This window comes from Streptomyces sp. NPDC005496, from assembly GCF_042872045.1.
GTDB lineage: Bacteria > Actinomycetota > Actinomycetes > Streptomycetales > Streptomycetaceae > Streptomyces.
Genome location: NZ_JBIAJQ010000009.1, coordinates 240,067 through 354,115, shown reverse-complemented (window position 1 = coordinate 354,115; position 114,049 = coordinate 240,067). Strand labels below are relative to the sequence as shown.

Annotated in this window: 101 protein-coding genes, 1 tRNA gene and 1 pseudogene (2 of these 103 running past the window's edge); 60 read left to right on the top strand and 43 right to left on the bottom strand. The window is 73.0% G+C overall.

The features are described 5' to 3' along the window. The 4 genes from ACFYQQ_RS27945 to ACFYQQ_RS27930 all read left to right on the top strand — a co-directional run. Positions 1-482, top strand: partial view of a LuxR C-terminal-related transcriptional regulator gene (locus ACFYQQ_RS27945; RefSeq protein ID WP_356238899.1) — the 3' end only. It extends 1,777 nt beyond the left edge of the window; only the last 482 of its 2,259 coding nucleotides appear in the window; its start codon lies beyond the left edge, outside the window; it ends in the stop codon at positions 480-482. Positions 483-598: 116 nt separating this feature from the next. Further along, complete coding sequence (locus tag ACFYQQ_RS27940) at positions 599-2,137, top strand: helix-turn-helix domain-containing protein (RefSeq protein WP_356238902.1); 1,539 nt, start codon at positions 599-601, stop codon at positions 2,135-2,137. Between the two features lie 36 nt (positions 2,138-2,173). Next, positions 2,174-2,761, top strand: coding sequence for a winged helix-turn-helix domain-containing protein (locus tag ACFYQQ_RS27935; protein ID WP_355788290.1), 588 nt, complete (start codon positions 2,174-2,176; stop codon positions 2,759-2,761). 1 nt (position 2,762) lies between these two features. Then, positions 2,763-4,109 (top strand): MFS transporter, encoded by a 1,347-nt coding sequence (locus tag ACFYQQ_RS27930; RefSeq protein WP_356170287.1) that lies wholly within the window; start codon positions 2,763-2,765, stop codon positions 4,107-4,109. A gap of 97 nt (positions 4,110-4,206) precedes the next feature. On the opposite strand, the gene ACFYQQ_RS27925 is transcribed toward ACFYQQ_RS27930, so the two are convergent. Further along, entirely contained in the window at positions 4,207-4,842 is a 636-nt protein-coding gene (locus ACFYQQ_RS27925) for a TIGR03085 family metal-binding protein (RefSeq protein ID WP_355788295.1), read from the bottom strand. A 111-nt stretch (positions 4,843-4,953) separates the two neighbouring features. On the opposite strand from ACFYQQ_RS27925, the gene hisI reads away from it, so the two are divergent. From hisI to lgt, 11 genes are all read left to right on the top strand, one after another. Next, positions 4,954-5,355, top strand: coding sequence for a phosphoribosyl-AMP cyclohydrolase (gene hisI / locus ACFYQQ_RS27920; protein WP_356170290.1), 402 nt, complete (start codon positions 4,954-4,956; stop codon positions 5,353-5,355). Positions 5,356-5,366: 11 nt separating this feature from the next. Continuing rightward, on the top strand, positions 5,367-6,845 hold the full coding sequence (locus ACFYQQ_RS27915) for an anthranilate synthase component I (RefSeq protein ID WP_355794153.1): 1,479 nt from the start codon (positions 5,367-5,369) through the stop codon (positions 6,843-6,845). Between the two features lie 52 nt (positions 6,846-6,897). Continuing rightward, positions 6,898-7,539 (top strand): TIGR02234 family membrane protein, encoded by a 642-nt coding sequence (locus tag ACFYQQ_RS27910; protein ID WP_355794152.1) that lies wholly within the window; start codon positions 6,898-6,900, stop codon positions 7,537-7,539. Between the two features lie 169 nt (positions 7,540-7,708). Continuing rightward, complete coding sequence (locus ACFYQQ_RS27905) at positions 7,709-7,957, top strand: HGxxPAAW family protein (protein ID WP_356170294.1); 249 nt, start codon at positions 7,709-7,711, stop codon at positions 7,955-7,957. 115 nt (positions 7,958-8,072) lie between these two features. Next, positions 8,073-8,534: a DUF2752 domain-containing protein gene (locus tag ACFYQQ_RS27900; RefSeq protein ID WP_356170297.1), complete on the top strand. Its 462-nt coding sequence runs from the start codon at positions 8,073-8,075 to the stop codon at positions 8,532-8,534. Between the two features lie 166 nt (positions 8,535-8,700). After that, positions 8,701-9,510 carry an indole-3-glycerol phosphate synthase TrpC gene (trpC, locus tag ACFYQQ_RS27895; protein WP_355795697.1) on the top strand — a complete coding sequence of 270 codons (810 nt, stop codon included), beginning with the start codon at positions 8,701-8,703 and terminating at the stop codon, positions 9,508-9,510. Between the two features lie 70 nt (positions 9,511-9,580). Beyond that, complete coding sequence (gene trpM, locus ACFYQQ_RS27890) at positions 9,581-9,805, top strand: tryptophan biosynthesis modulator TrpM (RefSeq protein ID WP_356170344.1); 225 nt, start codon at positions 9,581-9,583, stop codon at positions 9,803-9,805. A 149-nt stretch (positions 9,806-9,954) separates the two neighbouring features. Further along, complete coding sequence (gene trpB / locus ACFYQQ_RS27885; RefSeq protein ID WP_355790934.1) at positions 9,955-11,241, top strand: tryptophan synthase subunit beta; 1,287 nt, start codon at positions 9,955-9,957, stop codon at positions 11,239-11,241. Next, positions 11,238-12,053: a tryptophan synthase subunit alpha gene (trpA, locus tag ACFYQQ_RS27880; protein WP_355790931.1), complete on the top strand. Its 816-nt coding sequence runs from the start codon at positions 11,238-11,240 to the stop codon at positions 12,051-12,053. The genes trpB and trpA overlap by 4 nt, the downstream gene beginning before the upstream one ends. Before the next feature lie 152 nt (positions 12,054-12,205). Continuing rightward, entirely contained in the window at positions 12,206-12,982 is a 777-nt protein-coding gene (locus ACFYQQ_RS27875; RefSeq protein ID WP_355790929.1) for a thioredoxin domain-containing protein, read from the top strand. Between the two features lie 130 nt (positions 12,983-13,112). Further along, positions 13,113-14,192 (top strand): prolipoprotein diacylglyceryl transferase, encoded by a 1,080-nt coding sequence (gene lgt / locus ACFYQQ_RS27870; protein WP_355790926.1) that lies wholly within the window; start codon positions 13,113-13,115, stop codon positions 14,190-14,192. A 91-nt stretch (positions 14,193-14,283) separates the two neighbouring features. Here the strand turns inward: lgt and ACFYQQ_RS27865 are convergent, their stop codons facing one another. The 7 genes from ACFYQQ_RS27865 to ACFYQQ_RS27835 form a co-directional block, all read right to left on the bottom strand. After that, positions 14,284-15,120, bottom strand: a complete 837-nt coding sequence (locus tag ACFYQQ_RS27865) for a CoA ester lyase (RefSeq protein ID WP_356238916.1) — start codon at positions 15,118-15,120, stop codon at positions 14,284-14,286. Further along, on the bottom strand, positions 15,117-16,418 hold the full coding sequence (locus tag ACFYQQ_RS27860; protein ID WP_388905444.1) for a CaiB/BaiF CoA transferase family protein: 1,302 nt from the start codon (positions 16,416-16,418) through the stop codon (positions 15,117-15,119). The genes ACFYQQ_RS27865 and ACFYQQ_RS27860 overlap by 4 nt, the downstream gene beginning before the upstream one ends. Then, the gene (rbsK, locus tag ACFYQQ_RS27855; RefSeq protein WP_356170309.1) at positions 16,415-17,317 is read right to left on the bottom strand and encodes a ribokinase; all 903 of its coding nucleotides are present in this window, start codon (positions 17,315-17,317) and stop codon (positions 16,415-16,417) included. The genes ACFYQQ_RS27860 and rbsK overlap by 4 nt, the downstream gene beginning before the upstream one ends. After that, on the bottom strand, positions 17,314-18,696 hold the full coding sequence (locus tag ACFYQQ_RS27850) for an ADP-ribosylglycohydrolase family protein (protein ID WP_355793575.1): 1,383 nt from the start codon (positions 18,694-18,696) through the stop codon (positions 17,314-17,316). The genes rbsK and ACFYQQ_RS27850 overlap by 4 nt, the downstream gene beginning before the upstream one ends. Further along, positions 18,684-19,847: an ADP-ribosylglycohydrolase family protein gene (locus tag ACFYQQ_RS27845; protein WP_355793573.1), complete on the bottom strand. Its 1,164-nt coding sequence runs from the start codon at positions 19,845-19,847 to the stop codon at positions 18,684-18,686. The genes ACFYQQ_RS27850 and ACFYQQ_RS27845 overlap by 13 nt, the downstream gene beginning before the upstream one ends. 7 nt (positions 19,848-19,854) lie before the next feature. Beyond that, positions 19,855-21,363, bottom strand: coding sequence for an ADP-ribosylglycohydrolase family protein (locus tag ACFYQQ_RS27840; RefSeq protein ID WP_388905472.1), 1,509 nt, complete (start codon positions 21,361-21,363; stop codon positions 19,855-19,857). A 572-nt stretch (positions 21,364-21,935) separates the two neighbouring features. After that, positions 21,936-23,027 (bottom strand): ADP-ribosylglycohydrolase family protein, encoded by a 1,092-nt coding sequence (locus ACFYQQ_RS27835; protein ID WP_356238921.1) that lies wholly within the window; start codon positions 23,025-23,027, stop codon positions 21,936-21,938. A gap of 311 nt (positions 23,028-23,338) precedes the next feature. On the opposite strand from ACFYQQ_RS27835, the gene ACFYQQ_RS27830 reads away from it, so the two are divergent. From ACFYQQ_RS27830 to ACFYQQ_RS27820, 3 genes are all read left to right on the top strand, one after another. Continuing rightward, on the top strand, positions 23,339-24,070 hold the full coding sequence (locus ACFYQQ_RS27830) for a VIT1/CCC1 transporter family protein (protein ID WP_355780975.1): 732 nt from the start codon (positions 23,339-23,341) through the stop codon (positions 24,068-24,070). Between the two features lie 362 nt (positions 24,071-24,432). Beyond that, positions 24,433-29,025 carry a glutamate synthase large subunit gene (gltB, locus tag ACFYQQ_RS27825; RefSeq protein ID WP_355780977.1) on the top strand — a complete coding sequence of 1,531 codons (4,593 nt, stop codon included), beginning with the start codon at positions 24,433-24,435 and terminating at the stop codon, positions 29,023-29,025. After that, positions 29,018-30,478, top strand: coding sequence for a glutamate synthase subunit beta (locus ACFYQQ_RS27820; protein ID WP_355780980.1), 1,461 nt, complete (start codon positions 29,018-29,020; stop codon positions 30,476-30,478). The genes gltB and ACFYQQ_RS27820 overlap by 8 nt, the downstream gene beginning before the upstream one ends. A gap of 110 nt (positions 30,479-30,588) precedes the next feature. Here the strand turns inward: ACFYQQ_RS27820 and ACFYQQ_RS27815 are convergent, their stop codons facing one another. Both ACFYQQ_RS27815 and ACFYQQ_RS27810 read right to left on the bottom strand, forming a co-directional pair. Next, positions 30,589-31,476 (bottom strand): chitosanase, encoded by an 888-nt coding sequence (locus ACFYQQ_RS27815; RefSeq protein ID WP_356170324.1) that lies wholly within the window; start codon positions 31,474-31,476, stop codon positions 30,589-30,591. 37 nt (positions 31,477-31,513) lie between these two features. Beyond that, a complete protein-coding gene (locus ACFYQQ_RS27810) occupies positions 31,514-32,431 on the bottom strand; it encodes a rhomboid family intramembrane serine protease (protein WP_356170327.1) in 918 nt (305 codons plus the stop codon). A 170-nt stretch (positions 32,432-32,601) separates the two neighbouring features. Between ACFYQQ_RS27810 and ACFYQQ_RS27805 the strand changes: the two genes are divergently transcribed. The 3 genes and pseudogenes from ACFYQQ_RS27805 to ACFYQQ_RS27795 form a co-directional block, all read left to right on the top strand. Continuing rightward, the gene (locus ACFYQQ_RS27805; RefSeq protein ID WP_355793564.1) at positions 32,602-33,321 is read left to right on the top strand and encodes a VWA domain-containing protein; all 720 of its coding nucleotides are present in this window, start codon (positions 32,602-32,604) and stop codon (positions 33,319-33,321) included. Further along, positions 33,318-33,869: a HutD family protein gene (locus tag ACFYQQ_RS27800; protein WP_355793562.1), complete on the top strand. Its 552-nt coding sequence runs from the start codon at positions 33,318-33,320 to the stop codon at positions 33,867-33,869. Before ACFYQQ_RS27805 ends, ACFYQQ_RS27800 begins: the two co-directional genes overlap by 4 nt. A 205-nt stretch (positions 33,870-34,074) precedes the next feature. Then, positions 34,075-34,572 (top strand): annotated as a pseudogene (locus ACFYQQ_RS27795) (cytochrome b N-terminal domain-containing protein); the annotation flags it as partial. Here the strand turns inward: ACFYQQ_RS27795 and ACFYQQ_RS27790 are convergent. Further along, on the bottom strand, positions 34,547-35,524 hold the full coding sequence (locus ACFYQQ_RS27790; RefSeq protein WP_388905439.1) for an acyl-CoA dehydrogenase family protein: 978 nt from the start codon (positions 35,522-35,524) through the stop codon (positions 34,547-34,549). The pseudogene ACFYQQ_RS27795 and the gene ACFYQQ_RS27790 overlap by 26 nt on opposite strands. Further along, a complete protein-coding gene (locus ACFYQQ_RS27785; protein WP_388905437.1) occupies positions 35,524-36,669 on the bottom strand; it encodes an acyl-CoA dehydrogenase family protein in 1,146 nt (381 codons plus the stop codon). The genes ACFYQQ_RS27790 and ACFYQQ_RS27785 overlap by 1 nt, the downstream gene beginning before the upstream one ends. 83 nt (positions 36,670-36,752) lie before the next feature. Between ACFYQQ_RS27785 and ACFYQQ_RS27780 the strand changes: the two genes are divergently transcribed. The 3 genes from ACFYQQ_RS27780 (at position 36,753) to ACFYQQ_RS27770 (ending at position 39,410) form a co-directional block, all read left to right on the top strand. Then, the gene (locus ACFYQQ_RS27780) at positions 36,753-37,544 is read left to right on the top strand and encodes an SDR family oxidoreductase (RefSeq protein WP_356170340.1); all 792 of its coding nucleotides are present in this window, start codon (positions 36,753-36,755) and stop codon (positions 37,542-37,544) included. A gap of 75 nt (positions 37,545-37,619) precedes the next feature. Then, positions 37,620-38,234 (top strand): TetR/AcrR family transcriptional regulator, encoded by a 615-nt coding sequence (locus tag ACFYQQ_RS27775; protein ID WP_355793789.1) that lies wholly within the window; start codon positions 37,620-37,622, stop codon positions 38,232-38,234. Between the two features lie 18 nt (positions 38,235-38,252). Continuing rightward, the gene (locus ACFYQQ_RS27770) at positions 38,253-39,410 is read left to right on the top strand and encodes an acetyl-CoA C-acetyltransferase (protein WP_355793791.1); all 1,158 of its coding nucleotides are present in this window, start codon (positions 38,253-38,255) and stop codon (positions 39,408-39,410) included. Between the two features lie 324 nt (positions 39,411-39,734). Here ACFYQQ_RS27770 and ACFYQQ_RS27765 read toward each other — a convergent pair whose 3' ends face one another. From ACFYQQ_RS27765 to ACFYQQ_RS27750, 4 genes are read right to left on the bottom strand one after another with little or no spacing between them, the layout of a single operon-like run. Next, positions 39,735-40,796: a nitronate monooxygenase gene (locus tag ACFYQQ_RS27765; RefSeq protein WP_356169126.1), complete on the bottom strand. Its 1,062-nt coding sequence runs from the start codon at positions 40,794-40,796 to the stop codon at positions 39,735-39,737. After that, a complete protein-coding gene (locus ACFYQQ_RS27760; RefSeq protein WP_355788450.1) occupies positions 40,796-41,584 on the bottom strand; it encodes a CoA-transferase in 789 nt (262 codons plus the stop codon). Before ACFYQQ_RS27760 ends, ACFYQQ_RS27765 begins: the two co-directional genes overlap by 1 nt. Next, positions 41,581-42,447 (bottom strand): CoA-transferase, encoded by an 867-nt coding sequence (locus ACFYQQ_RS27755; protein WP_355788452.1) that lies wholly within the window; start codon positions 42,445-42,447, stop codon positions 41,581-41,583. The genes ACFYQQ_RS27760 and ACFYQQ_RS27755 overlap by 4 nt, the downstream gene beginning before the upstream one ends. After that, positions 42,444-43,262 carry an enoyl-CoA hydratase family protein gene (locus tag ACFYQQ_RS27750; RefSeq protein ID WP_355788454.1) on the bottom strand — a complete coding sequence of 273 codons (819 nt, stop codon included), beginning with the start codon at positions 43,260-43,262 and terminating at the stop codon, positions 42,444-42,446. The genes ACFYQQ_RS27755 and ACFYQQ_RS27750 overlap by 4 nt, the downstream gene beginning before the upstream one ends. Before the next feature lie 83 nt (positions 43,263-43,345). Here ACFYQQ_RS27750 and ACFYQQ_RS27745 point away from each other — a divergent pair, with 83 nt between their 5' ends. Next, on the top strand, positions 43,346-44,095 hold the full coding sequence (locus ACFYQQ_RS27745; RefSeq protein WP_355788455.1) for an SDR family oxidoreductase: 750 nt from the start codon (positions 43,346-43,348) through the stop codon (positions 44,093-44,095). 1 nt (position 44,096) lies between these two features. Next, a complete protein-coding gene (locus tag ACFYQQ_RS27740) occupies positions 44,097-45,029 on the top strand; it encodes an SDR family oxidoreductase (protein WP_356238953.1) in 933 nt (310 codons plus the stop codon). Positions 45,030-45,074: 45 nt separating this feature from the next. Here the strand turns inward: ACFYQQ_RS27740 and ACFYQQ_RS27735 are convergent, their stop codons facing one another. Further along, positions 45,075-45,974, bottom strand: coding sequence for a hypothetical protein (locus tag ACFYQQ_RS27735; protein ID WP_356169140.1), 900 nt, complete (start codon positions 45,972-45,974; stop codon positions 45,075-45,077). A 362-nt stretch (positions 45,975-46,336) separates the two neighbouring features. Between ACFYQQ_RS27735 and ACFYQQ_RS27730 the strand changes: the two genes are divergently transcribed. Continuing rightward, the gene (locus tag ACFYQQ_RS27730; RefSeq protein WP_356169143.1) at positions 46,337-47,116 is read left to right on the top strand and encodes a serine protease; all 780 of its coding nucleotides are present in this window, start codon (positions 46,337-46,339) and stop codon (positions 47,114-47,116) included. Positions 47,117-47,261: 145 nt separating this feature from the next. Here the strand turns inward: ACFYQQ_RS27730 and ACFYQQ_RS27725 are convergent, their stop codons facing one another. Next, complete coding sequence (locus ACFYQQ_RS27725) at positions 47,262-49,109, bottom strand: beta-galactosidase family protein (RefSeq protein ID WP_356238958.1); 1,848 nt, start codon at positions 49,107-49,109, stop codon at positions 47,262-47,264. A gap of 142 nt (positions 49,110-49,251) precedes the next feature. Between ACFYQQ_RS27725 and ACFYQQ_RS27720 the strand changes: the two genes are divergently transcribed. The 6 genes from ACFYQQ_RS27720 (at position 49,252) to ACFYQQ_RS27695 (ending at position 57,117) form a co-directional block, all read left to right on the top strand. Next, positions 49,252-50,136 carry an AraC family transcriptional regulator gene (locus ACFYQQ_RS27720; RefSeq protein WP_355780661.1) on the top strand — a complete coding sequence of 295 codons (885 nt, stop codon included), beginning with the start codon at positions 49,252-49,254 and terminating at the stop codon, positions 50,134-50,136. A gap of 11 nt (positions 50,137-50,147) precedes the next feature. Next, on the top strand, positions 50,148-50,528 hold the full coding sequence (locus ACFYQQ_RS27715) for a chorismate mutase (protein WP_355780684.1): 381 nt from the start codon (positions 50,148-50,150) through the stop codon (positions 50,526-50,528). Positions 50,529-50,693: 165 nt separating this feature from the next. After that, the gene (locus tag ACFYQQ_RS27710) at positions 50,694-51,227 is read left to right on the top strand and encodes a response regulator (RefSeq protein WP_355780664.1); all 534 of its coding nucleotides are present in this window, start codon (positions 50,694-50,696) and stop codon (positions 51,225-51,227) included. Positions 51,228-51,312: 85 nt separating this feature from the next. After that, positions 51,313-53,811 carry an aminopeptidase N gene (gene pepN / locus ACFYQQ_RS27705; protein WP_355780667.1) on the top strand — a complete coding sequence of 833 codons (2,499 nt, stop codon included), beginning with the start codon at positions 51,313-51,315 and terminating at the stop codon, positions 53,809-53,811. A 487-nt stretch (positions 53,812-54,298) separates the two neighbouring features. Further along, entirely contained in the window at positions 54,299-55,699 is a 1,401-nt protein-coding gene (locus ACFYQQ_RS27700) for an aminotransferase class V-fold PLP-dependent enzyme (RefSeq protein WP_355780670.1), read from the top strand. Then, complete coding sequence (locus ACFYQQ_RS27695; protein ID WP_355780673.1) at positions 55,696-57,117, top strand: SidA/IucD/PvdA family monooxygenase; 1,422 nt, start codon at positions 55,696-55,698, stop codon at positions 57,115-57,117. Before ACFYQQ_RS27700 ends, ACFYQQ_RS27695 begins: the two co-directional genes overlap by 4 nt. A gap of 85 nt (positions 57,118-57,202) precedes the next feature. Here the strand turns inward: ACFYQQ_RS27695 and ACFYQQ_RS27690 are convergent, their stop codons facing one another. Further along, positions 57,203-59,008 carry a 5'-nucleotidase C-terminal domain-containing protein gene (locus tag ACFYQQ_RS27690; RefSeq protein ID WP_355780676.1) on the bottom strand — a complete coding sequence of 602 codons (1,806 nt, stop codon included), beginning with the start codon at positions 59,006-59,008 and terminating at the stop codon, positions 57,203-57,205. A gap of 140 nt (positions 59,009-59,148) precedes the next feature. Here ACFYQQ_RS27690 and ACFYQQ_RS27685 point away from each other — a divergent pair, with 140 nt between their 5' ends. Together ACFYQQ_RS27685 and pyk are read left to right on the top strand one after the other, a co-directional pair. Beyond that, the gene (locus ACFYQQ_RS27685; protein WP_355780679.1) at positions 59,149-59,814 is read left to right on the top strand and encodes an SIMPL domain-containing protein; all 666 of its coding nucleotides are present in this window, start codon (positions 59,149-59,151) and stop codon (positions 59,812-59,814) included. A 127-nt stretch (positions 59,815-59,941) separates the two neighbouring features. Next, a complete protein-coding gene (gene pyk / locus ACFYQQ_RS27680; protein ID WP_388905429.1) occupies positions 59,942-61,378 on the top strand; it encodes a pyruvate kinase in 1,437 nt (478 codons plus the stop codon). 43 nt (positions 61,379-61,421) lie between these two features. Here pyk and ACFYQQ_RS27675 read toward each other — a convergent pair whose 3' ends face one another. Both ACFYQQ_RS27675 and ACFYQQ_RS27670 read right to left on the bottom strand, forming a co-directional pair. Beyond that, positions 61,422-62,210 (bottom strand): helix-turn-helix domain-containing protein, encoded by a 789-nt coding sequence (locus tag ACFYQQ_RS27675; protein ID WP_355790613.1) that lies wholly within the window; start codon positions 62,208-62,210, stop codon positions 61,422-61,424. An 87-nt stretch (positions 62,211-62,297) separates the two neighbouring features. Further along, positions 62,298-62,380: transfer RNA gene (locus tag ACFYQQ_RS27670), tRNA-Leu, on the bottom strand. 99 nt (positions 62,381-62,479) lie between these two features. On the opposite strand from ACFYQQ_RS27670, the gene ACFYQQ_RS27665 reads away from it, so the two are divergent. Next, entirely contained in the window at positions 62,480-63,136 is a 657-nt protein-coding gene (locus ACFYQQ_RS27665; RefSeq protein ID WP_355790610.1) for a response regulator, read from the top strand. A gap of 79 nt (positions 63,137-63,215) precedes the next feature. Here the strand turns inward: ACFYQQ_RS27665 and ACFYQQ_RS27660 are convergent, their stop codons facing one another. From ACFYQQ_RS27660 to ACFYQQ_RS27625, 8 genes are all read right to left on the bottom strand, one after another. Beyond that, positions 63,216-63,932 (bottom strand): ABC transporter ATP-binding protein, encoded by a 717-nt coding sequence (locus tag ACFYQQ_RS27660; protein WP_355790608.1) that lies wholly within the window; start codon positions 63,930-63,932, stop codon positions 63,216-63,218. Then, a complete protein-coding gene (locus ACFYQQ_RS27655) occupies positions 63,929-64,810 on the bottom strand; it encodes an ABC transporter ATP-binding protein (RefSeq protein ID WP_356169166.1) in 882 nt (293 codons plus the stop codon). Before ACFYQQ_RS27655 ends, ACFYQQ_RS27660 begins: the two co-directional genes overlap by 4 nt. Next, positions 64,807-66,597: a branched-chain amino acid ABC transporter permease gene (locus tag ACFYQQ_RS27650; RefSeq protein WP_355779238.1), complete on the bottom strand. Its 1,791-nt coding sequence runs from the start codon at positions 66,595-66,597 to the stop codon at positions 64,807-64,809. The genes ACFYQQ_RS27655 and ACFYQQ_RS27650 overlap by 4 nt, the downstream gene beginning before the upstream one ends. A 5-nt stretch (positions 66,598-66,602) precedes the next feature. Beyond that, positions 66,603-67,535 carry a branched-chain amino acid ABC transporter permease gene (locus ACFYQQ_RS27645; protein ID WP_355779188.1) on the bottom strand — a complete coding sequence of 311 codons (933 nt, stop codon included), beginning with the start codon at positions 67,533-67,535 and terminating at the stop codon, positions 66,603-66,605. A gap of 200 nt (positions 67,536-67,735) precedes the next feature. After that, positions 67,736-68,959, bottom strand: coding sequence for a branched-chain amino acid ABC transporter substrate-binding protein (locus ACFYQQ_RS27640; protein WP_355779191.1), 1,224 nt, complete (start codon positions 68,957-68,959; stop codon positions 67,736-67,738). Positions 68,960-69,700: 741 nt separating this feature from the next. After that, on the bottom strand, positions 69,701-70,591 hold the full coding sequence (locus ACFYQQ_RS27635) for a trypsin-like serine protease (RefSeq protein ID WP_356169171.1): 891 nt from the start codon (positions 70,589-70,591) through the stop codon (positions 69,701-69,703). Between the two features lie 132 nt (positions 70,592-70,723). Next, complete coding sequence (locus tag ACFYQQ_RS27630) at positions 70,724-71,212, bottom strand: hotdog fold thioesterase (protein WP_355795019.1); 489 nt, start codon at positions 71,210-71,212, stop codon at positions 70,724-70,726. A gap of 61 nt (positions 71,213-71,273) precedes the next feature. Continuing rightward, positions 71,274-73,553 carry an FdhF/YdeP family oxidoreductase gene (locus ACFYQQ_RS27625; protein WP_388905425.1) on the bottom strand — a complete coding sequence of 760 codons (2,280 nt, stop codon included), beginning with the start codon at positions 73,551-73,553 and terminating at the stop codon, positions 71,274-71,276. Positions 73,554-73,721: 168 nt separating this feature from the next. Here ACFYQQ_RS27625 and polA point away from each other — a divergent pair, with 168 nt between their 5' ends. Further along, complete coding sequence (gene polA / locus ACFYQQ_RS27620) at positions 73,722-76,448, top strand: DNA polymerase I (protein ID WP_388905423.1); 2,727 nt, start codon at positions 73,722-73,724, stop codon at positions 76,446-76,448. A 769-nt stretch (positions 76,449-77,217) separates the two neighbouring features. Next, positions 77,218-77,469 carry a hypothetical protein gene (locus tag ACFYQQ_RS27615; protein WP_356169180.1) on the top strand — a complete coding sequence of 84 codons (252 nt, stop codon included), beginning with the start codon at positions 77,218-77,220 and terminating at the stop codon, positions 77,467-77,469. 189 nt (positions 77,470-77,658) lie between these two features. Here ACFYQQ_RS27615 and ACFYQQ_RS27610 read toward each other — a convergent pair whose 3' ends face one another. Then, a complete protein-coding gene (locus ACFYQQ_RS27610) occupies positions 77,659-78,504 on the bottom strand; it encodes a DUF4184 family protein (RefSeq protein ID WP_355787846.1) in 846 nt (281 codons plus the stop codon). Between the two features lie 272 nt (positions 78,505-78,776). On the opposite strand from ACFYQQ_RS27610, the gene ACFYQQ_RS27605 reads away from it, so the two are divergent. From ACFYQQ_RS27605 to ACFYQQ_RS27595, 3 genes are all read left to right on the top strand, one after another. Next, the gene (locus tag ACFYQQ_RS27605) at positions 78,777-80,465 is read left to right on the top strand and encodes a lytic transglycosylase domain-containing protein (RefSeq protein ID WP_355787849.1); all 1,689 of its coding nucleotides are present in this window, start codon (positions 78,777-78,779) and stop codon (positions 80,463-80,465) included. 191 nt (positions 80,466-80,656) lie between these two features. Continuing rightward, positions 80,657-80,791, top strand: a complete 135-nt coding sequence (locus ACFYQQ_RS27600) for an SPW_0924 family protein (protein ID WP_355787852.1) — start codon at positions 80,657-80,659, stop codon at positions 80,789-80,791. Between the two features lie 31 nt (positions 80,792-80,822). Beyond that, positions 80,823-81,818 (top strand): DUF3068 domain-containing protein, encoded by a 996-nt coding sequence (locus tag ACFYQQ_RS27595; protein WP_355787855.1) that lies wholly within the window; start codon positions 80,823-80,825, stop codon positions 81,816-81,818. On the opposite strand, the gene ACFYQQ_RS27590 is transcribed toward ACFYQQ_RS27595, so the two are convergent. Together ACFYQQ_RS27590 and ACFYQQ_RS27585 are read right to left on the bottom strand one after the other, a co-directional pair. Further along, positions 81,808-84,453: an ATP-dependent RNA helicase gene (locus ACFYQQ_RS27590; protein ID WP_388905420.1), complete on the bottom strand. Its 2,646-nt coding sequence runs from the start codon at positions 84,451-84,453 to the stop codon at positions 81,808-81,810. The two genes, ACFYQQ_RS27595 and ACFYQQ_RS27590, sit on opposite strands and share 11 nt — an antisense overlap. Positions 84,454-84,526: 73 nt before the next feature. Further along, a complete protein-coding gene (locus tag ACFYQQ_RS27585) occupies positions 84,527-85,510 on the bottom strand; it encodes a class I SAM-dependent methyltransferase (RefSeq protein ID WP_355786348.1) in 984 nt (327 codons plus the stop codon). A 244-nt stretch (positions 85,511-85,754) separates the two neighbouring features. Between ACFYQQ_RS27585 and rpsA the strand changes: the two genes are divergently transcribed. From rpsA to ACFYQQ_RS27565, 4 genes are all read left to right on the top strand, one after another. Continuing rightward, positions 85,755-87,257 (top strand): 30S ribosomal protein S1, encoded by a 1,503-nt coding sequence (gene rpsA, locus ACFYQQ_RS27580; RefSeq protein ID WP_355786350.1) that lies wholly within the window; start codon positions 85,755-85,757, stop codon positions 87,255-87,257. A gap of 180 nt (positions 87,258-87,437) precedes the next feature. Beyond that, positions 87,438-88,376, top strand: coding sequence for a PAC2 family protein (locus tag ACFYQQ_RS27575; protein ID WP_355786353.1), 939 nt, complete (start codon positions 87,438-87,440; stop codon positions 88,374-88,376). A gap of 48 nt (positions 88,377-88,424) precedes the next feature. Further along, positions 88,425-89,033, top strand: a complete 609-nt coding sequence (gene coaE / locus ACFYQQ_RS27570; protein WP_355786356.1) for a dephospho-CoA kinase — start codon at positions 88,425-88,427, stop codon at positions 89,031-89,033. Positions 89,034-89,083: 50 nt separating this feature from the next. Beyond that, a complete protein-coding gene (locus ACFYQQ_RS27565; protein WP_355786359.1) occupies positions 89,084-89,464 on the top strand; it encodes a tetratricopeptide repeat protein in 381 nt (126 codons plus the stop codon). A 63-nt stretch (positions 89,465-89,527) separates the two neighbouring features. On the opposite strand, the gene ACFYQQ_RS27560 is transcribed toward ACFYQQ_RS27565, so the two are convergent. After that, a complete protein-coding gene (locus ACFYQQ_RS27560; protein ID WP_355786362.1) occupies positions 89,528-89,800 on the bottom strand; it encodes a DUF6343 family protein in 273 nt (90 codons plus the stop codon). Positions 89,801-90,107: 307 nt separating this feature from the next. On the opposite strand from ACFYQQ_RS27560, the gene ACFYQQ_RS27555 reads away from it, so the two are divergent. Further along, positions 90,108-90,560 carry a DoxX family protein gene (locus ACFYQQ_RS27555; protein ID WP_355786364.1) on the top strand — a complete coding sequence of 151 codons (453 nt, stop codon included), beginning with the start codon at positions 90,108-90,110 and terminating at the stop codon, positions 90,558-90,560. Positions 90,561-90,833: 273 nt separating this feature from the next. Here ACFYQQ_RS27555 and ACFYQQ_RS27550 read toward each other — a convergent pair whose 3' ends face one another. Continuing rightward, entirely contained in the window at positions 90,834-91,325 is a 492-nt protein-coding gene (locus ACFYQQ_RS27550) for an RNA-binding S4 domain-containing protein (RefSeq protein ID WP_356169203.1), read from the bottom strand. Positions 91,326-91,428: 103 nt separating this feature from the next. Between ACFYQQ_RS27550 and ACFYQQ_RS27545 the strand changes: the two genes are divergently transcribed. The 3 genes from ACFYQQ_RS27545 to ACFYQQ_RS27535 all read left to right on the top strand — a co-directional run bounded on the left by ACFYQQ_RS27545 (position 91,429) and on the right by ACFYQQ_RS27535 (position 94,435). Then, positions 91,429-92,178 (top strand): uracil-DNA glycosylase, encoded by a 750-nt coding sequence (locus ACFYQQ_RS27545; protein WP_355788088.1) that lies wholly within the window; start codon positions 91,429-91,431, stop codon positions 92,176-92,178. Between the two features lie 62 nt (positions 92,179-92,240). After that, positions 92,241-93,203: a prolyl aminopeptidase gene (gene pip / locus ACFYQQ_RS27540; RefSeq protein WP_355788090.1), complete on the top strand. Its 963-nt coding sequence runs from the start codon at positions 92,241-92,243 to the stop codon at positions 93,201-93,203. Positions 93,204-93,445: 242 nt separating this feature from the next. After that, entirely contained in the window at positions 93,446-94,435 is a 990-nt protein-coding gene (locus ACFYQQ_RS27535) for a glycoside hydrolase family 6 protein (protein ID WP_355788093.1), read from the top strand. Here the strand turns inward: ACFYQQ_RS27535 and ACFYQQ_RS27530 are convergent. Continuing rightward, positions 94,407-94,808 (bottom strand): RidA family protein, encoded by a 402-nt coding sequence (locus ACFYQQ_RS27530; protein WP_355788095.1) that lies wholly within the window; start codon positions 94,806-94,808, stop codon positions 94,407-94,409. The genes ACFYQQ_RS27535 and ACFYQQ_RS27530 overlap by 29 nt on opposite strands. 338 nt (positions 94,809-95,146) lie before the next feature. Here ACFYQQ_RS27530 and ACFYQQ_RS27525 point away from each other — a divergent pair, with 338 nt between their 5' ends. Together ACFYQQ_RS27525 and ACFYQQ_RS27520 are read left to right on the top strand one after the other, a co-directional pair. Next, positions 95,147-95,926: a nucleotidyltransferase domain-containing protein gene (locus ACFYQQ_RS27525; protein WP_355788098.1), complete on the top strand. Its 780-nt coding sequence runs from the start codon at positions 95,147-95,149 to the stop codon at positions 95,924-95,926. 440 nt (positions 95,927-96,366) lie between these two features. Then, a complete protein-coding gene (locus tag ACFYQQ_RS27520) occupies positions 96,367-98,262 on the top strand; it encodes an FUSC family protein (protein ID WP_356169220.1) in 1,896 nt (631 codons plus the stop codon). A 305-nt stretch (positions 98,263-98,567) separates the two neighbouring features. Here ACFYQQ_RS27520 and ACFYQQ_RS27515 read toward each other — a convergent pair whose 3' ends face one another. Next, complete coding sequence (locus tag ACFYQQ_RS27515) at positions 98,568-99,524, bottom strand: endonuclease/exonuclease/phosphatase family protein (RefSeq protein WP_388905413.1); 957 nt, start codon at positions 99,522-99,524, stop codon at positions 98,568-98,570. A 316-nt stretch (positions 99,525-99,840) separates the two neighbouring features. Here ACFYQQ_RS27515 and ACFYQQ_RS27510 point away from each other — a divergent pair, with 316 nt between their 5' ends. From ACFYQQ_RS27510 to ACFYQQ_RS27500, 3 genes are all read left to right on the top strand, one after another. Further along, positions 99,841-99,966, top strand: coding sequence for a hypothetical protein (locus ACFYQQ_RS27510; RefSeq protein ID WP_388905411.1), 126 nt, complete (start codon positions 99,841-99,843; stop codon positions 99,964-99,966). Between the two features lie 150 nt (positions 99,967-100,116). Next, complete coding sequence (locus ACFYQQ_RS27505) at positions 100,117-100,806, top strand: DUF899 domain-containing protein (protein WP_355785617.1); 690 nt, start codon at positions 100,117-100,119, stop codon at positions 100,804-100,806. A 212-nt stretch (positions 100,807-101,018) separates the two neighbouring features. Continuing rightward, a complete protein-coding gene (locus ACFYQQ_RS27500; protein WP_355785619.1) occupies positions 101,019-101,192 on the top strand; it encodes a hypothetical protein in 174 nt (57 codons plus the stop codon). Positions 101,193-101,211: 19 nt separating this feature from the next. Here the strand turns inward: ACFYQQ_RS27500 and ACFYQQ_RS27495 are convergent, their stop codons facing one another. From ACFYQQ_RS27495 to ACFYQQ_RS27485, 3 genes are all read right to left on the bottom strand, one after another. Beyond that, the gene (locus tag ACFYQQ_RS27495; protein ID WP_355785631.1) at positions 101,212-103,362 is read right to left on the bottom strand and encodes an ABC transporter ATP-binding protein; all 2,151 of its coding nucleotides are present in this window, start codon (positions 103,360-103,362) and stop codon (positions 101,212-101,214) included. A gap of 247 nt (positions 103,363-103,609) precedes the next feature. Next, positions 103,610-104,056, bottom strand: coding sequence for a hypothetical protein (locus ACFYQQ_RS27490; RefSeq protein WP_355785621.1), 447 nt, complete (start codon positions 104,054-104,056; stop codon positions 103,610-103,612). After that, positions 104,047-104,718, bottom strand: coding sequence for an ATP-binding protein (locus ACFYQQ_RS27485; protein ID WP_355785623.1), 672 nt, complete (start codon positions 104,716-104,718; stop codon positions 104,047-104,049). The genes ACFYQQ_RS27490 and ACFYQQ_RS27485 overlap by 10 nt, the downstream gene beginning before the upstream one ends. A 320-nt stretch (positions 104,719-105,038) precedes the next feature. On the opposite strand from ACFYQQ_RS27485, the gene ACFYQQ_RS27480 reads away from it, so the two are divergent. Together ACFYQQ_RS27480 and ACFYQQ_RS27475 are read left to right on the top strand one after the other, a co-directional pair. Then, positions 105,039-105,899 (top strand): helix-turn-helix transcriptional regulator, encoded by an 861-nt coding sequence (locus ACFYQQ_RS27480; protein ID WP_355785626.1) that lies wholly within the window; start codon positions 105,039-105,041, stop codon positions 105,897-105,899. Then, a complete protein-coding gene (locus ACFYQQ_RS27475) occupies positions 105,900-106,163 on the top strand; it encodes a DUF397 domain-containing protein (RefSeq protein WP_355785629.1) in 264 nt (87 codons plus the stop codon). A 181-nt stretch (positions 106,164-106,344) separates the two neighbouring features. On the opposite strand, the gene ACFYQQ_RS27470 is transcribed toward ACFYQQ_RS27475, so the two are convergent. Continuing rightward, a complete protein-coding gene (locus ACFYQQ_RS27470) occupies positions 106,345-107,769 on the bottom strand; it encodes a PLP-dependent aminotransferase family protein (RefSeq protein ID WP_388905409.1) in 1,425 nt (474 codons plus the stop codon). Positions 107,770-107,984: 215 nt separating this feature from the next. Between ACFYQQ_RS27470 and ACFYQQ_RS27465 the strand changes: the two genes are divergently transcribed. Continuing rightward, positions 107,985-108,479, top strand: a complete 495-nt coding sequence (locus tag ACFYQQ_RS27465; RefSeq protein WP_355779715.1) for a carboxymuconolactone decarboxylase family protein — start codon at positions 107,985-107,987, stop codon at positions 108,477-108,479. A 73-nt stretch (positions 108,480-108,552) separates the two neighbouring features. Here ACFYQQ_RS27465 and ACFYQQ_RS27460 read toward each other — a convergent pair whose 3' ends face one another. Next, positions 108,553-110,040: a glutamate synthase subunit beta gene (locus tag ACFYQQ_RS27460; protein ID WP_355779708.1), complete on the bottom strand. Its 1,488-nt coding sequence runs from the start codon at positions 110,038-110,040 to the stop codon at positions 108,553-108,555. Between the two features lie 395 nt (positions 110,041-110,435). Then, positions 110,436-110,915 (bottom strand): anthrone oxygenase family protein, encoded by a 480-nt coding sequence (locus ACFYQQ_RS27455; RefSeq protein ID WP_355779705.1) that lies wholly within the window; start codon positions 110,913-110,915, stop codon positions 110,436-110,438. Between the two features lie 209 nt (positions 110,916-111,124). Between ACFYQQ_RS27455 and ACFYQQ_RS27450 the strand changes: the two genes are divergently transcribed. The 3 genes from ACFYQQ_RS27450 to ACFYQQ_RS27440 all read left to right on the top strand — a co-directional run bounded on the left by ACFYQQ_RS27450 (position 111,125) and on the right by ACFYQQ_RS27440 (position 112,948). Then, positions 111,125-111,766, top strand: coding sequence for a uridine kinase (locus ACFYQQ_RS27450; protein ID WP_355779702.1), 642 nt, complete (start codon positions 111,125-111,127; stop codon positions 111,764-111,766). Positions 111,767-111,828: 62 nt separating this feature from the next. Continuing rightward, complete coding sequence (locus ACFYQQ_RS27445; RefSeq protein WP_355779699.1) at positions 111,829-112,242, top strand: PPOX class F420-dependent oxidoreductase; 414 nt, start codon at positions 111,829-111,831, stop codon at positions 112,240-112,242. 277 nt (positions 112,243-112,519) lie between these two features. Then, positions 112,520-112,948 carry a CBS domain-containing protein gene (locus ACFYQQ_RS27440; protein ID WP_355779696.1) on the top strand — a complete coding sequence of 143 codons (429 nt, stop codon included), beginning with the start codon at positions 112,520-112,522 and terminating at the stop codon, positions 112,946-112,948. 93 nt (positions 112,949-113,041) lie between these two features. Here the strand turns inward: ACFYQQ_RS27440 and ACFYQQ_RS27435 are convergent, their stop codons facing one another. Further along, a protein-coding gene (locus ACFYQQ_RS27435; RefSeq protein WP_355779693.1) for a magnesium and cobalt transport protein CorA crosses the window boundary here: on the bottom strand, positions 113,042-114,049 show its 3' portion. Its footprint extends 120 nt past the window's final position; the window shows 1,008 of its 1,128 coding nt (coding positions 121-1,128); its start codon lies beyond the right edge, outside the window; it ends in the stop codon at positions 113,042-113,044.

Below are 114,049 nucleotides of genomic sequence, written 5' to 3'. Positions count from 1 at the left end.
GCCACGCGCTGCTGGCCGGCCCGGAGGAGTGCGAACCGTTCTTCGCCACGGCCCTCGCCCACCACGACCGCGCGGGCGGCGACTTCGAGCGCGGTCGCACCCTGCTGCTGTACGGGGCCTGGCTGCGGCGCCGCCGCAGACCGGGGGAGGCCCGCGGCCGGCTCCGCGACGCCCTCGTCTCCTTCGAGCGCGGCGGAGCCCTCGGCTGGGCGACCCAGGCGCGGGCGGAGCTGCGGGCCACCGGGGAGGCGGGGGCGCAGGAGCCGCCCGGGCCGCTGGCGCTCCTGACCCCGCAGCAGCTGCGCATCGCCCGCTGCGTGGCGGAGGGCGCCACCAACCGGGAAGTGGCGCTGAGGCTGTCCGTGAGTCCGCGCACAGTCGACCACCACCTGCGGAACGTCTTCGCAGCTCTGGGGGTCCGCTCGCGTGTCGAGCTGTCCCGATTGGTGGACCGGGCGGAGAAGACCGTCGCACACCCCTAGGTACCGACCGGGCGGTATGTCATCCTGCGGACTCAGGAAGGTCCGGTGGGACCGGCGTGCCGTGCGGTGGCGCGCCGTGCCGAACCGGGCCGAGCCGACTCCGGTGGAGGACAGCGATGCAGCACCTCGTACAGGACCACGCCCGGACCGTGTCCGGTCCGCGGCCACTCGTACCCGCCGCCCGCTCGGCCGTCGACGGGGAGGCGCTCTCCGTGCTGCACAGGGCGGCCCGGGTCCTGCTGGCGGGACTGCCCGAGCTCACCGAGCGCCTGATGGTCGTCCTGCGGGAGCGCGAGCCGGCGTACCGGGCCGCCATCCAGAGCGACGTCGACGGCGTACGCGAGGAGGTGCAGCGCTCCCTGCGGCTCAACGTGGGCTCCCTGCTGCGCCCCGGCGAACTGCGCGAGGCGGCGCGCCGCTGCTCCTGGGGGATCGGCAGGGCGCGGGCCGAACGCGGCCTGCCGTTGGACGCCCTGCTGCGCGCCTTCCGGCTGGGCGGCGGGATGGTCTGGCAGGGGCTGGTGGACGAGACGACCCGCCGCCACCCCTCGGACGTACGCCTCCTCGTCCACGTGGCCGCCGACGTGTGGAACTTCGTCGACGAGCACTGCGCGATCGTCGCCGACGCCTACCGCCAGACGGAACGCGAGCTGACCTGGCGTCGAGAGAACCGGCTGCGCCTGATGACCGCCGCGCTGCTGGACGGCACCGCGCGCATCTCCGACCTGCCGGCCACGGCCTCCGCGCTCGGCCTCCCCGAGCAGGGGCGGTACGCGGTCGTGCTGGCCCAGCTGCCCGCGGGCCCGGCGCTGGTGAACGGCCGGACCCCGGTGGACCTCCCGGGCCTGCGCGTGCAGTGGTACCGCGAGGGGGGCGGCGACTACGGCATCGTCCTGCTGGGCGGCCACGCCCGCGGCGAGGGCGGCCGGGCACCCGGTGACGACCCGTGGTTCCACGGCACGCACGCGCACGGCGATCCGTCCCCCGGCCACGGGGAGCTCCCGGCGGGCGACGGCGTCCGTCCCCGCGGAGACGGCGAGCACGACCGGGCCGACGGCGACGGCGAAGGGGGCGCCGGTGAAGGGGGCGGGGCGCAGGAGCGGCCGCGTGCCCACGGGCTCGTCGAGGACGCCGGCGACATCGCGCGCGTGCTGTCCGCCCCGCCCGGCACCCGGATCGGCGTGAGCCCGGTGGTCGACGGCCTCGCCTCCGTCGGGGACGCCCGCCGGCTCGCGGACACCGCTCTGCGTGCCTGTCCGCGCGCCGGGGGCACGGTCGTCCTGGAGGAGAACCTGCCGGCCGCCCTGGTCGTCTCCGCCCCGGCGCTCGGCGCGGCGCTCGCCGAGCGGGTCCTCGGCCCCCTGCTGCGGCTGGACCCCTCCGACCGCGACATCCTGCTGGACACCCTCACGGCCTGGTTGGCCTGCGACGGTTCCGCCCAGCGGTCGGCCGCCCGCCTCTACTGCCACCGCAACACGGTCCTGAACCGGCTGCGCCGCTGCGAGCAGCTGACCGGCCGCTCCCTGACCCGCCCGACGGACGTGGTGGAGCTCTCGCTGGCGCTGGCCGCCCGGACACTCCTCGACCCATTCCGCACCGGCCGGGCGGACGGCGCGGAAGGGGGAGGGAGCGAAAGAAAAACTGCGCAATACTAATTGCGCAGTTTTCGCTTCGTACTTTACGCTGCCGGGATGGCAGACCGTCAGCAGCGCCGCATCACGGATCTGGGCACGCTCAAGGCACTCGCCCATCCGCTCCGCTCGCAGTTGTACCGGGCCCTGATCATGGCCCGGACGGCCACGGCCTCGCAGCTCGCCGAGCAGGCGGGGGAGGCCGTGTCGCTGGTCAGCTACCACCTGCGCAAGCTCGCCGACCACGGCCTGATCGAGGAGGCCGAGGCGCCCCGAAAGGACGGGCGCGAGCGCTGGTGGCGGCCCGCGTCGGACGGGATCGACATCCGCGAGGCGGACTTCCGGGACGCCCCGGAGAAGGCCGCCGCGCACCAGGCGGCCACCCGCCTCTTCCACGAGCAGCGCACGGAGGCCCACCGGCGCTACCTCGACGAGCGCGCCACCTGGGACGCGGAGTGGCGCGGCGCGTCCACCGACTCCGAGTCCCTCATGCGGCTCACGGCCGGCGAGCTGTCCGCGCTGACCGGCGAGTTGCTCGCCGTGCTCCGGACGTACGAGGAGCGGGGCCGGGCCGCGGAGGCGGCCGGCGACACCGAGGGGCGCGAGAACGTGGCGCTGTACGTGTTCGGATTCCCGTTCCGTGCCTGAGATGACGCCGCCCGTGACCCTCGGGACCGCACCCGCCGCCGAGACGGCCCCCGCGGCCGTACGGCCCGCCCACCGCGACGGCAACGTCCTGCGCTGGCTGTGCGCCTACACGGCCTCCATGGTGGGCGACAACGTCTACTACATAGCCCTGTCCTGGGCTGCCGTCCAGGCCGGGACGCCCTCGCAGGCCGGACTGGTGATGGCCGTGAGCGCCGTGCCCAGGGCCCTGCTGATGCTCGGCGGGGGAGTGGTCGCGGACCGGTTCGGGCCCCGGAAGGTCGTCATCGGCAGTGACGCCGTGCGCTGCGCGGCCGTCCTCGCGGTGGCCGCCCTGCTGTTCGCGTCCTCGCCGGGGCTGTGGCCCCTGGCGGTGCTCGCCCTCGTCTTCGGCACCGTGGACGCCGTCTTCATGCCGGCCGTCGGCGCCCTGCCGGCCCGCATCACGTCCCGCGCCCAGCTCGCCCGCGTCCAGGGCATGCGCGGCCTCGCGATCCGCTTCGCCAACGTGGTGGGCGCCCCGCTCGGCGGCCTCGGCGTGGCGGTGGGCGGCGCGGCGGCCGCGTTCGGGCTCGCGGGCCTGCTGATCGCGGTCTCCGTGCCGCTGCTGGTCTCCGTACGCATGAGGGGCCTGCCCTCGGACGAGGCGCCCGGCCCCCCGGCCGTTCCGGAACCGTCCGCCCCGGCCGACGACGCCCCGGGACACGGCGCCCCCGACAGCGGCGCCCGGAAGGCCGCGCCGACCGCCTGGCGCGATCTCCACGACGGCCTGCGCTACATCCGCCGCCACCGGGTGCTGGCCCCGCTGATGGTCGCCATCGCCCTGGGCGACCTGGGCTTCGTCGGCCCGCTGAACGTCGGCCTTGCCCTGCTCGCGGACCAGCGCGGCTGGGGCGCCTCCGGCATGGGCTGGGTGCTCGCCGGCTTCGGGACCGGCGCGGGGCTGGTCTCCCTGCTGCTCACGGCACGCGGCCGGCTCCCGTACGCCGGACGGGTCATGGCGATCGCCCTCCTGCTGGGCTGCGTCGCCATCGGGTCCCTCGCGTACGTCCCCGCGGTGGCCGCCGCCGTGGGCGTGGCGCTGCTCGTCGGACTCCTCGCCGGGCTCAGCGGCGTCCTGTGCGGCGCGCTGCTCCAGACGGAGACCGACCCGGCCTACCTCGGCCGGGTCAGCGCCGTGGCGGGCCTCGTCAGCCTCGGCCTCGCCCCGCTCAGCATGCCGGCGTCCGCCGCGGCCGTCGGCCTGTGGGGCACCGGCCCCGTCTTCGTCGTCAGCGCCGTCGTCTGCGGCCTCGGCGGAGTGGTCGCGCTGTGCTCGCCCCCGCTGCGGCGCGCGGAACTGCCCACGTGACCACGGGGGCGCTCCCGGGTCCGCGGGCATGGCCCCGACACCGGGGCACGGGTGACCCCGCGCCCCGGTCCGGACGCCGAGCGGGACGACTCCCCGGTCAGATGCCGAGCTGCTTCGCCTGCTGAAGCCTGGCGATCGCTTCCTTGTCCCCGTCCAGCTCCACGTCGGCCACGTTCTGGCGGCCGTAGGCGAAGAGCAGCACCTCCGAGGGCTCGCCGGTCACCGTGACCACCGGCGTGCCCTTGCGGGCGACCGCCGTCTGGCCGTTCGGGCGCCGCAGCACCAGGCCGGTCGGCGCGCCGCGGCCCACCAGCCGGGCCGTGCGGTCCAGACGCGACCACAGCGCGTCCTGGAAGACGGTGTCCAGGGGCCGGGGCGTCCAGCCGGGCCGGGCCCGCCGCACGTCCTCGGTGTGCACGTAGAACTCGATCGTGTTCGACGCCTCGTCGATCTGCTTCAGCGAGAAGGGCGAGAACCGCGGAGGCCCCGAACGGATGAGCTGGATCAGCTCCTCGTACGGCTTCTCGGCGAACTCCGCCTGCACCCGCTCCAGCCGGGGTGTCAGCTGCTTGATCAGGATCCCGCCCGCGGCGTCCGCGCGCCGCTCGCGCACCACGACGTGCGCGGCGAGATCACGGGTCGTCCAGTCCCCGCACAACGTGGGGGCGTCAGGTCCCTCGGCCTCCAACAGGTCGGCGAGGAGAAGTCGTTCACGCTTCGCATGGGTCGACATGCCAGCCAGCCTACGACCGCCGCACCCGTCCGCCCAGTGGAGACGCGGCACGCGGCGGTACGCGGTCCGCCCTGTGGACGTCCGTCGGCCCGGTCCGTCCGGGGCGGCACAATGGTCGGCATGACCAGCACGCCCCCTCCCAGCAGCCTCGACCCCGCGATCGCCGCCCGCCTCCGGCGCAGCGCCGACGGGCTCGTCCCCGCCATCGCCCAGCAGTACGACACCGGCGAGGTGCTGATGCTCGGCTGGATGGACGACGAGGCGCTGCACCGCACGCTCACCACGGGCCGCTGCACCTACTGGTCGCGCAGCCGCCGGGAGTACTGGGTCAAGGGCGACACCTCGGGGCACGTCCAGCACGTGAAGTCCGTGGCCCTGGACTGCGACGCCGACACCGTCCTCGTCAAGGTCGACCAGGTCGGCGCCGCCTGCCACACCGGCGCCCGCACCTGCTTCGACGCCGACGTCCTGCTCGCGGACGCCGGGTCCCCCGTGCCGCCCGCCGGTCAGTAGGGTCGGTCGCCATGGACCTCGAGACGTTCCGCAAGCTGGCCACCGACCGCCGGGTCATCCCCGTCAGCCGCAAGCTCCTCGCGGACGGCGACACCCCCGTCGCCCTCTACCGCAAGCTGGCCGCCGAGCGCCCCGGCACCTTCCTGCTGGAATCGGCCGAGAACGGCCGGTCCTGGTCCCGCTACTCCTTCGTGGGCGTCCGCAGCCACGCGACCCTCACGGAGCGCGGCGGACAGGCCCACTGGCTCGGGACACCCCCGGTCGGCGTGCCCGTCGACGGTGATCCCCTGGTCGCCCTGCGGGCCACGATCGAGGCGCTGCACACCCCGCACGAGGACGGCCTGCCGCCCTTCACCGGCGGCATGGTGGGCTATCTGGGCTACGACATCGTGCGCCGCCTGGAGAAGATCGGCCCCGGCGAGCGCGACGACCTGCGGCTGCCCGAGCTGACCATGCTGCTCACCAGCGACCTCGCCGTCCTCGACCACTGGGACGGCACGGTCCAGCTGATCGCCAACGCGATCAACCACAACGACCTCGACACCGGAGTCGACGAGGCGTACGCCGACGCCGTGGCCCGGCTCGACGCCATGGAGGCGGACCTCTCGCGGGCGGTCTCCCAGCCCCCGGCCGCGCTCCCGCCGTCCGAGCTGCCCGAGTACACCGCGCTGTGGGGCGGACCGCAGTACCAGGACGCCGTCGAGGACATCAAGGAGCGCATCCGGGCGGGCGAGGCCTTCCAGGTCGTCCCCTCGCAGCGCTTCGAGACCCCCTGCACGGCGAGCGCCCTGGACGTCTACCGCGTCCTGCGGGCCACGAACCCCTCGCCGTACATGTACCTCTTCCGCTTCGACGGCTTCGACGTCGTCGGGTCGTCCCCCGAGGCCCTGGTCAAGGTCGAGGACGGGCAGGCGATGGTCCACCCCATCGCGGGCACCCGGCCGCGCGGCGCCACCGTCCAGGAGGACCAGGCCCTCGCCGACGAGCTGATCGCCGACCCCAAGGAGCGCGCCGAGCACCTCATGCTCGTCGACCTCGGGCGCAACGACCTCGGCCGGGTCTGCGAGCCCGGCTCCGTCGAGGTCGTCGACTTCATGTCCATCGAGCGGTACTCGCACGTCATGCACATCGTCTCGACGGTCACCGGGCGCGTCGCCGAGGGCCGCACCGCCTTCGACGTGCTGACCGCCTGCTTCCCCGCGGGCACCCTCTCCGGGGCGCCCAAGCCGCGCGCCATGCAGATCATCGACGAGCTGGAGCCCTCCCGGCGCGGGCTGTACGGCGGCTGCGTCGGCTACCTCGACTTCGCCGGCGACTCCGACACCGCCATCGCGATCCGCACGGCGCTGCTGCGCGACGGCACGGCCTACGTGCAGGCCGGGGCCGGAGTGGTGGCCGACTCGGACCCCGCCGCGGAGGACGCCGAGTGCCGGAACAAGGCCGCCGCGGTGCTCCGCGCGGTGCACACGGCGAACCGGCTCGGCCGATAGGACGTGTCTCACGTGAACCCCGGGTGACGGTTCGCCCGGGGTTCAGGCGATAGTGGAGTACGTGACTGCTGTACCTCACCCCCGATCCGAAGCCGCCGCGGGACCCTCCGGGTCCGGCCGCCGCAGCCTCGCCACAGCCCTGTCGTGCGGCGCGCTCGGCGCCGCCGTGACGCTGCTGGCCACCCGGCGGAACTGGTCGGAGGGCACCGCGACGGTGGCCGGCGGCGACTTCCCGCTGACCGCCAGCGGCAGCGACGTCACGGGCGTGCCCGCGGCCCTCGCCGTCGTCGGCCTCGCCGCCCTCGTCGCCGTCTTCGCCGTACGCCGCTCCGGCCGGCTGCTCGTCTCCGCGCTGCTCGCGCTCTCGGGCGCCGGCATCGTCGTCGCGGCGCTCCTCGGCGCGGACGACGGTTCCGCGCTCGACGAGAAGGCCGCCGAGGCCTCCGGCGACACCGCCGCGACGGTGCACGCGCTCAGCCACACCGCCTGGCCGTACGTCGCCGCCGTCGGCGGGGCGCTCATCTTCCTGGCGGGGCTGCTGGCGCTGCGCTACGGACGGCTCTGGCCCGCGATGTCCGGCCGCTACGAGCGCGACGGCACCCCCCGGCCGCGCAAGGCCAAGCCCGTCGACCCCGACCGCCCCGAGGACCTGTGGAAGGCCCTGGACCGCGGCGAGGACCCGACCGGGACGTAGGACCCGCGCCCGGACGGTCCCGCCGGGACCTTCGGCCCGGGACCCACGTCCCGACCCGGCCGGGACGGCGGACGGGGTGCCACCCCGCGCTCAAGGCGGCCGCGCCGATACGGGACAATGGACGTCGAGCGTCCGGCTCACACACGTACACAGCACTGAGGAGCAAGTCATGGCGGGCAGCAGCCACGGTCACACCCCGGCCGCCTGGACCGGTGTCATCATCGCCTTCATCGGTTTCTGCGTTTCCGGTGCCTTCATGGTGCTGGCGAACCCGCTGGGCTTCTGGGCCGGCATGGTGATCGTCGTCCTCGGTGGTGTCGTCGGCGGCATCATGCGGGCGATGGGCATGGGCCAGCCGAAGGAGGCGCACGTGCAGAAGCCGCACTCGGCGCCCCAGGTCGCCGGCGCCGAGAGCTGACCCGCCCGGCCGGGGCACGCCCCGCCCCGACGTCACGAGCGCACAGGAGAGCGGCCCCCGCACCGGGGGCCGCTTTCCCGTGCCCCGCGGGCGCCCCTCGCGCCCGCGGGGCACAATGCGTCGGGTGAACGCTGAAACCCGAAGGGTGACCCCGCCGCACGCGGGCACCGGCCCGGCGGCCGGGGCCGTGCGGCGCCTCGCCGCCCCCGCGGGCGTCCTCGCCGCGGTCGCCGGCGCCTTCGCCTACGTCGGGGCCGTCGACCCGAACGAGCCCGGGCACTACCCGGTCTGCCCGATGCTGCGCTACACGGGCCTGTACTGCCCCGGCTGCGGCGGACTGCGCAGCGCCCACGCCTTCGTGCACGGCGACTTCGCGACCGCGCTCACGGACAACGCGCTCGCTGTCGCCGGGTACCTGCTGTTCGCGGCGGTGTGGACCGTCTGGGTGGTCCGCGTGGCGCGCGGCCGGCCGGTACGGGTCGAGCTGGGCAACGTGCAGCTGTGGGCGGCGGGCGTGCTGCTGCTGGCCTTCACCGTTGTCCGGAACCTGCCGTCCGGCGGCTGGCTGCACCCTTGATCGTGGGGCAAATGTCCAGGTGGTGGGACCGGCGTCAACCGGATGCGAGGCCTACGCCTTCCTCCGGATACCATCGCAGTGACCGGTGTGAACCGTCACGACGGCGAGAACCGGGTCCGACCGCTCGACCGCTCAACTGTCCACCGCAGGGAAGGGGGCCGCTCGCGTGAGTGTGCTCGACGAGATCATCGACGGAGTCCGTGCCGACCTCGCGGAGCGGCAGGCGCGCGTCAGCCTCGACGAGCTCAAGGAGCGCGCGGCGAAGGCTCCGGCGGCCAAGGACGGCGTGGCCGCGCTGCGCGGCGACGGCGTCAAGGTCATCTGCGAGGTCAAGCGCTCCAGCCCGTCCAAGGGCGCGCTGGCCGCCATCGCCGACCCCGCCGCACTCGCCGCCGACTACGAGGCGGGCGGCGCGTCCGTCATCTCCGTGCTGACCGAGCAGCGCCGCTTCGGCGGCTCGCTGGCCGACCTGGAGGCCGTCCGCGCCAAGGTCGACATCCCCGTGCTGCGCAAGGACTTCATCGTCACCTCGTACCAGCTGTGGGAGGCCCGGGCGTACGGCGCCGACCTCGCCCTGCTGATCGTGGCGGCCCTCGACCAGGCCGCCCTGGAGTCCCTCATCGAGCGAGCCGAGTCCATCGGGCTCACCCCGCTGGTCGAGGTGCACGACGAGGACGAGGCCGAGCGGGCGGTGGACGCCGGCGCGAAGGTCATCGGCGTCAACGCCCGCAATCTGAAGGACCTCAAGGTCGACCGCACCACCTTCGAGCGGGTCGCCCCCGAGATCCCGGACCACCTCGTCAAGATCGCCGAGTCCGGCGTCCGCGGACCGCACGACCTCATCGCGTACGCCAACGCCGGCGCCGACGCGGTCCTGGTGGGCGAGTCCCTCGTCACCGGCCGCGACCCCAAGGCCGCCGTCTCCGACCTCGTGGCGGCCGGGGCCCACCCCGCGCTGCGGCACGGACGGGGCTGACGCTCCCGTGGCCGACCCGACCGCCTCCCGCCCCCGGGTGAGCCCGTGCTCGCCCGGTGCCGGCGGGTGCCTGCGGTCGGCCGCCCCGCTCCCCGCCGCCCCGGCCGCGCGGGACCCCTACGCCCGCCTCGCCCGCGGCTGCCGCCCGCGCGGCTGCCGGGCGCCGGCCCGCCGGGTGCACGGCCGCCGGGTCCGCTATGTCATCGGGGACGAGCCCGGCCAGGTCAACGGCATGCGATGGCGCCGGCGCGTGCCCGCGCCCACACCGACCCCGGCCGCCCTCCGGGTGGCCTGACCGTCCCGCACCGCCGCCCGGTGGCCCCGCCACCGGCCGCGACGACGGGGACGGCCCGGGTCCGGTGCCCGCGCGCGGCGTGCGCGTCCGTGGATCACGTGACCCTGTCCGACCCGTGACCGGGGCAGACGCCCCAGCGAGGTATCCGCATGCCCAGCGAGTTCTTCATTCCCGACCCCGAGGGTCAGGTCCCCAGCACCGAGGGGTACTTCGGCGCGTTCGGCGGCAAGTTCATCCCGGAGGCGCTGGTCGCCGCCGTGGACGAGGTCGCCGTCGAGTACGACAAGGCCAAGGCCGACCCCGAGTTCGCCCGCGAGCTGGACGACCTGCTCGTCCACTACACGGGACGCCCGAGCTCCCTCACCGAGGTGCCGCGCTTCGCCGAACACGCGGGCGGCGCCCGGGTGTTCCTCAAGCGCGAGGACCTCAACCACACCGGCTCGCACAAGATCAACAACGTGCTCGGCCAGGCGCTGCTCACCCGGCGCATGGGCAAGACCCGCGTCATCGCCGAGACCGGGGCCGGGCAGCACGGCGTGGCCACCGCCACCGCCTGCGCCCTGTTCGGGCTCGACTGCACCATCTACATGGGCGAGATCGACACCCAGCGCCAGGCGCTGAACGTCGCCCGGATGCGGATGCTCGGCGCCGAGGTCATCGCCGTGAAGTCCGGCAGCCGCACCCTCAAGGACGCCATCAACGAGGCGTTCCGCGACTGGGTCGCCAACGTCGACCGCACCCACTACCTCTTCGGCACGGTCGCGGGCCCGCACCCCTTCCCCGCCATGGTCCGGGACTTCCACCGGGTGATCGGCGTCGAGGCCCGCCGGCAGATCCTGGAGCGCGCCGGACGGTTGCCCGACGCCGCCGTCGCCTGCGTCGGCGGCGGCTCCAACGCCATCGGCCTCTTCCACGCCTTCATCCCCGACGCGGACGTGCGCCTCATCGGCTGCGAGCCCGCCGGGCACGGCATCGAGACCGGCGAGCACGCGGCGACGCTCACCGCGGGCGAGCCCGGCATCCTGCACGGCTCGCGCTCCTACGTCCTCCAGGACGACGAGGGCCAGATCACCGAGCCGTACTCGATCTCGGCCGGTCTGGACTACCCCGGCATCGGCCCCGAGCACGCCTACCTCAAGGACAGCGGCCGCGGCGAGTACCGCGCGGTCACCGACGACGCGGCGATGCAGGCGCTGCGCCTGCTCTCCCGCACCGAGGGCATCATCCCGGCGATCGAGAGCGCGCACGCGCTGGCCGGCGCCCTGGAGGTCGGCCGGGAGCTGGGCAAGGACGGGCTGATCGTCGTCAACCTGTCCGGGCGCGGCGACAAGGACATGGACACGGCCGCCCGCTACTTCGGCCTGTACGACACCGATGCCGCCGTCCAGGCGGACGAGGCCGGCGACGGCGCGGAGATCGAGGGGGACGCCAAGTGAGCGGCAACATCCGGCTGTTGAGCGACACGCTCGCCGGCGCCAAGGCCGAGGGCCGGGCCGCCCTCATCGCCTACCTCCCGGCGGGCTTCCCGACCGTGGACGGCGGGATCGCGGCCGTCAAGGCCGTCTTCGACGGCGGCGCCGACGTCGTCGAGGTGGGGCTGCCGCACAGCGACCCCGTCCTCGACGGTCCCGTCATCCAGACCGCCGACGACATCGCCCTGCGCGGCGGCGTCAGGATCGCGGACGTGATGCGCACGGTCCGCGAGGCGCACGCGGCCACCGGGAAGCCGGTGCTCGTGATGACGTACTGGAACCCCATCGACCGCTACGGCGTCGAGCGCTTCACGGCGGAGCTGGCCGAGGCGGGCGGGGCCGGCTGCATCCTGCCCGACCTGCCGGTGCAGGAGTCGGCGCTGTGGCGGGAGCACGCCGAGAAGCACGGCCTCGCGACCGTCTTCGTCGTCGCCCCCAGCAGCAAGGACGCCCGGCTCGCCGAGATCACCGCGGCGGGCTCCGGCTTCGTCTACGCGGCCTCGCTGATGGGCGTCACCGGCACCCGCGAGTCGGTCGGCGCGCAGGCGCAGGACCTGGTGGGGCGTACCAAGGCCACCACCGACCTGCCCGTCTGTGTCGGCCTCGGTGTCTCCGACGCCCGGCAGGCCGCCGAGGTGGCCGGCTTCGCCGACGGCGTCATCGTGGGCTCGGCCTTCGTGAAGCGGATGCTGGACGCCCCCGACGAGGCGGCCGGCCTGGACGCCGTACGCGCCCTCGCGAGCGACCTGGCGAAGGGCGTGCGCCGCACCGCGTGACCCCTGCGCGCGGTGCGCGGGACGCCCGGTCCCGCGCGCCGGCGCGACGCGGACCGTCGTATACACGCACGTAAAGGACAATCCGCTCACTCGAACGGGTGGACCTCGGGCCGGGGAGGCGCGCTGCGCCTCCCCGGTTCGTTCTGCCGGATGTGAGCGAGAAGAACCGTGACGGAAAGCGCACCGCCCGCGAGCGGCTGGCGGTCGAGCGAGAGAAGCACAAGGCCGCGGAGAAGCGCCGGCGCGCGCTGATCGTGGGTGCGTCGGTGGTCTGCGTCCTTGGCCTGGCCGCGGTGGTGGGCGTCCTCGCCGCCAACGCGGGCAAGGACGACAAGAGCGACAGCGCGGGCCCCGTCGTGTCGCCCTCGGGGGCGCAGGGCAAGGACGGTCTCGCGATCCCCGTCGGCCAGGACGGCGCCAAGTCCACCCTCACGGTGTACGAGGACTTCCGCTGCCCGGCCTGCAAGTCCTTCGAGACGGTCTACCGCCCGACGATCCACGAGCTGGTGGCCGCCGGCCAGCTCAAGGTCGACTACCACCTCGCCACCCTCATCGACGGGAACATGGGCGGCAGCGGCTCCCGCCAGGCGGCCAACGCCGCGGCCTGCGCCCAGGACGCCGGGAAGTTCACCGCGTACCACGACGTCCTCTACGACAACCAGCCTCAGGAGACCGACGACGCCTACGCCGACACGGACAAGCTCATCGAGCTCGCGGGCAAGGTGGACGGGCTCGACACTCCCGCGTTCCGCGCGTGCGTGAACGACGGCACGCACGACAGCTGGGTGGTGAAGTCGAACCAGGCCTTCCAGGCCGGCCACTTCGGCGGCACGCCGACGGTCCTGTTCGGCGGCAAGAACATCTACGCGGACCGCACGATGACCCCGGCGAAGCTGAAGCAGATGGTGCAGGCGCAGAACAAGGGCTGAGCCCCCCGTCCCGCGCCGCGCGTGCGGCGCCGCCCCCGGTCTCCCGCAGGCCGGGGGCGCTCCCCGTTATGGACCCGTAGCCGGGCCGCCCGCCGTGGGCCCCGTCCGGCACGGTAGCGTCGACCCTGCCATGGAACTTGCCTACATTCCCAGCCCGTCGCGCGGGGTGCTGCACCTCGGCCCCATTCCGCTGCGCGGCTACGCGTTCTGCATCATCATCGGCGTCTTCGTGGCCGTCTGGCTCGGCAACAAGCGCTGGGTCGCCCGCGGCGGGCGTCCCGGCACGGTGGCCGACATCGCGGTCTGGGCCGTCCCGTTCGGCCTGGTCGGCGGACGGCTCTACCACGTGATCACGGACTACGAGCTGTACTTCAGCGAGGGCCGCGACTGGGTGGACGCCTTCAAGATCTGGGAGGGCGGACTCGGCATCTGGGGCGCGATCGCGCTCGGTGCCGTGGGCGCGTGGATCGGCTGCCGCCGCCGCGGCATCCCGCTGCCCGCGTGGGCGGACGCCCTCGCGCCCGGCATCGTCTTCGCCCAGGCCATCGGCCGCTGGGGCAACTGGTTCAACCAGGAGCTGTACGGGCGGGAGACGTCGCTCCCCTGGGCGCTGCACATCACGTCCTCGACGGACGGCCGGGTACCGGGCTACTACCACCCGACGTTCCTGTACGAGTCGCTGTGGTGCGTCGGTGTCGGATTCCTGGTCATCTGGGCCGACCGCCGCTTCAAGCTCGGGCACGGCCGGGCGTTCGCGCTGTACGTCGCGGCGTACTGCGTGGGCCGCGGCTGGATCGAGTACATGCGCGTCGACGACGCCCACCACTTCCTGGGCCTGCGCCTGAACGACTGGACCGCGATGGTGGTCTTCGTCCTCGCGGTGGTCTACATCATCCTCTCGGCGCGGCTGCGGCCCGGACGCGAGGAGGTCGTCGAGCCCGGCGCCGGACCGGACGACTCCGGTGACGGTGACGGTGACGGCAAGGGCGACGGAGTCGGCGACGGTGACGACGCGACCGGCCCCGAGGCCGTCGACCTCGGCAAGAAGGCCGACGGCGGGACCTCGGAGACGTCCGGCGGGAAGGCCGCCGGGAAGTCCGACGAGTCCACCGGCACGTCCGGGTCCGCGAAGCAGGACGAGGACACGGCGGACGGCGCCGGAGCGGCCTCGGCGACGAAGGACGAGGCCGGGTCGGCCAAGAAGAGCTGACGCACAGCGCCGCGGGACGGAGGGCACCGGATCACGGATCCGGTGCCCTCCGTCCGTGTGCCGGGCGGGGAACGCCGCGGGCCCGGACGCCTCACCCGCGGCGGCGGGCCAGCGCCAGCGTCCGCTGGGCGCCCGCCACCACGGCCGCGTCGACGAAACGGCCGTCGGGCAGGGCCTGCGCCCCCGGATGGGCGGCGGCCGCCTTCAGGACCGCCTCCGCCGACTCGGTCTCCTCCGGGGTCGGGAGATACGCCCGCTCGATGACGGGCAGCTGCCGCGGATGGATGGCGGCGCGTCCGAGGAAGCCCAGCGCGCGCCCGTGGGCACAGGACACGGCCAGCCCGTCCAGGTCCCGGATGTCCGGGTAGATCGACTGGGTGGGCGGCGCCAGACCCGCGGCCCGGGCGGCCACGACCACCCGGGAGCGCGCCCAGTCGAGACCCGCGTCCTCCCGTACGCCGAGGTCCGCCCGCAGGTCCGCCTCGCCGAGCGCGATGCCACGCAGGGCGTGGTGCGAGGACGCGACCGCGAACGCCTGCTCCACACCGAGGGCCGACTCCAGCAGGGCGTACAGCCGCGGGGCCCCGCCCTCGGCGGGCACGGCGCCCTCCGCCACCCGCACGACGTCCCGCGGCGAGACCACCTTCGGCAGCCGCAGACCGGACAGGCCGGGGAGCCGGGCGAGCAGGTCCAGGTCGGCCTCGGCCAGCGGGCCGTCCAGGGCGTTCACCCGGACGTGGACCGGGACCGGCGGGACCTCGGAGAGCAGGTCCGCCGTGGCCTCGCGGGCGTACTCCTTGCGGTCGGGGGCGACCGCGTCCTCCAGGTCGACGATGACGACGTCCGCGCCGCTGCCGAGCGCCTTGGCCACCACCTCGGGACGGTCCCCGGGCACGTACAGCCAGGTGAGCAGGGGTTCCGGGGTCACAGGGCGCCCTCCGCCCGCAGACCGTCGATCTCCGGCTCCGTCAGGCCGAGTTCGGTGAGCACCGCCCGGGTGTCCGCGCCGTGCGGACGGCCCGCCCAGCGGATCGCGCCGGGGGTCTCGGAGAGCCGGAAGAGGACGTTCTGCATGCGCAGCGGGCCCAGTTCGGGGTCGTCGACGGTGGTGATGCTGTCCAGGGCCGCGTACTGCGGGTCCGCCATGACGTCCCGGACGTCCTGGACGGGCGCCACCGCCGCCTCCGCCTTCTCGAACGCCTCCAGGACCTCCTCACGGGTGTGGCGGGCGATCCAGGTGCCGACGGCCTCGTCCAGGACGTCCGCGTTGCGGGCCCGCTCCGCGCCCGTCGCGAACCACGGTTCGTCGATCAGCTCCGGGCGCCCCACCAGCCGCATCAGCCGCTCGGCGACCGACTGCGCCGACGTGGACACCGCGACCCACATGCCGTCGGCCGTGCGGTAGGTGTTGCGCGGCGCGTTGTTGGCGGAGCGGTTGCCGGTACGGGGCTGGACGTGGCCGAGCTGGTCGTACCAGAGGGGCTGCGGGCCGACGACGGTGAGGATCGGCTCGATGATCGCCATGTCGACCACCTGGCCCGCGCCCGTGCGGTCCCGGGCCGTCAGCGCCGTCATCACCGCGTACGCCGTCGTCAGGCCGGCGATCGAGTCGGCCAGCCCGAACGGCGGCAGGGTCGGCGGGGCGCCCGGTTCGCCGGTGATCGCGGCGAACCCGCTCATCGCCTCCGCCAGCGTGCCGAAGCCGGGGCGGTGCGCGTACGGGCCGAACTGGCCGAAGCCGGTGACCCGGGCGAGCACCAGCCGCGGATTGACGGCCGACAGCTCCTCCCAGCCGAGGCCCCACTTCTCCAGGGTGCCGGGGCGGAAGTTCTCGACGACCACGTCGGCGGTCGCGGCGAGGCGGAGCAGGGTGTCCCGGCCGCCGGGGCTCGACAGGTCGAGGGTGATCGCGCGCTTGTTGCGCCCGAGGAGCTTCCACCACAGGCCGACGCCGTCCTTGGAGGGCCCGTGGCCCCGGGACGGGTCCGGTCTGTCCGGATGCTCGATCTTGATCACCTCGGCGCCGAAGTCGCCCAGCATGGTGGCGGCCAGGGGTCCGGCGAAGAGGGTCGCGAGGTCGAGGACGCGCAGGCCGGTCAGCGGCCCGTCCCGCGTCGGCGTACCGGCACCGGACCGACGCGCGGCGTCCGGACTCCCTTCCGCGCCGTCTTCCGGGCCGGTGCCCGGGGTGTGCCGCGCGGCGCCGTGCTCCGTCCCGGCGCTCATGACGCGGGCCGCGACGCCTGGGCGTCGATCTCGGAACGGCAGGGCATCGAGGACGAGGCGCCCGGCCGCTGCACCGACAGCGCGGCGGCCGCGGAGGCCCAGGCGAGGGCGGACCCCATCGGCCGGCCCTCGGCGATCGCGACGGCGAGGGTGCCGACGAAGGTGTCGCCCGCGCCGGTGGTGTCCACCGCCGTCACCCGCGGCGCCGGGACGCTGATCGGGTCGTGGTCCCGGGCGACGTACAGGCTGCCTCCCGCGCCCATCGTGACGATCACGGCCGGGACCCGGGCGAGCAGGGCCTTGGCCGCCTCCCGGGGCTCGGTGACCCCGCCGAGCGCGACGGCCTCGTGCTGGTTGGCGACCAGCAGGTCGACCGCGTCCAGCAGTTCGGGCGGCAGCGGCCGGACGGGGGAGGGGGTGAGGATCGTGCGGACTCCGTGGGCGCGGGCGGCCTCGGCACCGGCGATCACCGCCGCGAGCGGGATCTCCAGCTGGAGCAGCAGCGCGTCGGCGGCGGCGATGAGGGCCTCGTCGCCGGGGGCCAGGTGGTCGACGGTGCCGTTGGCGCCGGGGATGACGACGATGGCGTTGGCACCCTCGTCGTCCACGACGATGTGCGCGGTGCCGGACGGGCCCTCGGTGGTGCGCAGATGGTCGGTGTCCACGCCCGAGTGTTCGAGGGTGGCGCGCAGTCCGGCGCCGAACGTGTCGGAGCCGACCGCGCCGATCATCGAGACGTCGGCGCCCGCGTGGGCCGCGGCGATGGCCTGGTTGGCGCCCTTGCCGCCGGGGATCGTGCGGAACTCCCGGCCCGTCACGGTCTCCCCGCGCCGCGGGGCCTTGGCGACGTAGGCGACGAGGTCCATGTTCGTGCTGCCGAGCACGGCGATGAGGGTCATGGGCGGCAGGCCTCCTGACGGTTCTGGTGGTGGGTGAGCTGGGCGAGGGTGTCGAAGCCGACGCCGTCGAAGTCGGCGACCGAGGTGGCCAGCCGGTTCTTCAGGGGCGCGGTCCACCGCTCCGGCAGGGCGGCGGGGTCGCGCGCCAGCAGGCCCGCGACGCTGCCCGCCGTCGCGCCGTTGGAGTCGGTGTCCCAGCCGCCCGACACCGCGCGGCAGACGGAGCCGGTGAAGTCGCCGTCCGCGTGGGTGAGCGCGGCGGCGATCAGCGCGGTGTTGGGGACGGCGTGCACCCAGTGGTAGGCGCCGTGCGTGGCGTGCAGTTCGTCCACGACCGTCTCGAAGTCCGCCGTCGTACGGGCGAGTTCGACGGCGTGGCGGACCGCTCCGGCCAGCCGGGAGCCGGCCGGGACGACGGCGAGTCCGGCGGCCAGGCAGGCGTGCACGTCGCTCCGGCCGCCGGCCGCCTCGGCGATGACGGCCGCCGCGAACATCGCCGCGTAGACGCCGTTCGCCGTGTGGGTCAGGACGGCGTCCCGGTGGGACTGTGCGGCGGCGGCCGCCGGGTTCCCGGGGTTCGTCCAGCCGTGGACGTCCGCGCGGATCAGCGCGCCGATCCATTCGCGGAACGGGTTGCGGTGCCGGGCCGTGCGCGGGGGTTCCACACCGCTGAGGAGGTTGCGGTACGCGACGCGCTCCGCGGTGAACGTGCGGCCCGCCGGAAGTTCGTCCAGCCAGAGGCGGGCCACGTCGGCGGTGGTGAAGCCGCGGCCGTACCGCTGGAGCAACAGCACGTTCAGCAACGGGTAGTTGAGGTCGTCGTCCTCCGGCATGCCGTCGATGTTCTCGGCGAGGGAGTTCGGCGCGGAGCGCTTGTTCCAGGGGTGGGCCGCCGTCAGTCCGGGTGGCAGCCCGCGGGCCGTGAACCACGTGCTCAGGGGCCAGTTGCCGGTGGCCCGGGCCCGTTCGCGGATCGCGTGCAGGGGGAGCTTCTCCACGGGTCTGCCCAGCAGGCAGCCGACGGCCCGGCCGAGCCAGGCCGCCTCCAGCGCGAGCGGGCCCGGCCCCTCCGCCGGGGCGTCGGCCGCGTCGCGGGCGGGCCAGTCGGGGCAGCGGTCCCTGATCCCGTCGAGCCCGGTCGGCTCCCGGTCCGCCAGGGCGCCGGGCAGGTCGGCCAGTTCGTCGAGCAGGTCCTCGGCGAGGACACGCAGATAGGGGGAGACCGGAGCAGTCGAGGCGCCCGCCCGCTCGGGGGCCTCATGGCCGCCCGCCGCCCGCCAGCGGGCCGCGACGGCGGCCGCCTCGCGGCCGTCCTCGGCCGCCTGGCGCAGTTCGTGGCCGAGGAGGTCCTCGGGCTGCACCCACGTCAGCCGGAGCATGGCGCCCCCGTGAGCGCGCCGAACGCCGCCTCGTGGGCCCGCCGCCGCCGTACGTCCCGGCCGAAGATCTCGCGGGCGACCTCCGCGAGGGCCGTCGCGGGCGCGTGCAGGTCGAGACGGCTCGCCTCGGCGACCGTCTTCGCCCAGTCCTCGGGGACCGCCGAACCCAGGGCGCCGGCGAGGGCGCCGGACATCGTGGCGATGGAGTCGCAGTCCCGGCCGTAGTTGACCGAGCCCAGCACGGCGTGCCGGTAGTCGCCGTCGGCGACCACCAACATGCCCAGGGCGACCGGGAGTTCCTCGATCGCGTGCAGGCGGGAGGGGCGGCGGGCACCGAGCGAGGGGGAGCGGTAGTCCGGGCCGACCGTGTCGTAGGGGGCGACCGCCTCGCGCAGCGGCCGCAGCGCCGACTCGAAGTCCGTGTGCCGGGCGGCGACTTCGCAGACCGCCTCGACGGCGGCCCGCGTCCCGTCCTTGGCGAGGGCGAGGCACGCCTCGACGACCGAGGCGGGGGTGGCCCCGGGAACGCACGCCGCGGCGACCGCCGCCGCGAAGACGCCCGCCGCCTCGCGGCCGTACGACGACTGGTGGGCGCCGGCGACGTCCAGCGCCTCGGCGTACGCGGCGGCGGGATTGCCCGCGTTGACCAGGCCGACCGGCGCCATGTACATCGCCGCGCCGCAGTTGACGATGTTCCCGGTGCCGGCCTCTCGCGGGTCGACGTGCCCGTAGTGGAGCCGGGCCACCAGCCACTTCTCGGCGAGGAAGATCCGCTGGAGGGGGAGGGCCTCAGCCTCCAGCTCGGGGATCCAGCGCGGGGTGCCCATCAGGTCCGGGACCAGGTGCTCGGCGACCGCGTAGGCGTCGAGGTGGTCGCGGACCGCGGTGTACACGCGGACCAGGGCGTGGGTCATCAGGGTGTCGTCGGTGACGTGCCCGTCGCCCTTGTGGTACGGGGCGATCGGGCGGGCGGTGCGCCAGGTGTCGCCGTTCCAGGGGCCGACGACGCCGTGCACGCGGCCGCCGTGACGTTCGAGGATCTGCTCCGGGGCGTAGCCCTCGACCGGCCCGCCGAGGGCGTCGCCGACGGCGGCTCCGACGAGGGCCCCGGTGATCCGTTCTTCCAGGGTTTCCGTGGTGGTGGGCGTCATGCCCGAATCATCCCCCCGGTGTGCTCAGTTCCGTGGCTGCCAGGAGTCCGGCGAGTTCCACCAGGTCGGTGCCCGTGAGGCGGGGCAGGGCGCAGCCGGAGAGCGTGCGGCAGGCGTCCCGCCAGGCCGCGGGGATCGTGTCGCCGCCGCCGAGCGCGCCGGTCAGCGCGCCCACCAGGGCGGGGGCGGAGTCGGCGACCCGGGACAGGCACGCGGCGGCGGGCACCGCCTCGGCGATCCGGCCCCGCGCGGCGGTCGCGAGGGCGAGGGCGACCGGGACGGTCTCGGCGGCGGCGATGCCGTAGCTGTAGACGTGGTCGACGATCTGGTGCTCCAGCAGGGGGACCAGGCCGAAGGTGCTGTCGGCGCCATGGGCGAGGGCGATCGCGTGCCGGGCGTTGCGTCCGATCTCCGTCGCCTCCGGCAGCTCCGCGAGCGCGGCCGTCACGCAGGCGTCGACGTGCGCCCCGGTCAGGGCGAGCGCGAGCGCGGCGGCCATGGCGCGGGCGCCGTGCACACCGTCGCCGTCCTGGGTGTAGCGGGCGTCGAACTCGGCGAGTTCCGCGGCGAGTCCGGGCTCGCCGGGATGGGCCACGGCGAGCACGCAGGCGCGTACGCAGGCCGCGTCGTCGAAGTAGTGCGGGTTGTCGTGGCCGGTGGCGGGCGGGCGCAGACCGGCGGCGAGGTTGCCGAGGCCGGCCCGGACGGAGATCCGGGCACGCAGCGGCAGGACGGCCGACTCGACCTCCGGGGCGCGTTCGGCCGCGGCGGCGACCTCGCCGGCGACGGCGTTCCACGCCAGGTCGATGGCGGCGCGCATCCGGCGCTCCCGGCTGAGGTCGCCGAGGGCGCCGGCGTCCCCGGCCCGCAGGACCGCCTCCGCCGCGAAGGCCGCCCACTCGGCGTCGTCCGACGGGCCGAGCCGCAGTGGCTCGGGCGGCTGGTTCAGGGCGATCGGCACGGGCAGCGTCGTGGTGGCGTTCTGCTCCGCGAAGGTGTCCAGCTCACGGGTCAGCCGCCGGGTCCACTCGGGCATCCGCGCGGCCCGGTGCCGGGCCGCGGGCCATCCGGCGGCGTCCCCGGCGGCCAGCCCGAGCAACAGCCCCTCGACACGCCGCACCGCCACCCCACTCCGGACACCCCCCGCCGGACCGACCCCGCCCCCGGGAACCGCCTTGAGGAGGATGACGAGCGGGGGGCCGGGGTGGGGCGCGGGGGTGCCGTCGGTCGGGATGGCCGACGTGGTCACCAGGGTGGTGAGAGGCGGGCGGGAGAGGGCCGAGGGGGCGTCTTCGGCCGGGTCGACGGGGAAAGCCGCCGGGAGGGTGACTGCCGGGTCGGCGTGGGACACGGAGGCGCCGCCGGTCGGCGCGGTCACGAGGGCGGTGAGGGGTGGGCCGGGGGGAGCCGAGGGGAAGTCCTCGCCCGGGACTGCGGGGAGGGCCGCCGGGAGGGTGACTTCCTGGCCGGGACGGAGCGCGGGGGTGTCGTCGCTGAGGGTGGCCGGCGGCGTCACGAGGGCGGTGAGGACCGGGCCGGGGAGGGGTGTGTGGGAATCCTCGGGCAGGTCGGCAAGCGGCGGCCCGGGGAGGGCGGGAGCGGAATCCTCGCCCGGCACGGCGGGGACGGGCTCCGCGATGGTGACTGCCGGGTCGGCGTGGGTCGATGGGGCGTCGCCGGTCGGCGCGGTCACGAGGGCGGTGAGGGGTGGGCCGGGGGGAGCCGAGGGGGCGCCCTCGGTCAGGGCGGGGAGCGGTGGGCCGGGGAGATTCGAGAGGGCGCCCTCGGGCAGCGTGGGGAGCGGTGGGCCCGGGGGAGCCGAGAGTGCGTCCTTGGTCGGGGCGGGGAGCGGTGAGGGGGCGTCCCTGCCCGGGGCCGCCAGGCCGGTCGCCGGGGTGGTGAGCGGCGGGTCTGTTCGTGGTGGAGGGGTCTCCTCGGCCCGGGGTGAGGCCGAGGCGTCGGCCGGGGGGCCGGGGTGTGTCGCCGGGGTGTCGTCGGTGAGCGCCGGGGTCGTCGGGTCGAGGGGAAGTGCGGCGGGGGCGTCGGACGCCGCGCCCTCGCCGGGCTCGTCTCCCACCAGGCCGGGCGTCACGGCCGCACCCCGTCGGTGCCTGCCGCGCCGCGACGCGGGTCCTCGGCGGCGCGGGCCGAGGGGCCGGAGGCGTCCGCGGCCCACCTCTCGTCGTCGTCCGGGGTCAGCAGCTCCGCCACGTCCAGCACGTGGTGGCCCGCCATGGACGGCAGGCAGCTGCCCCGCGCCGGCCCGATGGCGGCCGCCCACTCGGCCGGCACGGAGCGGGCGCCACCCGTGGCGCCGGCCAGCGCCCCGGCCACCGCGGCCGTCGTGTCCGCGTCGCGCCCCATGTTCACGGCCGTGAGGACGGATCCCGTGAAGTCGCCGTCGGCCGCTGCGTACGCGCCGAAGGCGAGGGCGACGGCTTCCGGGGCCAGGTCCGTCCACGGGTAGCCGCCGATGACTACCGCGGAGCGGACCGCGCGTTCGCCCCGGTGGGCGACCGCGACCGCGCGCCGCAGGGACCGGGCCGTCCAGGAGTCGTCCGGGATCACCGCGAGGGCGCAGGCCACGACGGCGATGGTCGGCGCCCCGGTCATCGCCGCCGCGACCCCCGCCGCCACCGCCTGGCCGCCGTAGATGCCCTCGCCCTCGTGGCTGACCGAACCGTCGATCGCCACGAGGCGGGCCGCCTCCGCCGGACGCCCCGCCGCGAAGACGCCGAAGGGGGCCGCGCGCATCGCGAGACCGTCGCTCCAGGCGTGCCGGTGCTGGGCGGAGATCGGCGCCGCCAGCCCCCGGCGCAGGTTCTCCAGGGTGCCCCGTTCGCTGAACCCGGCGCCCCGGAACGGCCCCTCGTCGCGGTCGGCGATCCACTGGTGCCAGGCCGTCTCGACATGGTGCACGGTGAGGGCCGAGCCGTGGCGGGCCAGCAGCAGCCCGGAGAAGATCGCGTACTCGGTGTCGTCGGTGCCGGCCGGGTGCTCGGCGACGTAGCCGGTGATCCGGCCCCACCGCGCCCGGATCTCGGACGGCTTCATGTTCTCGGCGGGCGCCCCGAGCGCGTCCCCGACGGCGAGCCCGAGCAGTGCGCCGCGCGCCCGGTCGCGCAGCGCGGCGGCGTCCTGGGGCGCCGGGACCGAGGGAATGCAGGCGATGGAAGCCATACGGTGCCTCTCTCTCGCGGCTCCCGACACGGCGCGCGGAGCCACAGCGCGGAACCGTGTGCGGCACCAGGGCGCGGAACCGTGCGCGGAACCCTTTGCGGATCTGTCCCACCGGAACGGTTCGGCACTGCCTCGCGGCCCGCAGCGTCACCCGGTCGACAGCTGTGCGGAGTGATCCACGGATGAGCGTCCGAGGGGCAAAGGCGCAGGTTAGCCCAGCCTTTCCTTGCTGGCGGGCGCGAAATTCGGGGCGTACCTTTGTTGTTGTCGAAAAGTAGAACTCGTCCAAAACGCCTGCCTGGGGGACCGCGATGGCCATCATCGACACCGAAGCCGCACTGCACGAAGCCCACCGCGACAACCACACGCACCGCGACGTCACCGGCGGCTGGCTCCGCCCCGCCGTGTTCGGCGCGATGGACGGACTCGTCTCCAACCTCGCCCTCATGACCGGCGTCGCCGGCGGGTCCGTCGCCCACCAGACGATCGTCATCACCGGTCTCGCGGGCCTCGCGGCCGGCGCCTTCTCGATGGCCGCGGGCGAGTACACCTCGGTCGCCTCCCAGCGTGAGCTGGTCGAGGCGGAACTCGACGTCGAGCGGCGCGAGTTGCGCAAGCACCCGCAGGACGAGGAGCGCGAGCTCGCCGAGCTGTACGAGGCACGCGGCGTCGAGCCGGAGCTCGCCAGGGAGGTCGCCAGGCAGCTGTCGCGCGACCCCGAGCAGGCGCTGGAGATACACGCCCGCGAGGAGCTCGGCATCGACCCGGGCGATCTGCCCTCGCCGTCCGTCGCCGCCGTGTCCAGCTTCGGCTCCTTCGCCCTGGGCGCCCTGCTCCCCGTCCTGCCGTACCTGCTGGGCGCGACCGCGCTGTGGCCCGCGCTGGTGCTGGCGCTCATCGGGCTCTTCGCGTGCGGCGCCGTGGTGGCCCGGGTGACGGCGCGTTCGTGGTGGTACAGCGGGCTGCGGCAGCTCGCTCTCGGTGGTGCCGCGGCGGGTGTGACGTACGTCCTGGGCAGCTGGTTCGGTACGGCCGTAGGATAAGGCGCGACGGACTTATGCAAGGGACTGCATAAGTAGTCGTTACTCGGCGGTTTCGAACGCTTAACCACTGGGCATGACCCGTAAGCGCGTGGGCAACGAGGCCCGCGCCGCACCCTGCGCGACGGGCGACGACGCCCGCCGGGCCCGGGTCCGAGGACATCGATCTGTCCGCCGGGACCCCCACACTCCACCGCCGTGCGCGGTACCCCCGCCGCGACCGCGGTGTCCGCATGTTGGAACGAAGTATCCGGTTCCCGAGAACCGCCCCATCATGTAACCTGCACGAAATTTTGCACTCCACCGCAGAGGGCCAACGTCGTCCCTCGGCAATCGCATATGCCACGACGACGACGGGAGAGCCGATGCGTACGCCGCGCCAGCCGTCCCAGCACTCCACGAATGGCCAGAACTGGTCCTTCATGGATGCTCGCCCTGCTGCCCAGGGTATGTACGACCCCCGCAACGAGCACGACGCCTGCGGCGTCGGCTTCGTGGCCACCCTCACCGGCGAGGCGAGCCATGCGCTGGTCGAGCAGGCGCTCACGGTTCTGCGCAACCTGGAGCACCGCGGTGCCACCGGCTCCGAGCCCGACTCGGGCGACGGCGCCGGCATCCTGTCCCAGGTCCCGGACGCCTTCTTCCGTGAGGTGGCGGCCTTCGAGCTGCCCGAGGCCGGTTCGTACGCGGTCGGTATCGCCTTCCTGCCCGAGCACGGCGCCGACGCCGCCGTCTCACAGATCGAGACGTTCGCCGCGGAGGAGGGCCTCACCGTCCTCGGCTGGCGCGAGGTCCCGGTCGCCCCGCAGCTGCTCGGCGCCACCGCCCGCTCGACGATGCCCGCCTTCCGTCAGCTCTTCGTGAGCGACGGCACCAGCGCGGGGATCGAGCTCGACCGCAAGGCGTTCGTGCTGCGCAAGCGCGCCGAGCGCGAGGCCGGTGTCTACTTCCCGTCCCTGTCGGCCCGCACCATCGTCTACAAGGGCATGCTGACCACCGGCCAGCTGGAGCCCTTCTTCCCGGACCTGTCCGACCGCCGCTTCGCCTCCGCGATCGCGCTCGTGCACTCCCGGTTCTCCACCAACACCTTCCCGAGCTGGCCGCTCGCCCACCCGTACCGCTTCGTCGCGCACAACGGCGAGATCAACACGGTCAAGGGCAACCGGAACTGGATGAAGGCCCGCGAGTCGCAGCTCGTCTCCGACCTGTTCGGCAGCGACAAGCTCGACCGCATCTTCCCCGTCTGTACGCCGGACGCCTCCGACTCGGCGTCCTTCGACGAGGTCCTCGAACTGCTGCACCTCGGCGGCCGCTCGCTGCCGCACTCCGTGCTGATGATGATCCCGGAGGCCTGGGAGAACCACGCCTCCATGGACCCGGCCCGCCGCGCGTTCTACCAGTACCACGCCACGCAGATGGAGCCCTGGGACGGTCCCGCCTGCGTCACCTTCACCGACGGCACCCAGGTCGGCGCGGTCCTCGACCGCAACGGCCTGCGCCCCGGCCGCTACTGGGTCACCGACGACGGCCTCGTCGTCCTCGGCTCCGAGGTCGGCGTCCTCGACATCGACCCCGCGAAGGTCGTCCGCAAGGGCCGCCTCCAGCCCGGCCGCATGTTCCTCGTGGACACCGCCGAGCACCGCATCATCGAGGACGACGAGATCAAGGCCGCCCTCGCCGCCGAGAAGCCCTACGCGGAGTGGCTGGAGGCCGGCGAGATCGAGCTGTCCGACCTGCCCGAGCGCGAGCACATCGTGCACACGCACGCCTCGGTCACCCGCCGCCAGCAGACCTTCGGCTACACCGAGGAGGAGCTGCGCGTCATCGTCGCGCCGATGGCCCGGGCCGCCGCCGAGCCGATCGGCTCGATGGGCACGGACACCCCCATCGCCGCGCTCTCGCAGCGCCCGCGCCTGCTCTTCGACTACTTCACGCAGCTGTTCGCGCAGGTCACCAACCCGCCGCTGGACGCCATCCGCGAGGAGCTCGTCACCTCGCTGCGCTCCTCGCTGGGCCCGCAGGGCAACCTCCTGGAGCCGACCGCCGCGTCCTGCCGCAGCGTCACCCTCCCGTTCCCGGTGATCGACAACGACGAGCTGGCCAAGCTCATCCACATCAACGCCGACGGCGACATGCCGGGCATGAAGGCCGCGACGCTCTCCGGCCTGTACCGGGTCTCCGGCGGCGGCGACTCGCTGGCCGCCCGGATCGAGGAGATCTGCGCCGAGGCCGACGCCGCCATCGAGAACGGCGCCCGGCTGATCGTCCTGTCCGACCGGCACTCCGACGCCGAGCACGCGCCGATCCCCTCGCTGCTGCTCACCGCGGCCGTCCACCACCACCTCATCCGCACCAAGCAGCGCACCCAGGTGGGCCTGCTGGTCGAGGCCGGCGACGTCCGCGAGGTCCACCACGTGGCCCTCCTCATCGGCTACGGCGCCGCCGCCGTCAACCCGTACCTGGCCATGGAGTCCGTCGAGGACCTGGTCCGCGCGGGCACCTTCCTGGAGGGCATCGAGCCCGAGCAGGCCATCCGCAACCTGATCTACGCCCTCGGCAAGGGCGTCCTGAAGGTCATGTCCAAGATGGGCATCTCGACCGTCGCCTCCTACCGCGGCGCCCAGGTCTTCGAGGCCGTCGGCCTGGACCAGGCCTTCGTCGAGAAGTACTTCAACGGCACCGCGACGAAGATCGGCGGCGCCGGTCTCGACGTCATCGCCAAGGAGGTCGCCGCCCGCCACGCCAAGGCGTACCCGGCCTCCGGCATCGCGCCCGCGCACCGCGCCCTGGAGATAGGGGGCGAGTACCAGTGGCGCCGCGAGGGCGAGCCGCACCTGTTCGACCCGGAGACGGTCTTCCGCCTCCAGCACTCCACGCGCACCCGCCGCTACGACATCTTCAAGAAGTACACGGAGCGCGTGAACGAGCAGTCCGAGCGCCTGATGACGCTGCGCGGCCTGTTCGGCTTCACCTCCGGCCGCGAGCCGATCTCCGTCGACGAGGTCGAGCCGGTCAGCGAGATCGTCAAGCGCTTCTCCACCGGCGCCATGTCGTACGGCTCCATCTCCAAGGAGGCGCACGAGACCCTCGCCATCGCCATGAACCAGCTGGGCGGCAAGTCCAACACCGGTGAGGGCGGCGAGGACGCGGACCGGCTGTACGACCCCGCGCGCCGTTCGTCGATCAAGCAGGTCGCCTCCGGCCGCTTCGGCGTCACCTCCGAGTACCTGGTCAACGCCGACGACATCCAGATCAAGATGGCGCAGGGCGCCAAGCCCGGCGAGGGCGGCCAGCTGCCCGGCCACAAGGTCTACCCCTGGGTCGCCAAGACCCGGCACAGCACCCCCGGCGTCGGTCTGATCTCCCCGCCGCCGCACCACGACATCTACTCCATCGAAGACCTCGCCCAGCTGATCCACGACCTGAAGAACGCGAACCCGCAGGCGCGGATCCACGTGAAGCTGGTCTCCGAGGTCGGCGTCGGCACGGTCGCCGCGGGTGTCTCCAAGGCGCACGCGGACGTGGTGCTCATCTCCGGCCACGACGGCGGGACGGGCGCCTCCCCGCTCACCTCGCTCAAGCACGCGGGCGGCCCCTGGGAGCTCGGCCTCGCCGAGACCCAGCAGACGCTGCTGCTCAACGGCCTGCGCGACCGCATCGTCGTGCAGACCGACGGCCAGCTGAAGACCGGCCGCGACGTCGTCATCGCCGCGCTGCTCGGCGCCGAGGAGTTCGGTTTCGCGACCGCGCCCCTCGTCGTCTCCGGCTGCGTCATGATGCGCGTCTGCCACCTGGACACCTGCCCCGTCGGCATCGCCACCCAGAACCCGGTGCTGCGCGACCGGTTCGCCGGCAAGGCCGAGTACATCGTCAACTTCTTCCAGTTCATCGCCGAGGAGGTCCGCGAGATCCTCGCCGAGCTGGGCTTCCGCTCCATCGAGGAGGCCGTCGGCCACGCGGAGGCGCTCGACGTCACCCGTGCCGTCGACCACTGGAAGGCGCAGGGCCTGGACCTGTCCCCGCTGTTCTACGTGCCCGAACTGCCCGAGGGCGCCGCGCTGCACCAGGTGATCGCGCAGGACCACGGCCTGGAGAAGGCGCTGGACAACGAGCTGATCAGGCTCGCCGGCGACGCACTGGCCGCGAACTCCCAGGCCGACGCCCGCCCGGTCCGCGCCCAGGTCCCGATCCGCAACATCAACCGCACGGTCGGCACCATGCTCGGCCACGAGGTGACGAAGAAGTTCGGCGGCGCGGGCCTGCCCGACGACACCATCGACATCACCTTCACCGGTTCCGCGGGCCAGTCCTTCGGCGCCTTCCTGCCGCGCGGTGTCACGCTGCGCCTGGAGGGCGACGCCAACGACTACGTCGGCAAGGGCCTGTCCGGCGGCCGGGTGATCGTCCGTCCCGACCGGGGCGCCGACCACCTCGCCGAGTACTCCACCATCGCGGGCAACACGATCGCGTACGGCGCGACCGGCGGCGAGCTGTTCCTGCGCGGCCGCACCGGCGAGCGCTTCTGCGTCCGCAACTCCGGCGCCACCGTGGTCTCCGAGGGCGTGGGCGACCACGGCTGCGAGTACATGACCGGCGGTCACGCTGTCGTCCTCGGCGAGACGGGCCGCAACTTCGCGGCCGGCATGTCCGGCGGCGTCGCGTACGTCATCGACCTGGACCGCGACAACGTGAACGTGGGGAACGTGGACGCCGTCGAGGCCCTCGACGACGCCGACAAGCAGTGGCTGCACGACGTGGTGCGCCGCCACCAGGAGGAGACGGGCTCGACCGTCGCCGAGAAGCTCCTGGCCGAGTGGGACACCGCGGTGGACCGCTTCAGCAAGATCATCCCCAGCACGTACAAGGCAGTGCTCGCCGCCAAGGACGCCGCCGAGCGAGCCGGTCTCTCCGAGACCGAGATCACCGAGAAGATGATGGAGGCGGCGACCAATGGCTGATCCCAAGGGCTTTCTCAACCACGGCCGCGAGGTCGCGCGCAGCCGCCCCGTCGAGGAGCGCGTGCGCGACTGGAACGAGGTCTACGTTCCCGGCTCGCTGCTGCCGATCATCCCCACGCAGGCCTCGCGCTGCATGGACTGCGGCATCCCGTTCTGCCACAACGGCTGTCCGCTCGGGAACCTCATCCCCGAGTGGAACGACTACGCCTACCGCGAGGACTGGCAGGCGGCGTCCGAGCGCCTGCACGCGACCAACAACTTCCCGGAGTTCACCGGCCGCCTGTGCCCGGCTCCGTGCGAGTCGGCCTGCGTGCTCGGCATCAACCAGCCCGCGGTGACCATCAAGAACGTCGAGGTCTCGATCATCGACAAGGCGTGGGACACCGGGGACGTCAACCCCCAGATCCCCGAGCGCCTCAGCGGCAAGACCGTCGCCGTCGTCGGCTCCGGCCCCGCGGGTCTCGCCGCCGCCCAGCAGCTGACCCGGGCCGGCCACACCGTCGCGGTGTACGAGCGCGCCGACCGCGTCGGGGGCCTGCTGCGGTACGGCATCCCCGAGTTCAAGATGGAGAAGCGGCACATCAACCGGCGTATCGAGCAGATGCGCGCGGAGGGCACCCGCTTCCGGACCGGCATCGAGATCGGCCGCGACCTCAAGGCGACGGACCTGCGCAAGCGGTACGACGCCGTGGTCGTCGCCGCCGGTGCCACCACCGCCCGCGACCTGCCCGTCCCGGGCCGCGAACTGAACGGCATCCACCAGGCGATGGAGTACCTGCCCCTCGCCAACAAGGTGCAGGAGGGCGACTACGTGGCGCCCCCGATCACCGCCGAGGGCAAGCACGTCGTCGTGATCGGCGGCGGGGACACCGGAGCCGACTGCGTGGGCACCGCCCACCGCCAGGGCGCCGCCTCCGTCACGCAGCTGGAGATCATGCCGAGGCCCGGCGAGGACCGCGCCCCGCACCAGCCGTGGCCGACCTTCCCGATGCTGTACAAGGTCACCTCCGCGCACGAGGAGGGCGGTGAGCGGGTCTACTCCGTCAACACCACCCACTTCGAGGGCGACGAGGACGGCAACGTCCAGTGGCTGCACCTCGTCGAGGTGGAGTTCGTCGACGGCAAGCTCACCCAGAAGCCGGGCACGGAGCGGAAGATCCCGGCCCAGCTGGTGACGCTGGCGATGGGATTCACGGGCACGGACGTCCAGAACGGCCTGGTCTCGCAGTTCGGCCTGGAGCTCGACGAGCGCGGCAACATCGCCCGCGACGGCGACTACCACACCAACGTGCCCGGCGTCTTCGTCGCCGGTGACGCGGGCCGCGGCCAGTCGCTCATCGTCTGGGCCATCGCGGAGGGCCGCTCGGCCGCCCGCGGGGTCGACCGCTTCCTGACCGGGGCCAGCGACCTGCCGGCCCCGATCCGCCCGACGGACCGCTCACTGATGGTCTGACGCCCCACCCCACAGTCGTCCCGCACAAAGGCGTGCGGAACTGAACGCGGCGCCTGCCCCGTCCCCGACCGGACCTGGGCGGGCGCCGTGGTGCGTCCGGGGACCCTCCGCTACTCCACCTCGTACGTCTCCCCGTACACCCGCCACTTCAGCGGGGTGTCCAGGTCCAGGTTGCCGTCGTACAGGAAGCGGCGCTGGGCGGTGTCGATGCGGCTGGTGTCGCGGTGGTCGGGGGAGGCCTTCATGGCGCGGCGGCGGATGTCCAGGAAGATGTCGAGGTACGCCTTCTCGGAGCCGCCCTCGGCCGGGGTGTCCGCCTGTGCGACGGCCCTCTCGCGCATGCCGTCGAAGCCGTCGGGGCCCCGCCCGGCGCCGTGCATGACCATCGCGTCGTAGTAGACGAACTGGCCGAGCGTGCCGAGCCCGTCGAGCTTCGCGCGCCGTACCGCCGGGTCGAAGTACAAGCGGTCCCGCTCCCGGTCCTGGACCTCGCGGAACGCCGGGACGCGCGCCTGCGCCTTCCAGGCCGTCGTGAACCCGGGCCCGAGGCCGCGGTGGGAGTCGGTGCCGTCGACCTCGCGCAGCGCGGGCAGATAGCGGGCGAGCGGGTTGCCGGGGTTCCTCTCCGTGTAGCGCTCCACCACGGTGAGCAGGTCGTGGGTGCCGGAGCAGAAGCCGACGATGCCCGCGGTGTAGCCCCGGCCGTCCCCGATGTCCTCGATGTAGCCGTACTGGCCGCGCCAGTCGAGCGTGGAGTTCTCGGCGCTCGCCACCAACTGCTGGGCCAGCTCCTTCTTGTCCGGTGCGGCGAGGCCGGCCGGCCGGGGTGCGGTCCGGCCGCCGCCCGCCTCGGGGCCGGCGGACGGAGCGGCGGGCCGCGACGCGGTCGCACCGCCCTTGCCGTCCCGCGTGCCTCCGTGATCGGGCAGCGCGCACCAGAGGGCCGCCGCGGCCGCGAGGGGGACGGTGGCCCACAGCAGGCCGACGGCACGTTTCATGCCGCACAGGGTACGGCGGGCCGGCGCCCCGCCGCGCTCAGGCCAGTCGGGTCGCCAGGTCCGACTGCTTGACCACCGCCAGCACCACCAGGAGCGCCAGCAGTGCCACGCAGGCCGCGGCCTGCACCGGCGCCCGGTGGCGTCCGCGGGGCGCGTAGGCGTACGCGAGGGTCACCGCGCCGCCCGTCAGCAGACCGCCGAGGTGGCCCTGCCAGGACGTCAGGCCCGCCGAGATCAGCAGCCACAGCAGCAGACTCCCGATGAACTGGTTGACCTGCCGCATGTCCCCGCCGATCCGGCGGGACGTCACGTAGTACGCGGCGCCCACTCCGAAGATCGCGCCCGAGGCGCCGACCACGGCGACGTACGGCGCGATCAGCAGCACCAGGACCGAGCCGCCGAGGGCCGACAGCAGATACAGGGCGAGGTAGCGGACGCGGCCGAGCCGGGCCTCCACGACGGCGCCCAGGCTCCACAGCGAGGCCATGTTCATCACGATGTGCAGGATGCCGAACGGGGTCTCCGTGGCGGGCAGATGGAGGAACGCGCCGGTCAGCAGCCGGTACCACTCCCCGGCGATCACGCCCTCCGGGTGGTAGCCGGCCGGGTAGCCGTCCAGCCAGAGGTAGTGCTCACCCGCCGACGAGAGGCCGGCGCCTAGCATCTGGAAGCGGCTCGTCACGTCGGAGCGCGCCAACTGGGCCAGGTAGGCCAGCACGTTGAGCGCGATCAGCACGTACGTCACCACGGGCACCGTCGAGACCCGGCCGCCGAAGACGGTCCGGGCCTGCCGGATCGACCGCGCGCCCTCCCGCACGCACTCGACGCACTGGTGGCCGACGGCCGCCTCCCGCATGCAGTCGGGGCAGATGTAGCGGTCGCAGCGGGTGCAGCGGACGTGCGACTCCACCTTGGGATGGCGGTAGCAGGTGGTGACGGTGGACTCGGACTCCACGCCGGCTCCTCACAGGTACGGGTGACACGGGGACGGTGAGCCGGTGGGGTCGGCGGCGAACAAAATAGCGAACGCAGGTCAGAGGCCCGGAAGGGGGGCCGTCCGGGTCGGCGCGGTGGCGTAATCTCGGCATGCGCGTGACCGGGGAGCGCGGCGAGAGGGGAGCCCGTATGGCGGGGATCAGTCTGAGCAAGGTGCAGGAGACGGCGCCCGCGCTGGTCAGCCTGTACAAGACCGCGGGGGCGTCCCTCACCAAGTACGGACTGGACGGGCAGCGGGCCGCCGTCTACCTCGTCGTCGACTACTCGGGCTCCATGAAGCCGTACTACAAGGACGGCAGCGTGCAGGCGCTCGCCGACCGGGTGCTCGGTCTCGCGGCCCACTTCGACGACGACGGCACGGTCCCGGTCGTCTTCTTCTCGACCGACATCGACGCGGTGACCGACATCGCGCTCGTCAACCACCGGGGCCGCATCGAGCGGATCGCGGCCGGGCTCGGCCACATGGGCAAGACCAGTTACCACCTGGCGATGGACGCGGTCATCGATCTCCACCTGGACAGCGGCGCCAAGGACCCGGCGCTCGTCGTCTTCCAGACCGACGGCGGCCCCATCAACAAGCTCGCCGCCGAGCGGTACCTGTGCAAGGCGGCCGAACTCCCGCTGTTCTGGCAGTTCGTCGGCTTCGGCGACCCGGGCAGCAGGCAGTTCGACTTCCTGCGCAGGCTGGACGACCTGGCCGTCCCGCAGAAGCGCTCCGTCGACAACGCCGGCTTCTTCCACGCCGGTTCGGATCCGCGCGCGGTGTCCGACGCCGAACTGTACGACCGTCTCGTGGGCGAGTTCCCGCAGTGGCTGGCCGCGGCGCGGGCGCGCGGCATCGTACGGTGACCCGGCTGCTGCCCGCCTCCGCACGCACCCCCGTGCCCTGGCGCGACGGCGGCGGTGTCACGCGTGAGATCGCCGCCTGGCCACCGGGCGCGGACATGACCGGCTTCGTCTGGCGCGTGAGCCTGGCCGACGTCGGCGCGGACGGTCCGTTCTCCGCGTTCCCCGGCGTCGACCGCACACTGACCGTGGTCGAGGGCGCCGGGATGGACCTCACGGTGGGCGGCGAGCGGCGGCTCGTCGACGCCCGCCTCGTGCCGCAGCACTTCCGGGGCGACGTGCCGACCCACTGCCGGCTGATCGACGGACCGGTCGTGAACCTCAACGTCATGTGGCGCAGGGACGGCGGCCGTCCGGCTCCGACCGTCGCGGTGGTCCGGGGCCGGCTGCCCCTGCCCGCCGCGCCCGTGCTGGTCGTCGCGCTCGACGGGAGCGCCGAGGTGGCGGGGACAGTCCTCGGCCCGTACGACGCCGTCCTGCTGACCGGCACGGACACCGTGCTGCACACCAGGGGCAGCGCCGCCGTCGTCGGCAACGTCCCGCAGCACTGACGCCGCCCGCCGTACGCACCAACTCGCTTTCGTGCGAGCCCCGTTGCCTGGCGGGGTCCTCGTGCCACCCTGAGAAGGTCCGAGGGGAGCGGCGATGGACGCGACGGAGACCTCAGCCGGCCGGAGCGAGGGGACGCCCCGGGCGGGGCGGACCACCGAGTCGGGCACGGGCGAGCGGCTGGCGGACTGGGCGGACGGACGCCTCATGCACGTGCTGGTGCTGCCCGGGATCATCCTGGGGCTGATGGTCGCCCACCTGGCCCTGGTCTTCCACCACAAGCACACGCAGTTCCCCGGTCCCGGACGGGACGAGAAGTCCGTCGTGCGGATCGCCTTCTTCGTCGCGCCGGTGCTCGCCTTCGTGATCACCAGACGCGTCTGCCTGGGACTCCAGCGCCGTGACCGCGACACGGTGCTGCACGGCCGGGAGACGGGCACCGTCCGCCGCCTCCCGCACGGCGAGTACGTCGAGGTCCACGAACCGCTGTCGCAGGCACGGCGGTTCACCCTCACCCAGCACGAGCAGCCCCGGCCGTACGAGGCCGGCCCCCGCGTCGACGCGAACGGAGTCGCCCGCCGCGTCACCCTCTCCCGGCGGCTCCGCGCGCGGCCGGCCCACGCCATGCAAGGGCCGGGGACGCGGATCCCGAAGCCGACGGAGGAGGAGTACCGGGAACTCACGGGCGCCGACCACCACCGATGACGCGTGCCCGGCACTCGGACGGCGTGCCCCACGCCGTCCGCAGGGCACGGGCCCGGGTCAGCCAGAGCGAGAGGTCGTACTCGGCGGTGTAGCCGATCGCGCCGTGCAGTTGCAGCGCCGTCCGGGCCGTGGCGTACGCGCCCTCGCAGGCCAGCACCTTGGCGGCGGCCACGTCGGCCGGGTCCATGGTGAGCGCGGCACCGAACAGCATCGGCCGGGCGAACTCCAGGGCGGTCCGCGCGTCCGCGAGCCGGTGCTTGACGGCCTGGAACGAGCCGACGGGGACACCGAACTGGGTGCGCCGCCCCACGTACGCGACGGTCCGCTCCAGCAGCGTGAGCCCGGCGCCGAGCGCCTGGGCGGCGGTGGCGAGGCGGGCCCAGTCCAGGGCACGGGCGCACGCGCGGATGACGTCGGGACCGGCGGCCAGCAGGTCGCCGCCGGGCAGGGGGCGGGTCAGCCGGCGGGACGGGTCAAGGGACACGCGCACCGGCCCATGGCCGGGAGCCGCCCGCAGCTCGTCGCCGCGCACCGCGAGGACCACCCCGGCCGCCTCCCCGTCCAGCGCGTACGCGTCCCCGAAGGCCAGCGTCGCCACGGATCCGCCCGACGCCAGCGCCGGCAGCAGCCGACCGGCAGGGCCCGGGTCGTCGAGCCCCGCGAGCAGCACGGCGGCGGCCACCGTCTCCACCAGCGGACCGGGCACCGCGTGCCGCCCCGACTCGACGCAGGCGACGGCCAGTTCCACCGGCAGCGGCCCGACTCCGCCGTACGCCTCCGGCACGGCCAGCGCGAAGACGCCCGCGTCGGCCAGCCGGGACCACAGCGCCCGGCCCGGCGCCCGCTCGCCCGCACCCCAGGCCCGCACCACCGCCGGGGTGTCCGCGGACGTCAGCATCGCGTCGAGCGAGCGGGCGAAGGCACGCTGCTCGGCGTCCGGCAGGAAACGCATCACCGGCGGCCCTTCGGCAGGCCGAGCAGCCGCTCGGCGACGATGTCGCGCTGGATCTCGTTCGTGCCCGCGTAGATCGGGCCGGCCAGCGCGAAGACGTACCCCTGCGCCCAGTCGGTGCCGGACAACTCCCCGTCCGGGCCCAGCAGATCGAGCGCCGTCTCGTGCAGCGCGAGGTCGAACTCGGACCAGAACAGCTTGTTCAGGCTGGACTCCGCGCCCGGGGACTCGCCCGCTTCGGCCCGGGAGGCGTGCGCGTACGTGAAGAGCTGGTAGGCGCGGGCGCCGATCACCGCGTCGGCCACCCGGTCCCGCAGCGCCGTGTCCACGGGGTCCGCGCGCTCGTGCCAGAGCCGGGTCAGCCGGTCGGCGGCGGCGAGGAAGCGCCCCGGGGAGCGGAGCGTCAGACCGCGCTCGTCGCCCGCTGTCGACATGGCGACCCGCCAGCCGTCGCCCGGCTCGCCGATCACGTCCTCGTCCGGCACGAAGACCTCGTCCAGGAAGAGTTCGGCGAATGCGGGCTTGCCGTCCAGGCGGCCGACCGGGCGGACCGTCACCCCGGGCGACCGCAGGCCGAACATCAGATACGTCAGCCCCTGGTGCCGCCTCGGCGCGTCCGGGTCGCTGCGGAACAGCCCGAACGCCCGGTCCGCGAACGCCGCCCGCGACGACCACGCCTTCTGCCCGCTCAGCAGCCAGCCCCCGGCCGTGCGCACCGCCCGGGACCTCAGCGAGGCCAGGTCGGACCCCGCCTCGGGCTCGGACCACGCCTGCGCCCAGATGTCCTCACCACGAGCCATCGGCGGAAGGACGCGGGCGCGCTGCTCCTCCGTGCCGTGCGCGAAGAGGGTCGGGGCGAGCAGGCTGATGCCGTTCTGGCCGACCCGGCCCGGGGCGCCGGCCGCGTAGTACTCCTCCTCGAAGACCAGCCACCGGACGAGATCCGCGTCCCGGCCGCCGTACGCCGCCGGCCAGGACACCACCGACCAGCGGTCGGCGGCCAGTTCGGCCTCCCACGCGCGGTGGGCGGCGAAGCCCTCGGCGGTCTCCAGAGAGGGCAGCGGCACCGGCGGGACATGGGCGGCGAGCCAGGCCCGGGCCTCGGCGCGGAACGCCTCGTCGGCGGGGGAGTGCGTGAGATCCATGGGCGGCACCCTTCGGTGACGGGCTCGGGCCGGCGGCGGGCCGCACCTTCCCTAACAAGTGTTTGGTAGGTTAGCTTGGGGTCATGAGCGACGTCGAGAGTCCGGCGTACGTACCAGGCCACGGGCTGCTGAGCGGCCGCACCGCCGTCATCACCGCCGCCGCGGGCACCGGCATCGGCGGCGCCACCGCCCGCCGCTTCCTGGAGGAGGGCGCGCGCGTCCTCCTCGGCGACGCCCACACACGACGGCTGGACGACACCGCCCGCGCCCTGGCCGAGGAGTTCGGCGCCGCGAACGTCGCCGCCCGGCCCTGCGACGTCACCGACGAGGACCAGGTCCGGGCCCTCTTCGACACCGCCGCCGCCCTCCACGGCCGCCTGGACGTCGTCGTCAACAACGCCGGCCTCGGCGGGACCGCACCCCTCGCCGACATGACCGACGCACAGTGGTCGAAGGTCCTCGACGTGACCCTGACCGGGACCTTCCGCTGCACCCGCGCCGCCCTGCGCCTGTTCCGGCACCACGGCCACGGGGGAGTCGTCGTCAACAACGCCTCCGTCGTCGGCTGGCGCGCCCAGGCCGGACAGGCGCACTACGCCGCCGCCAAGGCCGGGGTCATGGCGCTCACCCGGTGCGCCGCGATGGAGGCCGCCGCCTACGGGGTCCGGGTCAACGCCGTCTCGCCCAGCCTCGCCATGCACCCGCACCTGGTGAAGGTCACCACCCCCGAACTGCTGGAGGAACTCACCGCCCGCGAGGCCTTCGGCCGGTACGCCGAGCCCTGGGAGGTGGCCAACGTGATCGTGTTCCTGGCGTCCGGCTACTCCTCGTACCTCACCGGCGAGGTCCTGTCCGTCAGCAGCCAGCATGCCTAGGTCGTGTCCGCGAAGTCCCGTCGTCCGCCCGGAGGGCGGGTCTTCGCGGACACGACCTAGGACGACAATGACCGTGTGCCTACCAAGAAGAAGACCCAGGTGACCGCATCGCCGGAGCGGCGCCGTGAACTCCTCGGCACGGCCGCCGAGGTCTTCGCCGACCAGGGCTACAACGCCACCACCGTACGCAAGATCGCCGACCACGCCGGCATGCTCGCGGGCAGCCTCTACTACCACTTCGACTCCAAGGAATCGATGCTGGAGGAGATCCTCCGGACCTTCCTCGACGAGCTCTGGGACGGTTACGACACCGTCCTCGCCGCCGAACTCGGGCCCCGGGAGACCCTGGAGGCCCTCGTCACCGAGTCCTTCCGGGAGATCGACCGGCACCGCGCCGCCGTCGCCATCTACCAGAAGGAGTCCCGGCACCTCGTCGCGCAGGAGCGCTTCGCGTTCCTCGCCGAATCCCAGCGCAACTTCGAGAAGGCGTGGCTCAGCACGCTCGAACGCGGCGTGGCCGCCGAGGTGTTCCGCGCCGACCTGGACATCCGGCTCACCTACCGCTTCGTGCGCGACACCGTCTGGGTCGCCGCGTCCTGGTACCGGCCCGGCGGACAGCACAGCCCCGAGGAGATCGCCCGGCAGTACCTGTCGATGGTGCTGGACGGGATCTCCCTACGCGACACGTGACCCTGGAGGGACACCGTCATGGCCGAGGCCTACATCGTCGAAGCGGTCCGCACCCCCGTCGGGCGACGCGGCGGGGGACTGGGCGGGGTGCACCCGGCCGACCTGGGCGCACACGTCCTCAAGGCCCTGGTCGGGCGGAGCGGGGTGGACCCCGCCGCCGTCGAGGACGTCGTCTTCGGCTGCCTGGACGCGGTCGGACCCCAGGCCGGTGACATCGCCCGCACCAGCTGGCTGGCCGCCGGACTGCCCGAGGAGGTGCCCGGCGTCACCGTCGACCGCCAGTGCGGATCCTCCCAGCAGGCCGTGCACTTCGCCGCCCAGGCCGTCCTGTCCGGCACGCAGGACCTCGTCGTCGCGGGCGGCGTCCAGAACATGACGCGCATCCCCATCGCCTTCGCCTCCCGCCGGGCCGCCGAACCGCTCGGCCTCACCGAAGGCCCCTTCGCGGGCAGCGAGGGCTGGCGGGCCCGCTACGGCGACCTGCCCGTCGACCAGTTCCACGGCGCCGAGATGATCGCCGCGAAGTGGGGGATCACCCGCCGCGACCAGGAGGAGTACGCCCTGGGCTCGCACCGGCGGGCCGTACGCGCCGCCGACGAGGGCCGCTTCGCCCGCGAGACCGTGGCCTACGGGCCGGTCAGCGCCGACGAGGGGCCGCGCCGGGACACCTCGCTGGAGAAGATGGCCGCCCTGAGACCAGTCGTGGACGGCGGCACGATCACCGCCGCCTGCTCCTCCCAGGTCTCCGACGGCGCCGCCGCGATGCTGCTCGCCTCCGAACGGGCGCTGCGCACGCACGGCCTGACACCGCGCGCCCGCGTCCACCACCTCTCCGTCCGCGGCGAGGACCCCGTCCGCATGCTGTCCGCGCCCATCCCGGCCACCGCGCACGCGCTGAAGAGGACCGGCATGTCCCTCGACGACATCGACCTGGTGGAGATCAACGAGGCGTTCGCGCCGGTCGTCCTCGCCTGGACGCGGGAGACCGGGGCGGACCCGGAGAAGGTCAACGTCAACGGCGGCGCCATCGCCCTCGGCCATCCGCTCGGCGCCACCGGCGTGAAGCTGATGACGACCCTGCTGCACGAACTGGAGCGCACCGGCGGCCGCTTCGGCCTCCAGACCATGTGCGAGGGCGGCGGCCAGGCGAACGTGACGATCATCGAACGCCTCTGACACGTCCGGCGTGCCTGCCGCGTCCGGCGCCTTCGACGCGGCCGACGGCTCCGGCGCTTTCGGCGCGTCCGCCTGTACGCGCGTGAGGTGCCGGAGGGCTGCCCGGGCGGGCGTGGGCCTCAAGGGGGAGGCCGGCGCCCGAGGGGCTGCCCAGGAAGGGGGAGGCCGCGCCCGAGGGACTGCCCAGGAAGGGGGAGGCCGCGCCCGAGGGACTGCCCAGGAAGGGGGAGGCCGCGCCCGAGGGGCTGCCCGGGCGGGCCTGGGCCATAGGGGGGAGCCCAGTCAGCGAGTGACCCGGAGTCGGCCCCTGGCGACACCGGTGACTCAGGGGCGGGGCGGGGCATCGGGTGTCAGCGTCCGGAGTGTCGCCTCCGCCTGCGCCATCACCCGCTCGACCAGCTCCGCGCACGACGGCAGGTCCTCGATCACGCCCGCGACCTGCCCGGCCGACATCAGCCCCAGGTCCGTACGGCCGTCGACCATCGACGCCCTGAGCAGCATCGGGGTGTTGGCGGCCATCAGCACCTGGCTCCAGGCCAGGTCCCTGCCGTGCCGCATCGCGAGTCCGTCGCGGACCATCCGGGACCAGGACAGGCCGGAGACCTTCCGGAACCCGGCGGCTCGCCACAGCGCCCGGACCAGCGACCGCGTGCGCCCCGACCGTTCCAGGGCGTCCACCAGGTCCGTCCGCAGCATCCGGTGCGGGAGACCGTCGACGGCCGTGGTGAGCGTGACGTCCTTGACCGTCGCCGCCAGGTATCTCGCCAGCACGGCGGCCGGGACCGTAGAGTCGGACGTCAGCAGGAAGCGCGTGCCCATCGCCACGCCCGCCGCCCCGTACGCCAGCGCCGCCACCAGCCCCCGCCCGTCGTGGAAGCCGCCAGCCGCCACGACCGGGATGTCCACCGCGTCCACCACCTGCGGCAGCAGCACCGTCGTCGCCACCTCACCGGTGTGCCCGCCGCCCTCGCCGCCCTGCACGATCACCGCGTCCGCGCCCCAGGCGGCCACCTTCTCCGCGTGCCGCCGCGCACCGACGGACGGGACGACGACGACCCCCGCCTCCTTCAGCTCCCCGATCAGCTCCCGCGAGGGCGCGAGCGCGAAGGACGCGACGCGCACCCCCTCCTCGACGATGATCCGCACCCGGTCACCGGCGTCCCCCGCGTCCGCGCGCAGATTCACCCCGAACGGCGCGTCCGTACGGGACTTGACCTCCCGTATCGCCTCCCGCAGCCGGCCGGGTGCCATCGTCGCGGAGGCCAGGATGCCGAGGGCGCCCGCGTTCGCCGCGGCGGAGACCAGGCGGGGGCCCGCCACCCAGCCCATGCCGGTCTGCACGACCGGATGGCGGACGCCGACGAGCCTGGTCAGCGCGGTCTCCATCAGCGCCCCGCCGGACGCGGGGCGGGCGCGGCGGGGTCGGCCACCTCGCGGTCCCGGGCACCCTCGGGGTCGACCACCTCGCGGAGCAACCGGCGCTCCTCGTCCGTCGGTTCACGGGTGCGGGGCACCTCGTCGGGGACGTGCAGCGCGAAGCCGGTCGCCGCCCGGACCTGCTCCACGGTGACGCCCGGGTGCAGGGAGGCGAGGCGCATCGCGTGGTCGGGGGTGTCGAAGTCGAGGACACCGAGGTCGGAGACGACGCGGGCGACGCGGTGATAGCGGCTCGCGCCCGGTCCCGCCGCCGCGGCCCGGTCGTACCCCACTCCGCACACCATGTCGACGGCCGCGACGAAGACGCGCGGCGAGTGCTTCGGCACCCAGTAACTGGTCGGATTGTTCAGGGTGTTGACCGGAGCGCCTCGCACGCCGAGGAGCTGGCGGACGGGCCGGGACCAGTCGCCGACGCACGCGATGTTCTGGTTGCCGAAGCGGTCGAGCTGGCTCGCGCCCATCATCACGTGCCGCCGCCCGCCGGTCACCAGGGCCAGGTGCGCGCGGTACGGCAACCAGCCCTCCGGGGTGCCGTCCGGCCCGACGAGCATCGCCTCGCCGTCCGTGAGCAGCAGGTCGGGTGCGAAGGTGAGCCGGGCCAGCCGGGCGCCGAGGGCCGGGATCACGCCCATGGGGGAGGCGAGCACCTCCCCGGCGCCGCGCCAGGTCTCGGCGCAGGCGAGCACGCAGTACTCGGCGCGGGTGGGCGGGGGAGGCGGTGCGGCGGGGGTGCTCACGAGGTCCCTTCCTTCCGCCAGGCGCGGACGGCGCGCTGGTAGTCCTGTTCGCCGCCGCTCAGGAACCGCTCGGCGAACTCGGCGTACGGCGTGCCCGCGTAGAGCCTCTGGAAGGCCTCGTCGCGTCCGTGGTCCGGGGCGCAGGACGTGAAGTGCGCGCCGCCCGGTGCCTCGACGACGCCGGTCACGTACGACCGCTTCAGCAGCAGCGTCTGCGGGGCGGCGTCCGCGGTCAGCGCGGCGGTCTCCACGAGCCGCTCGCACGAGACGTACGCGGCGTCGGCCGCCTCGCAGAACAGGTCGTCGAAGTACGGGTCGGGGCCCAGATACTGCCCGTTGCCCAGGCGGTCCGCGCGGTTCATGTGCACCAGCGCGGCGTCCAGGCGCAGGGCCGGCATGGCGACGAACTCCTCCCGGACGCCCGTCCTGGCGTCGGCGTACGGCGAGGTGACCGTCCGCAGGGCCGGGTTGACCCGCATCACGTCGGAGCCCAGGCCGGCCCGCACCGGCAGGAAGGGCAACCGGTTGGCCGCCGCGTGCAGCCCCCACATGAACATCGCCTCGTCGATCTCCGTCAGCTCGAACTCCGCCCGCTGCCGTGCCGCGCGGTAGTGCGGTTCGAGCGGGATCGAGTCGAGGGTGACGAAGGGGGTGACGAGCCTGCGGACGCGACCCGCGGCGGCGAGCAGGCCGACGTCCGGGCCGCCGCACGAGACGACGGTGAGATCGGTGATCCGGGACCGGAGCAGTGCTCTCACCAGCGCCATCGGCTTGCGGCGCGAGCCCCAGCCGCCGATGCCGAGCGTCATCCCGCTCTCCAGCCGGCCGACGGCCTCCTCGGCCGACATCCTCTTGTCGCTCATCGGACCCCCTCCGCCCCGCCCACCGGCTCACCCGCCGAAGCCGGTGCGGGTTCACCCGCCGGAGCCGGCGCAGGCTCCCTGCCGAAGCGGTCACGGACCCGGCCCGCGACCCCGCTCAGGCCGGCCTCGAAGGTGAAGCCCTGCTCGAAGCGGTAGCTGCGGCGCACGTCCACGGGGTCGATGCCGTTGATGGCGGCCTTGGCGAGCCGGACCAGACCGCCGTCCTTGGCGGCGATCTCGCGGGCCAGCTCCAGGGCCCGTGCGGGCAGTTCGCCACGCGGTACGACCCGCCAGACCGAGCCGTGCGCGTGCAGCTCGGCGGCGGTCGCCGTGCGCGAGGTGTAGTACAGGACGCGCATCAGGTGGGGCGGCACCAGCCGGGCGAGATGCGTGGCGGCGCCGAGCGCGCCCCGCTCCAGCTCGGGCAGCCCGAACGTGGCGTCCTGGCTCGCGACGATCGCGTCCGCGTTCCCCACCAGCCCGATGCCGCCGCCCAGACAGAAGCCCTGCACCGCGGCGACGACCGGCACCTCGCACTCGTACACCGCGCCGAAGGCCTCGAAGCAGCCCCTGTTCGCCCCGATCAGCGCGTCGTGCCCCTCCGTGTCCCGCTGTATCTCCTTGAGGTCGACCCCGGCGTTGAACCCGCGCCCCGTCGCCTCGAGCACGACGCAGCGCACGGCCGGGTCGCGGCCCGCGGAGCGGACGGCGTCGGCCAGCTCGAACCAGCCCCGCACCGGCAGCGCGTTCACCGGCGGGTAGTCGACCGTGACGACGGAAATCCCGGATTCCGGGGACGAGGTGGAGACACCCATGGGCGCATCAGCTACCTTTCCACCAAACGTTTGTTAGGTGCACCGTCGAAGCTAGCAGCGAACGCATCCGAGCGGGAGGCCCTGTGGACGACGCGGATCTCGGCGGCAGGACCGTCGTCGTCACCGGCGGCACCCGCGGCGTGGGCGCCGGGATCGCGCGGGCCTTCGCCGCGGCGGGCGCCGATGTCGTCGTCTGCGCCCGCAGGCCGCCGCCACGCCCGCTCCAGGGCGTCGGCTTCACCTCCGTCGACCTGCGGGACCCGGACGCCGTCCGTGACTTCTTCGACGGCCTGGCCCGCGTCGACGTCCTGGTCAACAACGCGGGCGGCACCCCGTACCGGCCGCTCGCGGACTCGGAGGCCGAGCGGCACGCGCGTGTGATCGAGCTCAACCTCACCGCGCCGCTGACCGCCTCGCTCGCCGCACGCCGGCAACTCCGGCGCGCCAAGGGGGCGATCGTGATGATCGGCAGCGTGAGCGGCACCCGGCCCTCGCCCGGCACGGCGGCCTACGGCGCGGCCAAGGCGGGACTGGAGAGCCTCGCCCGCTCGATGGCCGTCGAGTGGGCGCCCGACATCCGGGTCAACACCCTCGTCGTCGGCATGGTCCGCACTGAGCGGTCCCACCTGCACTACGGCGACGAGGACGCCCTTGCAGCCGTCGCCCGGACCGTCCCGCTCGGACGCCTCGCCGAACCCGCCGACGTGGGCCGGGCCGCCGTCTTCCTCGCCTCCGACGCCGCCGCGTACGTCAGCGGGGCGAGCCTGCTCGTGCACGGCGGCGGGGAAAGGCCCCGCTTCCTCGACGCAGCGACCGCCGGCAAGGAGGACTGAGATGAGCGCACCCCTGCTGTGCGAGGGGCGGGTCGTGGTGGTCACCGGCGCGGGCCGCGGACTCGGCCGGGCGCACGCCCTCGCGTTCGCCGCCGAGGGCGCCCGGGTCGTCGTCAACGATCTCGGGGTCGGCCTCGACGGCACCCCGGACCCGGACAGCCCGGCCGCGCGCGTGGCCGAGGAGATCCGGGCGGCGGGCGGCGCGGCCGTCGCCCACGGCGGCGACGTCGCGACCACCGAGGGAGCCGCCTCCCTCGTCCGCACCGCCCTCGACACCTACGGACGCCTCGACACCCTCGTCAACAACGCCGGATTCCTGCGCGACCGCATGCTGGTCAACCTCGGCGAGGACGACTGGGACGCCGTGCTGCGCGTCCACCTCCGGGGCCACTTCCTGCCCCTCAGGCACGCGGCGGCGCACTGGCGGGCGGAGGCGAAGGCGGGACGCCCGCCGCGGGCCCGCATCGTGAACACCAGCAGCGGCGCCGGCCTGTCGGGCTCGGTCGGGCAGGGGAACTACAGCGCCGCGAAGGCCGGGATCCTCGGGCTGACCCTGGTCGCCGCGGCCGAACTCGCGCGGTACGGCGTCCAGGTCAACGCGATCGCCCCCGCGGCCCGCACCCGCATGACCGAACAGGCCTTCGCCCAGGCCATGGCCCCGCCGGACACCCCCGGCGCCTTCGACGCGATGGCGCCCGCGAACGTGTCGCCGCTCGTCGTGTGGCTCGGCTCCGACGCGTGCGCCGGCGTCACCGGCCGGGTCTTCGAGGCCGAGGGCGGGCGCATCACGGTGATGGAGGGCTGGCGTCCCGGCCCCACCGCCGACAAGGGCGCGCGGTGGACTCCCGCGCAGGCCGGGGAGACCGCCCGGGAACTCCTGGCCGAGGCGGCGGCCCCGGCACCGGTCCACGGGTCGGGGGAGCGGACGCCGTGACGGGGGCGGCGTACGGCACACCGATGGCGGCCGGGCGCACCGGGCTCAGGTGTCGCACTCCAGCACCGTCCGGCACAGGGCGCAGCGGGCCCGCACCCGGCCGCGGACGGGGACCCGGATGCGCTGGTGGCAGGTGGGGCACGGGAACGACACCCGCAGCGGCCCGTCGCCGTCCGGCGTGAACGTGTAGGACGCGCCGGGCTGCGGGTCCGGCGGCAGCCGGTGGTCCCGGGCGTGGCGGCGGTCCTTCGCGTAGCGGCGGCGGCCCGCCCACCCGGCCGCGGTCAGCGGCGGCTGCTGCTCGTCGTGGCGGGCCCGCGCCATGCCCTTCGTGTACGCCGTGTACGCCTGCGGGCTGGTGAACCACACCGACGGGTCCTCGCCGAAGACCAGGGCCCGCTTGGCGAGCACGTAGCCGAACTCCTCCGGCGTCAGATAACCGAGCTTCTGCGAGGAGGACGCGTCCTCGCGGAAGGCGTCGAGCAGGAGCCAGCCCGCGCCGAGGTACGCCGCCGCGGTGTCCGTGAGGATCTCGTTGTCCCGGGTGCCGGGGAAGGCGAGGTCGAGGCGGTGCAGGTAGACGTGCATCACCTCGTGGGCGAGGGCGGCCCCGATGTCGCGCCGGTGGGTGCGGAAGCGGTCGTTGAGCTCGACGAAGTACTCGGGCCCAGCGGTGAGTTCGACGTTCGCCGCATGGGTCATCTCGCGGAAGCCGACGACCATCCTGGCGTCCGGCAGCCGGTAGTGCCGCACCATCTCGCGGGCCACGCGCTGGGCACCCAGATGCAGGTCGTCGGTGTCGCAGAACGCCACGTCGGCCGGGGGCACGCTGCTCGCGAACGTCTGGACGGTGTCGTAGGACAGCCGTCTCCAGAGCGCCGTGATCGCCGCCCGCACGGTGTCCAGGTGCGGGAAGCCGTGCTCGACCGGTCCGCCGTTCGCCACGTCCGCACCCCCTGAAGACGCCGGAACAGGCCCCTGGGGAGACCTGGACTCCTCTCTCCACCTTACGGGGACGGCCGCCGCGTCGGCGCGGCCGTTTCCGTGGGCGCGGCCGTTCGAGCGGACGTCGCCGGTCCGCGGCACGCCCGAAGGCCGGGTGGGCGCGGCTGAGGCTCACGGAGGCCCGAGTGCGGGACGGCCGCATTCCGGGCGGGCGTCCTCGAGGCGGACGTCCGCGGCCCGTCGTGGCCGGAAAGGGCGCCTTGTGGGGCGGGTGCGGCCGTCTCGATAATCCAACCGCGAGTTGGCGGGGTCATGCCATAAGACCCGGCTTCCTCGCGCAACCCCCCACGAAAGGAAGCACGTTGAAGTCTCTCCGGAAGTTCACCGGGCTCAGACGGCTCCTCGCGGCCGGCGCCGTGACCCTCGCCGCCGTCTCCCTCCAGCCCCTGTCCGCCCAGGCCGCGCCCCAGCCCGTCGTCGGCGGGACCCGGGCCGCGCAGGGCGAGTTCCCGTTCATGGTCCGCCTCTCCATGGGCTGCGGCGGCGCCCTGTACGCCAAGGACGTCGTCCTGACCGCCGCCCACTGCGTCAACGGCTCCGGCAGCAACACCTCCATCACCGCCACCGCCGGCGTCGTCGACCTGCAGAGCAGCGGCGCGACCAAGGTCAGGTCCACCAAGGTGCTCCAGGCCCCCGGCTACAACGGCAAGGGCAAGGACTGGGCCCTCATCAAGCTCGCCCGGCCCATCGAGCTGCCCACCCTGAAGATCGCCACCACCACCGCGTACAACAACGGCACCTTCACCGTCGCCGGATGGGGAGCCGCGCGCGAGGGCGGCTCCCAGCAGCGGTACCTGCTCAAGGCCGCCGTCCCCTTCGTCGACGACGCCACCTGTCGTCAGGCGTACGGCAGCGACCTCGTGCCCGGCGACGAGATCTGCGCGGGCTTCCCGCAGGGCGGCGTCGACACCTGCCAGGGCGACTCGGGCGGACCCATGTTCCGCAAGGACGACACCGGCGCCTACCTCCAGGTCGGGATCGTCAGCTGGGGCGAGGGCTGCGCGCGGGCCGGGTACCCCGGCGTCTACAGCGAGGTGTCGACCTTCGCGGCCGACATAGCGCGGGCGGCGGCCGGACTGTAACCACCGTCGCCACACCGCTCGGGCCCCGTCCGGGCCCGAGCGGCACCCCGAGCGGCACCCCGAGCGGCACCCCGGGCGTCCGCGCCGCCGCCAGGACCCGGGCCACGCCCCCCGCCCGGTCGCCGACGCCACCCCTCTCCCGGCGTCACCCCGTCCCGGCGCCCGCCCGCGACTCCGCCGCACCGGACCGCGACTCCGCCTCGGCCGGGGCGCGCAGCACCGGCGACGGCACCGCCGCCACCGCACCGGCCGCCTCCGGGAGATCCGGGGCCTGCGCACCGGCGCCCTCGCACTCCAGCACCCACACCTCGTTGGCCCCCTCCCGCAGCACCGGCCCGGGCACGTACAGCGCCCGCTGCGGTCCGACGGACCAGTACCGGCCCAGGCAGAAGCCGTTGACCCAGGCGAACCCCCGCGTCCAGCCCGGGAGTTCGAGGAACGCGTCACCCGCGCCGCGCACCGTCACGGTGCCGCGGTACAGCCCCGGGGCGCCGCTCGCGGGCACCGGCGTGAAGGGGACGGAGCCCACGTCGTCCAGCGCGTCGAGCCGCAGCCCGCGCGCCCGCACCCCGTGCAGGTACTGCCGCTCGTGCAGCAGCCCGCCGGTGACGCCCTTCGGCTCGCCCGTACGCGGCCCGTAGTTGACCCGCCCCAGGGACTCCACCCACACCTCCACGCGCGCCGGCCCCGCGACCGGCTCCCGGAGCTGCTCGTCGCCCTCCGACAGCACCCCCGCCCGCACACCGTCGACATTCACCACGGCGAGGTCCCGCAGGCCGCGCAGGGTCAGCGGACGGGGCTGCCGGGGCCCGGGAACGCTCACCTCGTACTTCACCAGCCCCCGGTCCACGTCCAGTTCCTCGAACGTCGGCGGCATCGCGTACTCGCCCTCCGGACCGCCCACCGCGTCCAGCACGGTGTCCAGGGACGCCCACCCCTCCAGCGCGGCCACCGCGGACGCCCCCAGCTCCGGCGGGGCCGGCGGCACCTCCGGCGGCGGCCCGTCCGCGTACGCGGCGAGCACCTCACGGAAACGCCAGAACTTCTCGGTGGGGCGCCCCAGTTCGTCGACCGGCGCGTCGTAGTCGTACGACGTCACGTCCGGCTCCAGCGGCCCCTCGTGCAGCTCGCCCCCACCCCGGTTGGCGCCCGCCCAGCCCCCGAAACTCGTACCGCCGTGCGCCATGTACAGGTTGACCGACGCCCCGCACTCCAGGATCTCCCGCAGCGCCGACGCCGCCTCCCCGGGATCGCGTACGACGTGCTCGGCGCCCCAGTGGTCGAACCAGCCGCACCAGAACTCCATGCACATCAGCGGGCCCCGCGGACGGTACCCGCGCAGCTCCGCGAACGCCTCACGCGCCCGCGAACCGAAGTTCACCGTCGCCAGGACCCCCGGGACACCGCCGCCCGTCAGCATGTGGTCCTCGGGACCGTCCGAGGTGAACAGCGGCACACACACGCCCTCGGCCCGCAGCAGGTCCGCCAGCCACCGCAGATACACGGCGTCGGAACCGTAACTGCCGTACTCGTTCTCGACCTGCACCATCAGCACCGGCCCACCCCGGTCGACCTGCCTCGCCACCACCTCCGGCAGCAACCGCCGGAACCAGCGCCCCACCGGCGCCAGGAAACGCTCGTCGCGGCTGCGCAGCGCGACACCGGAACCCGTCAGCCAGTGCGGCAGCCCCCCGTTCTCCCACTCCGCGCAGATGTACGGCCCCGGACGCACGATCGCCCACAACCCGGCCTCCCGCACCGCGTCCAGGAACCGGCCCAGCCGGCCCACGTCGGCGAAGCGCCCCGGGGACGGCTCGTGGAGATTCCACGGCACGTACGTCTCCACGCAGTTGAGGCCCATCGCCTTCAGCATCCCCAGCCGGTGCCCCCACTGCGCCTCGTGCACCCGGAAGTAGTGCAGCGCCCCGGACAGCAGCCGCACCGGCCGCCCGTCCAGCAGAAAATCCTCGTCCCCCACCGTGAACTCGCTCATGCCCACCACCCTCACCCCCTGGCGGGAGCCACGTCCATGGACAAAGATCAGCGCGGGTTGGACCAATCGAAGACCCCCGGAACAGCCCCCGAGCGAGCCCACGACAGCCCCGGAACCCGGACGAAAAGGCAGGAGGCGGCGGATGTACCGGACCTGGATGCGGTACCTCACCCCCGGCCCCGCCCACCACCGGCTCGGCCTCGTCTGCCTCGGCGTCGGACTCCAGCACGGGCGACTGCCCACCGTCGGACCCCGCACCCTCGACCACCACGTCGCCGTCCTGATCACCGCCGGGAGCGGCTGGTTCCAGGACACCCACGGACACCGGCACACCGTCACCGCACCGGCCCTGCTCTGGCTCACCCCCGGCGTCCCCCACCACTACGGCCCCGACCCCGCCTGGGACGAGTGCTTCGTCGACTTCACCGGCCCCGCCACCGCCACCTACACCGAACTCGGCTACATCGAACCCGGCCGGCCCGTCGTCCCCCTCGCCGACGCCGGCGCCGCCCGCGCCACCGTCACCCGCATCGCCCGCGCCGCCCGCCGCGACAACCCCCTGCTGGACGTGGAGACCGGCGCCGCCGTCCACGAACTCCTCGTCGCCCTGCGCCGCGCCCGCGCCGACCTCACCCCCGACGGCGACGAAGTCCTCCAGGCCCTCGCCCGCGACGCCTTCCAGCCCCTCACCGTCGCCGAACACGCGGCCCGCCACGGCATGACCCCCGCCGAACTGCGCACCGCAGTCCGCCGCGCCGCCGGCTCCAGCCCCAAGGACTACCTCCTCGGCATCCGCCTCGGCCACGCCAAGGAACTCCTCGCCGCCACCGACCTGCCCGTCGCCGCCGTCGCCCGCCGCGTCGGCTACGACGACCCCGCCTACTTCTCCCGCCTGTTCACCCGCCGCGTCGGCACGGCACCCGTCCGCTTCCGCGAACAACAGGCCCGCACCGCCCCCGGCGAATGGAGCGACCGGATGCCGGACCCCGACGATCCGCCGATCATCGAAGGACCCCACGCCCCTTAGGGTGGACCCCCATGACCCACGGCAACACCAACGAAGCCAACGAAGCGAACACCTTGGCCGGACACGACGCCGTCGACCCCGCCGTGCGCGCCGAACTCGGCCGGCTCCGCGACAGCATCGACAACATCGACGCCGCCGTCGTCCACATGCTCGCCGAACGCTTCAAATGCACCCAGCAGGTCGGACACCTCAAGGCCCGGCACCAGCTGCCGCCCGCCGACCCCGCCCGCGAGTCCCGCCAGATCGCCCGGCTGCGCCAGCTCGCCGAGAACGCGAAACTCGACCCCGCCTTCGCGGAAAAGCTCCTCAACTTCATCATCGCCGAGGTCATCCGCCACCACGAGCACATCGCCGACCACTCCGGAACCGGCCCGTCCGGCCCGGCGCGGTGACCGCGCGCCCGCGCGCGCACGGTCCGGGGGAGTGACAGCGCGCCCGCGCGCGGGCATCCTGCCCTGAGCACTCCTCGTCAGGCCACGGGCACATGCCGTGAACGCCGCTTCGGTCTAAGCTGGTCGGCCAAGTGCGAGGGACGTCGGGCCGAGGGGGCGCCGGGCATGCCGTCGGATGCCAAGATTCTCATCGTCGACGACCATGAGGACACGCTGTACGCGCTGGAGAGCGCGCTCGCTCCGCTGGGCTACCGGCTGACGCGCGCCACCAGCGGCGACGAAGCACTCAAGGAGGTCCTGCGGGGCCAGGTGGGACTGCTCCTGCTCGACGTGCGCATGCCCGGCGTCAGCGGCCTCGACGTCGTGCGCTACATGCGCCGCCTGGAACAGACCCAGCACATCCCGATCATCCTCCTCACCGGCTTCGGCCCCGACTCCGAACTCACCTCCACCGCCTTCGGACTCGGCGTCGCCGACCTCGTCATGAAACCCGTCGACCCCTGGACCCTGCGCACCAAGGTCCGCTACCTGTACGACGCCCACCAGCGCTCCCAGGCCCTCGAACACGAACTCCGCGACCTGCGCGCCCAAGCCGCCGCGCGAATCACCCGCACCCCCGCCCTCACCCACCCCGACAACCGCGTCCCCGTCCAGCGCGAGGCCGCCCGCACCCCCCGCCGCGGACACGACCTGACCTGACCGGACGGCCCACCCGACCGCACCACCCCGGGACAAACGCCGTGTACCGATCCGGCGCTGTGCCATCCCCAGGCCATCGGGCAGCATGTCCCCCATGTCCGTACTGACGCGCGACGAAGCGCAGACCCGTGCCGAGCTCCTCGACGTCCACCGCTACACGATCGCCCTCGACGTGACCGGCGGAGACGAGACCTTCGGCTCCCACACCGCCATCCACTTCACGGCCCGCGCGGACGCGGACACCTTCGTCGAGCTCAAGCCCGCCGACCTGCGCTCCGCCACCCTCGACGGACAGCCCCTCGACCCCGCCACCCTCACCGGGCACCGGCTCCCCCTCACCGGCCTCACCGCCGGCGAGCACGAACTGCGCATCGACGCCACCATGCGCTACTCCCGCACCGGCGAAGGCATGCACCGCTTCACCGACCCCACCGACGGCGAGACCTACCTCTACACCCAGCTGTTCATGGACGACGTCCAGCGCGTCTTCCCCGCCTTCGACCAGCCCGACCTGAAAGCCGTCTTCGAACTCACCGTCCACGCCCCCGACGGCTGGACCGTCCTCGCCAACGGCATCACCGAACACCTCGGCGACGGCCACTGGAAAGCCGCACCCACCCCCCGGATCTCCACCTACCTCGTCGCCGTCGCCGCTGGCCCCTGGCACTCCGTACGCACCGAACACCAGGGCCTGCCCTTCGGCATCCACTGCCGCCGCTCCCTCGCCCCCCACCTCGACACCGACGCCGACGAGATCCTCGACGTCACCCGCGCCTGCTTCGACCGCTACCACGAGAAGTTCGAGGAGCCCTACCCCTTCGACTCCTACGACCAGGCGTTCGTCCCCGAGTTCAACGCCGGCGCCATGGAGAACCCCGGACTCGTCACCTTCCGCGACGAGTTCATCTACCGCTCCGCGGTCACCGACACCGAGCGGCAGACTCGCGCCATGGTCATCGCCCACGAGATGGCGCACATGTGGTTCGGCGACCTCGTCACCCTCCGCTGGTGGGACGACATCTGGCTGAACGAGTCCTTCGCCGAGTACATGGGCTACCAGACCCTCACCGAAGCCACCCGCTTCACCGACACCTGGACCGACTTCGGCGTCGCCCGCAAGTCCTGGGGCTACGACGCCGACCAGCGCCCCTCCACCCACCCCGTCGCCCCCGACCCCGACGCCGTCCCCGACACCGCCTCCGCGATGCTCAACTTCGACGGCATCTCCTACGCCAAGGGCGCCTCCGCCCTGCGCCAACTCGTCGCCTGGCTCGGCGAGAAGGACTTCCTCACCGGCATCAACACCCACTTCGCCCGCCACAAGTTCGGCAACGCCACCCTCGCCGACTTCATCGAATCCCTCGCCGACGCCACCGACCGCGACGTCCACGCCTGGGCCGCGGCCTGGCTGCGCACCACCGGCATCGACACCCTCACCCCCACCGTCACCGCCGGCGACGACGGCACCTGCACCCTCACCGTCGACCACGCCGGCAGCCGCCCCCACCGCATCGCCGTCGGCCTCTACGACCCCGACCTCACCGACGACGGCCGCCTCACCCTGCGCCGACGCCTCGAACTCGACGTCCCCCAGAGCACCCCCGCCCCCATCGGCAAACGGCCCGCCCTGCTCCTCCTCAACGACGGCGACCTCTCCTACGCCAAGGTCCGCTTCGACCCCGAATCGTTCGCCGCCGTCCGCCACTCCCTGTCCGCCCTGCCCGCACCCCTCACCCGCGCCGTCGTGTGGAACTCCCTGCGCGACTCCGTACGCGACGGCGAACTGCCCCCCGCCGCCTACCTGGAGGCCGCCCGCGCCCACCTCCCGCGCGAGACGGACCTCGCCGTCGTCCAGGGCGTCCTGTCCTTCGCCACCGTCCAGGTCGCCGACCGCTACCTGCCCCCCGAGGACCGCCCCGCCGCCCTCGCCACCCTCACCGACCTCTGCCGCGACCTCATCCGCCGCACCGAGGACGGCCGCGACCCCGGCCTCCGGCTGACCGCCGTACGCCACTACATCGACGTCGCCGCCCACCCCGACACCATCAGCGCCTGGTTCTCCGAGGGCACCGTCCCCGGCGGGCCCGAACTCGACCCCGAACTGCGCTGGCGCATCCTCGGCCGGCTCGCCGTCCTCGGCGCGATCGACGACGCCGTCATCGAGGCCGAACTCGTCCAGGACCCCAGCGCCACCGGCCGCGAAGGCGCCGCCCGCTGCCACGCCGCCCTGCCCGACCCGCAGGCCAAGAGCAGGGCCTGGGACGAGATGTTCGCCTCCGACGACCTCTCCAACTACCTGTTCACCGCCACCGCGCAGGGCTTCTGGCAGCCCGAGCAGAGCGACCTGCTCCGCCCCTACGTCGAGCGCTACTGGCAGGACGCCATCGCCGTCGCCGCCCGCCGCGGCCCCGCCATCGCCGAGGCCGCCGGACGCTGGGCCTTCCCCGTCCACGCCGTCTCCGCCGACACCCTCCGCCTCGGCGAGCGGTGCCTGAGCGACGGCGACCCCATCCCGGCCCTCCGCCGCAAGCTCGCCGACCAGCTCGACGACCTCGCCCGGGCCCTGCGGGTCAGGGAGGCGTAACACCGCGACGGCCCCGGCCGTACGACCCCGAAGGGCGCCCGGAACCCACCGGGCGCCCTTTCCCGTACGCCCCACCGGACGCCGGCCGAGCCTCCCGGGCCGCCGAGCCTCCCGGGCCGGCCGCGACAGATCGTCAACCGACACCTCCACCGGACACCCGGCCCGCCTCGGGCCCACCCAGGTTGCCCGGGGGAGTGCCGGTGCCGTCCCGGCCGAGCCGGCGCGTGCTCCGGGCCGCCCGGTCCGGGGGAGTGTCCGAGGGGATCCTCTCGGGCTGTCCGGCGTGCCCCCGCCGGGCTCGCGTTCGTCCGAGGCCGGGCGGAGCCGCCCGCCTCGTCGGCACCCCGTAGCACCCCCGCGTCCCCCACACGTTCCCCGCACGCGGGAGTACCCCCTTTCGGGTCCCGGTCGTTGGGCTTTCCGGGCGCGCCGCACCCCGCGCGTCCAAGCTGGAACTCCCTGCCCTGCGCCCCTTCGGAGGACGCCCATGAGCTCGCCGCCCCTCGCCTCAGGTCCCGACGGCCCCGGCGCACTGCGGCCGCTGCTCGACACCGTCCTCGACGCCCTGCACGAAGGCGCCGCCACCCGCGGCGGCCCCCTGCCCGCAGGCGGCCCGCAGACCGTCGCCCGCCGCGTCCGGGACACCCTCGGCGACCCCCTGCCCCACGAAGGCTCCGACGACGCCCTGCACGTCCTCGTCCGCGCCCTCACCGAAGGCGCCGCCGACCCCGCCGACCCCCTGTGCGCCGCCCACCTCCACTGCCCGCCCCTCGCCGTCGCCGCCGCGGCCGACCTCGCCGCCTCCGTCCTCAACCCCTCCCTCGACTCCTGGGACCAGGCCCCCGCCGCGTCCGAGCTGGAGACACTCGTCACCGACGCCCTCGCCGCCGAGATCTACCCCCCGGACCCCCACCAGACGAACACCCGACCGAAGAAAGGTGCCGCCCTCGTCACCACCGGCGGCACCGAAGCCAACCAGCTCGCCCTCCTCCTCGCCCGAGAAACCCACGGCGGCATCCAACTCGTCTGCGGCGCCAACGCCCACCACTCCCTGCGCCGCGCCGCCTGGCTCCTCGGACTCCCCGAACCCGTCGTCGTCCCCGCCCCCGCCGGCACCATGGACCCCGCCGCCCTCGACGACGCCCTCACCGAACTGCCCGGCCCCCGCGGCTCCTTCCTCGTCGCCGCCACCGCCGGCACCACCGACGCCGGACTCATCGACCCACTGCCCGACATCGCCGACCGCTGCGCCGCCCACGGAGCCCGCCTCCACATCGACGCCGCATACGGCGGCGGCCTCCTCTTCAGCGACCGCCACCGCAAACTGCTCGACGGCCTCGCCCGCGCCCACACCGTCACCCTCGACCTGCACAAACTCGGCTGGCAACCCGTCGCCGCCGGCCTCCTCGCCGTACAGGACCCCGACGACCTCCACGTCCTCGGCCACTCGGCCGACTACCTCAACGCCGACGACGACACCCACGCCGGACTCCCCGACCTCCTCGGCCGGTCCCTGCGCACCAGCCGACGCCCCGACATCCTCAAGATCGCCGTCACCCTCAAAACCCTCGGCCGCACCGGACTCGGCGCCCTCGTCGACCGCGTCTGCGCCCACGCCCGCGAACTCGCCGCCCTCATCGAAGCCCACCCCCGCTTCGAGCTCTACGACCAGCCCACGATCAGCACCGTCCTCTTCCGGCCCACCGAAGCCACCGACGACACCGTCGCCGCCGTACGCCGCACCCTCCTCACCGAAGGCCACGCCGTCCTCGGCCGCGCCGCCCCCGACGGCCGCCTCTGGCTCAAGGCCACCCTGCTCAACCCGCACGCCCGGACCGGCGACCTGGCCGCGCTCCTGAAACTGGTGGAAGGACACACAGCCCGATGAGCCCGACGCCCATCCCCCCACGCCACGAACCCGAAGCACCCCGCGACCTGGTGGGCATCGGCATCGGCCCCTTCAACCTCTCCCTCGCCGCCCTCGCCCACCCCCTCACCGAACTCGACACCGTCTTCTACGAACAACGCCCCACCTTCGACTGGCACCCCGGCCTCCTCATCGACGGCACCACCCTCCAAGTCCCCTTCCTCGCCGACCTCGTCACCCTCGCCGACCCCGCCAGCCCCTGGACCTTCCTCAACTACCTCAAAGCCCGCGACCGCCTCTTCCCCTTCTACTTCGCCGAGCGCTTCCACATCCAGCGCGCCGAATACGACGGCTACTGCCGCTGGGTCAGCGACAGCCTCCCCGGACTCCACTTCGCCCACCAGGTCGACGCCGTCCGCTGGAACCCCGAACGCGCCCTCTTCGAAGTCGACTTCACCCAACTCGACGCCGACGGCGAAGCCGAAGCCCTCGGCCGCACCTACACCCGCAACATCGTCATCGGCGTCGGCACCGCCCCCCACATCCCCGACGCCCTCAAACCCCTCGTCGAAGCCCCCGGCGTGCCCGTCATCCACGCCGCGGACTACCTCGAACACCGCGACCGCTTCCTCACCGCCGACCACATCACCGTCATCGGCGCCGGCCAATCAGGCGCCGAAGTCTTCCTCGACCTCCTCAGAAACCGCCCCACCGGACAAGAGAAGATCCACTGGCTCGCCCGCACCGAAGCCTTCGCCCCCATGGAGTACTCCAAACTCGGCCTCGAACACTTCACCCCCGACTACACCCGCTACTTCCACGCCCTCACCGAACCCGTACGCGACCGGCTCCTCGCCGCCCAATGGCAACTCCACAAAGGCATCGACGCCGACACCATCGCCGCCATCCACGACGAGCTCTACCGCCGCACCCTCCACGGCGGCTGGCCCGACGCCGTCCTCACCCCCGCCGTCCACGTCCGCACCGCGGGACGCGTCGCCACCACCAAAGTCGAACTCCACCTCGAACACGTCCAGCAAGGCACCCGCTCCCGCCTCACCACCGACGCCGTCGTCCTCGCCACCGGCTACCGCGAACGCCCCCTCAGCCGCATCCTCGCCGGACTCGACCCCTACCTCCGCCGCGACAGCGCCGAACGCCCCCGCATCGACGACCGCTTCCGCCTCGTCCTCGACCCCTCCGTCACCGGCCAGGTCTACGTCCAGAACGCCGAACTCCACACCCACGGCGTCGGCGCCCCCGACCTCGGCCTCGCCGCCTGGCGCAGCGCCACCATCCTCAACTCCCTCACCGGCAAAGACCCCTACCCCCTCCCCGAACGCACCTCCTTCACCACCTTCGGACTCGAACCCAGCCCCCACGTCCCCCACGCCCGCCGCGCCCCCGTCCTCCTCACCCCCCTCGTCGACGAACGCTGACACCACCACCGGCGACCGACAGCGAAAAGCCCCGGACCGGGACGGCACCACCGTCCCGACCCGGGGCCCACACCCCGGCCGGCTCCTAGAACACCGGCACACCGTTCCGCGTCAGCCGCCAGTCCACCGACGCGAACTCCGCCGGGTCCAGACTGCCCTTCGCCGTCACCCACTCCGCGATCCGCGTACGGATCTCCGTCGACTCCGACCACAACTCCTGCGCCGACGCCACATGCGGGAACGCCCCGCCACCGTTCGCCCGGTAGTTGTTCACCGCGAACACGAACCGCTCACCGTCCGACAACGGCGCACCATTGAACGACAGGTTCTTGATCCGCGAACCCGGCGCCTCAGCGATGTCGATGTCGTACCGCAGCCCCGACACGTAGTCGTAGTTGTAGTCCGGCCGGTTGTTCGCGTTCGTCAGCTTCTCCGGATCCACCACCGCGTCCGCCGCCGTCCGCACGAAATACTCCGCCGAATACTCCAGGTACGCCCGCACCTGAGCACCCGTCAGCAACTTCGCCACCAGCGTGTTGTCGTACACGTACAGACTCGACAGATCCCGGATCGTCACCTCGCCCGCCGGGATCTCCGACGTCCGCGAGAACGGCGACGCCTGCGCGATCACCGGCAACGACGCGTACTCCGTACCCGCCAGCGCCGCCCGGACCACGTCCTCCTGCACCCTCGTGATCAGGTCGATGATCGGCGCGTCCTTGTACCGCGCCTCCACCGTCGTCAGCGTCCGCGTCGCCGTCCCCACCACCTGGTTGACATACGTCACCACCGCGTCGTGCTCGGCCTTCAGCAACTTCGTGATCCGCGGATCATCCGCCACCGTCCTCGAATCACGCAGCGACGCCGCCACCGACTCGACCCGCCACCGGCCCTTCTCGAAGACCAACTCGAAGTCGAACAACGACAGACGCTCCGCATAACACAACGGCTCCGACAACACGACCGTCCGGCCCGTCGCCGCGTTCGTCACCTTCAGCTCCGGGATCTCCACATGCGCGTGCCCCACCAGGATCGCGTCGATCCCCGGCACCTGCTGCGCCACCAGAGCCGCCGAGTTCTCCACGTACGGCAGCTGATCACCGTACGACGACGTACCCGACGACCCACTGTGCGCCGACACCACCACCACGTCCGCACCCATCGACCGCAGCTTCGGCACCCACTTCGCCGCCTGCTCCTCCAACCCCGGGAACGTCAACCTGCCCTGCACATACGCCTTGTCCCAGATCGCGATACCCGGATTCGTCAACCCCAGCACCGCCACCCGCACCGGCGGCAGACCCGGCACATGGAACTTTTTCATGAAGTACGGCGGAAAAGCCGGCTTCAACGTCTTCGCGTCCAGCGCGTTCGCACCCAACAACGGGAAATCACACTGCGACTCGAACTTCCGCAGCGTCTCGATACCGTAATTGAACTCGTGGTTGCCCAGCGCCACCGCGTCATAGCCGATCGCGTTCATCGCCTGCGCCATCGGATGCACCGGGCCACCCTCGGCGGTGATCGGATCCACCTTCGCGTAGTAATACGTCAGCGGCGTGCCCTGAATCGTGTCACCCGCGTCCAACAGCAGCGTGTTACCACGGCCCTTCTCCTCGCGGACCTGCTCCACCAGCGTCGAGATCCGCGCCAGACCCATCGCGTTGCCCTTGGCGTCGGAGTACTCCGCGTCCTTGAAGTAGTCCCAGTTGAAGACATGCCCGTGCAGATCGGTCGTGCCCATCACCGTCAGCGCATACCGCTTCGGACGCTTCGCACCCCCCTCCACCGCCGCCGCCTGCGCGGCCGGAGCACCCACCGCACCCGTCAGCGCCACCCCGGCACCCGTCACAGCGGACCTCTTCAGAAACTTCCGGCGGTTCAACGGCATGACAGCGACTCCTCGGGGCGATGGTGAACGACGCGCGTAGATTCTGACCCACCCCTCACACCCCCGAACAGATCCCGCAGGTTTCGATCTGATGACCGGTACACACCACAACCCGGTACTCCGGTGACACAGTGGGACGTATGACCCCCACCCCCGACGCTCCCCACATCACCGTCCGCGGCGAAGCCCACCTCGAAACCGAACCCGAACTCGCCCGCATCGGCATCATCCTCACCGCCCGCGGAACCGACCGACGCGACACCCTCGCCGACCTCACCCGCCGCAACACCACCACCCTCGATCTCGTCAAAACCTACGGAGACGCCGTCGAACACCTCGAAACCGGCTCCCTCACCATCACCCCCGAACTCACCCGACACGGCCGCGGCGAACGCGTCCGCGCCCACCACGGCCAGCTCCACCTCACCGCCGAACTCAACGACTTCACCGCACTCGGCGAACTCACCACCCGCCTCGCCGACCTCGACCTCACCCGCATCGACGGCCCCTGGTGGACCCTCCGCCCCACCTCACCCGCCCACAAACAAGCCCGACAACAAGCCGTCCACGACGCCGTCCAACGCGCCCGCGAATACGCCGAAGCCCTCGGCACCACCCTCACCGCACTCCTCGACCTCACCGACACCGAACCCGAACCCGCCCACCCCCTCGGCCGCGCCATGCGCACCATGACCTACGGCGCCGAGAACACCGACGAACCCGCACCCCTCGACCTCGAACCGCAACGCCAACACCTGTACGCCCAGGTCACTGCCCGATTCACCATGACACCACCGAATATGTAATACCGCGGCGCTCATCAGAGCACCCCCGTGCACAATTCAACCCTTGTCAACAGCCCTTCACGCAAAGGTTGTTGGGCAGTCACGAACACCCAATTACCTACCCGCCGGTAAGCCCTAGGCTCAAACCATGCGCCGAGCAAAAATCGTCTGCACCCTGGGCCCCGCCACCGACTCGTACGACCAGATCAAAGCACTGGTCGAAGCCGGAATGGACGTCGCCCGATTCAACCTCAGCCACGGCACCCACGCCGAACACGAGGAGCGCTACCAACGCGTACGAAAGGCCTCCGACGAGACGGGCCGAAGCGTCGGAATCCTCGCCGACCTTCAAGGCCCGAAGATCCGCCTCGGCCGCTTCCGCGAAGGCCCCGTACTCCTTGAACGCGGCGACACCTTCACCATCACCGTCGAACCCGACACCGAAGGCGACCGCCACACCTGCGGCACCACCTACGACGGACTCGCCACCGACGTCACACCCGGCGAACGCATCCTCGTCGACGACGGCAAAGTCAGCCTCGAAGTCACCGCGGTCGACGGCCCCCGCGTCCACACCACCGTCGTCGAAGGCGGCATGGTCTCCGACCACAAAGGCCTCAACCTCCCCGGCGTGGCCGTCTCCGTCCCCGCCCTCTCCGACAAGGACGAAGCAGACCTCCGCTGGGCCCTCGGCACCGGCTTCGACGTCATCGCCCTCTCCTTCGTCCGCAGTGGCCGCGACATCGACGACGTCCACCGCATCATGGACGAGGAAGGCCGCCGCCTCCCCGTCATCGCCAAGGTCGAGAAACCCCAGGCCGTCGACAACATCGACGACATCGTTGCCGCCTTCGACGGCATCATGGTCGCCCGCGGCGACCTCGGCGTCGAAATGCCCCTCGAGCAAGTCCCCATCGTCCAGAAGCGCGCCATCAAACTCGCCAAGCGCAACGCCAAACCGGTCATCGTCGCCACCCAGATGCTCGACTCGATGATCGAGAACTCCCGCCCCACCCGCGCCGAGGCCTCCGACGTCGCCAACGCCGTCATCGACGGCACCGACGCCGTCATGCTCTCCGGCGAGACCAGCGTCGGCAAATACCCCGTCGAGACCGTCCGCACCATGGCCCGCATCGTCGAAGCCGCCGAAGAGGACATCCTCGCCAAGGGACTGCCGCCCCTCACCGAACGCAACAAGCCCCGCACCCAGGGCGGCTCCGTCGCCCGCGCCGCCGCCGACATCGGCGACTTCCTCGGCGCCAAGTTCCTCGTCGCCTTCACCCAGTCCGGCGACACCGTCCGCCGTCTCTCCCGCTACCGCTCCCCGATCCCCCTCCTGGCGTTCACCCCCGACCCCGCCACCCGGTCCCAGCTCAACCTCACCTGGGGCGTCGAGACCTTCCTCGGACCTCACGTCGACTCCACCGACGCCATGGTCGACCAGGTCGACGAGCAGCTCCTCAAGATCGGCCGCTGCCAGAGGGGCGACATGGTGGTCATCACCGCCGGCTCCCCGCCCGGCATCTCCGGCTCCACCAACCTGGTCCGCGTCCACCACATCGGCGAGGACGACACCCCCAAGTGACCGGCCCCGGGCCCCTCAGAAGGAGGGGCCCACCGCGCCGGACTCAGTACTTGGGCCCCACGTGCGCGTCCATCAGAGCCACGTCGGCCCTGCGGGCCACGGAGATGTTGAACGCGTTCCCGTGCCGGGTGCAGTGCGTCCACGCGACACCGAGCTTGTCAAGGGTGTCGGTGTACAGCCGGCGGATGTCGTCGGAGACGTTGGCGAAGAAGTACCGGGGATACTCGTACCGCTTGCGCTCACCGGCCACGAGGCGCGTCGTCCAGTTGGTGATCCGGCACCCGTCGGAGTGGATGAGCCCGCGGACGAACTCCCACGGATGAGCGTCCACGATCTCCTGCTGCCACCCCTCCAGCACGATCGCCCGCTCGTGCTTCTTGCCGGGGCCGTGCTGGGGGAAGAGGCAGGGCAGGTGCTTCGAATAGACCTTCACGTTGCGGCAACCGGTCCTGCGGACGCGGCAGACCGCGTTATCGGGGAAGACTGCGCGCATAGCTCGCTCGCAGTCGTCCATGAGTCCTGGCCACGACTCGGCGCAGGTAATCATGAGATTGGGTACGCGGTGCGCCGAGTAACGGCTGATGTGACCATCGCCCAAATACAGGCCGAGCAGGTAGCTGTAGGCCGCACCATCGAGGTCTCGCCCGTCGCACCGTGGGCACTTGGGATCGTGCGCCCCTGGACACTCGCCACGTTTCGCGCGGTCCATGTGCTTCCAATAGCCGATCGTCCCGAGCGGAATCTCGAATCGCCGCGCGACGTCGGCATTACGAGCTCCGCTCCGCAGGAGGATGAGCGCCTGCTGTCGTACCTCTGTGCTGTGGTAGTTCATATGAGCACCCTGAGTCACCGACCGTGACTGTGTGCACCAAAAAGCGGATGTTCACGAGAACGTGAACATCCGCTTGGTAGAAATCTGTGCCGGGTGCGGGAGTCGAACCCGCACGTCCTTTCGGACAGATGTGTTTGAGACATCAGCGTCTGCCATTCCGCCAACCCGGCTGGCCAACCCGAGAGGAGTGTACCGGTTCACCGCACGGAGCTGCAGCTAGGTACGCTCTTGGGAGCAGTACTTGCCTGCCCTGGAACAAGGAGCACCCCGTGACCGCCCCCGAGTCGCCCCAGCCCGTGGACGCGCCCGACGACGACAAGTCGCACGTACCTCCGCTGACGACCCGTGTCGTCATCGCCGAGGACGAGGCGCTGATCCGTCTCGACCTCAAGGAGATGCTGGAGGAGGAGGGCTACACCGTCGTCGGAGAGGCGGGTGACGGTGAGCAGGCCGTCGAGCTGGCCCGGGAGCACAAGCCGGATCTGGTGATCCTCGATGTGAAGATGCCGAAGCTGGACGGGATCTCGGCGGCGGAGAAGATCGCCGAGGAGAGCATCGCGCCGGTGCTGATGCTGACGGCGTTCTCGCAGCGTGATCTGGTGGAGCGGGCGCGTGACGCGGGTGCGATGGCGTATCTGGTGAAGCCGTTCAGCAAGAGTGACGTGGTGCCGGCGATCGAGATGGCGGTGTCGCGGTTCACGGAGCTGAAGGAGCTGGAGAAGGAGGTCGCGGACCTCAGCCAGCGGCTGGAGACGCGGAAGCTGGTGGACCGGGCGAAGTCGGTGCTGCAGACGGAGTACGGGCTGTCGGAGCCGGCGGCGTTCCGGTGGATCCAGAAGACGTCGATGGACCGGCGGATGTCGATGCAGCAGGTGGCGGAGGCGGTCATCCAGGACGCCGAGGAGAAGAAGGCGTCGAAGGGTTAGTCCCGGCGCGTTCGGTACGGCGAGAGGCCCGCGACCCCGGTGGGGGTGCGGGCCTCTTCGTGTGTCCGGGTGCGGTGGGTCAGTCCTCGCCGAGGTAGGCCTTGCGGACGGACTCGTCGTGGAGGAGGTCCTGTCCGCTGCCGGAGAGGACGATGTTGCCGATTTCCATGACGTGTCCCTGGTCGGCGAGGGAGAGCGCCGCCTGGGCGTTCTGTTCGACGAGCAGGATGGTGGTGCCCTGGGCCTTGAGCTCGGTGATGGTCGCCATGATCTTCTGCATCATGATCGGCGAGAGGCCCATGGAGGGTTCGTCGAGCATGAGCAGCTTGGGCTGGGACATGAGGGCCCGGCCCATGGCGAGCATCTGCTGTTCACCGCCGGAGAGGGTGCCGGCGGCCTGCTTGCGGCGTTCCCCGAGGATGGGGAAGAGGTCGTAGGCGCGCTGGATGTCCTTTTCGATGCCTGCTTTGTCGGTGCGCAGGAAGGCGCCGAGTTGCAGGTTCTCGGTGATGGTGAGCCGGGGGAAGATGTGGCGTCCCTCGGGGGAGTGCGCGAGTCCGAGGGCGACGATCTTGTGGGCGGGAACGCCGTTGACGATCTTGCCGTCGAAGCGGATGACTCCGGAGGTCGGCTTGAGGAGCCCGGAGAGGGTGCGCAGGGTGGTGGTCTTGCCGGCGCCGTTGGTGCCGATGAGGGTGACGATCTGGCCGGCTTCGACGGAGAAGGAGATGCCCTTGACGGCTTCGATCTTGCCGTAGGCGACCTTGAGGTCTTCGACCTCGAGCAGTGCGGTCACTGGGCGCTTCCTTCCTTGCTGGTGGTGCTCTGCGCTCCGTGGGCCTCGGCGGCTTCGACTTCGGCGAGTTCGTCGGCGCCGGGGGCGCCTTCGAAGGGGGTGCCGAGGTAGGCCGCGACGACGCGTTCGTCGCCCTGGACCACGTCGGAGGTTCCTTCGACGAGTTTTTCGCCTTGGACGAGGCAGGCGACGCGGTCGCACAGGTTGAAGATGAAGCGCATGTCGTGCTCGATGACGAGGACGGCGATGCCCTTGTCCCGGATGGCGAAGACGAGTTCTTCGGTGGCCCGGGTCTCTTGGGGGTTCATGCCGGCGGTGGGCTCGTCGAGGAGGAGGAGTCCGGGGTCGCTGGCGAGGGCGCGGGCGATTTCGAGCTTGCGCTGTTCGCCGTAGGGGAGGTTGCGGGAGAGGTGGTCGGCCTTGTGGGCGAGGCCGATGAACTCCAGCAGTTCCATGGCGCGTTCGCGGCTGGCGGCTTCTGCCTTGCGGAAGCCGGGGCCGCGCAGGAGGGCGGACCAGAGCCCTTCCTTGGTGCGGGTGTGGCGGCCGACGAGCACGTTCTCCAGGACGGTCATGTTGGCGAAGAGCCGGATGTTCTGGAAGGTGCGGGCGATGCCGGCGCTGGTGACGAGGTGGGGCTTGGGGGGCAGGACGGTGCCCTTGTAGGCGACTTTGCCCTCGGTGGGGACGTAGAGGCCGGTGAGGCAGTTGAAGAAGGTGGTCTTGCCGGCGCCGTTGGGTCCGATGAGGCCGACGATCTCGCCGCTGTTGACGGTGAGGTCGACGCCGCGGACGGCGGTGAGGCCGCCGAAGCGCATGGTGACGCCGGTGGCTTCGAGGACGGGGCTGGTGGCCGTGGTGGTGGTCATGTGGGTCACGCCCCTGCCTTGGTGACGCCGACGGTGGTGTCGGGCAGGCTCTGTTCGGGGATGTCGAGTTGGCCGGTGTCGTGGAATTCGAGCTGCCGGCGGCGGTTGGCGATGATGCCTTCGGGGCGGAATCGCATGAGGATGACGAGGGCGATGCCGAAGGCGAAGAGCTGGTACTCCTTGAGGAAGCCGAGCTTCTCGGGGAGCAGGTAGAGCAGGGTGGCGCCGAGGATGGGTCCGTTGACGGTGCCCATGCCGCCGAGGACGACGGCGGCGAGGAGGAACGCCGAGTTCGGGGGGACGGATCCGGCGAACTGGTAGGGGGCGGGGTTGACGCTGTAGCCGACGTGGGCGCTGACGGTGCCGGCGAGGCCGGCGAGGCTGGCGCCGAGGGCGAAGGCGATGAGCTTGACGCGGAAGCCGTTGATGCCCATGGCGGTGGCGGCGGTCTCGTCTTCGCGGATGGCGATCCAGGAGCGGCCGATGCGGCTGTCGGCGGCGCGGTTGAAGACGACGACGACGATGCCGGTGATGACGAGCATCAGCAGGAAGTAGTTGGCGAAGCGGCCGAGGGTGATTCCGCCGATGGCGTGGGTGGCACCGAAGTTGAACCCGAAGATGTCGAGGTCGGGGATCATGGAGATGCCGTTGGGGCCGTTGGTGAGGTTGGGTCCGGAGGATCCGTCGAGGTTGTTGACGCCGATGCGGAAGATCTCTCCGAAGCCGAGGGTGACGATGGCGAGGTAGTCGCCGCGCAGTCGCAGGGTGGGGGCGCCGATGAGGACGCCGAAGACGAGCGACGCGGCCATTCCGGTGAGCATGGCGGCCCAGAAGGGGAACTGGACGCCGGAGAAGCGGGAGAACTCGCTGCCGGAGACGAGGGCTGCGGCGTAGGCGCCGACGCCGAGGAAGGCGACGTATCCGAGGTCGAGGAGTCCGGTGAGGCCGACGACGATGTTGAGGCCGAGGGCGACGGTGGCGACGACGAGGATGTTGACGCCGAGGTTGGCGTTGTGTTCGTCGCTTTCGACGAAGGGGAAGATCGCCGCGGCGAGGAAGGCCATGGAGGTGGCGAATCCCTTGTGGCGGGCGTTGAGTTCGGCGAAGCGGTCGAAGAGTCCGGCGGTGAGGAGTGCCCAGGCGCCGAGGACGACGAGGAACAGGTAGCCGATGAACGTTTCGCTGGCTTCGGGGTCGACGCCGATGCCGTAGGTGAAGACGATGAGGGCCACGGCGGTGGCGGCGGTGATGACGAGGCGTTCGCCCCAGGCGGGGAGCGGGGTGGCCGTGGGGAGGTGGTCGGGCTTGGTGACGTAGTCCTTGAAGGTGTCGCCCGGCTTGGGGAGGGCGAGGGTGCCGAGGACGGCGATCAGCGAGCCGATGGCGGCGATGTAGGCGCCGGGGTCGAGGGCGACGAGGCCCTTGAGGTCGACGGCGATCGCGATGGCGCTGAACCAGGCGACGGCGAACGCGGAGGCCGCGGCGAGGACGACGGGCTGGGTGGCGCCGGTGGGGTTGAGCCAGCGCAGGCCGCGGATGTCCCAGAGGGTGAGGGCGTAGACGACGGTCAGGAGGCCTGCGACGAGTGCGAGGACCTGGAGTCCGGCGGGGGAGCCGTAGTAGGTGAGGTCCCCGGGGAATTCGTCGGTGTAGGTCCAGGACATGAACGTGCTGGCGATGGTGGCGAGGGCGCCGACGAGGACGAGGGCGCGGGCCACGGTCGGGGGGAGCGCGATGAGGCCGCGGGCGGGGTCCGTCCGGGGGGTGGCCGCCGGGGTCTTCTCGGTGGTTGCCATGGTGCTCACGCCCTGTCCGCGACGCGTTCGCCGACTAGGCCTTGTGGCCTGAACAGCAGTACGAGGATGAGGAGTACGAAGGCCCAGACGGAGGACCAGCCGCCGCCGCCGAGCTGCTGCATGCCGGGGATGCCGTCGATGTAGGAGGTGGCCATGGTCTCGGCGAGGCCGAGGACGAGGCCGCCGATCATGGCGCCGTAGATGTTCCCGATGCCGCCGAGGACGGCCGCGGTGAAGGCCTTGAGGCCCATCTGGAAGCCCATGTCGTACTTGATCTGTCCGTAGCGCAGGCCGTAGGAGACGGCGGCTACGGCGGCGAAGAAGCCGCCGATGGCGAACGCGATCACGATGATGCGGTTGGTGTCGATGCCCATGAGCTGGGCGGTGTCCGGGTCCTGTGCGGTGGCCTGCATGGCGCGGCCGGTGCGGGAGAGGCGGACGAAGAGGGCGAGGGCGGCCATGCAGAGGGGGGCGGCGATGATGACGAAGGCCGCGCCGCTCTGGATGCGGATGTCGCCGATGTGCCAGGGACCGAAGTCGAGCTGGGGGAAGGTGCGGTCGGTCTTGGCGTCGGGGTACCAGTTGAAGACGGCCTGCTGGAGGGCGAGGGAGAGGCCGATGGCGGTGATGAGGGGTGCGAGGCGTGGTGCGCCGCGCAGTGGTCGGTAGGCGAAGCGTTCGGCTCCGACGGCGATGAGGACGGAGACGAGTCCGCCGCCTATGAGCATCGCCGGCAGGGCTATCCACATGGATGTGCCGTTGGGCAGGACGTACAGGTAGACCGAGAGTGCGCCGAAGCCTCCGGTCATGAAGATCTCGCCGTGGGCGAAGTTGATGAGCTGGACGATGCCGTACACCATCGTGTAACCGATGGCGATCAGCCCGTACATCGAGCCGAGGAACAGCCCGTTGGCCAGCTGCTGCGGCAGGGTGTTCACCGCATGGCCTCCATGTGGGTGGGGAGAGTTGAGCAGGGCGTATGAAACGGGCCGCGCGGTGACGTGTGGTCAGTGGCCGCGCGGCCCTGTGGTGGTGCTGAGGGCCTGTCGTCCGGATCAGGCCGGTGTCGCGGGTGCCGGGACGAACCGTCGGTCGCGGCTGGACTGATCCGGACTACAGGCCCTGGCGGCGGTGTGGATCAGCCGTTGAAGGTGCCGCTCTTGACGGCCTTCCACTTGCCGTCGACGACCTGGTAGACGGTGAGCTGCTTGTTGGTGGTGTCGCCGTACTCGTCGAAGGAGACGGGGCCGGCGATGCCGTCGAACTTGGTCTTCTGGACTTCCTCGACGACCTTGGCGCGGGCGTCGGAGGGGACCTTGCCGTCCTTCACGACGTTGCCGATCGCCTTGATGATGGCGGTGGCGGCGTCGTAGGAGTAGCCGCCGTAGGTGCCGTAGTCGCCCTTGAGGCCGGAAGCCTTGTACTTCTTGATGAAGTCGGCGGCGGAGGGCAGGGTGTCGACGGGCTGGCCGACGGAGGTGACGAGGTCGCCTTCGGAGGTCTTGCCGGCGGTCTCGATGTAGGTCGGGGTGAACATGCCGTCACCGCCGAAGAGCGGGACCTTGGCGCCGGCGTCCTTGAGCTGCTTGGTGAGCTTCTCGGACTCGTCGTACTGGCCGCCGTAGTAGACGAGGTCGGCCTTGGAGTTCTTGATCTTGGTGACGAGGGCCGAGAAGTCGGTGTCGCCGGTGTTGACGTGGTCCTCGCCGGCGACCTTGCCGCCGGCCTTGGTGAAGCCGGCCTTGAAGAGCTTGGCGAGGCCGGCGCCGTAGGTCTGCTTGTCGTCGACGACGAAGACCTTGCGCTTCTTCAGGGTGGTGTAGGCGTAGTCGGCCGCGAAGCCGCCCTGCAGGGCGTCGGTGGTGGCGGTGCGGAAGTACGTCTTGAAGGGACGCGCCTTCTTCGTCTGCCAGTTCTTGCCCTGGGTGAGCTCGGGGGCGGTGTTCGAGGGGGAGATCTCGACCAGGTTGGCGGTGGCGAACACCTGCTGCATCTGGGTGGCGACGCCGGAGTTCAGCGGGCCGACGACGCCGAGGACCTTGTCGTTGCCGACGAGCTGGGTGGCGTTGGTCTGGCCCTGGGCGGGGATCGCCTTGTCGTCGAGGGCGACGACCTTGAATTTCACGCCGGGGACGAGGTTCTTCTTGTTGGCGTCGTCGACGGCGATCTGGACGCCGCCCTTGATGCCGAGGCCCGTGGCGGAGTTCTGGCCGGTCAGCGGCGCGTCGACGCCGATGATGACCTCGGTCTTCTTGCCGCTGTTGTCACCGCCCTTGTCGTCGTCGCGCGAACCGCAGGCGGTCAGCGTGAGTGCTCCCGTGGTGAGCACGGAGGTGAGTATGACCAAAGAACGGTGTCGCACGTTTAATCCTCTCCCTGGCGCAGCAGCTCTATTGAGCTGCCGTGTGTCTCGCCGGGCCGTACTGGGGTGGTACAGGTGCCGTGCTGCAGACGCGCCCGGCGGCGCGGTGACTGGCCGTGACTCTAAGCCCGTCTGTGGGCGGCGGCATCGCCGTGGGCTGGCTTGTGACTTTCTTGTTATGACGTGCTGGTGGGGGAACTTCTCGGACGGGGGCTCTCGGACGGTTTGGCGGAAAAGCTCCGGAGTCCACATTTTGAGAATCCGCACTTCCGGTTGCGCGTGGGCGTGGGCGGCGCCGGGCGGGGTGGCGGGCGGTCCGGAGGGGCCTTGGGAGGTGGTGGGAGCGCTGCCCGGGGAGGCCGGAACTGTGATGTTGTATTGCGTCCGTGTTACGCAGCGTTACGGCGGGCCGGGGCTGTTCGGGCTCGGGGAGCGGCCTGGGTGGGGGTCGGCGAGGTGGTGTGGCGGGTATTCCCGGGATGGGCGGTGTCCGTGGTGCGAGGTGCGCGGTTCCGGGTGGTGCCGTCCGGACTCGCCGCAGGGAACCGGGGGTCGGCCCTCCCGGGCGCCCTCGTCAACTCGGTTCCGGAGAAGCCTCGTTGATGCTGATCCAGGCGCTCGCGGCGTGGCCGGCGGCGCCGACTCGCCCTGGATGCGGGGGAGTCGGCGCCGGTGACGCCGCGGTGGGGCCCGGTGGCGCAGGCGCGGGCCGCCGCCGTGCCGGGCCGGTGTGCCGTTCGGCTACGGCAGTTTCACGAAGGGCGCGAGGAAGGCGCGGGCTCCGGGGGTGTCGAGGCGGTAGGCGACGTTGGTGGCGTAGCACGGTGTGTCGCCGGTGATGGTGGTGGCGGCGAGGACGCGCCGGCCGCCGAGCACGGCGAAGTTCGGGCCGCCCGAATCGCCGTAGCAGGCACCGCCGTTGCCCTGGGGGGCGGTCATCGCGAGGCGTACCCAGGCGTTGTTGAGGGCGTCGAAGGAGACGGGTGCCTTCATGCGGACGCCGCCGCCGGGGTGGGTCTGGCCGCCGGGGCCGTTGAGGGCTTCCTGGGTGCCGTATCCGGCGACGGTCCAGGAGGTGGTGTTCAGTCCCCGCGGGCCGAGGGCGCCGAGCTGTCCGGCGGTGGGGAGGGCGGCGGGGGTGAAGGTCCAGCGGGCCCGGAGCCGGTCGGCGGGCAGTTCGACGACGGAGATGTCGTGGGTGTCGGAGGCGGGGCCCGGGTACGCGGGGTGGGTGTGGGCGGTGCCTTCGACGGCGACGGCTTCGGCCTGGGCGGTGGGGTCGCCGGGGTGGGCCTTCGCGGCGGCGTCGAGTCCGGCCTGGACGTCCTGGTCGAGGGAGACGTAGAAGCGGACGTCGTCGGGCCAGTCGGTGGTGCAGTGCGCCGCGGTCAGGAAGGTGCCCGAGTCGATCATGGTGCCGGAGCAGACCCAGTCGACGCGGTCGGGGGTGGCGGGGTCGTCGTCGTTGTCCCAGGTGGCGACGAGGGCGCCGACTTCGGTGCGCTCGGGTGCGGGGGTCGCGTTGTAGGAGTTGATCGCGGAGGAGGGCAGCGCGGTGGCGAGGACGGCGGCGCAGGCGGCCGCGGTGACGGCACTGGCGCGGGCCATGGTGGTGGCGCGTACGGCGGTCAAGAGAACCCCTTTTTGGGCTGGGTGGGACGGGTGTTCTCCTGCGGGGGGTGATCAGCGCACAGTGAAGCGTGTGGGGCGGGTCGCGGCAAGGGTGCCGTCCCGCCCCGGTCGTCCTCGCGGGGTGCGCTGGGGTCAGCGGGCGGCGCGGACCTGCTCGGCGTCGCCGGGGCGGGCGTCGCGGAGCATGCAGGTGAGGCGGGCGGTGCAGACGCGCTTGCCGTCCTCGCCGGTGATGACGATCTCGTACGTCGCCGTGGAGCGGCCCTGGTGCACGGGGGTGGCCACGCCGGTGACGAGGCCGGAGCGGGCGCCGCGGTGGTGGGTGCAGTTGAGGTCGACGCCGACGGCGATCTTGGAGCTGCCGCCGTGGAGCATGGCGCCGACGGAGCCGAGGGTCTCGGCGAGGACGGCGGAGGCGCCGCCGTGGAGGAGGCCGTAGGGCTGGGTGTTGCCCTCGACGGGCATGGTGCCGACGACGCGGTCCGCGGAGGCTTCGAGGATCTGGACGCCCATGCGGGTGCCGAGGTGGCCCGCGGAGAAGAGCGCGGGCAGGTCGACACCGAGGGAGGCGTACTCGTCGACGACCTCTTGCGGGAACTTCACGCTGTGCTGCTCGCCCATCGGGCCGGGCTCCGTTCGTCGTGGATCACTTCGTCGTGGATCACTGTCGCTGAGCAAACGCTCAGTCGGTTGCCGATTGTTCCAGACGGACGACGACGGATTTGCTCGCCGGGGTGTTGCTGGTGTCGGCGGTCGCGTCGAGCGGGACGAGGACGTTGGTCTCGGGGTAGTACGCGGCGGCGCAGCCCCGGGCGGTCGGGTAGTGGACGACGCGGAAGCCGGGGGCGCGGCGTTCGACGCCGTCGCGCCACTCGCCGACGAGGTCGACGTAGGAGCCGTCGGCGACGCCGAGGGCGTGGGCGTCCTCGGGGTTGACGAGGACGACGCGGCGGCCGTTCCTGATGCCGCGGTAGCGGTCGTCGAGGCCGTAGATCGTGGTGTTGTACTGGTCGTGGGAGCGCAGGGTCTGCAGCAGGAGGCGGCCCTCGGGCAGCTCCGGGTGCTCGACGGGCGCCGCGGTGAAGTTGGCCTTGCCGGTGGCGGTGGGGAAGCGGCGTTCGTCGCGCGGGGCGTGGGGCAGGGCGAAGCCGGCGGGGTCGGCCACGCGCGCGTTGAAGTCGGTGAAGCCGGGGACCACGCGGGCGATGCGGTCGCGGATCGTCGCGTAGTCCTTCTCGAACTCCTCCCAGGGGGTCCGGCTGGCCTCGCCGAGGACGCGGCGGGCGAGGCGGCACACGATGGCCGGCTCGGACAGCAGGTGCCGGCTCGCGGGCTCCAGGTGGCCGCGCGAGGCGTGCACCATGCCCATGGAGTCCTCGACGGTCACGAACTGCTCGCCACCGCCTTGGAGGTCGCGCTCGGTGCGGCCGAGGGTGGGCAGGATCAGGGCGCGGACGCCGGTGACCACGTGGGAGCGGTTGAGCTTGGTCGACACGTGGACGGTGAGGCGGGCGCGGCGCATGGCCGCCTCGGTGACGTCGGTGTCGGGTGAGGCGGAGACGAAGTTGCCGCCCATCGCGAAGAACACCTTCGCCTCGCCGTCGCGCAGGGCGCGGATGGCCCGTACGACGTCGTAGCCGTGCTCGCGGGGCGGGGCGAAGCCGAACTCCTTCTCCAGCGCGTCGAGGAACGCCGGGGCGGGCCGTTCGAAGATGCCCATCGTGCGGTCGCCCTGCACGTTGGAGTGGCCGCGCACGGGGCAGACGCCCGCGCCGGGGCGGCCGATGTCGCCGCGCAGCAGCAGGAAGTTGACGACCTCGCGGATGGTGGGCACGGCGTGCTTGTGCTGGGTGAGGCCCATGGCCCAGCAGACGATGGTGCGCCGGGAGGCGAGGACCATCTCCAGTGCCGCGTCGATGTCCGCGCGCGTGAGGCCGGTCGCGGTGAGGGTGTCGTCCCAGTCGGCGGCGCGGGCGGCCTCGGCGAACTCCTCGTAGCCGTGGGTGTGTTCGCGGACGAAGTCCTCGTCGACGGCTCCCTCGGTCTCCAGGATCAGCTTGTTCAGGAGGCGGAAGAGTGCCTGGTCGCCGCCGAGGCGGATCTGGAGGAACAGGTCGGTGAGGGCGGCACCCTTGATCATGCCCTGGGGGGTCTGCGGGTTCTTGAACCTCTCCAGGCCGGCCTCGGGCAGCGGGTTGACCGTGATGATCTTCGCGCCGTTCGCCTTGGCCTTCTCCAGCGCGGACAGCATGCGGGGGTGGTTCGTGCCCGGGTTCTGGCCGGCGACGATGATCAGGTCGGCCCGGTACAGGTCGTCGAGCAGGACGCTGCCCTTGCCGACGCCGAGGGTCTCGGTCAGCGCCGAGCCGGACGACTCGTGGCACATGTTCGAGCAGTCCGGCAGGTTGTTCGTGCCGAGCTCGCGGGCGAACAGCTGGTAGAGGAACGCGGCCTCGTTGCTGGTGCGGCCCGAGGTGTAGAAGACGGCCTCGTCGGGGGAGTCGAGCGCGGTGATCTCCTCCGCGACGATGTCGAAGGCCCGCTCCCAGGACACCGGCTCGTAGCGGTCGGCGCCCTCCGGCAGGTACATGGGGTGGGTGAGGCGGCCCTGCTGGCCCAGCCAGTAGCCGCTGCGGCCGGCGAGGTCGGAGACCGGGTGCGCGGCGAAGAAGTCGGGGGTGACCCGGCGCAGCGTGGCCTCCTCGGCGACCGCCTTCGCGCCGTTCTCGCAGAACTCGGCGGTGTGCCGGTGCTCCGGTTCGGGCCAGGCGCAACCGGGGCAGTCGAAGCCGTCCTTCTGGTTGACCCGCAGGAGGGTGAGGGCGGTGCGGCGCACACCCATCTGCTGCTGGGCCATGCGCAGGGTGTGCCCGATGGCGGGCAGCCCGGCGGCCGCGTGCTTCGGCTCGGCGACCTGCGGCGCGTCCTGGACCGGATCGCCCTTGGGCGGCTTGCTGGCCATCGTCTCGACCCCTTCGCGTGCACGCGTGCGCTGTCTTCGTCCCCGCTCGTCCGGGGGCCCGGTGGCCGGGTCCTCGCACGGGTCCGATCCTCGCACGCGCCGCCCGCGGTGCCGGTGCCCGGGCCCGGACGGCTCTCGCTGTCAGTGGGGCGTGGCAGGATCGGGGGCGTGGCAGAAACAGCATCGAAGAAGACCGAGCAGACCTCCGGCACGGGCCGTCCGAGGCTGATGCTCATGGACGGGCACTCGCTGGCCTACCGCGCGTTCTTCGCGCTCCCCGCGGAGAACTTCACGACCGCGACGGGCCAGCCGACGAACGCGATCTACGGCTTCGCGTCGATGCTGGCGAACACGCTGCGCGACGAGGCGCCCACGCACTTCGCGGTGGCGTTCGACGTGTCCCGCAAGACGTGGCGGTCCGAGGAGTTCACCGAGTACAAGGCGAACCGCTCGAAGACCCCCGACGAGTTCAAGGGCCAGGTCGAGCTGATCGGCGAGCTGCTCGACGCGATGCACGCGGAGCGGTTCGCCGTGGAGGGCTTCGAGGCGGACGACGTGATCGCCACGCTCGCCACGCAGGCCGAGGCCGCCGGGTTCGACGTGCTGATCGTCACCGGCGACCGCGACTCCTTCCAGCTGGTCTCCGAGCACACCACCGTGCTCTACCCGACCAAGGGCGTCTCCGAGCTGACCCGCTTCACCCCGGAGAAGGTCTTCGAGAAGTACGGGCTGACGCCGGCGCAGTACCCCGACTTCGCGGCGCTGCGCGGCGACCCGTCCGACAACCTCCCGGGCATCCCGGGCGTCGGCGAGAAGACCGCCGCGAAGTGGATCAACCAGTTCGGTTCGTTCGCGGAGCTGGTCGAGCGTGTCGACGAGGTCAAGGGCAAGGCCGGGCAGAACCTCCGCGACCACCTGGAGTCGGTGAAGCTGAACCGCCGGCTCACCGAACTGGAGCGCAACGTCGAGCTGCCGCGCACCGTCACCGACCTGGAGCGCGCGCCGTACGACCGCAAGACCGTCGCGATGGTCCTGGACACCTTGGAGATCAGGAACCCCTCGCTGCGCGAGCGGCTGTTCGCCGTCGACCCGGGGGCGGCGGAGGAGGAGGCAGCCCAGCCGGCCGCGCCCGGCGTGGAGCTGGACGGCGCGGTGCTGGGCGCGGGCGAGCTCGCTCCGTGGCTCGCCGAGCACGGCGAGGCCCCCCTGGGCCTGGCCACCGTCGACGCGTGGGGGCTGGGCACCGGCTCGGTGGCCGAGGTCGCGCTCGCCGCGGCGGACGGCAAGGCCGCCTGGTTCGACCCCTCGCAGCTGGACGAGGCGGACGAGAACGCGTTCGCGGGCTGGCTCGCCGACGCCGCCCGGCCGAAGGTCCTGCACAACGCGAAGGGCGTGATGCGCGTCTTCGCCGAGCACGGCTGGACCGTCGAGGGCGTCACCATGGACATCGCGCTCGCCGCGTACCTGGTGAAGCCGGGCCGCCGCTCGTTCGCCCTGGACGCGCTGACGCTGGAGTACCTGAACCGCGAGCTGGCGCCCGCCGCCGCGGCCGACGGGCAGCTCGCCTTCGGCGCGGACGACCAGGCCGAGGCCGAGGCACTGATGGTGCAGGCCCGCGCGATCCTCGACCTGGGCGGGGCGTTCGGCGAGAAGCTGACGGAGGTCGGCGCGGCCGACCTGCTGCGCGACATGGAGCTGCCGACGTCCGCGCTGCTGGCCCGCATGGAGCGGCACGGCATCGCCGCCGACCGGGCGCACCTGGAGGCCATGGAGCAGATGTTCGCGGGCGCCGTGCAGCAGGCCGTGAAGGAGGCGCACGCCTCCGTGGGCCACGAGTTCAACCTCGGCTCGCCCAAGCAGCTCCAGGAGGTCCTCTTCGGCGAGCTGGGCCTGCCGAAGACGAAGAAGACCAAGACGGGCTACACGACGGACGCCGACGCGCTGGCCTGGCTGGCCGCGCAGACCGACCACGAACTGCCGGTGATCATGCTCCGGCACCGTGAGCAGGCCAAGCTGCGCGTGACCGTCGAGGGCCTGATCAAGACGATCGGCGCGGACGGCCGCATCCACACCACGTTCAACCAGACGGTGGCCGCGACCGGCCGCCTGTCCTCCACGGACCCGAACCTGCAGAACATCCCGGTCCGCACCGACGAGGGCCGCGCGATCCGCCGCGGCTTCGTGGTCGGCGAGGGCTTCGAGTCCCTCATGACCGCCGACTACAGCCAGATCGAGCTGCGGGTGATGGCGCACCTCTCCGAGGACGAGGGACTGCTCCAGGCGTTCACGTCCGGCGAGGACCTGCACACCACGGTCGCCTCCCAGGTGTTCTCCGTGGAGCGCTCCGCGGTCGACGCGGAGATGCGCCGCAAGATCAAGGCCATGTCGTACGGGCTCGCCTACGGGCTGTCGGCGTTCGGCCTCTCCCAGCAGCTGAACATCGACGCCGGCGAGGCGCGCGGCCTGATGGACACGTACTTCGAGCGCTTCGGCGGCGTACGCGACTATCTGCGCCGCGCGGTCGACGAGGCCCGCGCCATTGGCTACACGGCGACGCTCTTCGGACGCCGCCGCTACCTGCCCGACCTCAACAGCGACAACCGGCAGCGCCGCGAGGCCGCCGAGCGCATGGCGCTGAACGCGCCGATCCAGGGCACGGCCGCCGACATCGTCAAGATCGCGATGCTCAACGTGGACCGGGCGCTGCGCGAGGCGGGCCTCAAGTCCCGCATGCTGCTCCAGGTGCACGACGAAATCGTCCTGGAGATCGCGCCCGGCGAGCGCGCCCAGGCCGAGGAACTGGTCCGCCGCGAGATGGCGGGCGCGGTCCGGCTACGAGCACCGCTCGACGTGTCGGTCGGCTCCGGCGCGGACTGGGAGTCGGCGGCACATTAGGCCCGGAGCCCCGGGGGCACGTGCGTTCCGGGGGCGACGGGGGTCCGACGGGGGCCGAGTCACCGGGGCTCGCGGGGCGGCGTCACCCGGGTCGGGGAGGCGGGGGCGCCCGGCCCGGCGGCGCAGGGTCACCCGGGCCGGTGAGGCGGCGTTGCTCGGGCCCGGCGGCACGAGGGCACTCGGGTCGGGTAGTCAGGAGCGCTTCGGCCTGGTGGCGCGGAGTCACCCTGGCCAACGGGGCAGCGTCACCCCGCCGGGGAGGCAGCGGTGCCCGGCCCCTCGGCGCGATGTCACCGGGGTCTGGCGGTGCGGAGTCATCCGGGACGGGGAGGCAGCGGCGCTCGGCCCGGGGCGCAGGGTCACCCCTGTCGGCGGGGTGACGTGGGGCCTGCCTCGGTTGGGGTGGGTCACCCGCCCGGCCCTCGCGAGAGCGCCCTCGGGCTGCCGGGGCCGTAAGGATGCGGGCATGGGTATACGCATGCTCCCGCGTCGGACGGCGACAGCCGGCCCCCTTCTCTCGGCGGTCGCCCTCGGGGCGGGACTGCTCGCACCGGCCCCGGTCTTCGCGGCCGGGGCCAGCACCGCCCGGCTACGCACCCCTCGCCGAGAGACGTCCAGGCGCCGCCCGCTTCGTGATCGCGCCGCCCGCTCGCACCCGCGGCTGCGCGGGGCGGGGGAGAGGATCCGACGCCGTGCCCGGTCCCGAGGGACACGCGCCGGCCGCACGGACGCGATCTGCGTCGCGGCGGGCCACAGACGGGAGGACGAGGTGAGGACCCTCGTCGAGGTGCTGACCGGGACGGCGGTCGCCGAGCGGTGCCGGGCCCTGCGTCGCGACCTCCCCCGGCCATGGCGGGCCTCGCCGCGCGCCCCGCTCGCGAAACCGGGACGCCGCGCCGCACGCCACGCGTGGACCGGCCTGGGGCGCACCTACCTGGGCCGCGTCCTGGTCCGCGCCGCCACGGCGACCGCGGTCGTGGCCCGGGGAGACGCACGGCGCAGGCGCAGGTGCGTGCCGTAGGCCGGGGACGGGCGCCTAGCGCGGCGCAGAGCCCACCCGGCTGCCCGAGCCCGGGCGGAACCCGGAACCCGGCTAGACCCGGAACCCCCGGCCCGGACCCGGAACCCCGGGCGGAACCTGAAGCCCCCGGCGGAACCCGGAACCCCCAGGCCGGACTCAAAACCGCCGCCGGGCCCCCGTACCCCCTCCTCAGCGGGACGTCCGGGTCGGTTCCGTGGGGGATTCCGTGGGGCGGGGCGGGGCCGGGCGGCGCAGGCGGACTCCGGCGCCGTAGACGGCGAGCCCCAGCACCAGCCCCGCACCGGCGCCGAAGCACACCGTCGGGATCAGCTCCCAGAGCTCCGCGTCCGACCCCCAGTACGCCCACCACCGCGACGCACGCTGCACCGCCCCCACGAGGGCGCAGGCCGCGAGCACCACGACCGCCAGCCATCGGTCCGCCCGGGACAGCACCGGAACGCCCACCGGCTCGCCGGGGACACCCCGCCGCGACGCGACGACGACGAAGGCGAGGATCACGACGGCCGCCACCGCGGAACCGCCGTACTGCAGGTACCAGTACAGCGGGGACCCGGCGATCTCCCGGCCCAGGACGGGAAACACCCGCATCCCCCACCGGTCGAGGTGCGTGAACGCGTCCCACACGACGTGGGTCAGCGCGCCGAGCGCGGCGGAGACGTACCAGCGCAGCAACAGGGAGGGACGCGGACGCGCGCGCGGCGTCCCGCAGTGCAGCAGCGCCGCCGTGCGCACCTGCCGGGTCCGCGGCAGCAGCGCCACCAGCGGTTCGCGCAGGAACAGCCACAGGCCCACGAGGGCCCAGGCGATGAGCACGTCGACGGTGAAGACGCCGGTGAAGGAGTGCGTGACGTCGCCGAACTCCATCGCACCCGACAGGACACTCGCCGCGTAGTAGGTCATGTCGGGAGCGAACGAACCGGCGACGAGGACCGCGGGCACCAGCCTGCCGCGACCGGTCCCGTCACCGCGTACCGCGGGCAGCACGGCCGCCGCGTGGCTGAGAGTGAAAGGCAAGTCGTCCCCCTGCGCCTGGCGTTGGGCGCCCGTCGCGGCGCCCGGTGATCGCTGGCCCCAGTATGAGGGAACCATGAGAATGTCCCGCCAGACCGCCCGCGGGGTGCCTGTGAGCACCGGGTATATGGCCAACCGGTGAAAACCGGGCGTGAACGGGTCCCGGCGCGACGGAAGTTGTCGTAGGGTCACCTGCGTCACCGTGCTGGGGAGCACGGCAGGGAACGGGAAGAGCGCGCGAAGCGCGAGGGTCGGCCACGGGAGGGGTTCACTCAATGGCGGCGCATTTCGGCAGGCTGCGCAAGGGAGCGGCGACGACCGCCGTGGCGGCGGCCGCGGTGGCGGCACTGTCCGCCTCCCAGGCTCCGGGAGTGACCGCTGACGACCCCGGCAGACAGGCGACGGGCTCCGAGGCTTCGGCCGACGGCACCGGCGGCGGCACCGCGACCGGCAACTCGCCCTACTACAAGGACCTCCCGCCGCTCAACAGCCCCACCGCCAAGCCCTCCCCCGACACCGGGGGCGGCACGGGGACGGACTCGGAGTCGGGCATCCCCGCGACCGTCCTCGACGCCTACAAGAAGGCCGAGGCGTCCCTGCGGAAGTCCAAGCCGGGCTGCAACCTGCCCTGGCAACTCCTCGCCGCCATCGGCAAGGTCGAGTCCGGGCACGCCCGCGGCGGCCGCCTCGACGCGAGCGGCACCACGTACTCGCCGATCCTCGGCCCGGTCCTCAACGGCCAGGGCTTCGCGAACATCTCGGACACCGACAACGGCGCGTACGACGGCGACACCCGCCACGACCGCGCGGTCGGGCCGATGCAGTTCATCCCGTCCACGTGGGAGTGGGCGGGCCGCGACGGCAACGGCGACGGCGTCAGGAACCCGAACAACATCTACGACGCGGCCCTGGCCGCCGGCCACTACCTGTGCCGCTTCGACCACGACATGTCGGTCCAGTCGGAGATGAACGCCTCGATCCTCAGCTACAACAACTCCTCGGAGTACCTCCACACCGTCCTGTCGTGGCTGGACTCCTACCGCAAGGGCACGCACGAGGTCCCGGACGGCACGGGCCCGCTGCCCGAGCACCGCAGCGACGACCCCTCCCTCCCGGTGGTCCCGACGGCTCCGCTCACCCCGCACCCCGACCCGAAGCCGGACAAGCCCGGCACGGACCCGTCGTCGCCCGCGAAGCCGCCGACGACGCCCAGCAAGCCGCCGACCACCCCGGGCACCCCCAGCACCCCGCCCAGCACGCCCGCCACGCCCACCGACACGGTGGACCACCTGGAGGACGCGGGCACCGGCAAGCTCACCGCGACGGCCGGCGACACCTTCGCCAAGAGGATCAGCACGCGCGCCGAGACCAAGTCGGGCTTGGCGGTGGCGAAGGTCCGGGTGCGGTTCACCATCGTCGGCGACACGGACGCCACCTTCGCCGGCGGTGAGAGCGTCGCCACGGTCGTCACCGACGGCGCGGGCAAGGCCACCGCGCCGGCGCTCGTCGCGGGGGAGAAGACGGGCGACTTCACCGTCCGCACCGCCGTCGTGGGCCGCTCGGTGACCGGTGTCGACTACCGGGCGACCGTGACCGCCCGCCAGGCCGACGCCCTCGCCCGCACCGCGGACACCGCGCTGACCTGCGTGCCGGGCGGCGAGTTCGCGGACCAGGTCGAGGTGAAGGCCACGTACAAGGGCGCCGTCGCGAAGGGCGTCGAGGCCACCGCCACGCTCGTCACGTCCGCCGAGGACGCCACCGCCAACGACAAGGGCCCCTACTTCAAGGACGCGGACGGCAAGACCGTGCGCACCCTCGCCGGCCTCAAGACGGACGCGAACGGCCTCCTCAAGCTGCCGAAGCTGTACGCGGACGACACGGCCGGCACCTTCCTGCTCCGCGTCACCACCACGGGCGGCGCGACGCTGACCGTGGAGCTGAAGGTGGCCGCCGCGGCCTCCTGACGGCCGCCCGGCACACCTTCCCCGCACGGCTCGTACGGCGGCGCCCCTCCGGTCAGCTCCGGAGGGGCGCCGCCGTCTGTGCGCGACGTGTTCTCATCTCGCCCCGCCGTTGCTACGGTGCCCGACCTGACGAAGTATCAGTTCCCGTTCCCCGCAACGGTTCGGGACGCCCGTCGGCCGGGAGGTCCCGCATGCGTGCCCTGATCGCCGCCGCGACCGGACTGGCCGTCGCGCTCGCCCTGGTCCTCACGGTCACGGCCCTGGGCTCGCCGTCCGGCACGACCTCGCCGAAACCGCTGCTCACCACCGTCCCCGAGCACCCGTAGACGTCCCCGACGCACAGGGAGGGCCGCCGAGATGCGACGCAAGGCCAGCCTCGTCCTGCTCGCCCTCGCCGTGTTCTGCACGGCGCTGTCCCCCCTGCTGCGCTGGTACGCCTTCCCGCGGCTCGCCAAGATCCCCGCCGGCCAGTACCAGGACATGGTCCTGGAGGCGAGGAACGCGACCCTGCTCGACTACGGGACGATGAAGGCCGAGAAGGTCTCGCGGGTGACCGTCGTGCAGACCCTCAAGGGCAACGTGGAGGCGTCCGAGGCGATCGAGCGGACGGCGGGCCGCGATGTCGTCGTCTGGGACTCCCTGTCCTACGTGGAGGGCCCCGACGGCGAGATGGTCTCCAAGCTGCCCGAGCGGTACATCTTCGACGCGCACACCCAGGAACCCGTCCACGCGACCGGCGAGTCGGTCGACGGCGACCCCGTGCGCAGGGAGGGCATCGAGTTCAAGTGGCCCTTCCGGACGGAGCGGCGGGACTACGAGTACTTCGACGCGCAGACCCGCACCTCCGCCCCCATCCACTACAAGGGCACCCGGGACTTCCGGGGCGTCGAGGTCTACTACTTCGAGCAGACCGTGCCGTGGACCGAGGTCCCGTTCCCCGAGGTGATGCCGGTCAAGGGCATCACCGCCGAGTCCGTCGCGAAGACGGGCACCACCCGCTGGTACACCACCGTCCGCAGATTCTGGGTCGAGCCCGTCACCGGCGCCCCCGTCTACGGCGAGGAGATCCACCGCGAGGAACTGCGCGGCGGCAGCCTCCTGGGAGGACGCGACAAGGTCACCGCCTTCGCCGGGCACGTCAAGATGCGCGAGGACTACATCGAGTCGACGGTCTCCCTGGTCAAGTCCAACCGCACGGTGATCCTGCTCATGACCACGTACCTGCCCTGGGGCCTCCTGGTCCTCGGCGTGGGCCTGCTGTCGCTGTCCCTGTACCTGGAGGCCCGCGGCCGCGGGCCGGACGGCCAGGCCCCCGCCGACGACCGGCCGGAACCGGCCCCGGTCAACGCCTGAGCCGCGCGTTCGTGAAGCGGGTCGCCTCGGCGGCGGCCGGATCCTCCGGCCACGGATGCTTCGGGTACCGCCCGCGCAGCTCCGCCCGCACGGACCGGTACCCGTCCCGCCAGAACGACGCGAGATCCGCCGTGACCGCCGCCGGACGTCCGGCGGGCGAGAGCAGATGCACCAGCACGGGCACGCCCGCCACCGCCGGCGACTCCTGGAGTCCGAACATCTCCTGGAGCTTCACCGCCAGGACCGGCCGCTCCGGATCGCCGTAGTCGAGGCGGATCCTGGACCCGCTGGGCACCTCGATCCGCTCGGGCGCCAGCTCGTCCAGCCGCGCCGCCTGCCCCGAGGCCCACGGCAGCAGGCGCGTCAGGGCCTGCCCCGCGTCGATCCGCGCCAGATCGGCCCGCCGCCGCGCCCGGCCCAGCTCGGGCTCCAGCCACTCGTCCACGCGCGCGTGCAGCGCGTCGTCGGCGACATCGGGCCAGGGGTCGCCGAGATGCAGCCGCAGGAACGCCAGCCGCTGCCGCAGCGCCTCGGCGTCCCGCGTCCACCGCAGCAGCCCGAGCCCCTCCTCGCGCAGCCCGCGCACCAGCGCCTGACGTACGAGCGCGGGGTCGGCGTCCCTGATCGGCCGCACCGTCAGCTCCACCGCCCCGAGCCGCTCGACCCGCCGCGCCACCACGTCCCCGTCGGCCCAGCGGACCTCGTCGCCGTCGGCGTGCAGGGTGCCCGCCGCCCTCCGCGCCGTCCCCTCGTCGACGCCCGCCGCGAGCCGCACGCGCGCGTGGCCGGCGCCCACCGGCCGGTCGGCCACGGCGACGGCCAGCCAGGGCGCGCCGCGCAGCCCCGAACCGTCACCGACCTCGGCCCGCGTCCCGGACACCATCAGATACGAACCGCCCTGCGCCCGCGCGACCCGCTCGGGAAACGCGAGGGCGGCCACGAGACCGGCGACCCGGTCGTCCCCGAGGGACGCCCCGCGCTCCCCGGCGCCCTCTCGCCCGTCCCGGTGGTCGCCACGCGCGGCACCCCGTCCCGGGGCCGCCGGGGCCGGGCCCTCCTGTCCGGACCGGCCGGTTCCGGCGGAGCCTCGCTCCGGCGACCCGGGGCCCTCGGCCGCCCGGGTGCCGGAGGTGCCGCCGGCAGCCGCCCGCAGCCGCCAGGCCTCCGTGCGCCAGCGCGCCGCGTAGGCGTCGCCCCCGCGCCGGGCCGTCCGCCAGGCCGCGGCGAGATCGTCGCCGTACTCCCGCGGCGGCTCCTCGCTCAGCAGGGCGACCACCTCGGCGGCCCGCTCGACGCCCACCTCGGGCGCCGCGTCGAGCAGGGCGCGGGCCAGCCGCGGATGCAGCCCGAGCCGGGACATCCGCACCCCCCGCTCCGTCGCCCGCCCCGCCGGGTCCACCGCGCCGACGGCCTCCAGGACGCTCCGGGCCGCGGCCATCGCCCCGGCCGGCGGCGGGTCGAGCAGGGCCAGGCCCGACGCGTCCGGGTCGCCCCAGCAGGCCGCCTGGAGGGCGAACGCCGTCAGGTCGGCCACCTTGATCTCGGGGGCGGGGAAACGGGCCAGGCGCACGTCCTCGGCCTCCGTCCAGCACCGGTACACGACACCCGGCGCCTCACGTCCGGCACGCCCCGCCCGCTGCCGCCCCGCCGCCTGCGAGGCCCGTACGGTCGCCAGCGCGCTCAGCCCGCGCGCGTGGTCCACCCGCGGCTCCCGGGCGAGCCCGGAGTCGACGACCACGCGCACCCCGGGGACCGTCAGCGACGACTCGGCCACCGAGGTGGCGAGCACCACCCGGCGTCCCGCCCCCGGGGACAGCACCGCGTCCTGCACGGCCGCCGGCGCCCGCCCGTGCACCTGGAGCACCTCGACGCCGGCCACGTTCCCGAGCTGCCCGGCGACCCGCGCGATCTCGCCGACCCCGGGCAGGAAGCACAGGACGTCCCCTTCGTGCTCGGCCAGCGCCCGCCGCACCACCGACGCCACGTGCGTCAGCTGGGCCGGGTCCACGCGCATCCCGTGCGGCGGCCGCACCGGCCGGGCGGGCGGCGCCCACACCACGTCCACCGGGTACGAGACGCCCTGGGCCTCGACCACCGGCGCGTCGCCGAGCAGCCGGGCCCAGCCCGCCGCGTCGGTCGTGGCGGACGCGGCGACCAGCCGCAGCTCGGGGCGGAGCGCGGCCCGCACGTCCAGCAGGAAGGCGGCGACGGTGTCGGCGTCCAGATGCCGCTCGTGGCACTCGTCCAGCACCACCACGTCCACGCCGGCCAGCTCCTGGTCGCGCTGGAGGCGTTGCAGCAGCACACCGGTCGTCACGACCTCCACGCGCGTGTGCCGCCCGACCACCCGCTCGCCGCGCACGGTGTAACCGACGCTCTCGCCGGTCCTCTCCCCGAGCAGCCACGCCATCCGGCGCGCGGCGGCCCGGGCGGCGATCCGCCGGGGCTCGGCGACGACGACCCGGCGCGCGGGCCCGTCGCCGGTGAGACCGGCGAGGACCAGCGGCACGAGCGTGGTCTTGCCGGTCCCCGGCGGGGCGCACAGCACCGCCGTCCCGTGTCCCTCCAGGGCGGCGCGCAGCGCGGGCACGGCGGAACGGACGGGCAGCCGGTCGAGGGCGTCGGTACGGATCACGCCCCCAGTCTCGTACGGCCGCGGCATCGCCCTCCACGCGCGTGTGCGGGACGGCGGGAGGAGAGGGGGGACGTCAGTCGCGCTCGCACACGAAGATCGCGGTCCCCGGGATCAGGTTGCCGCGCAGCGGGGACCAGCCGCCCCACTCCTGGGTGTTCCACGAGGGCCACTCCGGCTCCACGAGGTCCAGCAGCCGGAAACCGCCCGCCACGACGTCGCGCACCCGGTCGCCGACCGTCCGGTGGTGCTCGACGTACACCGCGCGGCCCTCCTCGTCCTGTTCGACGTAGGGGGTGCGGTCGAAGTAGGAGGCGGCGACGGTCAGGCCCTCGGGCCCGGGCTCGTCGGGGAAGGCCCAGCGGATCGGGTGCGTCACCGAGAAGACGAAGCGGCCACCGGGACGCAGCACCCGGCGCACCTCGCGCAGCACCCGGACCGGGTCGGCGACGAAGGGCAGCGCGCCGTACGCCGAGCACGCCAGGTCGAAGGAGCCGTCCGCGAACGGCAGGGCGCCCGCGTCGGCCTCGACGAGCGGCACACCGCCCCCGATGCGCAGCGCGTGCTGGAGCTGGCGGTGGGAGAGGTCCAGGGCGACCGGACGGGCTCCCTGGGAGACCAGCCAGCGGGAGCACTGGGCGGCGCCGGCGCCGATCTCCAGGACGTCCTTGCCCTTCAGCTCCTCCGGCGGGCCGAGCAGCTCGGCCTCCACCTCGTCGAGCCCCTCGGGACCCCAGACGAAGCGGTCGTCGCCGAGGAAGGTGCCGTGCTCGACCTGGTAGTCGTCCGCGTTGCGGTCCCACCAGCCCCGGTTGGCCCGGGTGCTCTCCGTGCCGTCCGCGTCACGCCGGGTGGCCTCCGGCTCCGCGGCTTCGCCGAGTGCGTCGGTGGGCTGCTCGTGCTCTTGGATGATGGGCTCCCTCGTATTAGTCTGCGGGCTCGTCCGTCCAGGCGTTCCCGGTGTGTCACCGGAGAGGCGTGGAGGGGCCAGTACAGCCTCCAGGGACGGGACTTGTGCCGGGTATGCGGCGATCCGCCCCGGGTGTGCGCCTTCGCGCATTGACCCTGCCCGGCTGCCCCCGTATGCTACAAGTTGCGCTGCGGGCCTGCGCTCCTCAGACGTAGCAGGCTGCGCTCGCATCTGTTGTATGTCCCCTCGGTTTTCGAGGCGCCGACGGCAGTGCCCCTCACCGGGCACCACCGGATCTGGCGCTTCCTTGGCTGTCCGGCTTCTTCAGAGCGAAACGGGCTCCCGGCGTAAGCAGTACCTACGACTCACTGTCCGTACCGGAGCCCTTTCCCACATGACGAGCAGCACCGAGACCACCGCCACCACCCCGCAGGTTGCGGTCAACGACATCGGTAACGAGGAAGCCTTCCTCGCCGCGATCGACGAGACGATCAAGTACTTCAACGACGGCGACATCGTCGACGGCGTCATCGTGAAGGTCGACCGGGACGAGGTCCTGCTCGACATCGGTTACAAGACCGAAGGTGTCATCCCGAGCCGCGAGCTCTCGATCAAGCACGACGTCGACCCGAACGAGGTCGTCAAGGTCGGCGACGAGATCGAAGCCCTTGTTCTCCAGAAGGAGGACAAGGAAGGCCGCCTGATCCTCTCGAAGAAGCGCGCCCAGTACGAGCGCGCCTGGGGCACCATCGAGAAGATCAAGGAAGAGGACGGCATCGTCACCGGTACCGTCATCGAGGTCGTCAAGGGTGGTCTCATCCTCGACATCGGCCTCCGTGGCTTCCTGCCGGCCTCCCTCGTCGAGATGCGCCGTGTCCGCGACCTCCAGCCCTACGTGGGCAAGGAGCTCGAGGCGAAGATCATCGAGCTGGACAAGAACCGCAACAACGTGGTCCTGTCCCGCCGCGCCTGGCTCGAGCAGACCCAGTCCGAGGTGCGCCAGACGTTCCTCACGACCCTGCAGAAGGGTCAGGTCCGCTCCGGCGTCGTCTCCTCGATCGTCAACTTCGGTGCGTTCGTGGACCTCGGTGGCGTCGACGGTCTGGTTCACGTCTCCGAGCTCTCCTGGAAGCACATCGACCACCCCTCCGAGGTTGTCGAGGTCGGCCAGGAAGTCACCGTCGAGGTCCTCGACGTCGACATGGACCGCGAGCGTGTCTCCCTGTCGCTGAAGGCGACGCAGGAAGACCCGTGGCAGCAGTTCGCCCGCACGCACCAGATCGGGCAGGTCGTCCCCGGTAAGGTCACGAAGCTCGTTCCGTTCGGTGCGTTCGTGCGCGTCGACGAGGGCATCGAGGGCCTGGTCCACATCTCCGAGCTGGCCGAGCGCCACGTGGAGATCCCGGAGCAGGTCGTCCAGGTCAACGACGAGATCTTCGTCAAGGTCATCGACATCGACCTCGAGCGCCGCCGCATCAGCCTCTCGCTGAAGCAGGCCAACGAGTCCTTCGGTGCCGACCCGGCCTCGGTCGAGTTCGACCCGACGCTGTACGGCATGGCCGCGTCGTACGACGACCAGGGCAACTACATCTACCCCGAGGGCTTCGACCCCGAGACCAACGACTGGCTCGAGGGCTACGAGACCCAGCGCGAGGCGTGGGAGGGCCAGTACGCCGAGGCGCAGCAGCGCTTCGAGCAGCACCAGGCCCAGGTCATCAAGTCCCGCGAGGCGGACGCCCAGGCCGAGGCCGAGGGTGTCGCCACCCCGGGTGCGGCTCCGGCCGCCTCCGGTGGCGGCGGTTCGTACTCCTCGGAGTCGGACGACAACTCCGGCGCCCTGGCGTCGGACGAGGCGCTGGCCGCGCTGCGCGAGAAGCTGGCCGGCGGCCAGAGCTGATCGCTCACCGCTAGCACTGGCTGAGACTGCGGGCCCGCACCCTTCGGGGTGCGGGCCCGCGGTGCGTTCCCCCAAGAGGCCCCAGGCCGGGGCGAAAACCGGCGTTCCCGTGTCCCGCTCGGGGAATGCGCGTGCTCCGGACCACGTTGTCGAGGAGGAACACGAGGAGGAGCGGTCACAGTGCTTGATCCGCAGGGTTTGTACGCATGGGAGCCGAAGGGCCTGGCCGTCGTCGACATGGCGCTCGCCCAGGAGTCGGCCGGCCTTGTCATGCTCTACCACTTCGACGGATACATCGACGCGGGCGAGACCGGCGACCAGATCGTCGACCGGCTGCTCGACTCGCTGCCCCACCAGGTCGTGGCCCGTTTCGACCACGACCGGCTCGTGGACTACCGGGCGCGCCGCCCGCTGCTGACGTTCAAGCGCGATCGCTGGAGCGACTACGAGGAGCCCACGCTCGAGGTGCGGCTCGTCCAGGACGCCACCGGAGCGCCCTTCCTGCTGCTGTCCGGCCCCGAGCCGGACGTCGAGTGGGAGCGCTTCGCCGCCGCCGTCCGGCAGATCGTGGAGCGGCTCGGCGTCCGGCTGTCCGTGAACTTCCACGGCATCCCCATGGGCGTCCCGCACACGCGCCCCGTCGGCCTCACGCCGCACGGCAACCGCACCGACCTGGTGCCTGGGCACCGCAGCCCCTTCGAGGAGGCGCAGGTCCCCGGCAGCGCCGAGTCGCTGATCGAGTACCGGCTCATGGAGGCCGGGCACGACGTGCTGGGCGTCGCCGCGCACGTGCCCCACTACATAGCCCGTTCGCCGTACCCGGACGCCGCCCTGACGGTCCTGGAGGCCATCACCGCGGGCACCGGCCTGGTGCTGCCCGGCATCGCGCACGGCCTGCGCACCGAGGCGCACCGCACGCAGACGGAGATCGACCGGCAGATCCAGGAGGGTGACGAGGAGCTCGTCGCCCTCGTCCAGGGGCTGGAGCACCAGTACGACGCCGCCGCGGGCGCCGAGACGCGGGGCAACATGCTGGCGGAGCCCGTGGAGATCCCGTCCGCCGACGAGATCGGCCAGGAGTTCGAGAAGTTCCTCGCCGAGCGGGAGGGCGACGGCTGACCGGGGTCCCGCCCGGCGCCGACCGGACTAGGCCCTAAGCTTCCGCTCATGCTGAAGGTGGGCCTGACCGGCGGTATCGGAGCCGGCAAGAGCGAGGTGTCGCGGCTGCTCGTGGAGCACGGCGCCGTCCTGATCGACGCGGACCGGATCGCGCGCGAGGTCGTCGCGCCCGGCACCCCCGGGCTCGCGGCGGTCGTGGAGGCCTTCGGCGAGGAGGTGCTCGCGCCCGACGGCGGCCTAAACCGCCCCCGGCTCGGCTCGATCGTCTTCGCCGACCCGGACCGGCTCGCCGTACTGAACTCGATCGTGCACCCCCTGGTCGGGGCCCGCTCCCGGGAACTGGAGGCCGCCGCCGCGCCGGACGCCGTCGTGGTGCACGACGTGCCGCTGCTCACGGAGAACGGGCTGGCGCCGCTGTACGACCTCGTCATCGTCGTGGACGCCGCCCCCGGGACCCAGCTCGACCGGCTCGTCCGGCTGCGCGGCATGACCGAGGAGGACGCCCGCGCCCGGATGGCCGCCCAGGCCCGCCGCGAGCAGCGCCTGGAGATCGCGGACATCGTCATCGACAACGACGTGCCGCTGGACCGGCTGCGGGAACGGGTCGGGGAAGTATGGGCCGATCTCGTCCGCAGGGCCCGCACACCGCAGGAATAGCGGCCGCCGCCGGGGGCGTTGAACCCTTGCAGTGAGGGAAGGACTCAGCCGTGCCCGACATCAGCGGTTCCACCGGACGTAACCCGGAGACGCACGTCATCGACTTCCGCGCCGCCGAGCAGCTGCTCGACGCCCGCGACCCGCGGGGCGCGGTCAAGCTGCTCGACTCGGTCATCGCCGCGCACCCGGAGAACACGGCCGCCCGGCTGCTGCGCGCCCGTGCCTTCTTCGCCGCCGCGCAACTGCGGCCCGCCGAGCTGGAGTTCACCGTCGTCCTGGAGCGCGAGCCGGACAACGCGTTCGCGCACTTCGCGCTGGCCCGCACCTACGAGCGCCAGCGGCGCCCGGACCAGGCCAAGCGCCACTTCAGGCTCGCCGCCGCCCTCGACCCGAAGCCGCAGTACCTGGAAGCGGCCCGCTTCGACTCCTGAGCAGCTTCACGACCCGCCCGGTGATTCCGTCGCCGGGCGGGCACGCGTGTGCCCCGGTCCGTCCTACGGGTGCCGGTGCTCCGGCGGCCGGTAGGGCGGGATGTCGGGGCCCGGCTGGTAGTGCGGTCCCTGCCTGATGTGTCTGAGGACCATCACCAGGTCCACGGTGACGATCAGCCACAGCACGCCGCAGGCCGCCGCCCACCCGGGCCGCCCGACGAGCATGAACGCGGCCGTGCCGCCGGTCGCCCACACCAGGCCCCAGACGCTCAGCCAGAGGCGCAGCCGCAGCGCACTGCGTGCTGTCGTCGGCTCACTGCCCGTACGCATCGCCATCACCGCTCTCTGTGCAAAACGTACTCTTCGTCGCGCCCGTTCACCACGGGACGGCGGCCGGGGCCACGGGGTCCGCCGACGGCGGTACGACAGCCCCGGCGACGTCTGCCGGCACACCCGCCGGGCGGGAGCGGCCCGCGCTCCGGCGGTCGCCGCGCGGCCGTGCCGGAACGGCTCCGCGTCGGCGACCGCTCCCACGGGTTCGGCGCGGCCACCGCCACAAATGCCGGTCCACACCGATGAGTTCCGGCGGGACCGGGGGTCTACCTCTCGACAGCAGCCACCCCGCTTCACACAGGAGACCACCATGTCCGAGACCACCGCCTCCGTCGCCTCCGCCTCCTCCGTCACCCCCACGGCGGGCCGCACGGCACGCAGCCGCCGCGCCCAGATCTCGCTGACCGTGCTGCAGACCGTGCTCGGTCTCTTCTTCGCCCTGGCGAGCGCCCTGCCCAAGCTGATCGCGCACCCGTCGGCCGCCGAGGGCTTCGACAAGCTGGGCTGGGGCAGCACGGGGATGTACATCATCGGCGCGCTCGAACTCGCCGGAGGCATCGCGCTGTTGATCCCGCTGCTGTCCTCGGTGGCGGCCGTGTCCCTCAGCGCCCTGATGGTCGGCGCCTTCATCGTGAACGTCACCGCGATCCACGGGCCCTACCCGGCGACCCCGCTCATCCTGATGCTGCCGCTCGCGCTGATCGCCTGGGCGCGCAGGGGGAACAACGCCGAGCTGGTACGGGTGGTGCGGCGGCGCGTGTGATCCCACGGGACGCCGGGGCCTGCCTTCGGCCCGGCGGCACGACAGCGAGGGCTCCCCGGTCCACCGGGGAGCCCTCTTCGGCGTTCGCGGGCGGGAGGAGGCCCCGGCGTCCGGCCCGGCCGAGAGCGACGGCCGGTCGGTCGCGAGCCCCGCTCCGGTCACGGGGCCACGTACCGGGTGGGGCCGTGTACCGGGTCGGGCCGTGTACGGCGCCCGGCAGGGCGGCACAGGGGTGGGACCGGCACCGACGTCTCGTAGGGCTGGCCCCGGCGTTCAGTGGCCGTCGGTGTCGCCGTCCGGTCGGACGAGGCCGCGCAGGCGCTCCAGCTCGCGGCGGTCCCGCTTGGTCGGGCGGCCCGCGCCGCGGTCGCGGATGCCGGCCGGGGCGACGGCCTCGCGGGGCGGGGGCGGCGGGCTGTTGTCCACGTAGCACTCGGCGGCGACGGGCGGTCCCACCCGCTTGCGGACCACGCGCTTCACGACGACGACGCGTTCCCGGCCCGCGTGGCGCAGGCGCACCTCGTCGCCTACCCGGACCGCGTAGGCGGGCTTGACGCGTTCCCCGTTGACCCGGACATGGCCGCCGCGGCAGGCGGTGGCGCCCATGGAGCGGGTCTTCACGAGCCGTACGGACCAGATCCAGCTGTCGACCCGCACGCTCTCGCCGGTCCGCGGGCCGGCCGCCCGGGCGGCGGCAGCCGGGTCGGCGGTGCCGTGCGCGCCGTCCGTGCCCGTCTCGTCCTCGTCAGCACCCTCAGAAGCCATGCCTCGACCTTAGCCCCGGTGGCGAGCGGTCCTCACACCTTTTCCCGCCCGCCGGTCAGGGCCTTGATCCGCCGCACCGTGGCCTGGTCGTACGGTGGTGGGTATGGACAGCAGCCTGGCCGAACTGGACGCCCGCATCACCGGATGCCGGGCCTGTCCGCGCCTGGTCGAGTGGCGGGAGGAGGTGGCCCGCACCAAGCGCGCCGCCTTCGCCGACTGGACGTACTGGGGACGCCCCGTCCCCGGCTTCGGGCCGCCCGACGCCTCGCTGCTCGTCATCGGACTCGCCCCGGCCGCGCACGGCGGCAACCGGACGGGCCGCATGTTCACCGGCGACCGGTCGGGCGACGTCCTGTACGCGGCGCTGCACGACGTCGGTCTGGCGTCGCGGGGGACCGCGGTGAGCGCCGACGACGGGCTCACGCTGCACGGCGTACGGATCACGTCGCCGGTGCACTGCGCTCCGCCCGCCAACAAGCCGACGCCCGAGGAGCGGGACACCTGCCGCCCCTGGCTGCTGAGCGAGTTGCGGCTGCTGCGTCCCTCGCTGCGGGCGGTGGTGGTGCTCGGAGCGTTCGGCTGGCAGGCCGCGCTCCCCGCGTTCGCCGAGGCGGGGTGGCGGGTGCCGCGGCCCCGGCCCGCCTTCGGGCACGGCGCCCATGTCACCCTGGAGGGCGAGGAGAGCTCCCTGGACCTGTTCGGCTGCTTCCACGTCAGCCAGCGCAACACCTTCACGGGACGCCTGACCCCCCTCATGCTGCGGGACGTGCTGCGGGCGGCGGCGCGGAGCGCGGGACTGCCGACGCTCCCGGAACCCGACCAGGACCATGCGGCGGGAACGGGGCGCATCTGAGCGGCAGTTGGTCCCGCCGGTCCGGCCCGCACGGCAGGCTTCAGCCTCGGTAGCCTCGGGTCATGGCGCTCTATCCGGAGATCGAACCGTACGACCGGGGCATGCTCGACGTCGGCGACGGCAACCACGTGTACTGGGAGGTCTGCGGGAACCCCGAGGGGAAGCCCGCGGTCGTCCTGCACGGTGGACCCGGGTCCGGGTGCACCCCCGGCTTCCGCCGGTACTTCGACCCAGCCGCGTACCGGATCGTGCTGCTCGACCAGCGGGGCGCCGGCCGCTCGACCCCGCGGGCGAGCGCGTACGAGACGGACATGAGCGTCAACACCACCGCCCACCTGATCGCCGATCTGGAGCTGCTGCGACGGCGGTTGGGGATCGAGCGGTGGCTGGTGTGGGGTGTGTCGTGGGGATCGGCGCTGGGGCTGCGGTACGCGCAGACGCACCCGGGCGTGGTGTCCGAGCTGGTCCTGACCGGAATCGCCACCGGTTCCGATCCCGAAGTCGCCCTGCTGACACGGGGACTCGGCAAGATCTTCCCCGAGGCCTTCGCGCGGTTCCTCGCCGAACTGCCCGAGGACGCTCGGGACGGCGATCTCGCCGCCGCCTGCCACCGGCTGATCGAATCGCCCGACCCACGGGTGCGGGCGCGCGCCGCGCGGGCCTGGACCGACTGGGAGACGGCGATCGTGCCGGCGCCGCCGCGATCGGTGCCGCGCTACGAGGACCCGGAGTTCCGCATGGGCTTCGCCCGCACGGTCACGCACTACTTCGGCAACGACCACTTCATGGGCGAGGGCAACGACGAGGGCGTCGTCCTGCGCGACGCCCCGCTGCTCAAGGGCATCCCCGGCACGCTCGTCCAGGGCAGCCTCGACTTTGGCAACCTCCTCGGCACGGCCTGGCGCCTCCACCGGGCCTGGCCGGACAGCGAGTTGACCCTCGTCGACGAGGCCGGACACGACGCGGGCGCGGCGGGCGTGGTCGACCTGCTGGTCGCGGCGACCGACAAGTACGCGCGGCGCTGACCCGCGGGCCGCCGGTGACGCCGCCGGTAGGGCGGTGCGGGCTGCCCGTTTCCCGCACGACCGCGGGAGTACCGCCGCGGGTGTGAGGCGTCCGCCGGTTCCGCCGTGGGACACCCGCCGTCGGAGTGAAATCGCGGCGATCCGACGGCGCACGGCACGGCGGGCGGGCGCCCTGTCAGCAGACTCCGGAGCCAGACGAGCCGCCGCCCTTGCCCGCACCGGCGGCGGAAACGGAGTCGGCCGTGCCCAGACCGCTGTTGAGCGCCCTTGCCTCCCTCGCCCTGGTGGGCCTCTGCTGCACCCGGGCCTCGGGCGCGGACGAGCCGTTCTGGGTGAACCCCGATTCCCACGCCGCCCGACAGGCCGCCGAGTACCGCGCCGCGGGCCGGAACGCCGACGCCGCGCTCGTGGACCGCATCGCGACCCGCGCCCAGGCCGAGTGGTTCAGCGGCTCCGACCCGGAGGCGCGGGTACGGGAGCGGACGACCGCGGCCGCCGCACGGGGGCGTGCCGCCGTGCTCGTGGCGTACTACGTGCCGAACCGCGACTGCGGCGCCTACTCCCACGGCGGCGCCCCCGGCCCGGCCGAATACCGCACCTGGGTCGACCAGTTCGCGGCCGGCGTCGGCGACCGGGACGCGTACGTGATCGTGGAGCCGGACGCCGTCGCCCAGGTCGTGGCCGGCTGCACCCGGGTCGCGGAGAGCGAGCGGTACGCGCTGCTCGCGTACGCCGTCGACCGGCTCCAGCGGCTGCCGCGCGCCCACGTGTATCTCGACGCGGGCAACTCGGGATGGATCCCCGAGGCCTGGCGGCTGGTCGACGCGCTCAGGGAGGCCGGGGCGACGCGCGCGGACGGCATCGCCCTCAACGTCTCCAACTTCCAGACCACCGAGGCCAGTACGACGTACGGGAAGGCCCTGTCGAAGGACCTCGGCGGCGTGCACTTCGTCATCGACACCAGCCGGAACGGCAACGGCCCCTACACCGGCGCGGACAACTGGTGCAATCCGCCCGGCCGGGCGCTGGGCACGCCCCCGACCGAGCGGACCGGCGACCCGCTGGCCGACGCGTACCTGTGGATCAAGCGGCCCGGCGAGTCGGACGGGCAGTGCCGCGGCGGTCCGGTGGCGGGCCAGTGGTGGCCGTCGTACGCGCTGGAGCTCGCCCGCAACTCCGCGGGCGGATCCGGCCCTTGGGGCGTCACTCGGACACGACGGCCGTCGCGGTGATCTCGACCAGCTGTCCGGCGTACCCGAGGCAGGCCACGCCGATCAGGGTCGAGGAGTGCGGGCCGGCGCTGAGGCCGGACGCCTCGACGACCTCCCACACGGCGGACAGGACGGCGGGCTCGCCGCTCACGACGTACACGTCCGTCGACACCACGTGGGCCATGTCGCTGCCGACGGCGCGCAGTTGCTCGTCCAGGTTGGCGAGCACCTGCTCGGCCTGCCGTACGGGATCGCCCGCGCCGACGAGATTCCCCTCGGCGTCGAGCGGCACGGAACCGGCGAGGAAGGCCAGCCTGGTGCCCGCCTCGACCACGGAGGCGTGCGCGTAGACGGGCGGAGGGAAGAGGGTGGGGACGGTGACACGCTGGATCATGGAGGCTCCGGGGGTGTGCGGGCGCGGGCGATCGACGACCTGCCGATGATGCGGGCCGGGCGGCGGCGGACGCAGCCGGTTTTCCCGCGGCCGGTGCCGGTGCCGGTGCCGAGAGGCCGCAGGGCCGGCGAGGTCGGAGGCGGTGAAAGGAGGGTGCCGGCGCGGGAAGGTGCAAGGGGGCCTGGGCGCATCCGCCGACCGGTGGGCGAGGATGGTCCGTGCCGTTTCCCGGCCGACGTGGGTCCGGGGCGGCACGGTGAAGGGGGTTCGGTGGAAGCGGAGTTGACGGCGTCGGCCGGTGCGTCGGCGCTCGTGCGACGGGGACGGGGTGCCTCGCGGTGAACGACGCGGACTTTCTCGATCATGTGGCCGACCGGCTCGCCGCGCTGTCCGGCGTCCGCGCGGTCGCCCTCGGCGGGTCCCGCGCGCAGGGCACCCACACGCCGGCAAGCGACTGGGACACGGCGGTCTACTACCGCGGGCACTTCGACCCGGCGGAACTGCGCGCCGTCGGCTGGGAGGGCGAGGTCTCCGAGATCGGCGGCTGGGGCGGCGGCGTCTTCAACGGCGGCGCCTGGCTGACCGTCGAGGGCCGCCGCGTCGACGTCCACTACCGCGACCTCGACGTCGTCGAGCACGAGCTGGCCGAGGCCGAGGAGGGCCGCTTCCGCGTGGAGCCCCTCCTCTTCCACCTCGCCGGCATCCCCAGCTACCTGGTCGTCGCCGAACTGGCCGTCAACCGTGTCCTGCGCGGAAGCCTGCCCCGCCCCGCGGCATACCCGGAGAGGCTGCGGACGTCCGCCCGCGAACGCTGGCACGGCACCGCCCGCGCCACCCTCGCCTACGCCGGGACCAACCACGCGCCCGCGTGCCGCCTCACCGAGGTCGCCGGTGCCCTCGCCACGGCCGCCGCCCAGGCCGGGCACGCCGTGCTCGCGGCCCGGGGGGAGTGGGTGACGAACGAGAAGCGGCTGCTGGAGCGGGCGGGACTGCGCGGCGTCGACGCGCTCGTGGGGCGGCTGACACCCGAACCGGAGCCCCTCGCCGAGGCCGTCACCTCGGCCCGCCGGCTCATCGACGCCGCCGTCGCCGAGGCGCGAACGTCCGTCGGCACCTGACCTGAGGCACCCCCTTCGGCATCGGACCACGACGGCGGGCGGCGACGGTGGCCCGATGTCGAGGGTTCGGCTTCGGGCCACGACGGCGGGCGGGGGCGGTGGTCCGATGCCGGGGAGTTCGGCTTCGGACCAGGACGGTGGGCGCGGGCGGCGGCCCGATGCCGTAGTCGGCCATCCACTCGTCGTCGAAGATCTTGCCCAGGTAGCGAGGGGCGTGGACCGGGGGCGCCGAAGGCCCGCACAGCCGGTCACCGCCCCGGCCGTCACTCGCACCCCCGTCGCGGAATTGCGTTCATAAAGAAACCGGCATCCCGCCGAAGTGTCACACCGTGGAAACGATCTCGTCCTCTTCACGACGGCAACGCGATCTACCCTGGACCCACCGCCCGGCCGACGTCGCCCGAAGGCAGACCCCCGCCCTCGTCCACGACTGGAGTCCCGTGCCGCTCCTCACCTCCCGTCCCGCCCCGCCGCCCTGGCTCGCCCACGCCCTGCGCGCCCAGCGGGGGCCGGTCCCCTGGAACGCGGTCGTACGCGGGGCGCTGGCCGCCGGACCGCTGCTGCTCGCGGCCGTGCTCGCCGGGCGACCCTCCGCCGGTGTGGCCGCCGCGCTCGGCGCCATGCTCGCCGGCATCAACGACCGGCCCGGCAGCAGGCGGACCGCCGTCGAACGGCTCGGTCTGCCCGCGCTGGCCGGGGCCGGCGGTCTGCTCGTCGGCTCCTACGCCGGCCTGCACACCGGAGCCGTCGCCCTGACCGCCGTACTGACCGGGCTCGGGCTGCTCGCCGGAGCCGTCAGCGCCGTCGGACCCGTCGCGAGCGGATCGGGGACGCAGCTCCTGGTCGCCGCCGCGATCGGCGCGGGCATGCCGCTGCCCGAGCCGGGATGGCAGCGCGCGCTGTACTTCCTCGCCGGCGCCGGCTGGCTGCTGGCGCTGCGGCTCGCCCTGCCGACCCGCGCCGCCGCCACGGCCGGCGACTACCGCTTCGACGGGGAGCGGGACGCCGTCGCCGCCGTGTACGAGGCCGTCGCCGCGCTGCTCGACGCGGCCGGAGGAGCGGACGCCGTCGCCCGCCGGGCCGCGCTCACCGCGGCGCTCGACCACGCGCAGGACGCGCTCTCCGGACCTCGGCTGCGGCGGTACGCCAGTTCCGCGGCCGAGCGGCGGCTGCACGCGCAGTACGCCGCGGCGCTGCCCCTCGCCGAGGCCGCCACGGCGCTCGCCTGGGCCGGGGACGACGTGCCCGCCCGCGCCGCGGAAGGCCCCCGCAGGCTCGCCGCGGCGGTCCGCGCGGGCGGCCCCAGCGGACCGCTCCCCGCACCCGCGCGCTCCGCACCCGCGCTGCGCGCGCTCGACGACGCCCTGCTGCACGCCGCCGACGCCTTCGACCGCGGCGCGGCCGTCCCGCAGCGCGGCGCGCACACCCGGCGCCGTACCGCCGGGTCCCTGCTGCGCACCGTCCTCGGCGCGGGCGGACGCGAGTACGGGCTGCGGGTCGCCCTGTCCTTCGGAGCGGCCGTCGCCGTGGCGCAGGCACTGCACCACACGCGGTGGTACGGGACCCACGCGCACTGGTACTGGCTGCCCGCGACCGCCGTCTTCCTGGTCAAGCCCGACCTCGGGCCGCTCGCCTCGCGCGTCCTGTGCCGGGCGGCGGGGACGCTCCTCGGCGCGGTCCTCTTCGCCGGGTTCGCCGCGCTGCTGCCGAGGCCCGGCGGGCTGGTGGCCCTCGTCGCCCTGTGCGGGGCGCTGATCCCCGTCGCCACCCGGCACTTCGCCGCGCAGACCGCCGTCGTCACCGTCCTCGTGCTCGCCCTCGTGATGGTGGGCGGGGAACCGCAGGCCTCCTGGAGCCGGATCGGCGAGACGCTGCTGGCCTGCGGGATCGTGCTGCTCGTCGGGCATCTGCCCGCGCCGGGGCAGCGCGGAGGGACGGTACGGGCGCGGCTCGCCCGGGCCGCGCGCGCGGCGGACGCCTATCTCACGCACGTCCTCGGCGACGGCACGGCGGACGACCGGTCCGGCCGGTGGGTCCTGCGCCGCGAGGCCTACCGCGCGCTGGCGGAGGCCCGCGCCGCGATCGACCTCGCCGCCGCCGAACTCCCCGCGCTGGCCCGGCACTCGGCGGGCACGGACGAGGTGGCCGCGACCCTCGAACGGCTCGTGGACCTCACCACGGCCTGCGCCGTGCACCTGGACGACACCGGGCGGCTCGGCTCCCGCCACACGGCGCGCATCGCCGACCTGCTCGACGAACTGGCCCGGCAGCGCGAACGGGCGGGACTACGCACGTCGGACATCCCGACCCCGGACACCACCCCGGCCAAGACCTGACGCCCCGGGCACCCCCGCTACGACCGCTCACGGCCGGCAAAACCAGCCTGCCCCGGCGTCCCGACCACTCACGCCCCGACAAACGCGCCCGCCCCCGCGTTCCCGCCGATCACGCGGCTCGACTGACCCGCCCGCACCGCCGTTCACGGGGTTCGGGCAACCGGCCTGCCCCCGCGTCCCCGCCGATCACAGCCCGCACCCGCGTACCCGCCGATCACAGCCCGCCAGCCAGCCCGCCCCCGCGTCCCCGCCGATCACGGTCCAGCAGTCCCGTCCATCCGCCTCGGGCGCCCACCGGCCACCCCTCACGCCCCCACCCGTACCCACACCGGCGCGTGGTCGGAGCCCGGGGCACCGCGCCGTGCCGCCGGCTCCGTGTCCACCGAGGGGAGGCGCGGCGCCCCCGCGCCGGGCAGACCCGTTCCGGCCTCCGTGATCCGGTGGACGAGGCGGTGACTCACCAGGACGTGGTCGATCAGCTCGCGGCGGCCGGAGGTGACGCGCGAGTAGCGCCGGTCGGCCGGGATCAGCGGGGCCACGTCCCACAGCCGCGTCGCGTCACCCCGGTCCGGCTGCCCGAAGCCCGGCGTGCCGATCTCGGAGCCCGGCGGCCCGAGGAGGATCTGCGTCGTCGCGGCCTGAACCTCGTCGTTGAGGTCACCGAGCACCGTCACGTCCCGCTCGCGGCCCTCGCCGCCCAGCAGTTCGTCGGCCAGCGCCCGCAGCGCAGTGGCCTCGGCGGCCCGCCGGTACAGGGCGTACGCGCCGTAGCGGGCCCGCTCGCCCTCGTCGCGCGGCTGGAAGCGGCCGCCGGGGTACGACAGCAGCTTCGACTTCAGATGGCAGACCGCCGCGGTCAGGGGCGCCGTCGGCCCGCTGATCCGCACCGCCAGGAAGCCGCGGCCCGCCCGGGTCACGGGCTCTCCGTCGTCGTCGCCCTGCACGGGCCGGAGCAGGTCCGGGAAGGCGGTCGTGTCCGCGACGACCTCCGGTACGAGGCCGCGGCTGAGGAAGCCGACCCGGATGCCGCGGCTGTCGGCGTGCTCCGAGAGCGCGAGGTGCCAGCCGCCGTCGAGAAGTCCGGCGAGGTCCTCCAGCGCCTCGGGGTCGCCGACCTCCTGGACGCCTAGCAGGGTCGGGCCGAGTTCCGTGACCACGGCGGCCAGTGCGGCGAGCTTCGCCTCGTAGGCGGCCTTGTCCTTGGGGCCGAACGGGCCGCCGGGCCGGTAGAGGTTCTCCAGGTTCCAGGTGGCGAGGAGCATGCCGGGCTCCTTCCGGGAGCGGGTGACGGGAGGCCGGCCCGGTGACCCGGGGGACGGCTGACAGGGGAGGGAGGGCAGTGGAGGGGCGGGGGACGTGCGGCGGGTGTCGCCGGGACGGGTGACGCCAGAGTGCGCGCGAAAACGTCACCGCGACAGAGCGGGGACAGAATGCGCGGTTCACGCCGCCCGACGGCACGACCCCGTCGTACGTCGGTGAGGTGACCTCGCCTCCGGCCGACCTCGTCATCGCCGGCTGCACCGCCCTCGTGCACAGCGCCCGCTCCGGCGACGTCCGCAAACGATCGTTGCCGGGCGGGTGCCGATGCGGGACCGGCGGCTGCTGACCCTCGATCTGCCCGCGACCGTAGGGGAGTCGGAGGAGCGGGTGCCGGCGCTGACCGACCGGGCGAACGGCCGCGGCATCCACCGGTACGACACCTGACGGGCCCGTCGCGGCGCAGGTGGGCGCCCGCCCCGAAAAAACTTCCCGCGGCGCCGATGAGTTCCGATCCCGGGACCGGTCCACCTCAAGGAAGGCACCGTTTCCCGGGCCTTCCGCAGGCAGCAGGCGTTCCGTCGGCAGGAGGGGCACATGACGTATCCGCAGATCGTCTCGCGCGAGGAGTGGCGCATCGCGCGCGAGGAACTGCTCGCCAAGGAGAAGGCCGCCACCCGGGCGCGAGACGCGCTCAACGCCGAGCGGCGCGGACTGCCGATGGTGGAGATCGACAAGGAGTACGTGTTCGAGGGCGGCGACGGCAAGGCGACCCTCCTCGACCTCTTCGAGGGCCGGCAGCAGCTCGTCGTCTACCACTTCATGTTCGCCCCGGAGTGGGACGCGGGCTGTCGCAGCTGCTCGGCGTTCCTCGACCAGATCGGCCACCTGGCGCACCTGCGGGCCCGCGGCACCGCGTTCGCGGCCGTCTCCCGGGCGCCGTACACCAGGATCCTGCCGTTCAAGGCCCGGATGGGCTGGACGGTGCCCTGGTACTCGGCGTACGACACGGATTTCAACCAGGACTTCGAGGTGTCCTTCGAGCGCGACGGCGAGACCTGCGAGAGGCCGGGGATGAGCTGCTTCCTGCGGGACCGCGACCGCGTCTTCCACACCTACTCGACGTACGAGCGCGGTCTCGACGGGCTGGGCTCCACGACCACCCTGCTGGACCTCACCGCCCTGGGGCGGCAGGAGGAGTGGGAGGAGCCCCGGGGCCGGGCCTCGGCGCTGGGCGCCCCGGCGGGCAGCGAACGGATCCGGTACCACGACGAGTACGAGGACTGAGATTCACCGATTCATGTGACTGGCGAGCCCGAAGTGACAGAAGTGGTCGCAATGCGTACTCGGGCGAACACCAGGTGTACGGAGAGTGAGAGAACCCTCACCGCGAGGCGGTGAACTGGTGTCGACTACGTCTCAGTACCGTCACTACGCGAGCCGTTCACCCCATCGTTGGCGTTTAACTCTACGAGTACAGCGCGACATGGAGGTGCAGGGTGAACGGGCGAATGGTGCTGGAGCGCTTTCCCGCCGGTGGGCCGCGTGGTTCGTGGCCGGCGGAGGAGTTCGCACAGGCGTGCCGTCTGCAGGGCCAGGCGGCGGAAGTCGTCATGGACCTCTCCACGGACGCGTTCCTCGTGATCGTGCGCGGAGCGGACGGCGTCGAGTGAGCCGAGGCGCGACAGAGAGTCACCGCGCCTCCCCGGTGGGCACCCTCGCCTCCCCGAGGGCAGCCACCTCGCCCGCGGACGCGCCTGCCTCCTGAGCGGACTCGGCCGCGTCGGCGGCCACACCCGCCTTACGAGCGGTCTCGGCCGCCCCTTGCGCCGGCACCGCCTCCCTCGTGGTCCCGTCCACGCCCGCTTTCCGAGCGGTCTCGGCCGCGCCTCCGTCCACAGCCGCCTTCCGGGCGGGTCCGACCCCGGTCGCCCCTCGGGCCGGCACCGCCTCCGCCGTCGTCGCGCTCCCGTTCCCGTTCGGCTTCCCGTTCCCGTTCGGCACCGGCGTGGTGAACTGACCCGCCTGGAGCGCGTACAGCTCCGCGTAGACACCGCCCGTGGCCAGCAGTTCCCCGGGGCTGCCGGACTCCACGAGACGGCCCTGCGCCAGCACGTGCACCAGATCGGCGTGGCGCACCGACGCCAGCCGGTGGGTGATGAGGACGACCGTCTGCCCGGTACCCGCCAGCGCCCTGATCTTCTCGAAGACCTCCAGCTCGGCCCGGGCGTCGAGGGCCGCCGTGGGCTCGTCCACGATCAGGATCCGACCGCGCCGGTACGCCGCCCGCGCGATCCCCAGCCGCTGCCACTGGCCGCCCGACAGCTCGTGACCGCCGCTGAAGCCGCGCGCCAGCAGGGTGTCGAGCCCGCGCGGGAGGTCCGCCACCACGTCCTGGGCCCCGGCCTCGGCGACCGAGGAGGCGAGCCGTTCGTCGGTGAGCGGTGCCGAGGCTCGGCCCACCGCCACGTTGACGCGGGCCGTGAACGGCCACCGCTTGAAGTCCTGAGCCACCATCGCGATGCGCTCCGCGAGCGCGCGCCGGTCCGCCGTCGCGGCGTCCACGCCGTCCCACAGGACACGGCCGTGATCGGGCGTGTAGAGCCCGGCGAGCAGTTTGACCAGGGTGGTCTTGCCCGACCCGTTCTCACCGACGAGCGCGATGATCCGGCCGAGGGGCAGCGTGAGGCTCACGTCGTCCAGTGCGGGCCGGGCCGCCTTGCCGGGATAGGTGAACGTGACGTTCTCGAAGCGGATCTCCCGCGGATCCTCGGGCAGCGGCTCGCCGCCCTCCGGGATCGCGCGCTGCGCCGCCTCCACGTACAGGCGGTGCAGGTCGCCCACGAACAGGGCCTCCTCGTGGAGCGAGTTGACCTCCAGGACGAGGGTGTCCAGGCTCGCGGAGCCGGTGCGGATCGCGATCACCGCCGTACCGGCCACCGACAGCGCCATCGTGCCGGCGAGCAGCAGCCCGCCGAGGGTCGCGTACGTCGCCGCCGTGGCGAGGCCCGTCCAGGCCGCCGCGATCAGCCCCGTGCGCGCGGCCAGACCGGCCAGCCGGGCCTGCTCCGCCTCCGCGGTCTCCGACATCGAGCGGAAGTGGCGCAGCAGGAACGGGCCGACCCCGTGCACGCGGATCTCCGGTGCCGCGGCCGGCTCGGTGAGCAGGTTGCCGATGAGCCGGCCCGCCCGGGCGTGCTGCACCCAGGCGTGGAAGGACTCGTACCGCCGCCGGGCGATCGTCAGGGCGCTCCACGCGCTCGGCAGCGTCATCATCACCAACAGCGGCAGCAGCGCGGGATGCAGCACCGTCAGGACACCGGCCGCCGCGACGAGCGAGATCATCGCGTTCACGACCTGCGTGGAGATCGCGATCATGCGCCGGGCGGACGAGGCGCCGTACTGCGCGGTGTCCAGCAGCTTGTGGAACGCTTCGTCCTCGATCGCGGAGAGCTCCACGGCCGCCGCCCGCTCCAGGTACAGCTCCGTCGCGACCCGCTCGACCTTCGGCTCCAGCCGGCCGGTGGCGTACGTCGAGGCCGCCCGCAGCAGCGCGGCGAACAGCATGACGGCGGCGACCGTGACCAGCGCCGGGGCCGCGCCGCGCAGCCGGTCCTCGACCGGGCCGTCGGCCATCAGCCGGCCCAGCACGCTGTTGACCGCCAGCAGGCTCACCGCCTGCGCCGCGCCGCGCGTGATCTCGGCGGTCAGCACGGTCCGAGCCGCGCCGCGGTCCGCCTGCCAGGCCAGCCGGAAGCTGGACGCCAGCAGGTGGGGGAGCCGCGTCACCATCGCGCGGAAGCCCAGCTCCAGGAAGGCGTCGGAGTGCTGCGACCAGCCCATGTCGTAGCGGAGCGGGCCGCCGAAGAGCAGGCGTTCCGAGTCCGACGGCGACGGATCGGCGTGCTGGCGCTTCTTTCCCACCGGTGACCTCCCCCGAGTGCGCACGCACGGTGCCCTCCCCAGGAATGGCGGCCTCCACCCGTGCCCGCGAGGGCGATCGGGGCGGACCGAAGCACTCGGGCGCCGGTCGCTCACGCCGTCGGCGCCCCCACCGCGCGCCCGGCCTCGTCGCGCCGGGGCGGGTCCGTCAGGCGCTGACGGACCTGGACCACGCCGGGGGAGTGCCCATGACCCGGCAGACGGCCAGGTACAGGGGGATCGGCGGAGTGTACGGAAGCGTACCCTCCGGTTTGTGGATGAGCCCGGGAACCGACGGTGCCTCCGGGACGAGCGCCCCCGTGGCGTACAGGGCGGGCGCGGGCCAGTCCAGGGAGACGTCCGAGTCGGAGGGGACGATCCACCACCACTGGGCGGCGTCGGCGTAGACGCAGCCGACGCGCGGCAGCCGGGACAGGAGCACCGGGCCGAAGCGCGCGGGCACCACCACCGCGTCGCAGCCGAGCGGCACGGTCATGCCGTCGGGTATGGGGAGTCGGCTGGGCGCCCCGGACGTGCGGTGCCCTCGTCGGAGGCGGACCAGCGTGTCCAAGGTCAGCAGGGGGGCCGTCCCGGTCGACGTCGCCCTCACACCCATTCGGCCCCCGTCCCGCGGAACGCCTGCGCCCCGGAACCCCGGCCGTCCGCCGGGGGCTTCTTCGCGCTCCAGCCGAGGTCCGAACGCGCCTCGGTGTCCGGCTCCCGGCCCCCCGAGCGGGCCGGGACCGAAGGGAAGGGCTGGTCCGCGGCGTCCGGCCGCCCGGAGGCGTACGGCACCGGCGCCGGGTGCGGCAGCCGGGGCAGGCTCTCCATGGTGTCCACGGTGTCCGCGGCGTCGGCCTCGAAGATCTCGTCGGTGGCGTCCGCCAGGTCCGCGAAGCCCATCGCGTCCGCGAGGGCGGCGGTCGGGTCGGCGTCCGGCGTGCGCGGCAGCTCGGCCCAGACCAGCAGGCCGGGCCCGTACTCCTGAGCACCCCAGGCTTGGCAGACGGCCGCCACGAGCATCAGGCCCCTTCCGTGTTCGTCCTCGGCGCCCTGCGGCGAGGGTCGCGGCTCACCCGGAGCGCACCCCTCGTCACGTACGGCTATCCGCACCAGGTCGTCGGCGTCGTGCAGCTCGCACACGATGCGCCGGCTCGCGGTGTGCACGATGGCGTTCGTGACCAGCTCGGAGACGACCAGATCCGCCGTGTCGCAGGTGTCCGCGCAGACCTGCCAGCCCGACAACCGGGCATGGGTCAGGTGCCGGGCCTGTCTCACAGAACCCGGATGTGCGGCCAGCTCGAAGCGAAACCGGCGCTCCGCGGTCGCATCGGGGCGCACCCCTGCTGCGGCACGGAGACCGAACCGGTCTGCGGCGGCGTCTGTTCCTAACGGCGCGGACGGAGTCACGCTTGCCACTATCGCCCCGCCGTGAACACTTGGCAAGTGTCACTCTGAAAATTGCAGAGTGCCGTGTGACGCCGTGGAGCGCCATGGCACACTGCTCGCAACAGCACGTCGAGCGGCGCCAGTTGGAATCCGGGAAACGGACTCCGAACGGCGCCGCCCGGGCTGTCCGGACACGGTGGAGGTGGGACGTGAGCGAACCGCGGTCCGCGCCGACGGTCGGCCAGGTCGTCCTCGGCCGGCGACTGCTGGACCTGCGGGAACGTGCGGGTCTGAAGCGTGAGGAGGCCGCACGCATCCTGCGTGTCGCACCCGCCACCGTCCGCCGTATGGAGATGGCCGAGGTCAGCCTCAAGATTCCGTACCTCCAGCTCCTGCTGAAGTCGTACGGCGTCTCCGACGAGGAGGCCGAGGGTTTCGTCCACCTCGCCGAGGAGGCCAACAAACCGGGCTGGTGGCAGCGCTTCCACGACATCCTGCCGGGCTGGTTCTCGATGTACGTCAGCCTGGAGGGCGCCGCCTCCCTGATCCGCTCGTACGAGCCGCACTTCGTGCCGGGGCTGCTGCAGACCGAGGACTACGCCCGCGGGGTCCTGAAGTCGGGTGCCATCGGCCAGACGCAGCCGGACGAGATCGAGCGCCACGTCGCCCTGCGCATGCAACGGCAGAGCCTGCTCACCCGGGAGGACGCACCACGGCTGTGGGCCGTGATGGACGAGACGGCGCTGCGCCGCCCCGTCGTCGGCCCCGAGGTCATGCGCGCCCAGATCGACAGGCTCCTCCAGGCCACGAAGCTGCCCAACGTGACGCTGCAGATCGCCCCGTTCTCCTCGGGGCCGCACCCCGGCACGTACGGGCCCTTCGTGCTGTTCCGCTTCGCCATGCCGGAACTGCCGGACATGGTCTACAGCGAGTACCTGACCGGCGCCGTCTACCTGGACGCGCGTTCCGAGGTGGCGACCCACCTGGAGGTCATGGACCGCATGGCGGCTCAGGCCGCTACGGCACATCGTACGAAGGAGATCCTCCGGGATCTCCGCAAGGAGCTGTGAATGGAACGCATCAAGCCGCGGATACGCACCGTGCGGATCTACAACGGGATGCCCGCCCGCGAGCTGGGCAGCGAGGGCTGGCACAAACCGTGGAGCGGCGGCAACGGCGGCAACTGCCTGGAGGCGATGAAGCTCGACGACGGCCGGATCGCCGTCCGGCAGTCCGCCGACCCGGACGGGCCCGCGCTGATCTACACGCCCGGTGAGATGACCGCCTTCATCCAGGGCGCCAAGGCGGGGGAGGCGGACTTCCTGCTGTCCTGAGCGGGCCTGTTTCGCCCCGCCTCGGGAACGGCACCCCCTGACGTACCTGTGCTCGTCCTTTTCTCTCCTTTGCGTTCAACTTCCTTATTCTGATGTTGAGTTGCCACTTCGGGAGGCGACCGTCAGGAGTCGCCGTCCCGCGACGGGATCACCGGGAGCCACCCTGGGCGACGCGGGGCGCTCACCCCGGCGGCAGCACCTCGCACAACGCGTCCAGGGCGGCGCCGTACGCGTGCTCCACCGGGGTCGCGTAGCCCACGACGAGACCGTCCGGGGCGGACGCCGGCGCCTGCGGATGGCGGAACGCGGCCAGCCCGTCGAGGGCGACCCCCTGCCAGGCGGCGGCCTTGACCACCGACGGCTCGGTACCCGGCGGCAGCCGCAGGACCGCGTGCAGACCGGCCGCGATCCCGGTCACCTCGACGTGCGGCGCGCGGGCGGCGAGCGTGGCGACGAGCCGGTCGCGCCGCCCGCGGTACCGCTGCCGCATACGCCGCACATGACGGTCGTACGACCCCGACGTCACGAAGTCCGCGAGCGCCAGCTGGTCCAGGACGCTCACCCACGCCTCCCGTTCGCCCTTGGCCGCGAGCACCCCCTCGACGTACCGCTCCGGAAGGACCATCCAGCCCAGCCGCAGTGCCGGGGACAGGCTCTTGCTGACGGAACCGATGTGGACGACCCGCTCCGGGTCCAGCCCCTGCAGGGCGCCGACGGGCCTGCGGTCGTAACGGAACTCCCCGTCGTAGTCGTCCTCCAGGATCACCCCGCCACGCGCGCGTGCCCAGTCGACGACGGCGGTCCGCCGCGACGGATGCAGGGGTCCGCCGGTCGGGAACTGGTGGGCGGGCGTGAGGAGTACGGCCCTCTCCCGGTCCAACTCGCCTACGCGGGCGCCGTCTTCGTCGAGGGGCAGCGGCACCGTCCGCACCGAGGCGGCGGCCAGCAGCTCGCGGTGGAATCCGAGTCCGTACGACTCCACGGCCAGCGGGCCCCGCAGCACCGCGCCCGGCCCCGCGAAGAGCAGCCGCAGCGCGTGCGCGAAGCCGGAGCAGATCACGATCCGCTCCGGTTCGGCGCGCACTCCACGCGCGCGGGCGAGGTACTCGGCGAGGGCGCCGCGCAGCTCCCTACGGCCCGCGGGGTCACCGGGCCCGAAGACCTCGTTCGGCGCCTGCTGGAGGGCCCGCCGGTACGACGCGAGCCAGGCGGCGCGCGGGAACGACGAGGCGTCAGGGGTGCCCTGCCGCAGATCGTGCCGTGGCCCACGCGCGTGTGGCGGCGTCTTCTTCGGCACGCGGGAGCGGGACCCGGACGGCTCGGCGCGCTCGGCGACCCGTGTGCCCGAACCCTGACGTGCGGTGAGCCAGCCCTCCGCGACCAGTTCGGCGTACGCGTCGGCGACCGTGTTGCGGGCCACGCCCAGGTCGGCGGCGAGCGAGCGGTACGGCGGCAGGAGGGTCCCCGGCGCGAGCCGGCCCGAACGCACCGCTTCGCGCAGCGCGCGGATCAGCGCGGCCCGACGCCCGCCCGCCTCCGCCCCGGACAGCTCCAGGTGCAGATCCGCACCGATCCGCTCCGCCGAATTGACCCATGATTCCGCCACGGAAATGCACCCTACAAGGGGTCTATCCGGCCCGTAGATTCGAAGCCATGACGACGAAGACAGAGCAGGTGACGGTGTCGGCTCCGACGACGAACGCGGTGCGCACGACGGGCTCGGCGACGAGTGCGGCGGGCACGACGGTGAGTGCGGCGGACTCAACGGCGAGTGGGGAACGGACCTCGGACGGGAGCGCCGGCACGGACGCGCACGCCGCGGTGTTTCCGGCGAGGCAGGCGACCGCCTCGTTCACCGAAGAGGCGCCCGCCCGGATCGACTTCGCGAAGGCCGCCCCGAAGGTCTTCCGCGCGCTGATCGGCTTCGACGCGGCGGCCCGCGAGGGACTCGACCCGGCCCTCGTCGAACTGATCCAGATCCGGGCCTCGCACCTCAACCACTGCGCCTACTGCCTCCACATGCACACCAACGACGCACGCAAGGCGGGCGAGAGCGAGGACCGTCTCCACATGGTCGCGGTGTGGCGCGAGGCGCCCCACTTCTTCACGCCGAGGGAACGCGCGGCGCTGGCACTCACCGAAGCGGTCACCCTCGTGGCCGGGGGAGGGGTCCCCGACGACGTCTACGCGGAGGCCGCCGCCCACTTCGACGACGGGGAACTCGCCCACGTCCTGGCGCTCGTCCTCACCATCAACACCTGGAACCGGGTCGCTTTGTCGACCGCGAAGAAGGCGGGCACGGACACCCGCGCCTGACCCCGACGGGACGCCTCGACCACCGGACGATGCCGGTGCGCGGCGCCGTGCGCCATCCGCCGCGCACCGCGCGTCACGCGGTCAGCGGCCGGTCGTACGGGCCGATCGGCTGCGGCAGCCGCGAGTGACCCGTCAGCCGGCGGTCGACCGCGGCCGCCACCGCCCGGCCCTCGGCGATGGCCCAGACGATCAGGGACTGCCCACGCGCGGCGTCACCGGCGACGTAGACGCCGGGCACGTTCGTGGCGAAGTCCGCGTCCCGGGTGACCGTGCCACGGGGGCCGAGCGCGAGCCCGAGCTGGTCGATCAGGCCGTCGTGCGGGTCGGGACCCGAGAAGCCGAGGGCGAGCAGGACCAGATCGACGGGCAGGGCGCGCTCGGAACCGGGCACCGGCCGCCGCTGCTCATCCACCTCGACCAGGTGCAGGGCGCGGACGTGCCCGTCCGCGTCCCCGGTGAAGCGGAGCGTGGACGCGGCGAAGAGGCGCGCGTCCGCGTCCGCCGCCGGCGAGGTCTCCAGGTCGCGGGCCTCCTCGTGAGCGGCCGAGAGGCGGTAGATCTTCGGGTACGTCGGCCACGGCTCGACGTCCTCGTCACGCGCCGCCCCCGGCTGGGCGTAGATGTCCAGCTGCGTCACGGACGCGGCGCCCTCGCGCACCGCCGTGCCCAGACAGTCGGCGCCCGTGTCCCCGCCGCCCACGATCACGACGTGCTTGCCGGCCGCGGACAACGGCGAGACCTCCAGGTCCCCCTCGCACACCCGGTCGGCGAGCGGCAGGTACTCCATCGCCTGGTGGATGCCGGCCAACTCCCGCCCCGGCACCGGGAGATCGCGCCAGGCGGTGGCACCCAGGGCGAGGACGACGGCGTCGTAGCGTGCCCGCAGCTCCGCCGCGTCGAGGTCCCGCCCGACCGACACCGACGTACGGAACTTCGTCCCCTCCGCCCGCATCTGGTCGAGCCGCCGGTCCAGGTGCCGCTTCTCCATCTTGAACGCGGGAATGCCGTACCGCAGCAGTCCCCCGATCCGGTCGGCCCGCTCGTACACGGCGACGGTGTGCCCCGCACGCGTCAGTTGCTGCGCCGCGGCCAGGCCGGCGGGCCCCGAGCCGATCACGGCGACCGTGCGCCCCGAGAGCCGGTCCGGTGGGCGCGGCGGGGCGAAACCGTCCTCCCACGCCCGGTCGGCGATGGCGACCTCGACGTTCTTGATGGTGACCGCCGGCTGGTTGATCGCGAGCACACAGCCCGCCTCGCACGGCGCGGGACACAGCCGGCCGGTGAACTCGGGGAAGTTGTTCGTCGCGTGCAGCCGGTCGCTCGCCGCCCGCCAGTCGTCCCGGGACACCAGGTCGTTCCACTCGGGGATCAGATTGCCCAGCGGGCAGGCGTCGTGGCAGAAGGGGATCCCGCAGTCCATGCAACGGTCGGCCTGGGCCCCGATGATCGGCAGGAGCGCTCCGGGGACGTACACCTCGTCCCAGTCCCGCACCCGTTCCGCTACCGGCCTGCGGGGCCATTCCTCGCGTGGATTGGTGAGAAAACCCTTGGGATCGGCCATGGCCGTCTCCCTTGCGTGCGCGTGACGTGGGGGCGTGTCCTTTCGGCCACGATACGGCGTCACCGCACCCCGCGCCGCTCGGCTCCACCCGGTTTCCGCTGCTCGGGGGCTTGGGCGCTTGAGGGCCTGGGGGCCTGGGGGCCTGAGGGCTGGAGGCATGGGGCTGGCCCGGGGTCCGGGGGCCTCGCAGTCGGCGGTCGTCACGCGCCGCCCGAGGGAGCAACGGGGGAGGGATTGGTCCGAGGCCGATCCGAGGCGGGGACGGCGCGGGTGCAGGTGCGGGTGCGAGGGCTGGGGCTGGGGCGGTGGGAGGTGAGGGTGAGGGGTCGGGGTCCGGGCGAAGATGAATCCGGGGCTGGGTCCGGGTGCGGGGCGGACCGAGGCGGGCGTGGGGTTCAGGTGAGGGCCAGGACGTACGACAGCGCGGCGAAGGCCGAGGCGACCGTACGGACGTGGTTCCACATCGTCCACTCGCTCACGTACGTGGGCCAGTACGCGGCGGCCTCCGGAGTACCGGGGTCCAGCCTGCCGAGCTCCTCGTTGCGCGGGACGTTCGCGGCGCTCGTCACGCCGAACGAGCCGAACAGGTACAGGCCGCTCCCGAGCAGCAACTCCACCGTGCCCTCGTCCGGCCACACCACGAACGTGACCACCGCCAGCACCACGCACAGCACCGCCGTCCCCACGAACACCAGCATGAACGCCGGCGTCAGCGCCGCCCCGTTGATCGCCTTCATGGCGGCCGCGCCCTGCGCCGCCGGCAACCTGGCCAGCCCCTTCATCACGAACGTCGAGAACCCGCAGAAGACGCCGGCCATCAGACCGGTCCCGAGCACCCCCAGCACCGTCAGCACGAAGTAAGGCCCGTCGATCATGTCTGTTCCCCCGTCCAGCCCGAATCAGAGATCCTGCATGCCACTCACCGACACGACAAGTGAAATCCCTCCCTGTCCACCACGACCATGGCCAAGCTGCGCACACCCATACGCGAGCGTCCAGGACGCAAGCCGTACGCCCCGCCTGGCCGACGTGACCTCCGCGCTCCACCACCGCGCCCGCGTCCTCCTTCCGTGAGCGCGGCATCATGGCCCCTGTGCGACTCGAACCGATCACCTGGGAACGGCTCGGCGACCTGCTCGCCGACCGCCTCCTCGACCTGAAGCCGGCCGACGGCAGCCCCTGGCCGCGCGTCGCGTTCGACGGGGCTCCTGCCGCCCGCCCCGGCGACCTCGCGCACCGGGTGTCGGAAGCCCTGCGCCTGCGCGGCCGCTCCTCGCAGGTCGTCGCGGCCGAGGGCTTCCTGCGGCCGGCCTCGCTCCGCTTCGAGTACGGCCACCAGGACGTCGACGCCTACTACGACGGCTGGTTCGACACCGGTGCCCTCTGGCGCGAGGTCTTCAACCCACTCGAACCCAGCGGTGACGGCCGGATCCTGCCCGACCTCTGGGACCCGGTGACCGACCGCGCCACCCGCACCCCCTACGTCCAACTCCCGCCCGGCGGGCTACTGTTGCTGCACGGCCCCCTCCTTCTCCATCACTGGTTCCCCTTCGACCTGACCGTCCACGTGCGTCTCTCGCCGGCCGCACTGCGCCGCCGCACCCCCGAGGCCGAACACTGGAGCCTCCCCGCCTTCGAGCGCTACGAGTCCGAGACCGATCCCGGTACCGCGGCCGACGTCCTTGTGCGCGCCGACGACCCGCGCCACCCGGCATGGAACGGCTGATCGAGAGCGCCGATCCACTCAAAGGGCTTTTGTATGCACGTGCATCTAGTTAGTCTGTGGTCATGACGCAGCCTTCCGATCACCCCGTCACCTTCGACGACTCCGTCCGCACCCTCCTCGACGGCAAGAACTTCGCCGCCGTCGCCACCCTCGGCCCGGACGGCGCTCCCCAGAACTCGGTGGTCTGGATCAAGCGCGAGGGCGACACCGTGCTCTTCTCGTCCACCGACCGACGCCAGAAGGTGCGCAACCTCCTCCGCGATCCCCGTATCAGCCTGTCGGTCTTCGACCTCGCCAACCCCTACACCTCGGTCGAGATCCGCGGCACCGCCCAGATCCTCCCCGACGAGCACAAGCGGCTCCCGCGCGAGCTCTCGCACAAGTACCTCGGCATCGACCCGCCCGCCGAGAAGGACGACGAGACCCGCGTGATCATCCGCGTCGTCCCCGAGAAGATCGTGGGCTTCTCCGCCTGAGCCCTGCCGGGGCGGGCGCCGACCGGCCCGGCAGGCCTTACCGGCCGTCGGCATGGCTCGACCGCTTGCACGGTCCGACCGCCCTCCACGGCCCCTCGGCCCCGCGACCGGCGGTCGTGACTCCACGCGTGATCCGCGGCGACCTCGCGGGTGCCGGTTCCCGCCTGGCTCCCTGGCTCCGGGTGCGTCGCTCCCGTGACCCGGCGAAAATGTAAGGCGTCGGGACTAGCGGTACCCGTCCGTGCCGCGCCGGCCGTCCGGCACCGGGAGGTACTTCATGACCACCGCCGGAGACATCATGCACCGTGGTGCCCAGTGGATCCCCGCCCACGAAACCCTGGACCGCGCCGCCCAGCTGATGCGCGAGCTCAACGTGGGGGCCTTGCCCATCAGTGACGAGAACGAGCGACTCTGCGGCATTCTCACGGACCGGGACATCGTCGTCGGCTGTGTGGCCATGGGTCACGACCCGGCACGCGTCACCGCCGGTGAGATGGCGCAGGGCACTCCGCGCTGGATCGACGCGAACGCCGACGTCGGCGAGGTGCTGGAGGAAATGCAGGGACACCAGATCCGCCGACTCCCCGTCATCGACGACAAGCGCCTGGTCGGCATGATCAGCGAGGCCGACCTCGCCGAACACCTGACGGACGACCAGCTCGCCGTCTGGGTCGAGAGCGTCTACGCCAAGACCCCGACGCGCTGACACCGCGCTGTTCCTGTTCCTGTTCCGACAACCTCCCCCTTTCTGTGCCCTGGTCCGGCCCGCCGACCGACAGGCCGGGCCGGAGTGGGCGTCTCAAAGCCAGCCGTTGCGCCGGAAGCCCCGGTAGAGGGCCAGGCACGCCACGCTGATCACGCCGATGATCAGCTCGTAGCCGTACCGCCAGTGCAGCTCCGGCATGTGGTCGAAGTTCATGCCGTAGACACCGCAGACCATCGTCGGCACGGCGACCACCGCGGCCCACGCCGTGATCTTCCGCATGTCCTCGTTCTGAGCGACCGTCACCTGGGCCAGGTGTGCCTGGAGGATCGAGTTGAGCAGCTCGTCGAACGCGGCTATCTGCTCGGTGACGCGCAGCAGATGGTCGGAGACGTCCCGGAAGTAGGCCTGTATCTCCGGGTCGATCACCCGCATCGGCCGGCTGGCGAGGTCCAGCAGCGGGCGGCCGAGTGGAGCCACCGCCCGCTTGAGCTCCAGGAGTTCACGCTTGAGCTGGTAGATGCGCCCCGGGTCGGCACGCGCGCCGTTCTCCGCGAAGACGTCCGTCTCCACCTGGTCGATGTCCCCGTGCACGGCGTCCGCGACGGTGAGGTATTCGTCGACCACGTGGTCCGCGATCGCGTGCAGCACCGCGGCCGGCCCCTTGGCCAACTGCTCCGGATCGGCCTCCAGCGCCTCCCTCAGCGGGCCCAGTGAACCGTGTCGCCCGTGCCGCACCGTGATCACGAAGTCGTGGCCGACGAACACCATGATCTCGCCGGTGTCCACCACCTCGCTGGTCGCGGTGAGCTCGGTGTGCTCGACGTAGCAGACCGTTTTGAACACCGCGAACAGTGTCTCGTCGTACCGCTCCACCTTCGGGCGCTGATGGGCGTGCACCGCGTCCTCGACCGCCAGGGGGTGCAACTCGAAGAGCTCGGCTATGCCGGCGAACTCCCGCTCCGTCGGTTCGTGCAGCCCGAGCCAGACGAAACCGTCGTCGTGCTTGCGTACCTCTTTCACCGCGTCGACCAGATCGCGGCCGCCCGGGATCCGCGCACCGTCCTTGTACGTCACGCAGTTGACCACCGCGGAGCCCAGCGG

Coding starts and splice junctions, on each gene's coding strand:
- ACFYQQ_RS27505 (WP_355785617.1), top strand. CDS start 100,117: ATGACGTATCCGCAGATCGTCTCGCGCGAGGAGTGGCGCATCGCGCGC.
- ACFYQQ_RS27440 (WP_355779696.1), top strand. CDS start 112,520: ATGACCACCGCCGGAGACATCATGCACCGTGGTGCCCAGTGGATCCCC.
- ACFYQQ_RS27750 (WP_355788454.1), bottom strand. CDS start 43,262: ATGGGTGTCTCCACCTCGTCCCCGGAATCCGGGATTTCCGTCGTCACG.
- ACFYQQ_RS27515 (WP_388905413.1), bottom strand. CDS start 99,524: ATGCTCCTCGCCACCTGGAACCTGGAGAACCTCTACCGGCCCGGCGGC.
- ACFYQQ_RS27490 (WP_355785621.1), bottom strand. CDS start 104,056: ATGGGTGTGAGGGCGACGTCGACCGGGACGGCCCCCCTGCTGACCTTG.
- ACFYQQ_RS27790 (WP_388905439.1), bottom strand. CDS start 35,524: ATGCGTTTCCTGCCGGACGCCGAGCAGCGTGCCTTCGCCCGCTCGCTC.
- ACFYQQ_RS27765 (WP_356169126.1), bottom strand. CDS start 40,796: ATGGAGACCGCGCTGACCAGGCTCGTCGGCGTCCGCCATCCGGTCGTG.
- ACFYQQ_RS27630 (WP_355795019.1), bottom strand. CDS start 71,212: ATGGGCGAGCAGCACAGCGTGAAGTTCCCGCAAGAGGTCGTCGACGAG.
- ACFYQQ_RS27930 (WP_356170287.1), top strand. CDS start 2,763: ATGACGCCGCCCGTGACCCTCGGGACCGCACCCGCCGCCGAGACGGCC.
- ACFYQQ_RS27530 (WP_355788095.1), bottom strand. CDS start 94,808: ATGATCCAGCGTGTCACCGTCCCCACCCTCTTCCCTCCGCCCGTCTAC.
- ACFYQQ_RS27915 (WP_355794153.1), top strand. CDS start 5,367: ATGGACCTCGAGACGTTCCGCAAGCTGGCCACCGACCGCCGGGTCATC.
- ACFYQQ_RS27940 (WP_356238902.1), top strand. CDS start 599: ATGCAGCACCTCGTACAGGACCACGCCCGGACCGTGTCCGGTCCGCGG.
- ACFYQQ_RS27850 (WP_355793575.1), bottom strand. CDS start 18,696: ATGCTCCGGCTGACGTGGGTGCAGCCCGAGGACCTCCTCGGCCACGAA.
- ACFYQQ_RS27700 (WP_355780670.1), top strand. CDS start 54,299: ATGAGCTCGCCGCCCCTCGCCTCAGGTCCCGACGGCCCCGGCGCACTG.
- rpsA (WP_355786350.1), top strand. CDS start 85,755: ATGACGAGCAGCACCGAGACCACCGCCACCACCCCGCAGGTTGCGGTC.
- rbsK (WP_356170309.1), bottom strand. CDS start 17,317: ATGACCCTCATCGCCGTGCTCGGCAGCACGAACATGGACCTCGTCGCC.
- ACFYQQ_RS27545 (WP_355788088.1), top strand. CDS start 91,429: ATGGACAGCAGCCTGGCCGAACTGGACGCCCGCATCACCGGATGCCGG.
- ACFYQQ_RS27835 (WP_356238921.1), bottom strand. CDS start 23,027: ATGGCTTCCATCGCCTGCATTCCCTCGGTCCCGGCGCCCCAGGACGCC.
- ACFYQQ_RS27460 (WP_355779708.1), bottom strand. CDS start 110,040: ATGGCCGATCCCAAGGGTTTTCTCACCAATCCACGCGAGGAATGGCCC.
- ACFYQQ_RS27805 (WP_355793564.1), top strand. CDS start 32,602: ATGGCGGGGATCAGTCTGAGCAAGGTGCAGGAGACGGCGCCCGCGCTG.
- ACFYQQ_RS27845 (WP_355793573.1), bottom strand. CDS start 19,847: ATGACGCCCACCACCACGGAAACCCTGGAAGAACGGATCACCGGGGCC.
- ACFYQQ_RS27710 (WP_355780664.1), top strand. CDS start 50,694: ATGCCGTCGGATGCCAAGATTCTCATCGTCGACGACCATGAGGACACG.
- ACFYQQ_RS27820 (WP_355780980.1), top strand. CDS start 29,018: ATGGCTGATCCCAAGGGCTTTCTCAACCACGGCCGCGAGGTCGCGCGC.
- ACFYQQ_RS27925 (WP_355788295.1), bottom strand. CDS start 4,842: ATGTCGACCCATGCGAAGCGTGAACGACTTCTCCTCGCCGACCTGTTG.
- lgt (WP_355790926.1), top strand. CDS start 13,113: ATGGAACTTGCCTACATTCCCAGCCCGTCGCGCGGGGTGCTGCACCTC.
- ACFYQQ_RS27455 (WP_355779705.1), bottom strand. CDS start 110,915: ATGATCGACGGGCCTTACTTCGTGCTGACGGTGCTGGGGGTGCTCGGG.
- ACFYQQ_RS27495 (WP_355785631.1), bottom strand. CDS start 103,362: ATGGGCTGGTCGCAGCACTCCGACGCCTTCCTGGAGCTGGGCTTCCGC.
- ACFYQQ_RS27650 (WP_355779238.1), bottom strand. CDS start 66,597: ATGGCAACCACCGAGAAGACCCCGGCGGCCACCCCCCGGACGGACCCC.
- ACFYQQ_RS27685 (WP_355780679.1), top strand. CDS start 59,149: ATGACCCCCACCCCCGACGCTCCCCACATCACCGTCCGCGGCGAAGCC.
- ACFYQQ_RS27550 (WP_356169203.1), bottom strand. CDS start 91,325: ATGGCTTCTGAGGGTGCTGACGAGGACGAGACGGGCACGGACGGCGCG.
- ACFYQQ_RS27725 (WP_356238958.1), bottom strand. CDS start 49,109: ATGAGCGAGTTCACGGTGGGGGACGAGGATTTTCTGCTGGACGGGCGG.
- ACFYQQ_RS27595 (WP_355787855.1), top strand. CDS start 80,823: ATGCGACGCAAGGCCAGCCTCGTCCTGCTCGCCCTCGCCGTGTTCTGC.
- gltB (WP_355780977.1), top strand. CDS start 24,433: ATGCGTACGCCGCGCCAGCCGTCCCAGCACTCCACGAATGGCCAGAAC.
- ACFYQQ_RS27450 (WP_355779702.1), top strand. CDS start 111,125: ATGGCCCCTGTGCGACTCGAACCGATCACCTGGGAACGGCTCGGCGAC.
- ACFYQQ_RS27740 (WP_356238953.1), top strand. CDS start 44,097: ATGAGCGCACCCCTGCTGTGCGAGGGGCGGGTCGTGGTGGTCACCGGC.
- ACFYQQ_RS27900 (WP_356170297.1), top strand. CDS start 8,073: ATGCGTCGGGTGAACGCTGAAACCCGAAGGGTGACCCCGCCGCACGCG.
- trpB (WP_355790934.1), top strand. CDS start 9,955: ATGCCCAGCGAGTTCTTCATTCCCGACCCCGAGGGTCAGGTCCCCAGC.
- pyk (WP_388905429.1), top strand. CDS start 59,942: ATGCGCCGAGCAAAAATCGTCTGCACCCTGGGCCCCGCCACCGACTCG.
- pepN (WP_355780667.1), top strand. CDS start 51,313: ATGTCCCCCATGTCCGTACTGACGCGCGACGAAGCGCAGACCCGTGCC.
- ACFYQQ_RS27905 (WP_356170294.1), top strand. CDS start 7,709: ATGGCGGGCAGCAGCCACGGTCACACCCCGGCCGCCTGGACCGGTGTC.
- coaE (WP_355786356.1), top strand. CDS start 88,425: ATGCTGAAGGTGGGCCTGACCGGCGGTATCGGAGCCGGCAAGAGCGAG.
- ACFYQQ_RS27560 (WP_355786362.1), bottom strand. CDS start 89,800: ATGGCGATGCGTACGGGCAGTGAGCCGACGACAGCACGCAGTGCGCTG.
- ACFYQQ_RS27720 (WP_355780661.1), top strand. CDS start 49,252: ATGTACCGGACCTGGATGCGGTACCTCACCCCCGGCCCCGCCCACCAC.
- hisI (WP_356170290.1), top strand. CDS start 4,954: ATGGTCGGCATGACCAGCACGCCCCCTCCCAGCAGCCTCGACCCCGCG.
- ACFYQQ_RS27605 (WP_355787849.1), top strand. CDS start 78,777: ATGGCGGCGCATTTCGGCAGGCTGCGCAAGGGAGCGGCGACGACCGCC.
- ACFYQQ_RS27935 (WP_355788290.1), top strand. CDS start 2,174: ATGGCAGACCGTCAGCAGCGCCGCATCACGGATCTGGGCACGCTCAAG.
- ACFYQQ_RS27780 (WP_356170340.1), top strand. CDS start 36,753: ATGAGCGACGTCGAGAGTCCGGCGTACGTACCAGGCCACGGGCTGCTG.
- ACFYQQ_RS27555 (WP_355786364.1), top strand. CDS start 90,108: ATGTCCGAGACCACCGCCTCCGTCGCCTCCGCCTCCTCCGTCACCCCC.
- pip (WP_355788090.1), top strand. CDS start 92,241: ATGGCGCTCTATCCGGAGATCGAACCGTACGACCGGGGCATGCTCGAC.
- ACFYQQ_RS27675 (WP_355790613.1), bottom strand. CDS start 62,210: ATGAACTACCACAGCACAGAGGTACGACAGCAGGCGCTCATCCTCCTG.
- ACFYQQ_RS27830 (WP_355780975.1), top strand. CDS start 23,339: ATGGCCATCATCGACACCGAAGCCGCACTGCACGAAGCCCACCGCGAC.
- ACFYQQ_RS27625 (WP_388905425.1), bottom strand. CDS start 73,553: ATGGCCAGCAAGCCGCCCAAGGGCGATCCGGTCCAGGACGCGCCGCAG.
- ACFYQQ_RS27600 (WP_355787852.1), top strand. CDS start 80,657: ATGCGTGCCCTGATCGCCGCCGCGACCGGACTGGCCGTCGCGCTCGCC.
- ACFYQQ_RS27475 (WP_355785629.1), top strand. CDS start 105,900: ATGGAACGCATCAAGCCGCGGATACGCACCGTGCGGATCTACAACGGG.
- ACFYQQ_RS27815 (WP_356170324.1), bottom strand. CDS start 31,476: ATGAAACGTGCCGTCGGCCTGCTGTGGGCCACCGTCCCCCTCGCGGCC.
- ACFYQQ_RS27690 (WP_355780676.1), bottom strand. CDS start 59,008: ATGCCGTTGAACCGCCGGAAGTTTCTGAAGAGGTCCGCTGTGACGGGT.
- ACFYQQ_RS27755 (WP_355788452.1), bottom strand. CDS start 42,447: ATGAGCGACAAGAGGATGTCGGCCGAGGAGGCCGTCGGCCGGCTGGAG.
- ACFYQQ_RS27860 (WP_388905444.1), bottom strand. CDS start 16,418: ATGAGCGCCGGGACGGAGCACGGCGCCGCGCGGCACACCCCGGGCACC.
- ACFYQQ_RS27785 (WP_388905437.1), bottom strand. CDS start 36,669: ATGGATCTCACGCACTCCCCCGCCGACGAGGCGTTCCGCGCCGAGGCC.
- ACFYQQ_RS27695 (WP_355780673.1), top strand. CDS start 55,696: ATGAGCCCGACGCCCATCCCCCCACGCCACGAACCCGAAGCACCCCGC.
- ACFYQQ_RS27770 (WP_355793791.1), top strand. CDS start 38,253: ATGGCCGAGGCCTACATCGTCGAAGCGGTCCGCACCCCCGTCGGGCGA.
- ACFYQQ_RS27445 (WP_355779699.1), top strand. CDS start 111,829: ATGACGCAGCCTTCCGATCACCCCGTCACCTTCGACGACTCCGTCCGC.
- ACFYQQ_RS27585 (WP_355786348.1), bottom strand. CDS start 85,510: ATGCGCGAAGGCGCACACCCGGGGCGGATCGCCGCATACCCGGCACAA.
- ACFYQQ_RS27715 (WP_355780684.1), top strand. CDS start 50,148: ATGACCCACGGCAACACCAACGAAGCCAACGAAGCGAACACCTTGGCC.